The 113,161-nt window shown below is 71.5% G+C and carries 95 protein-coding genes, 1 tRNA gene and 3 pseudogenes (1 of these 99 running past the window's edge); 54 read left to right on the forward strand and 45 right to left on the reverse strand.

Translation table 11 applies throughout. From position 1 onward, the window contains the following. From ACZ48Z_RS17800 to ACZ48Z_RS17815, 4 genes and pseudogenes are all read left to right on the forward strand, one after another. A protein-coding gene (locus tag ACZ48Z_RS17800; protein ID WP_468736775.1) for an LLM class flavin-dependent oxidoreductase crosses the window boundary here: on the forward strand, positions 1-976 show its 3' portion. Its footprint begins 362 nt before the window's first position; the window shows 976 of its 1,338 coding nt (coding positions 363-1,338); its start codon lies beyond the left edge, outside the window; the stop codon is at positions 974-976. 13 nt (positions 977-989) lie between these two features. Next, positions 990-1,886, forward strand: coding sequence for a TauD/TfdA dioxygenase family protein (locus ACZ48Z_RS17805; protein ID WP_468736776.1), 897 nt, complete (start codon positions 990-992; stop codon positions 1,884-1,886). Positions 1,887-1,954: 68 nt separating this feature from the next. Next, positions 1,955-2,200 (forward strand): annotated as a pseudogene (locus tag ACZ48Z_RS17810) (amino acid transporter); the annotation flags it as partial. Positions 2,201-2,329: 129 nt separating this feature from the next. Continuing rightward, complete coding sequence (locus ACZ48Z_RS17815) at positions 2,330-2,971, forward strand: superoxide dismutase (protein WP_468736777.1); 642 nt, start codon at positions 2,330-2,332, stop codon at positions 2,969-2,971. A gap of 124 nt (positions 2,972-3,095) precedes the next feature. Here the strand turns inward: ACZ48Z_RS17815 and ACZ48Z_RS17820 are convergent, their stop codons facing one another. Genes ACZ48Z_RS17820 through ACZ48Z_RS17830 form a run of 3 tightly spaced genes read right to left on the reverse strand, consistent with a single transcriptional unit; the run spans position 3,096 to position 5,986 of the window. Next, complete coding sequence (locus ACZ48Z_RS17820; protein WP_468736778.1) at positions 3,096-3,872, reverse strand: SAM-dependent methyltransferase; 777 nt, start codon at positions 3,870-3,872, stop codon at positions 3,096-3,098. 12 nt (positions 3,873-3,884) lie between these two features. Next, a complete protein-coding gene (locus ACZ48Z_RS17825) occupies positions 3,885-4,508 on the reverse strand; it encodes a histidine phosphatase family protein (RefSeq protein ID WP_468736779.1) in 624 nt (207 codons plus the stop codon). Further along, complete coding sequence (locus tag ACZ48Z_RS17830) at positions 4,505-5,986, reverse strand: FGGY-family carbohydrate kinase (protein ID WP_468736881.1); 1,482 nt, start codon at positions 5,984-5,986, stop codon at positions 4,505-4,507. The genes ACZ48Z_RS17825 and ACZ48Z_RS17830 overlap by 4 nt, the downstream gene beginning before the upstream one ends. Positions 5,987-6,083: 97 nt before the next feature. On the opposite strand from ACZ48Z_RS17830, the gene ACZ48Z_RS17835 reads away from it, so the two are divergent. Further along, positions 6,084-7,124, forward strand: a complete 1,041-nt coding sequence (locus ACZ48Z_RS17835) for a 2-hydroxyacid dehydrogenase (protein ID WP_468736780.1) — start codon at positions 6,084-6,086, stop codon at positions 7,122-7,124. An 18-nt stretch (positions 7,125-7,142) separates the two neighbouring features. Further along, on the forward strand, positions 7,143-8,567 hold the full coding sequence (locus ACZ48Z_RS17840) for an FGGY family carbohydrate kinase (protein ID WP_468736781.1): 1,425 nt from the start codon (positions 7,143-7,145) through the stop codon (positions 8,565-8,567). A 266-nt stretch (positions 8,568-8,833) separates the two neighbouring features. Here ACZ48Z_RS17840 and ACZ48Z_RS17845 read toward each other — a convergent pair whose 3' ends face one another. Continuing rightward, positions 8,834-9,496 carry a mycothiol-dependent nitroreductase Rv2466c family protein gene (locus ACZ48Z_RS17845; RefSeq protein WP_468736782.1) on the reverse strand — a complete coding sequence of 221 codons (663 nt, stop codon included), beginning with the start codon at positions 9,494-9,496 and terminating at the stop codon, positions 8,834-8,836. 137 nt (positions 9,497-9,633) lie between these two features. On the opposite strand from ACZ48Z_RS17845, the gene pepN (ACZ48Z_RS17850) reads away from it, so the two are divergent. The 3 genes from pepN (ACZ48Z_RS17850) to ACZ48Z_RS17860 all read left to right on the forward strand — a co-directional run bounded on the left by pepN (ACZ48Z_RS17850) (position 9,634) and on the right by ACZ48Z_RS17860 (position 14,256). Further along, positions 9,634-12,219, forward strand: a complete 2,586-nt coding sequence (gene pepN, locus ACZ48Z_RS17850; RefSeq protein ID WP_468736783.1) for an aminopeptidase N — start codon at positions 9,634-9,636, stop codon at positions 12,217-12,219. A 206-nt stretch (positions 12,220-12,425) separates the two neighbouring features. Further along, positions 12,426-13,484, forward strand: a complete 1,059-nt coding sequence (locus tag ACZ48Z_RS17855) for a hypothetical protein (protein WP_468736784.1) — start codon at positions 12,426-12,428, stop codon at positions 13,482-13,484. A gap of 202 nt (positions 13,485-13,686) precedes the next feature. Continuing rightward, the gene (locus ACZ48Z_RS17860; RefSeq protein ID WP_468736785.1) at positions 13,687-14,256 is read left to right on the forward strand and encodes a L,D-transpeptidase; all 570 of its coding nucleotides are present in this window, start codon (positions 13,687-13,689) and stop codon (positions 14,254-14,256) included. A 1-nt stretch (position 14,257) separates the two neighbouring features. Here the strand turns inward: ACZ48Z_RS17860 and ACZ48Z_RS17865 are convergent, their stop codons facing one another. The 4 genes from ACZ48Z_RS17865 to ACZ48Z_RS17880 all read right to left on the reverse strand — a co-directional run bounded on the left by ACZ48Z_RS17865 (position 14,258) and on the right by ACZ48Z_RS17880 (position 19,276). Further along, positions 14,258-15,442 (reverse strand): glycosyltransferase, encoded by a 1,185-nt coding sequence (locus tag ACZ48Z_RS17865; RefSeq protein ID WP_468736882.1) that lies wholly within the window; start codon positions 15,440-15,442, stop codon positions 14,258-14,260. A 143-nt stretch (positions 15,443-15,585) separates the two neighbouring features. Continuing rightward, positions 15,586-16,731 carry a serine hydrolase domain-containing protein gene (locus tag ACZ48Z_RS17870; RefSeq protein WP_468736786.1) on the reverse strand — a complete coding sequence of 382 codons (1,146 nt, stop codon included), beginning with the start codon at positions 16,729-16,731 and terminating at the stop codon, positions 15,586-15,588. 99 nt (positions 16,732-16,830) lie between these two features. Next, complete coding sequence (locus tag ACZ48Z_RS17875) at positions 16,831-18,594, reverse strand: TIGR03767 family metallophosphoesterase (RefSeq protein WP_468736787.1); 1,764 nt, start codon at positions 18,592-18,594, stop codon at positions 16,831-16,833. A gap of 232 nt (positions 18,595-18,826) precedes the next feature. Further along, positions 18,827-19,276 (reverse strand): NUDIX hydrolase, encoded by a 450-nt coding sequence (locus ACZ48Z_RS17880; protein ID WP_468736788.1) that lies wholly within the window; start codon positions 19,274-19,276, stop codon positions 18,827-18,829. A gap of 345 nt (positions 19,277-19,621) precedes the next feature. On the opposite strand from ACZ48Z_RS17880, the gene ACZ48Z_RS17885 reads away from it, so the two are divergent. Then, positions 19,622-22,915: a S8 family serine peptidase gene (locus tag ACZ48Z_RS17885; RefSeq protein ID WP_468736789.1), complete on the forward strand. Its 3,294-nt coding sequence runs from the start codon at positions 19,622-19,624 to the stop codon at positions 22,913-22,915. A gap of 65 nt (positions 22,916-22,980) precedes the next feature. Here ACZ48Z_RS17885 and ACZ48Z_RS17890 read toward each other — a convergent pair whose 3' ends face one another. Beyond that, entirely contained in the window at positions 22,981-23,688 is a 708-nt protein-coding gene (locus ACZ48Z_RS17890) for a hypothetical protein (RefSeq protein WP_468736790.1), read from the reverse strand. Between the two features lies 1 nt (position 23,689). Next, positions 23,690-24,211, reverse strand: coding sequence for a sigma-70 family RNA polymerase sigma factor (locus tag ACZ48Z_RS17895; protein WP_468736883.1), 522 nt, complete (start codon positions 24,209-24,211; stop codon positions 23,690-23,692). A gap of 206 nt (positions 24,212-24,417) precedes the next feature. Here ACZ48Z_RS17895 and ACZ48Z_RS17900 point away from each other — a divergent pair, with 206 nt between their 5' ends. Then, positions 24,418-25,434, forward strand: a complete 1,017-nt coding sequence (locus ACZ48Z_RS17900; protein WP_468736791.1) for an aspartate-semialdehyde dehydrogenase — start codon at positions 24,418-24,420, stop codon at positions 25,432-25,434. A gap of 31 nt (positions 25,435-25,465) precedes the next feature. On the opposite strand, the gene ACZ48Z_RS17905 is transcribed toward ACZ48Z_RS17900, so the two are convergent. Beyond that, positions 25,466-25,939 carry a DUF1203 domain-containing protein gene (locus ACZ48Z_RS17905; protein ID WP_468736792.1) on the reverse strand — a complete coding sequence of 158 codons (474 nt, stop codon included), beginning with the start codon at positions 25,937-25,939 and terminating at the stop codon, positions 25,466-25,468. A gap of 215 nt (positions 25,940-26,154) precedes the next feature. Between ACZ48Z_RS17905 and pepN (ACZ48Z_RS17910) the strand changes: the two genes are divergently transcribed. After that, positions 26,155-28,728, forward strand: a complete 2,574-nt coding sequence (gene pepN / locus ACZ48Z_RS17910; protein ID WP_468736793.1) for an aminopeptidase N — start codon at positions 26,155-26,157, stop codon at positions 28,726-28,728. A 76-nt stretch (positions 28,729-28,804) separates the two neighbouring features. Here pepN (ACZ48Z_RS17910) and ACZ48Z_RS17915 read toward each other — a convergent pair whose 3' ends face one another. Then, entirely contained in the window at positions 28,805-30,055 is a 1,251-nt protein-coding gene (locus tag ACZ48Z_RS17915) for a M14 family zinc carboxypeptidase (RefSeq protein WP_468736794.1), read from the reverse strand. Positions 30,056-30,371: 316 nt separating this feature from the next. Here ACZ48Z_RS17915 and ACZ48Z_RS17920 point away from each other — a divergent pair, with 316 nt between their 5' ends. Continuing rightward, positions 30,372-31,535 carry a HesA/MoeB/ThiF family protein gene (locus ACZ48Z_RS17920; RefSeq protein ID WP_468736795.1) on the forward strand — a complete coding sequence of 388 codons (1,164 nt, stop codon included), beginning with the start codon at positions 30,372-30,374 and terminating at the stop codon, positions 31,533-31,535. After that, on the forward strand, positions 31,532-32,731 hold the full coding sequence (locus tag ACZ48Z_RS17925; RefSeq protein WP_468736796.1) for a hypothetical protein: 1,200 nt from the start codon (positions 31,532-31,534) through the stop codon (positions 32,729-32,731). Before ACZ48Z_RS17920 ends, ACZ48Z_RS17925 begins: the two co-directional genes overlap by 4 nt. On the opposite strand, the gene ACZ48Z_RS17930 is transcribed toward ACZ48Z_RS17925, so the two are convergent. From ACZ48Z_RS17930 to ACZ48Z_RS17940, 3 genes and pseudogenes are all read right to left on the reverse strand, one after another. Beyond that, positions 32,700-33,458, reverse strand: a complete 759-nt coding sequence (locus ACZ48Z_RS17930) for an SDR family NAD(P)-dependent oxidoreductase (protein WP_468736797.1) — start codon at positions 33,456-33,458, stop codon at positions 32,700-32,702. The genes ACZ48Z_RS17925 and ACZ48Z_RS17930 overlap by 32 nt on opposite strands. 77 nt (positions 33,459-33,535) lie before the next feature. Then, positions 33,536-34,900 carry a sigma-70 family RNA polymerase sigma factor gene (locus tag ACZ48Z_RS17935; protein ID WP_468736798.1) on the reverse strand — a complete coding sequence of 455 codons (1,365 nt, stop codon included), beginning with the start codon at positions 34,898-34,900 and terminating at the stop codon, positions 33,536-33,538. A gap of 158 nt (positions 34,901-35,058) precedes the next feature. After that, a pseudogene (locus ACZ48Z_RS17940) lies at positions 35,059-35,235 on the reverse strand (EamA family transporter); the annotation flags it as partial. A gap of 231 nt (positions 35,236-35,466) precedes the next feature. On the opposite strand from ACZ48Z_RS17940, the pseudogene ACZ48Z_RS17945 reads away from it, so the two are divergent. Further along, positions 35,467-35,880, forward strand: a pseudogene (locus tag ACZ48Z_RS17945) (TetR/AcrR family transcriptional regulator); the annotation flags it as partial. 147 nt (positions 35,881-36,027) lie between these two features. Here ACZ48Z_RS17945 and ACZ48Z_RS17950 read toward each other — a convergent pair. The 3 genes from ACZ48Z_RS17950 to ACZ48Z_RS17960 form a co-directional block, all read right to left on the reverse strand. Beyond that, positions 36,028-36,303 (reverse strand): hypothetical protein, encoded by a 276-nt coding sequence (locus ACZ48Z_RS17950; RefSeq protein WP_468736799.1) that lies wholly within the window; start codon positions 36,301-36,303, stop codon positions 36,028-36,030. A gap of 131 nt (positions 36,304-36,434) precedes the next feature. After that, the gene (gene malQ / locus ACZ48Z_RS17955; RefSeq protein ID WP_468736800.1) at positions 36,435-38,489 is read right to left on the reverse strand and encodes a 4-alpha-glucanotransferase; all 2,055 of its coding nucleotides are present in this window, start codon (positions 38,487-38,489) and stop codon (positions 36,435-36,437) included. Further along, entirely contained in the window at positions 38,490-38,702 is a 213-nt protein-coding gene (locus ACZ48Z_RS17960) for a hypothetical protein (RefSeq protein ID WP_328747553.1), read from the reverse strand. Positions 38,703-38,939: 237 nt separating this feature from the next. Here ACZ48Z_RS17960 and ACZ48Z_RS17965 point away from each other — a divergent pair, with 237 nt between their 5' ends. Genes ACZ48Z_RS17965 through ACZ48Z_RS17975 form a run of 3 tightly spaced genes read left to right on the forward strand, consistent with a single transcriptional unit; the run spans position 38,940 to position 41,541 of the window. After that, entirely contained in the window at positions 38,940-39,473 is a 534-nt protein-coding gene (locus ACZ48Z_RS17965; protein WP_468736801.1) for a PadR family transcriptional regulator, read from the forward strand. Further along, positions 39,470-40,168, forward strand: a complete 699-nt coding sequence (locus tag ACZ48Z_RS17970; RefSeq protein WP_468736802.1) for an ABC transporter ATP-binding protein — start codon at positions 39,470-39,472, stop codon at positions 40,166-40,168. Before ACZ48Z_RS17965 ends, ACZ48Z_RS17970 begins: the two co-directional genes overlap by 4 nt. A gap of 8 nt (positions 40,169-40,176) precedes the next feature. Continuing rightward, a complete protein-coding gene (locus tag ACZ48Z_RS17975) occupies positions 40,177-41,541 on the forward strand; it encodes an FtsX-like permease family protein (RefSeq protein WP_468736884.1) in 1,365 nt (454 codons plus the stop codon). Positions 41,542-41,637: 96 nt separating this feature from the next. Here the strand turns inward: ACZ48Z_RS17975 and ACZ48Z_RS17980 are convergent, their stop codons facing one another. After that, a complete protein-coding gene (locus ACZ48Z_RS17980; RefSeq protein ID WP_468736803.1) occupies positions 41,638-42,174 on the reverse strand; it encodes an HNH endonuclease in 537 nt (178 codons plus the stop codon). A 281-nt stretch (positions 42,175-42,455) separates the two neighbouring features. Here ACZ48Z_RS17980 and ACZ48Z_RS17985 point away from each other — a divergent pair, with 281 nt between their 5' ends. From ACZ48Z_RS17985 to ACZ48Z_RS18020, 8 genes are all read left to right on the forward strand, one after another. Then, complete coding sequence (locus tag ACZ48Z_RS17985; protein ID WP_468736804.1) at positions 42,456-43,553, forward strand: mechanosensitive ion channel family protein; 1,098 nt, start codon at positions 42,456-42,458, stop codon at positions 43,551-43,553. Positions 43,554-43,709: 156 nt separating this feature from the next. Beyond that, positions 43,710-44,546, forward strand: coding sequence for a hypothetical protein (locus ACZ48Z_RS17990; RefSeq protein ID WP_468736805.1), 837 nt, complete (start codon positions 43,710-43,712; stop codon positions 44,544-44,546). A 185-nt stretch (positions 44,547-44,731) separates the two neighbouring features. Continuing rightward, positions 44,732-45,925 (forward strand): ROK family transcriptional regulator, encoded by a 1,194-nt coding sequence (locus ACZ48Z_RS17995; RefSeq protein ID WP_468736806.1) that lies wholly within the window; start codon positions 44,732-44,734, stop codon positions 45,923-45,925. 48 nt (positions 45,926-45,973) lie between these two features. Then, a complete protein-coding gene (locus ACZ48Z_RS18000; RefSeq protein WP_468736807.1) occupies positions 45,974-47,317 on the forward strand; it encodes an ABC transporter substrate-binding protein in 1,344 nt (447 codons plus the stop codon). A gap of 2 nt (positions 47,318-47,319) precedes the next feature. Continuing rightward, a complete protein-coding gene (locus tag ACZ48Z_RS18005) occupies positions 47,320-48,261 on the forward strand; it encodes a carbohydrate ABC transporter permease (protein WP_468736808.1) in 942 nt (313 codons plus the stop codon). 2 nt (positions 48,262-48,263) lie between these two features. Then, positions 48,264-49,157 carry a carbohydrate ABC transporter permease gene (locus tag ACZ48Z_RS18010; protein ID WP_468736809.1) on the forward strand — a complete coding sequence of 298 codons (894 nt, stop codon included), beginning with the start codon at positions 48,264-48,266 and terminating at the stop codon, positions 49,155-49,157. Between the two features lie 89 nt (positions 49,158-49,246). Next, positions 49,247-50,512 (forward strand): 6-phospho-beta-glucosidase, encoded by a 1,266-nt coding sequence (locus ACZ48Z_RS18015; protein WP_468736810.1) that lies wholly within the window; start codon positions 49,247-49,249, stop codon positions 50,510-50,512. After that, a complete protein-coding gene (locus tag ACZ48Z_RS18020) occupies positions 50,503-51,474 on the forward strand; it encodes an N-acetylglucosamine kinase (RefSeq protein ID WP_468736811.1) in 972 nt (323 codons plus the stop codon). Before ACZ48Z_RS18015 ends, ACZ48Z_RS18020 begins: the two co-directional genes overlap by 10 nt. On the opposite strand, the gene ACZ48Z_RS18025 is transcribed toward ACZ48Z_RS18020, so the two are convergent. Continuing rightward, positions 51,462-52,052 (reverse strand): hypothetical protein, encoded by a 591-nt coding sequence (locus ACZ48Z_RS18025; RefSeq protein ID WP_468736812.1) that lies wholly within the window; start codon positions 52,050-52,052, stop codon positions 51,462-51,464. The genes ACZ48Z_RS18020 and ACZ48Z_RS18025 overlap by 13 nt on opposite strands. 277 nt (positions 52,053-52,329) lie before the next feature. On the opposite strand from ACZ48Z_RS18025, the gene ACZ48Z_RS18030 reads away from it, so the two are divergent. From ACZ48Z_RS18030 to ACZ48Z_RS18060, 7 genes are all read left to right on the forward strand, one after another. Continuing rightward, on the forward strand, positions 52,330-53,745 hold the full coding sequence (locus ACZ48Z_RS18030; protein WP_468736813.1) for a hypothetical protein: 1,416 nt from the start codon (positions 52,330-52,332) through the stop codon (positions 53,743-53,745). Positions 53,746-53,759: 14 nt separating this feature from the next. Beyond that, on the forward strand, positions 53,760-54,815 hold the full coding sequence (locus tag ACZ48Z_RS18035) for a glutamate ABC transporter substrate-binding protein (protein ID WP_468736814.1): 1,056 nt from the start codon (positions 53,760-53,762) through the stop codon (positions 54,813-54,815). A 74-nt stretch (positions 54,816-54,889) separates the two neighbouring features. After that, positions 54,890-56,224 (forward strand): coiled-coil domain-containing protein, encoded by a 1,335-nt coding sequence (locus ACZ48Z_RS18040; protein WP_468736815.1) that lies wholly within the window; start codon positions 54,890-54,892, stop codon positions 56,222-56,224. A gap of 20 nt (positions 56,225-56,244) precedes the next feature. Then, entirely contained in the window at positions 56,245-58,758 is a 2,514-nt protein-coding gene (locus ACZ48Z_RS18045) for a serine/threonine-protein kinase (RefSeq protein ID WP_468736816.1), read from the forward strand. Further along, complete coding sequence (locus tag ACZ48Z_RS18050) at positions 58,759-60,078, forward strand: PP2C family serine/threonine-protein phosphatase (protein WP_468736817.1); 1,320 nt, start codon at positions 58,759-58,761, stop codon at positions 60,076-60,078. A gap of 99 nt (positions 60,079-60,177) precedes the next feature. Beyond that, a complete protein-coding gene (locus tag ACZ48Z_RS18055) occupies positions 60,178-61,524 on the forward strand; it encodes a vWA domain-containing protein (protein WP_468736818.1) in 1,347 nt (448 codons plus the stop codon). Between the two features lie 60 nt (positions 61,525-61,584). After that, entirely contained in the window at positions 61,585-63,537 is a 1,953-nt protein-coding gene (locus ACZ48Z_RS18060) for an FHA domain-containing protein (protein ID WP_468736819.1), read from the forward strand. Positions 63,538-63,567: 30 nt separating this feature from the next. On the opposite strand, the gene ACZ48Z_RS18065 is transcribed toward ACZ48Z_RS18060, so the two are convergent. Then, the gene (locus tag ACZ48Z_RS18065; protein ID WP_468736820.1) at positions 63,568-64,578 is read right to left on the reverse strand and encodes a methyltransferase domain-containing protein; all 1,011 of its coding nucleotides are present in this window, start codon (positions 64,576-64,578) and stop codon (positions 63,568-63,570) included. Positions 64,579-64,646: 68 nt separating this feature from the next. Between ACZ48Z_RS18065 and ACZ48Z_RS18070 the strand changes: the two genes are divergently transcribed. The 4 genes from ACZ48Z_RS18070 (at position 64,647) to ACZ48Z_RS18085 (ending at position 72,384) form a co-directional block, all read left to right on the forward strand. After that, the gene (locus ACZ48Z_RS18070) at positions 64,647-65,060 is read left to right on the forward strand and encodes a globin (RefSeq protein WP_468736821.1); all 414 of its coding nucleotides are present in this window, start codon (positions 64,647-64,649) and stop codon (positions 65,058-65,060) included. Between the two features lie 197 nt (positions 65,061-65,257). Next, positions 65,258-68,452, forward strand: a complete 3,195-nt coding sequence (locus ACZ48Z_RS18075; RefSeq protein ID WP_468736822.1) for an FtsX-like permease family protein — start codon at positions 65,258-65,260, stop codon at positions 68,450-68,452. Positions 68,453-68,525: 73 nt separating this feature from the next. Beyond that, a complete protein-coding gene (locus ACZ48Z_RS18080; protein ID WP_468736885.1) occupies positions 68,526-71,273 on the forward strand; it encodes an ABC transporter permease in 2,748 nt (915 codons plus the stop codon). Between the two features lie 151 nt (positions 71,274-71,424). Next, positions 71,425-72,384 (forward strand): ABC transporter ATP-binding protein, encoded by a 960-nt coding sequence (locus ACZ48Z_RS18085; protein WP_468736823.1) that lies wholly within the window; start codon positions 71,425-71,427, stop codon positions 72,382-72,384. 18 nt (positions 72,385-72,402) lie between these two features. Here ACZ48Z_RS18085 and ACZ48Z_RS18090 read toward each other — a convergent pair whose 3' ends face one another. The 8 genes from ACZ48Z_RS18090 to ACZ48Z_RS18125 all read right to left on the reverse strand — a co-directional run bounded on the left by ACZ48Z_RS18090 (position 72,403) and on the right by ACZ48Z_RS18125 (position 81,915). Beyond that, the gene (locus ACZ48Z_RS18090; RefSeq protein WP_468736824.1) at positions 72,403-73,071 is read right to left on the reverse strand and encodes a DUF8185 domain-containing protein; all 669 of its coding nucleotides are present in this window, start codon (positions 73,069-73,071) and stop codon (positions 72,403-72,405) included. After that, positions 73,068-73,481 (reverse strand): acyl-CoA thioesterase, encoded by a 414-nt coding sequence (locus ACZ48Z_RS18095; protein WP_468736825.1) that lies wholly within the window; start codon positions 73,479-73,481, stop codon positions 73,068-73,070. The genes ACZ48Z_RS18090 and ACZ48Z_RS18095 overlap by 4 nt, the downstream gene beginning before the upstream one ends. A 6-nt stretch (positions 73,482-73,487) precedes the next feature. After that, complete coding sequence (gene ettA / locus ACZ48Z_RS18100) at positions 73,488-75,152, reverse strand: energy-dependent translational throttle protein EttA (RefSeq protein ID WP_468736826.1); 1,665 nt, start codon at positions 75,150-75,152, stop codon at positions 73,488-73,490. Between the two features lie 335 nt (positions 75,153-75,487). Then, on the reverse strand, positions 75,488-75,850 hold the full coding sequence (locus tag ACZ48Z_RS18105) for a hypothetical protein (protein ID WP_468736827.1): 363 nt from the start codon (positions 75,848-75,850) through the stop codon (positions 75,488-75,490). A 42-nt stretch (positions 75,851-75,892) separates the two neighbouring features. Then, positions 75,893-77,305: a TQXA domain-containing protein gene (locus ACZ48Z_RS18110; protein WP_468736828.1), complete on the reverse strand. Its 1,413-nt coding sequence runs from the start codon at positions 77,303-77,305 to the stop codon at positions 75,893-75,895. A 338-nt stretch (positions 77,306-77,643) separates the two neighbouring features. Beyond that, a complete protein-coding gene (locus ACZ48Z_RS18115; RefSeq protein ID WP_468736829.1) occupies positions 77,644-78,105 on the reverse strand; it encodes a single-stranded DNA-binding protein in 462 nt (153 codons plus the stop codon). A 267-nt stretch (positions 78,106-78,372) separates the two neighbouring features. Beyond that, positions 78,373-80,304, reverse strand: a complete 1,932-nt coding sequence (locus ACZ48Z_RS18120) for a YfjP family GTPase (RefSeq protein WP_468736830.1) — start codon at positions 80,302-80,304, stop codon at positions 78,373-78,375. Positions 80,305-80,307: 3 nt separating this feature from the next. Beyond that, positions 80,308-81,915 (reverse strand): dynamin family protein, encoded by a 1,608-nt coding sequence (locus ACZ48Z_RS18125; protein WP_468736831.1) that lies wholly within the window; start codon positions 81,913-81,915, stop codon positions 80,308-80,310. 322 nt (positions 81,916-82,237) lie between these two features. Here ACZ48Z_RS18125 and ACZ48Z_RS18130 point away from each other — a divergent pair. Then, positions 82,238-82,310 (forward strand) — tRNA-Arg (locus ACZ48Z_RS18130). Between the two features lie 178 nt (positions 82,311-82,488). Here the strand turns inward: ACZ48Z_RS18130 and ACZ48Z_RS18135 are convergent. Together ACZ48Z_RS18135 and ACZ48Z_RS18140 are read right to left on the reverse strand one after the other, a co-directional pair. Next, the gene (locus ACZ48Z_RS18135; RefSeq protein WP_468736832.1) at positions 82,489-82,878 is read right to left on the reverse strand and encodes a hypothetical protein; all 390 of its coding nucleotides are present in this window, start codon (positions 82,876-82,878) and stop codon (positions 82,489-82,491) included. 553 nt (positions 82,879-83,431) lie between these two features. Beyond that, positions 83,432-84,094: a maleylpyruvate isomerase N-terminal domain-containing protein gene (locus ACZ48Z_RS18140; protein ID WP_468736833.1), complete on the reverse strand. Its 663-nt coding sequence runs from the start codon at positions 84,092-84,094 to the stop codon at positions 83,432-83,434. A gap of 811 nt (positions 84,095-84,905) precedes the next feature. Here ACZ48Z_RS18140 and ACZ48Z_RS18145 point away from each other — a divergent pair. From ACZ48Z_RS18145 to ACZ48Z_RS18155, 3 genes are all read left to right on the forward strand, one after another. Then, a complete protein-coding gene (locus ACZ48Z_RS18145; RefSeq protein WP_468736834.1) occupies positions 84,906-86,108 on the forward strand; it encodes an IS110 family RNA-guided transposase in 1,203 nt (400 codons plus the stop codon). A gap of 75 nt (positions 86,109-86,183) precedes the next feature. Beyond that, complete coding sequence (locus ACZ48Z_RS18150; RefSeq protein ID WP_468736835.1) at positions 86,184-86,639, forward strand: hypothetical protein; 456 nt, start codon at positions 86,184-86,186, stop codon at positions 86,637-86,639. Between the two features lie 1,398 nt (positions 86,640-88,037). Beyond that, complete coding sequence (locus tag ACZ48Z_RS18155; protein ID WP_468736836.1) at positions 88,038-88,646, forward strand: hypothetical protein; 609 nt, start codon at positions 88,038-88,040, stop codon at positions 88,644-88,646. 136 nt (positions 88,647-88,782) lie between these two features. Here the strand turns inward: ACZ48Z_RS18155 and ACZ48Z_RS18160 are convergent, their stop codons facing one another. After that, positions 88,783-89,424 (reverse strand): hypothetical protein, encoded by a 642-nt coding sequence (locus ACZ48Z_RS18160; RefSeq protein ID WP_466278982.1) that lies wholly within the window; start codon positions 89,422-89,424, stop codon positions 88,783-88,785. A gap of 208 nt (positions 89,425-89,632) precedes the next feature. Then, on the reverse strand, positions 89,633-90,232 hold the full coding sequence (locus ACZ48Z_RS18165) for a hypothetical protein (RefSeq protein WP_468736837.1): 600 nt from the start codon (positions 90,230-90,232) through the stop codon (positions 89,633-89,635). Positions 90,233-90,633: 401 nt separating this feature from the next. Between ACZ48Z_RS18165 and ACZ48Z_RS18170 the strand changes: the two genes are divergently transcribed. Then, positions 90,634-91,593, forward strand: a complete 960-nt coding sequence (locus ACZ48Z_RS18170; protein WP_468736838.1) for a D-2-hydroxyacid dehydrogenase family protein — start codon at positions 90,634-90,636, stop codon at positions 91,591-91,593. On the opposite strand, the gene ACZ48Z_RS18175 is transcribed toward ACZ48Z_RS18170, so the two are convergent. Continuing rightward, positions 91,570-92,133, reverse strand: coding sequence for a DUF2087 domain-containing protein (locus ACZ48Z_RS18175; protein WP_468736839.1), 564 nt, complete (start codon positions 92,131-92,133; stop codon positions 91,570-91,572). The two genes, ACZ48Z_RS18170 and ACZ48Z_RS18175, sit on opposite strands and share 24 nt — an antisense overlap. Positions 92,134-92,326: 193 nt before the next feature. Between ACZ48Z_RS18175 and ACZ48Z_RS18180 the strand changes: the two genes are divergently transcribed. Then, positions 92,327-92,623 carry a chaplin gene (locus ACZ48Z_RS18180; RefSeq protein WP_468736840.1) on the forward strand — a complete coding sequence of 99 codons (297 nt, stop codon included), beginning with the start codon at positions 92,327-92,329 and terminating at the stop codon, positions 92,621-92,623. 114 nt (positions 92,624-92,737) lie between these two features. Here the strand turns inward: ACZ48Z_RS18180 and ACZ48Z_RS18185 are convergent, their stop codons facing one another. From ACZ48Z_RS18185 to chpG, 8 genes are all read right to left on the reverse strand, one after another. Continuing rightward, positions 92,738-93,604: a tyrosinase family protein gene (locus ACZ48Z_RS18185; protein ID WP_468736841.1), complete on the reverse strand. Its 867-nt coding sequence runs from the start codon at positions 93,602-93,604 to the stop codon at positions 92,738-92,740. Beyond that, the gene (locus ACZ48Z_RS18190; RefSeq protein WP_468736842.1) at positions 93,588-94,070 is read right to left on the reverse strand and encodes a tyrosinase family oxidase copper chaperone; all 483 of its coding nucleotides are present in this window, start codon (positions 94,068-94,070) and stop codon (positions 93,588-93,590) included. The genes ACZ48Z_RS18185 and ACZ48Z_RS18190 overlap by 17 nt, the downstream gene beginning before the upstream one ends. Positions 94,071-94,195: 125 nt before the next feature. Further along, positions 94,196-94,708, reverse strand: a complete 513-nt coding sequence (locus tag ACZ48Z_RS18195) for a hypothetical protein (protein WP_468736843.1) — start codon at positions 94,706-94,708, stop codon at positions 94,196-94,198. Between the two features lie 131 nt (positions 94,709-94,839). After that, entirely contained in the window at positions 94,840-95,244 is a 405-nt protein-coding gene (locus ACZ48Z_RS18200) for a vitamin K epoxide reductase family protein (protein ID WP_468736844.1), read from the reverse strand. Next, positions 95,244-95,741 (reverse strand): DUF5949 family protein, encoded by a 498-nt coding sequence (locus tag ACZ48Z_RS18205; RefSeq protein WP_468736845.1) that lies wholly within the window; start codon positions 95,739-95,741, stop codon positions 95,244-95,246. The genes ACZ48Z_RS18200 and ACZ48Z_RS18205 overlap by 1 nt, the downstream gene beginning before the upstream one ends. A 161-nt stretch (positions 95,742-95,902) precedes the next feature. Then, the gene (locus ACZ48Z_RS18210) at positions 95,903-96,190 is read right to left on the reverse strand and encodes a hypothetical protein (protein ID WP_328747594.1); all 288 of its coding nucleotides are present in this window, start codon (positions 96,188-96,190) and stop codon (positions 95,903-95,905) included. Between the two features lie 172 nt (positions 96,191-96,362). Continuing rightward, positions 96,363-97,190, reverse strand: a complete 828-nt coding sequence (locus tag ACZ48Z_RS18215; protein WP_468736846.1) for a hypothetical protein — start codon at positions 97,188-97,190, stop codon at positions 96,363-96,365. 265 nt (positions 97,191-97,455) lie between these two features. Further along, on the reverse strand, positions 97,456-97,695 hold the full coding sequence (chpG, locus tag ACZ48Z_RS18220; RefSeq protein ID WP_468736847.1) for a chaplin ChpG: 240 nt from the start codon (positions 97,693-97,695) through the stop codon (positions 97,456-97,458). A 256-nt stretch (positions 97,696-97,951) separates the two neighbouring features. Here chpG and ACZ48Z_RS18225 point away from each other — a divergent pair, with 256 nt between their 5' ends. The 9 genes from ACZ48Z_RS18225 (at position 97,952) to ACZ48Z_RS18265 (ending at position 108,438) form a co-directional block, all read left to right on the forward strand. Then, complete coding sequence (locus ACZ48Z_RS18225) at positions 97,952-99,004, forward strand: DUF3344 domain-containing protein (RefSeq protein WP_468736848.1); 1,053 nt, start codon at positions 97,952-97,954, stop codon at positions 99,002-99,004. Positions 99,005-99,054: 50 nt separating this feature from the next. After that, positions 99,055-100,230, forward strand: a complete 1,176-nt coding sequence (locus ACZ48Z_RS18230) for a glycosyltransferase family 4 protein (protein WP_468736849.1) — start codon at positions 99,055-99,057, stop codon at positions 100,228-100,230. Next, a complete protein-coding gene (locus tag ACZ48Z_RS18235) occupies positions 100,227-101,651 on the forward strand; it encodes an exopolysaccharide biosynthesis polyprenyl glycosylphosphotransferase (RefSeq protein ID WP_468736850.1) in 1,425 nt (474 codons plus the stop codon). Before ACZ48Z_RS18230 ends, ACZ48Z_RS18235 begins: the two co-directional genes overlap by 4 nt. Before the next feature lie 41 nt (positions 101,652-101,692). Next, positions 101,693-103,042 carry an O-antigen ligase family protein gene (locus ACZ48Z_RS18240; protein ID WP_468736851.1) on the forward strand — a complete coding sequence of 450 codons (1,350 nt, stop codon included), beginning with the start codon at positions 101,693-101,695 and terminating at the stop codon, positions 103,040-103,042. A gap of 140 nt (positions 103,043-103,182) precedes the next feature. Next, on the forward strand, positions 103,183-104,799 hold the full coding sequence (gene murJ, locus ACZ48Z_RS18245; RefSeq protein WP_468736852.1) for a murein biosynthesis integral membrane protein MurJ: 1,617 nt from the start codon (positions 103,183-103,185) through the stop codon (positions 104,797-104,799). Further along, on the forward strand, positions 104,783-105,499 hold the full coding sequence (locus ACZ48Z_RS18250) for a polysaccharide deacetylase family protein (RefSeq protein WP_468736853.1): 717 nt from the start codon (positions 104,783-104,785) through the stop codon (positions 105,497-105,499). The genes murJ and ACZ48Z_RS18250 overlap by 17 nt, the downstream gene beginning before the upstream one ends. A 1-nt stretch (position 105,500) precedes the next feature. Continuing rightward, on the forward strand, positions 105,501-106,655 hold the full coding sequence (locus ACZ48Z_RS18255; RefSeq protein WP_468736854.1) for a glycosyltransferase: 1,155 nt from the start codon (positions 105,501-105,503) through the stop codon (positions 106,653-106,655). Further along, complete coding sequence (locus ACZ48Z_RS18260; protein WP_468736855.1) at positions 106,652-107,329, forward strand: YveK family protein; 678 nt, start codon at positions 106,652-106,654, stop codon at positions 107,327-107,329. The genes ACZ48Z_RS18255 and ACZ48Z_RS18260 overlap by 4 nt, the downstream gene beginning before the upstream one ends. Beyond that, positions 107,326-108,438, forward strand: a complete 1,113-nt coding sequence (locus ACZ48Z_RS18265; RefSeq protein ID WP_468736856.1) for a GNAT family N-acetyltransferase — start codon at positions 107,326-107,328, stop codon at positions 108,436-108,438. The genes ACZ48Z_RS18260 and ACZ48Z_RS18265 overlap by 4 nt, the downstream gene beginning before the upstream one ends. A gap of 28 nt (positions 108,439-108,466) precedes the next feature. Here ACZ48Z_RS18265 and ACZ48Z_RS18270 read toward each other — a convergent pair whose 3' ends face one another. After that, positions 108,467-109,825: a glycoside hydrolase family 26 protein gene (locus ACZ48Z_RS18270; RefSeq protein ID WP_468736857.1), complete on the reverse strand. Its 1,359-nt coding sequence runs from the start codon at positions 109,823-109,825 to the stop codon at positions 108,467-108,469. A gap of 136 nt (positions 109,826-109,961) precedes the next feature. On the opposite strand from ACZ48Z_RS18270, the gene ACZ48Z_RS18275 reads away from it, so the two are divergent. Together ACZ48Z_RS18275 and ACZ48Z_RS18280 are read left to right on the forward strand one after the other, a co-directional pair. Next, entirely contained in the window at positions 109,962-111,281 is a 1,320-nt protein-coding gene (locus ACZ48Z_RS18275) for a carboxylate--amine ligase (protein WP_468736858.1), read from the forward strand. Continuing rightward, positions 111,281-112,549 (forward strand): NAD(P)-binding domain-containing protein, encoded by a 1,269-nt coding sequence (locus ACZ48Z_RS18280; RefSeq protein ID WP_468736859.1) that lies wholly within the window; start codon positions 111,281-111,283, stop codon positions 112,547-112,549. The genes ACZ48Z_RS18275 and ACZ48Z_RS18280 overlap by 1 nt, the downstream gene beginning before the upstream one ends. 119 nt (positions 112,550-112,668) lie before the next feature. On the opposite strand, the gene ACZ48Z_RS18285 is transcribed toward ACZ48Z_RS18280, so the two are convergent. Together ACZ48Z_RS18285 and ACZ48Z_RS18290 are read right to left on the reverse strand one after the other, a co-directional pair. Next, positions 112,669-112,785, reverse strand: coding sequence for an LPXTG cell wall anchor domain-containing protein (locus tag ACZ48Z_RS18285; protein WP_468736886.1), 117 nt, complete (start codon positions 112,783-112,785; stop codon positions 112,669-112,671). Then, positions 112,760-113,161 (reverse strand): hypothetical protein (locus tag ACZ48Z_RS18290; protein WP_468736889.1); only part of this gene is annotated, 402 nt, incomplete at its 5' end. The genes ACZ48Z_RS18290 and ACZ48Z_RS18285, both read right to left, overlap by 26 nt.

Raw genomic sequence — 113,161 nt, forward strand, 5'->3', positions numbered from 1 at the left:
CTGGAACATCGTCACCACCGCCGGCGCCGAGGCCGCCCGCAACTTCGGTCTGGACGCGGAACCCGCCCACGCCGAGCGGTACGCCCGGGCATCCGAGTTCCTCGACGTGGCACTCAAGCTCTGGGACAGCTGGGAGGACGACGCGATCGTCGGCGACAAGACGGCCGGCGTCTGGGGCGACGACACGAAGATCCACCCGCCCCGCCACCGGGGGACGTACTTCAGCGTCGAGGGCGCGCTCAACGTGCCCCGCACACCCCAGGGTTACCCACTGCTCGTGCAGGCGGGATCCAGCGAGGACGGCAAGGAGTTCGCGGCCCGGTACGCGGAGGCGGTGTTCACCGCACAGCAGACCATCGAGGACGCGCGCGCCTTCTACACCGACCTCAAGTCCCGTACCGCCGCGGCCGGCCGCGACCCCGACCACATCAAGGTGCTGCCCGGCATCGTCCCCGTCATCGGCGCCACGGAGGCCGAGGCGCTGGCGAAGGAACAGGAGCTGGAGGAGCACATCGTGCACCGGCACGGCGTGGCCAACCTGGAACGGCTGCTGCAACTGCCCGAAGGAACACTGGAGTTGGACAAGGAGCTGCCCGCGGACCTGCCGCCCGAGTCCGCCATCGAGGGCGCGAAGAGCCGCTACACGCTGATCGTGGAGCTGGCCCGGCGGGACCGTCTCACCGTGCGGCAGCTGATCGGGCGGCTCGGCGGCGGACGCGGCCACCTCACCTTCGCCGGCACGCCCGAGCAGGTCGCCGACGCCATCGAAACGTGGTTCACGCAGGGGGCCGCCGACGGCTTCAACATCATGCCCGCGGTGCTGCCGTCCGGCCTCGACGCCTTCGTCGACCACGTCGTCCCGATCCTGCGCGCCCGCGGTCTGCTCCGCACGGAGTACGGCCCGCGCCGCACCCTGCGGGACCGCTACGGCCTGCCCCGCCCCGTGAACCAGTACGTCCAGCCCGTCCACGCCTAGGAAGGACCCGCACATGTCCGGTATCGAGATCCGCAAGGTCACCGCCCGCATCGGCGCCCACGTCTTGGGCGTCGACCTCACCGAGCCCCTCGACGGGGAGACGGCCACCGCACTGCGCGATGCGCTCAACGTCCACAAGGCGCTGGTCTTCAGCGACGTGAACCTCGACGACGCGGGCCAGCAGGCCTTCGCCCGGCACTTCGGCGACCTCACCACCGCTCACCCGACCGTGCCCTCGATCGACGGCGCCCCGAACGTCCTGCCCGTCGACAGCGAGGGCGGCCGGGCCGCCAACCACTGGCACACCGACGTCACCTTCGTCCTCAACCCGCCGCAGGCCAGCACCCTGCGCAGCCTGACGATCCCGCCGTACGGCGGTGAGACGCTGATCGCCAACTCGGCGGCCGCGTACCGCGATCTGCCGGAGCCGCTGCGCCGGCTGGCCGACGGCCTGTGGGCCGAGCACACCAACGACTACGACTACGCCGTGCCGGAGGAGACGCTGGACGAGGAACAGGCGTCCCGGCGCGCCCAGTTCACCTCGATCACGTACCGCACGGCCCACCCGGTGGTCCGCGTCCACCCGCTGACCGGTGAACGCGGGCTGTTCATCGGCGGGTTCGCGCAGCGGATCGTGGGTCTGTCGGCGGGCGAGTCGCGCAAGATCCTCGATCTGCTCCAGTCGTACGTCACCCGGCCGGAGAACCTGCTGCGGCACCGCTGGTCCGAGAACCAGCTCGTCCTGTTCGACAACCGCATCACCCAGCACTACGCCGTCGACAACTACGACGGTCTGCCGCGCCGGCTGCACCGGGTGACTGTCGCCGGGGACGTGCCGGTGGGCATCGAGGGCAAGGAGAGCTACTCGATCCAGGGCGACGCCTCGCACTACACGGCCGTAGCGGCGTAGTCACAGCGGGTTCCGGCGCGGTCCGCATGATGGGCGGCCTTCCCTTCGACCTGGGAAGGCCGCCCAGACTGTGGGCGTTTTTGCCCGTCTCACGGACTGGACGAACCGCGCCCATGCCCCGACTGGCGGTCCGTATGTGGGCGTTCCCCTTCCTGGCCTGGGTGGCCCTGGCGGGCATGGCGGGCATGGCGGCGATCCTCGTCCTGATGGCCCGGGAGCCGGGCACCCGGGTGCCGCTGTACTCGACGGGCGCGCTGACGCTGGTGCTGGCCGGCGTGGGCTGCGCGCGGCAGAAGGCGCGGGCCAAGGCCTGACGGCACACGCCGGGGACCGAGCCCAGGCACGCCCCGCAAAGACCCCCCGGTTCACCCGCGGGGGTCTTTTTGTTGCTAGCGTGCAGTTGCAAGCCCTTTGCAATAAGACGTTCGGAGGGGAACCCACCCATGCCCGTGTACACGCTGCCCGAGCTGCCGTACGACTACTCCGCGCTCGCTCCCGTGATCAGCCCAGAGATCATCGAGCTGCATCACGACAAGCACCACGCCGCCTATGTGAAGGGCGCGAACGACACCCTGGAACAGCTGGCGGAGGCGCGTGACAAGGAGTCGTGGGGCTCGGTCAACGGGCTGGAGAAGAACCTGGCCTTTCATCTCTCCGGACACATCCTGCACTCGATCTACTGGCACAACATGACCGGTGACGGCGGCGGCGAGCCCCTGGAGGCCGACGGGCTCGGCGAGTTGGCGGACGCGATCGCCGAGTCCTTCGGCTCCTACGCCGGCTTCAAGGCGCAGCTCACCAAGGCCGCGGCCACCACACAGGGTTCGGGCTGGGGCGTCCTCGCGTACGAGCCCCTCAGCGGCCGGCTGATCGTCGAGCAGGTCTACGACCACCAGGGCAACGTCGGACAGGGCTCCACCCCGATCCTGGTCTTCGACGCCTGGGAGCACGCCTTCTACCTGCAGTACCGGAACCAGAAGGTCGACTTCATCGACGCCATGTGGGCCGTCGTCAACTGGCAGGACGTGGCCCGGCGTTACGAGGCCGCCAAGTCCCGTGCGGATGTGCTGCTGCCGGCGCCCTGAGCGGCCCGCACCGAAGCGTCCTGCCTCGTGATCGTCTTCTCACCCTTCATGACGGCAGGCGGAAGGAAGCGAAGCCCCCGCGAGGACATGACTCGCGGGGGCTTCGCCTGTGCTGCCGTGCGCCCTACGGCTTGCGGCCCACTCCGCCGTGCTGGCCGATCGGCGCGGGTGTCCCGCCGCCCTCGGGACGCCACAGCGGGACGGAGACCACACCCGGGTCCACCAGCTCCAGGCCCTCGAAGAACGCCTCGATCCTGTCGACCGGCCGCAGGAAGTAGGGGACCGCGCCGGTCTCGTTGTAGGCGTCCTGGGCCTGTTCGTAATCCGGGTCGGTGCCGCGGGAGCCGTCGTTGACGCACAGGTAGCTGCCCGAGGGCAGGCCCGCCAGCAGGCGGCGGACCAGGTCCCGGGCCAGGTCGTAGTCCGCGACATGTCCCAGCAGGCCGCTGAGGATCAGGGCCGTGGGACGGGTGAGGTCCAGGGTGCGGGAGGCCGCGTCGAGGATCTTCTCGGGTTCGTAGAGGGTCAGGTCCTCGTAGGCCGTCACGCCCTCCGGGGTGGAGGTGAGCAGGGCGCGGGCGTGGGCGAGGACCAGCGGGTCGTTGTCGACGTAGACGATCTTCGCTTCGGGGGCGCTGCGCTGGGCGACCTCGTGGGTGTTGTCGACCGTGGGCAGCCCGGTGCCCACGTCCAGGAACTGGCGGATCCCCGCCTCCTCGACCAGGTACCGGATGCTGCGGCCGAGAAAGGCCCGGCTGCTGCGGGCGATCGTGACGATGCCGGGGAAGACGGCGGTGTACGCGTCACCGGCCGCCTCGTCCACGGGGTAGTTGTCCTTGCCGCCGAGCCAGTAGTTCCAGATCCGGGCCGAATGCGGCACCGAGGTGTCGATCTCCGTCATGGTCCTATCGTGCTACGACCGGTCCTGTTCGCACGGCACATTGAGGGAGAGAAGTGCGGCGGATCCCTTCTCGTCGAGGCGGAGTTCGGTGATCGCCGCGTTGCGCAACCGTGGGAACACTCTGCGGTACTCCCCGGCCGGGATCGACAGCAGTCTGCACAGCACCAGCCGCAGCAGGGTGTTGTGGGCGACGACCAGGACCCGCTCGCCGGGGTGGGCGGCTGCGATACGGCGGAGGGCTTCGGTGCCGCGGTCCGCGGCCGCCTTCGGGTCCTCCGCGCCCGGGAAGGGATACGTCACCGGGTCCGCGCGGTAGGCCTCGGCCGCGTCGGGGACCTCCGCCGCGAACTCCGCGAGGGTACGGCCCTCCACCACCCCGAAGTCGCACTCCCTGAGGCCGGGTTCACGGCGCGGGGTGAGGCCGAGGGCCCGGCAGGCCGGTTCGGCGGTGGCGATCGCCCGCGAGAGGTTCGACGTCCAGATCGCGTCGGGGCGGTGCACGGCGGCCCACCTCCCGAGCGCCTCTGCCTGGGCTCGGCCCTCGTCGGTGAGCCCGATGTCGCTCACGCCCGCGTAGCGGTTCTCGGCGTGCCAGATGGTCTGGCCGTGGCGGGCCAGGAGGAGGGTCGTGCTCATGGCTTGGTCCCGTCGTCGAGTGCGGCGCCGTCGTGGCTGGTCGCGCAGTTCCCCGCGCCCCTGGGTGGGTTCAGTCGGCTGTACGCCTGTGCCGCGACCGGGGCTGGAAGCCAGCCTCGCTCGGTGAGTTCGTCGATGAGACGGGCGTACGGGTCGGCGAAGAGTGCCGTACGGTCCGGGCGCGGCTCCACGACCGTACGGATGCGGACCATTCTCTCGGCGACCTCCGCCAGCGGGACCCCCGTGGTGCCGTGGACGGCCAGTGCGGCCATTCCCAGGGCCGGTTCGGGCTGTTCGGGGACGCGCGCCGGGCGGCCCAGGATGTCGGCGCGGAGCTGGTTCCAGTACGGGCTGCGGGCCGCGCCGCCGGTGAAGGTGAGCGGGCCGTCGAGCGGGGCGCCCAGGTGGTGCAGGTAGTCCAGGCACAGGCGTTCCGCGAACCCCACGCCCTGGAGGATCCCCGCCCAGCGGTCGCCGTCGTCGGCGGGGGTGCCCAGGAAAAGGGCGGTGGCGTCCGGGGCCAGGAACGGGAACCGCTCGCCTCGCGACACCAGCGGGTAGGCGACCGTGCCGGACGGTTCGAAGGCGGCCGCGCGCTCGTCCATCGCCACGGGGTCGGCGTCCGCGGGGAGCGCCCCGGCGCCCACGCTCGACGCCCCGCCGGGCAGCCAGGTCCCGCCCGGCGCCCGGTGGTTGTAGACCACGCCGGTGGGGTCCAGGACCGGGTCGGGGGCGGCCCCCTTGAGGACGAGGGTGGTGCCGAGGACCGAGTTCCAGGAGCCGTGGCGCAGGGCGCCCGCGGCGATCTGGGCCGCGCAGCCGTCGGTCATCCCGGCGATGACGGGGGTCCCGGCGGGGATGCCGGTCGCGTCGGCGGCGGCCTGGCAGACCTCGCCGAGCCGGGTGCCGGGGAGCACGACCTCGGGGAGGTCCAGGTCGATATCCGGCCAGGTGTCGCGCTGTAGGTCGTAGCCCGTCTTGAGGGCGTGACTGGAGTCGGTGGGCACCGGCCGGCCGACCAGCAGGGCGGTGACGACGTCGGGCTGGTGGGTGACGCGGCCCTTCCCGTGAGCGCCGACGAGCCACAGCGCCTTCGGCAGCGCCCAGGTGTCCTGTACGGCGAGCCCCGCCTCCCGCAGCCGCGCCGCCCGGTCCGCCGCGCGTGAGTCGTCGTACATCAGCGCCGGGCTCGTCGGGCGTCCTTCGGGGTCCGTCAGCAGGACCGTCCCGGACGTCCCGCACACCGCGAGTCCGCCGATCCGTACGCCCGTCAGAGTGGTGAGCGCGGACCGGGACGCCGTGCGCACCGCCTGCCACCACTCCCCCGGGTCCTGCTCGTGCCGCCCGCCCTCGCGCCGGCCGCCGAGCGGGGCGGAACCCCGGCCGCGCACGGTTCCGTCGGCCGTGACCGCCAGCACGCGGACGCTCTGGGTGCCGAGATCGATACCCAGCCACGCCGTCTCGTTCTCGTCTGTCATCTCTGTCATCGGGGCCTCCCACCCGCACGGGGTCTATGCGTACCCCGGACACGCGGCTCAACATCGTCTCAGTGAAGCAACGACCCGGAGGTCGACGATGACCCAGAGGACCGATCCCGTACGTGTCGTGGCGGCCGGCGACCACTTCGTACTGCCGGGGCTGATCGCCGGGGCCGTCGCGGCCGAGCTGGGCGGCATCCCCGTCAAGACGAGGGAGTTGACGCTCGGCTGGCCCCTGGAGCCCTTCGGTCCCGTCGCGGAGGTGACGGAGGCGAGCGACGCCGAGGACGAACTGATCGAGGCGCTCGCGGGAGCGGAGGTACTGGTCACCCAGATGGGCCCGGTCACCGAACGGGTGCTGAAGGCGGCCGCAGATCTGCGGCTGGTCGTGGTCTGCCGGGGCGGCCCGGTCAACGTGAACCTGGACGCGGCCAAGGCCCGTGACGTACGGGTGTGCTTCGCGCCCGGCCGCAACGCCGCCGCCACCGCCGAGTTCACCGTCGGCACCCTGCTCGCCGCGCTGCGCCGCATCCCGCAGGCCCACGGCCTCCTCGCCGGGCAGGGCAGCTGGGAGGGCGCCGCCTACTACACGTACGAGCACAGCGGCCTGGAGCTGGAGGACCTGCCCGTCGGACTCGTCGGCTACGGTGCCGTCGGCAGCCGGGTCGCGCGCGTGCTGTGCGCCTTCGGGGCGCAGGTGATGGTGTACGACCCCTATGTGCGCGGCGAGATCCACGGCCTGCGCGTGTCCTCGCTCGACCAGCTCCTCGGCCGCTCCCGGGTGATCACCCTGCACGCCCGTCTCACCGCCGAGACCCGCCACCTGATCGGCGCCCGCGAACTGGCGCTGCTGCCGCAGGGAGCGGTCGTGGTGAACGTGGCCCGCGGACCGCTCGTCGACGAGGCCGCCCTGTGCGACGCGCTGGAGAGCGGCCAGGTGTCGGCCGCCGCCCTCGACACCTACGAGCACGAGCCGCTGCCCCCGGACTCCCGGCTGCACGCCCTGGCCGACCGGGTCGTCCTGACCCCGCACCTCGGCGGGGCGAGCCGCTCGGTGGCCGAGAAAGCGGCGAGGATCGCGGCGGAGGAGGTGGGCCGCTGGGTGCGGGGGGAGCCGTTGGCGCACTGCTTGACGTGACCTGGAAGGGATTTCTTCATGTACGTCGGTATCGATGTGGGCACGTCCGTCGTCAAGGCCGCCGCCTTCGACGCCGAGGGCCGTCAACTGGCCGTCGAGTCACGCCCGGTGGAGCTCTCCCTGCGCGACGGGTTCGTCGAGCAGGACATGGCGGAGGTCTACGACGCCGTCGTCGACGTCCTCGGCAGGCTGACCGCGCGGGTGCCCGAGCCGGTGGAGCTGGCCGGGCTGACCGGGCAGGGCGACGGGGTGTGGCTGGTCGACCGGGAGGGGCGGCCGGTGCGGTCCGCCGTGTCCTGGATGGACGGGCGGGCCCACGAACTGCTCGACCAGTGGCTGGCGGACGGCACGTTCGAGACGGTGTTCCGGCGGACGGGCGGCGCGATGTTCCCCGGATCGCCGGGGCCGTTGCTGGCCTGGCTCGACCGGCACGACCCGAAGTCCCTGGACGCCGCCGCGGCCGCCCTGTACTGCAAGGACATGGTCTTCCAGCGGCTGACGGGTGCGGAGCGGGCCGTGACGGACGTGTCGGACGCCTCCATGCCCTTCCTCGACCCCCGGACCCGGACGTACGACAACCGGGTGGTGGAGCTGCTGGGGCTCACCCGTCGCCGGGGGCTGCTCCCGCCGGCCGCGGATCCGATCGCCACGGGTTCGGCCCGCGAAGGGCTTCCGTCCGGGACGCGGATCTCGAACGGGCCGTACGATCTGCCGGCTTGTGCGCTGGGGGCGGGGGTCACCGAGCCGGGGGACGGGCTGCTCATCGTGGGCACGTGTCTCGCGGCGCTGGTCGCCACGACCGAGCTCGATCTGAGCGGCGAGCCTGCCGGGCTCCACATCTCCACCGACCGGCACGGGCACCGGCTGCGGGCGATGCCGGCGATGGTCGGGACCGCCGCGCTGGACTGGGTGCTGTCGACGACGGGGGTGACGCATGCGGAGGTGGACGAGCTGCTGGCGTCGACCCCGCCGGGTGCGCACGGGGTCAGGGTGCTGCCGTACTTCGCGCCCTCGGGTGAGCGGGCCCCCTTCGTCGAGCCACATCTGCGGGCCGAGCTGAGCGGGGTCTCGCTGGAGACGACCAAGGCCGATCTGGTCCGGGCGACCTGCGAGGGCATCGGGTACGCGGCCCGGCACTGTCTGGAGGCGGCGGGGCTGACGGGCGCTCTCGCGGTGTGCGGCGGAGGGACGCGGAGTTCCGCGTGGATGCAGCTGCTCGCCGATGTGCTCGGGCGGCCGCTCAGGGTGGTCGAGGGGGAGGTGGGTGCCCGGGGGGCGGTGTTGGCCGCGGCGGAACGGTACGGGGTTTCGCTTGATGCCGGGGTCTGGACCGAACCCACGGCGATCGTTGAGCCGGATCCTGGGCGTTCCGCGTATTACTCCAAGGGGTTCCAGGAGCACTTGGCTCGGTTGGATGTGGCTCGGGGACAGGCCGGTCGTTAGCTGCGGCGCCGTCGTGGCTGGTCGCGCCGTTCCCCGCGCCCCTGGGTGGGTGGGGGTGCACGGTGTTCATGCGGTGCTCGAACTGTGGTGGGACTCTTCAGGAGTTCCGGGCGCTCACCGACGAGGAGCAGAGGTTCGTCCGGGAGCACAAGCCCAGGCATACCCGCCTGGGCTCGTACTACCGGTGTGCCCGTGAGGGGTGTCTGCGGTACCAGCGGACCGGGGATCAGAAGGACGGGGGGTCCTTCCCCGAGCCCGGGAAGTGACTACAGGTTGCTGAAGTCCGGGCCCTTCGTGCGGGAGCGCTTGATCTCGTAGAAGCCCGGGACCGAGGCGACCGCCACGGTGCCGTCCCACAGCCTGGCGGCCTCCTCGCCCTTGGGGGCCGGGGTGACGACCGGGCCGAAGAAGGCGATCTGCTCGCCGTCGGGGCCGGGGACCGCGATGACCGGGGTGCCGACGTCCTGGCCGACCTTGTCGATGCCCTCCTTGTGGGAGGCGCGCAGCTCGGCGTCGAACTCGAAGTCCTTCTGGTCGAAGTACTCGATCAGGTCGGCGGGCAGGCCGACTTCCGCCAGGGCGCCCTCGACGGCCTCGCGCGTCGGGCCCTGGCCCTCGTTGTGGATACGGGTCCCGAGTGCGGTGTACAGCGGGCCGAGGATGTCGGAGCCGTGCTTCTGCCAGGCGGCGGTGACCACCCGGATCGGCTGCCAGGCCTTGGTCTCCAGCAGCTCGCGGTACTCCTCGGGCAGCTCGTCGATCTTCGGCTCGTTGAGCACCGCCAGGCTCATGATGTGCCAGTGCACCTCGATGTCCCGGACCTTCTCGACCTCCAGAACCCAGCGGGAGGTCATCCAGGCCCAGGGGCACAGCGGGTCGAACCAGAAGTCGACGGGGGTCTTGCCGGAAGCGGTCGCGGACTCGGACATGGGTCTCCTAGGGAAGGGTTCGTCTCCCCTGGCAACACCGGCCGTCGGCCGCCCCATTCCCGGCTGACCGATGTCAGGGGCACATGGCAGGATCGGGCCTGTCCGCATGCTGAACACGACCCGAGGGAGTACCCCCCGTGCCCGGTGAGAATCTGTCCCGTGACGAGGCCCGGGAGCGGGCCGCCCTGCTGTCCGTCGACGGGTACGACGTGTCCCTCGACCTGCGCTCGGCGGTCGGCGACCCGGCCGGGGACGGTCCGCGTACGTTCCGGTCCGTGACCACGATCCGCTTCCGGTGCAACGAGCCGGGCGCGTCGAGCTTCGCGGACCTGATCGCGCCGAGCGTCACGGCGGTCTCACTGAACGGCCGGGACCTCGACCCGGGCGAGGTCTTCGACGGCTCCCGGATCGCCCTGGAGGACCTGGCGGCCGACAACGAGCTGATCGTCGACGCCCGGTGCGCCTACTCCCGCACCGGTGAGGGCATGCACCGCTTCGTCGACCCGGAGGACGGCGAGGTCTACCTCTACACGCAGTACGAGCCGGCCGACTCCCGCCGGGTCTTCGCCAACTTCGAGCAGCCGGACCTCAAGGCGCCCTACCGCTTCGAGGTGCGGGCCCCCGAGGGCTGGACGGTGTGGAGCAACGGGGCCGGGGACCTGTCCGACGGTGTCTGGCGGTTCGCGGAGACGAAGCCGATCTCGACGTACATCACCTGTGTGGTGGCGGGGCCGTACCACTACGTCACCGACTCGTACTCCCGCACCCTCGCCGACGGCACGACGCTGGAGATCCCCCTCGGCGCCCTGTGCCGCAAGGGCCTCGCTCCCCACTTCGACTCCGACGACGTCTTCCTCGTCACCAAGCAGGGCCTGGACTTCTTCCACGAGCACTTCGACTACCCGTACCCGTTCGGGAAGTACGACCAGGCGTTCGTGCCCGAGTACAACCTCGGCGCGATGGAGAACCCGGGGCTCGTCACCTTCCGCGAGGAGTTCATCTTCCGGGGCAAGGTCACCCAGGCGTCCTACGAGAGCCGGGCCAACGTCGTCCTGCACGAGATGGCGCACATGTGGTTCGGCGACCTGGTCACCATGGTGTGGTGGGACGACCTGTGGCTGAAGGAGTCCTTCGCGGACTTCATGGGGACCTTCGCGAACGTCGGCGCGACCCGCTTCACCGACGCCTGGATCACCTTCGCCAACCGCCGCAAGGCCTGGGCGTACCGCGCCGACCAACTGCCCTCCACGCACCCGATCACGGCCGACATCCGCGACCTCCAGGACGCCAAGCTCAACTTCGACGGCATCACGTACGCCAAGGGCGCGTCCGTGCTGAAGCAGCTCGTCGCGTACGTCGGCCAGGACGCGTTCCTGGAGGGCGCCCGGCGCTACTTCAAGCGGCACGCGTACGGCAACACGGGCCTCGGTGATCTGCTGTCGGTGCTGGCGGAGACCAGTGGGCGCGACATGGGCACGTGGGCGCGGTCCTGGCTCCAGACGGCCGGGGTCAACTCCCTCACCCCGCAGGTGCTGTTGGACGCGGAGGGCCGGGTCGACGAGCTGGCCGTCGTGCAGGAGGCGGCGGAGTCGCATCCTGAGCTGCGGCCGCACCGGATCGCGGTGGGCCTGTACCGGCGTACGCCCGAAGGGGCTCTGGAGCGGTACGCGCGCGCCGAGGCCGACGTCGAGGGCCCGCGCACGCTCGTGCCGGAACTGGCCGGGGAGCGGGCGCCGGAGCTGGTGCTCGTGAACGACGACGACCTGACGTACTGCAAGACCCGCTTCGACACGGGCTCACTGGAGACCCTGAAGTCGGGCCTCGGTGACGTCACCGATCCCCTCGCCCGCGCCCTGTGCTGGTCGGCGCTGTGGAACATGACGCGGGACGCGCTGCTGCCGGCGCGGGACTTCGTGGACCTGGTGCTGCGGTTCGCGGGGCGTGAGTCGGACATCGGTGTGCTCCAGATGCTGCACGCGTGGGCGAACTCGTCGCTGGTCCACTACGTGGCGCCCGAGTGGCGTCCGGAAGGCGGGCGGCTGCTGGCCGAGGGTGCGCTGCGGGAACTGCGGGCCGCCGAGGCGGGCAGTGAGCACCAGCTGGCGTGGGCGCGGTTCTTCGCGTCGGTCGCCTCCGGCCCGCAGGAGCTCGCGTTGCTGCGGGGTCTGTGGGAGGGCACCGAGAAGATCGACGGGCTGGAGGTCGACCAGGAGCTGCGGTGGGCGTTCCTGGAGCCGCTCACCGCGCACGGCGCCGTGGACGAGGCCGTCCTCGCCGCCGAACTCGCCCGTGACGACACGGCGTCCGGCAAGCGCCACCAGGTCCGCTGCCTGGCCGTGCGTCCCTCGGAGGCGGTCAAGGCGCAGGCGTGGGCGCGGATCGTGGAGTCCGACGTGCTGTCCAACGCGCTGGCCGAGGCGACGATCGCGGGCTTCAACCGGCCGTCCCAGCGGGAGCTGCTGGCGCCGTACGCGGAGAAGTACTTCGCGACGATCGAGCGGGTGTGGCAGGAGCGGTCGATCCAGATCGCGATGAACATCGTGTCGGGGCTGTTCCCCTCCCTGCAGGACTCGCAGGGCACGCTGGACGCGGCCGACGCGTGGCTGGCGGCTCACGAGGACGCGGCGCCGGCGCTGCGGCGGCTGGTGCTGGAGGGGCGGGACGATCTGGCGCGGGCGCTGCGGGGGCAGGCGTGCGACGCCGGGGCCGTCAACCACGGGTGACCTTTGGCCTGAGCTCGGACGTCCGGTAGCCGTTACGAAATACGGTCAATAGCAGCCGTAACCCCTGGTCCGACCCGAATGGACCAGGGGTTTTCGCCGCCTGCTCGGCATCCGAACACCCGTCCTTTAGTGCCGTCTTGTCCGCCTTTGTCGACGGGCGTGTAACAGCGGTTAGGAGCCGGACGAACTGCGGGAATCTCCGCTGCATGAACCACAACACCCCGGTCCCCCCGCTCTCCCCCCGCCCCCTGCGTCACCTCGCCGAGGTGCACCGCCGCGTCATGACGGCCGGCCGGCTCCGCTCGCAGGGCGTCTCGGCCGCCGAGGCGAACGAGCAGTGCCGGCCGGGCGGCCCCTGGCAGCAGCTCCTCCCCGGCGTGTTCCTGCTCCACGCGGGCCCGCCGACCAGCGAGGAGCGGCTGCACGCGGTGCTGATGTACGCGGCACGGGAACGCGGCACCGGGGTACCGGTCCAGCCGGGCGCGGAGGAACCGCACCGGCCGGTGTACACGGAGGCGATGATCACCGGGCTTGCGGCGCTGACCCTGCACGGCTTCACCGAGACGCCGCCCCTGCTCTCCCTGGACCGCATCGACGTCCTGGTCCCCCGGCTCCGCCGACTGCGCTCGACGGGAGACGCACGGATCGTCCGCACCTCGACACTCCCCGCCGCCGAGCAGGTCACGGGCGTCCCCGTCGCCCCGGTCCCGCGCGCCCTCGCCGACGCGGTCACCGAACTGACGGACGCGGGCACGGTACGCCGACTGCTCACCGAAGCGGTGCGCGGCGGCCACTGCGAACCGGCGGCGGTCGTCCGGGAGCTGAACAACGCCAAGCTGCTGAACCGCCCGCACGTGGTGGACGCGGTGGACTCCCTGCTCGCCGAGGGCCGCGCGATCGCGGAGGACCGGCTGTACCGGATGGTCGAGGAGTACGGCCTCCCGGACCCGGTGTGGAACGTGGACCTGAGGCTGCCGGGCGGCCCGCACCTGGGCGGCCTGGACGCGTACTGGCCGGAGCAGGCGGTCGCCGTGGAGCTGGACACCCGTGCCCCGCGTCAGGACCACCGGCAGGACGAGGACGCCCAGTGGTCCGAGTACGCCCGCAAGCGCGAGCACCTGGAACGCCTCGGCATCACGGTGGTCCACATCACCCCGCGCAAGCTCCGGGACGCGAGGGAACAGCAGGCGGCGGTCGTCCGCACGGCCCTGATGGCCTCCGGCGACCGGGATCCCGCCGCCTATGTCGTGGTGCTGCCCCGGTAGTGACGGACCGGGGCGGGACCAGGAGGGGAGAGGAGGGGCCGCCGGCACCGGGGAGCCGGCGCCCCCTCCTCCAAGTCACGGCGGAGGCCCGGGAGTTCAACGCACGTTCGCCCTGGTCGCTCCGTCCCGGACGGGCGGCGGGCGGGTCGCTCCGCTCCGATAGCCTGAGGTCACCGCGGGCCATCCGCGTGTTCGCGTCGGGATGATCGTGGAGAATAGTCGAGTGTCGAGCCGCAGAGTTCCTTCGGGTGCCTGGATAACCGCCCTGCTGGTGGGCGCGCTGGTCACCGTGGGTGCGCTGGCGGTACAGGCGCACCAGCACGCGCCGAAGGGCGGCCTGAGTACCAGCGCTTCCACGCCGGCCGCCAAGCCCTCCCCTTCGAACACCCCGAAGCCGCAGAACCCGGCGGTCCCCGGCGACTCCGGCACGGGACGGCGGGTCGTCTACTCGACCGGGCAGAAGCGCGTGTGGCTGGTCGACGACAAGGGCACGGCGCTGCGCTCCTTCACCGTGTGGGCCGGGACCATCACCCCCGCCCCCGGGTCGTACAAGGTCTCCTTCCGGCGGGAACAGGGCACCGGGTCCGACGGGGTGTCGATCGAGCACGCCGTGTACTTCGGAACCAGTTCCGCCTTCTCCAACGCGGTCGACGGATCCTCACCGTCCCCGAACCCCGGTCTGCGTACCGGCGCCATCCGGGAGCGCGCGGCGGACGGCGCCGCCCTGTGGGAGTTCGCCGCCATGGGCACACCGGTCACCGTGGTGCGGTAGGTCATGCGGCCGGGGAGTCGTCGAACTCCCGGAAGACGTCCGCCGCGGTGCGGTCCAGCAGGGCCGCGTACGACGCGATCATCCTCGTACGGCTGAAACGTTCACGGCTCGCCAGCAGGGCCGGGGCGAGGCCGGCGCGGGAGGCCACCGCCTGCGACCAGGCCGCCGCGATCGCCTCCGGGTCCGGGGCCGTGATCAGACCGTGGCCCGCCACGATCGCCGCGCTGTCACCGACGTCGGTCGCCACCGGGACCGCGCCGCACATCATGCCCTCGATCAGGCACAGCGGGGCCGCCTCGCCCCACGCGGAGGTGAGGGCGACGACGTCGGAGGCGGCGTACAGCATCTCCATGTCGCGCCGGACGCCGAGCAGGCGCAGCCGGTCGGTCGGGCCCGGCCGGGTACCGAACGCCTCCGCGATGTCCGCCGTCAGGCCGGTGTTCGCCGTCGTCATGCCCGCCCCGCACATCAGCACCTGACCGTCGGGGACCCGGTCGAGCCAGGCGCGGGCGGCGGCGAGCAGCAGGGGCACGTTCTTCATGGCGTCGTAGCGGGCGGCGAAGACGACCACGGGGGACGCGGGGCCGATGCCGAGTTCCGTGCGGACCGCGAGGCGGCGGGCCGCGTCGGGGCGGAAGCGGAAGAGGTCGACGCCGTTGGGGATCACATGGAGCAGGCCCGCGGGGATGCCGGCGGCCTGGTAGGCGGCCCTGGTGGACTCGGCGCAGCAGACGCAGGCCACGACCGTGCCGTCGGCGATGGCGGCCTTCAGTTCGTCGAGGGCGGCGCCCTGGTTCTGCGGGTCGGAGCGGTGCAGACAGACCACGACCGGGCGGCGCGGCAGGCCCGCCTGGTTCAGCAGCCCCAGCGGCTGCTCCTTCAGGGACAGGATGACGTCCGCGCCGGCCGTCGCCCGGGCCGTTTCGGCCAGCTCCGGGCCGGTGAAGTCGGCCGAAACGCCGGTGCCGCGGAAGGTGCGTCCGAGGGTGGTGACACCCACCCCGGCCGCGGTCAGCGCCCGGTAGCAGGTGTCGTCCGCCATCCGCTGCCGGGTCGCCTCCCGGTGCACCTCGCCGTACAGGCTGAGCACCTGATGGCGCTGGCCGCCCTCGGTGAGGCCCAGCACGATGTCGCTGTGCACGATCCGGGCCCCGCCGGAGAAGAAACCCTCGTACACCGACAGCACTCGCAGTTCGCGTCCCGTACGCACACGACCACCCGCCTCGCACATGAATCGAGCCATCCCCGTGAAGTGCGGGTTAGCCGATATGAGGCGGTACGGACATTACGTCCGGATGAACGGGGTGCTTCGGATCCGGGTCGGCGCGACTACCCGCCGCAGAACTCCGCCTCGATCACCGCGTCACTGTCCCCCGACCAGTCGCCGTTGAAGTTGAAGGCGACGGAGTGCCGGCCGTTTGCCGTGGTCACAGCCTCGGAGGACGAGCCGTGGATGCCGCCGCCGTGGCCCCAGACGTGGACCCCACAGCTGAGCTCGCGGTCCATCAGGCCGAGGCCGTACCCGGCGTTCGGGATGCCCGGGGCGGCCACGGTGGTCTTCATCTCCTTCAGCTGCTTCGGCGGGAGCAGCCTGCCCTTCAGCAGGGCCGAGTAGAAGTGGTCCAGGTCGGCCGAGTCGGAGATCATCTCGCCCGCCGAGGAGGCCAGCGAGGGGTTCAGCCTCGTGACGTCGTACGTCGGCCCCGTCGCCGTCTGCGCCAGCTTGGAGTAGGCCCGGCTGCTGGGCTGCGGGACGGTGACGCGGGTGCCCGGCACCGAGGTGGCCGTCAGGTGCAGGGGGCCGATGATGCGGTGCCGGATCTCCTCGCCGTACGACCGGCCGGTGACCTTCTGGATCACCATGCCCGCCACGACGTAGTTGGTGTTGGAGTAGTTCCAGGACGTGCCCGGCGCGAAGTCCGGCTTGTGGGCCATGGCGATCGCGACGAGTTCCGCGGGACTCTCGGTGTCGTAACGGTGCTTCAGGAAGCCGTCCTTGAGGAAGTACCTCCGCCCGAACGTGTCGTCGGCGGTGTAGTTGAAGACCCCGCTGGTGTGGTTGAGGAGCTGGCGGAGGGTGATCCGGCGGCCGTCGTGGCCGTTGCCGTGGACCAGGCCCGGCAGCCACTTGTCCACCGTGTCGTCGAGCGACAGCCGTCCCTCCGCCTCCAGTTGGAGCAGCACGGTGGAGACGAAGGTCTTGGTGATGCTGCCGACGCGGTAGCGGTCGTCCGCCGAACGCGGCGCGTGCGTCTTCAGATTGCCGACCCCGGCGGTGGCCGACCAGGTGCTCCGGCCGTCCTTCGCCGTCAGCGTCACACCCGGCACGCCGTCCTTCACCGCGGCACGGACGGCCTGGCGGGTCGCGCGGTGGGCGTCACCGGTTCCGGTGGACTGCGCCGCCAGCGCCGGGGCGGCGAGCGCCGCCGTGAGCGCCACGGTCGTCGCCGCCACCACAGTCGTACGTACGGTCATGTCTTCCCCCTGTCCGGTCACGCTCGGCGAGCGTGATCGGCGGGAGAGACTCACACCGGAGGGGGAAGGTTGATGTGGATCAGGAGGGTTGAGCCGGTTTCAGCCCTTCTTGAGGACCAGTTCCGTGTTCCGGTCACCCGAGGCGCCCCCGAGCTTGTCGCTCGAACCGGGGGCGTTGTAGGCCAGTTCCCGGTACAGGGCGGCGAGGCCGGTCTGGGAGAGGTCGGCGAAGTCGGTGCGGTGCGGGGCCGCGGACTCGATCAGGGTGGTGAAGATCGAGATCGTGCCGTCCTTGTTGTCCACCAGCTCGATGACCCGGGCGAGGTGCGGGAAGTCGATGTGGGAGGCGGTGGAGATCTCCCAGAAGGAGCGGCCGTCGGGGGCGGAGTGGGCGGTGATCACATTGCGGTGGATGTGACCGTTGATCCAGGCCAGGACGTTGCTGTGGCTGGCGAGGAGGGCGACGACCTCAGGACCGCTGTGCCGCCGCTCGCCCGGGTGGGCCGGGTCGGGGCGGGTGTTGTCCATCGAGTCGCTGGTGTGGTGGCTGAAGACGACGACGTGGGAGTCCTTGTTCTCCCGCAGCGTCCGCTCCAGCCAGCGCAGCTGCTTGGTGCCGACGGATCCCTGGTAGTGGCCGCCCGGGTCGGTGGTGTCGAGGCTGACGCCCACGACGTCGTCCGCGATGCGGAAGCTGTAGTACTGGGTGCCCGCGTCGAGGTTGGCGGTGGAGTAGCCGTGGCCGACCGGGCCCACGCCCCGGTGCGCGGGGTCGAGGTGGGCCTTGAGGTAGTCGCGGGCGGTGTAGGGGGCGCGCCGTTCGTCGGGGGTGACCGAGCGCATGGTGCGGGCGTGTGCCTTGAGCAGGTCGCGGAAGGCGTGGCCCTGGGGGTCGGAGGCCTTCCTGATCATGTCCTGGAGTTTCCTCGCCTCGGACGCGGGCAGCGACATGAGCTTCTTGCCGCCGACGGCGTACTCGGCGAGCCAGGAGTCGCCGTGGCCGTAGCAGCCCAGCGGCAGACTGTCGTGGTTGCCGACCGTGGAGTACCAGGGGATGGCCAGGCCGGGGCTGTTCACCTCGCGGATGGCGGCGGCGAGATAGCCCTGCAGATGCGGGAAGCCGAGCTGCTTGTCCTGGTCGCGGGTGGTGGAGTCGGGCTGCCAGTACTGCTTGAGGCCGCTGTTCTGGACGCCCTCGTAGTGGCGCGGGTCCCCGGAGTTGGGGGTGATCCGGCCGCCGCTCATGACGGTGAGGAACCAGTCGAGCTCGGTGTGCGAGTTGTTGTCGGTGTTGTCGCCGGTCGTCATGGCGAACTGGAGCGGGGCACCGGTGACGGGGGCGCCGCGCAGCGCGTTGATCCGCTCGACGAGCGAGATCGCGCCCGGCACGGTCAGCGCCTCCTGGGGCCGCCAGGAGTGCACGTCGGCCGAGCGCAGGTATTCGAGACGCGCCGGGTGCTGGCTGTCCATCAGGTGCAGGTCGGTGAGCTGCACGAACGCGGCCAGCGAGGTGCGACGGCCGGCTCTCCCGGCCTTGGGGGCGGCGAGCTCGGAGCGCACCTTGCGGCTCCAGCCGGGGCCGTCGCCGAGGCGCCGGTAGCCGGAGCTCGTGCGCGGGGCGGCGACGGAGGCGACGGTGGTGCCGCGGGTGTACGGGGCGAGGGGGACCTCGACCGGGGCGGCCCGGTGGACGGACTGGGCCACCGGCACCTCGGCGGCGCCGGTGGCCGTCGCGGCCTGGCTGTCGGTGGGCCGCAGGGCGTAGCCGACGCCCGCGGAGACGGCGGCGGCGCCCGCGGCGGCGAGGACGGTACGGCGGTGGACCCCCAGCGTGTTGCTGGCGACAGAGCGTGTGCGCGACATGGCGCGATCTCCCCGAGTGCGAACTGCGTCGGCAGTGGTCACGGGTGATCGCGTTCGCGAACAACCCGCTCTCACTGGATGCTTGGCACCGGGAATGACCTGCGCGTGAACGAGACGGCAACGCGCAACGCCGATCACCGTACGTCGATCTTGGCCCACCCTGCGCGTTCATGAGCGCTCGTCGAACGGCCGGGGAGCGGCTACGCCGCGTTCATCTTCCGGGGTACGACACCTATCCCCCGGGCCGTCCGGTCACCGGCCGCTCCCGCCACAGGCGCAGGCCGAAGTCGACCATCGGCACCTGGATCAGCCCCGGTACCGCGTCGAGGTCGTGCCACTGGGCCATGTCCGTGGAGCCGCCGATCTCGAAGCGCAGCTCGCCTCCGGTGACCCGGGCCTCGTACATGATTCCCACGTGTTGCTGGTCGACCGTGCGGCCGAAGCGGCGCCGGGACGGGAAGCGCACCGACCGCACCCCGAGCAGACCGGTGACCTCGACGCGGTAGCCCGTCTCCTCCTCGACCTCCCGCAGCACGGTGTCGTACGGGTCCTCGCCGTGCTCCATGCCGCCGCCGGGCAGCGTCCACTCGGCCCGCCCGGCGCCGTCGATCCAGCGGGCGAGCAGGATCTGTCCCTCGCGGACGCATACGGCGTAGGCCGCCACCCTCAACTTCTTGCGCATGTCGGCAAGTTAGCCCGCCGGGACCGGATCGGCCGGTGAGTATCCGGGTGCGGACGGCGGGACCGCGGCGGGATCCCGGGAGGTTCGGCGGGCGGCGAGGAAGCAGCGAGGCCGACTGTCCGTTTCCTCACACATCTTCGCCTATATCACCAAAGCCCGTGAACAACCCAAAGGGCATCGCGGGTTTTCCCCATACACCCATATCGATTCGGTCAACTCTCCCTAAACATCCTTCCCATGGGTAAAGCTGGGCGCTCATCCGGGGTCGTATTCCGGATCATCGTGGCCAGGATCGATCGGTCCCGGTCACACGCCTGCTCGTTCCTTTACCTACAAGGGATGCCGATGACCCTCACCCCCCAGCCCACTCCGACAACGGGCGCGAGACGTGTGGCGCGAATAGCGGTGGCCGCCGGCCTGGTCGCCGCCCTCTCCGCGGCGGGGCCGATACCCATGGCCTTCTCCGCCGCCGCGGACGACGCGTCCGCCGCTTCCGACCCGGGCCTGAAGTCGGCCGCCGCGAAGCTCGGTTCGGACGACGCCGACGCGCTCGCCGAGGCCAAGGCCGACGGCGCCAAGAACATCACGCTGATGGTCGCCACCGCCCCCGGGAAGACCGAGCAGGTCGCCGCGGAGCTGGACGCGGTCAAGGGCGGCCTGGTGGGTCTCACGTACGACAAGCTCGGCTACGTCCGGGCCACCGTCCCCACCGCGAAGGCGGACTCGGCCATCGCCGCCGCCGCGAAGCTCTCCTCCGTGCACGGCATCGACGTCAAGCAGGACATCCCGCTGGACGACCCCACCCCGAGCGCCGACACCGTCAAGGGTGCCGCGGGCAAGGCCACGAAGACCTACCCGGCGCCGAGCGCGAAGACCCCCGCGGTGAACCCGTACAACCCGTCCTTCGAGACGGGCGCCGTCAACTTCGTGAAGGAGCACCCGAAGGCGGACGGCCGCGGCGTCACCATCGGCATCCTGGACTCCGGCGTCGACCTCGGCCACCCGGCACTGCAGAAGACCACCACCGGTGAGCGGAAGATCGTCGACTGGGTGACGGCGACCGACCCGGTCTCCGACGGCGACGCCACCTGGCGGCGGATGAACAACCCCGTCAGCGGCCCGACCTTCACCATCGCGGGCGCCACCTGGACGGCCCCGGCGGGCTCCTACCAGTTCAACCTGTTCCGCGAGTCTGCCACCGCCGGCGGTGACGCCAAGGGAGACGCCAACCGCGACGGCGACACCACCGACGTCTGGGGCGTCCTCTACGACGCGGCCGCCGGGACCGTCCGGGTCGACCTGAACAACAACCAGGACTTCGGCGACGACACGCCGATGAAGCCCTACAAGGACGGCTACCAGGTCGGCTACTTCGGCACGGACAACCCGTCGACCGACGTCGTCGAGCGCCAGCCCTTCGTCGTCCAGATCCGCAAGGACGTCGTCTACGACGCCGCCGGCAGCAAGGCCGACTACGTCAACATCGGCGTCATCGAGTCCGAGCACGGCACCCACGTCGCCGGCATCACCGCCGCCCACGGCCTGTTCGGCGGCAAGATGAACGGCGCGGCCCCGGGCGCGAAGATCGTCTCCTCGCGCGCCTGCACCTGGAGCGGCGGCTGCACCAACGTGGCGCTGACCGAGGGCATGATCGACCTCGTCGTCAACCGCGGTGTCGACATCGTCAACATGTCGATCGGCGGCCTGCCCGCGCTCAACGACGGCAACAACGCGCGCGCCGAGCTGTACACGCGCCTCATCGACACCTACGGCGTCCAGCTGGTGATCTCCGCGGGCAACTCCGGCTCCGGCGCGAACACCATCGGCGACCCGGGCCTGGCCGACAAGGTCATCTCGGTGGGCGCGGCCATCTCCAAGGAGACCTGGGCCTCCAACTACGGCTCGCAGGTGGCGAAGAAGTACTGGCTGATGCCCTTCTCCTCGCGCGGCCCGCGTGAGGACGGCGGCTTCGCGCCGACCCTGGTCGCCCCCGGCGCCTCGATCAACACCACGCAGACCTGGCTGCCGGGCTCCCCGGTCGCCGAGTCGGGCTACACCCTGCCGGCCGGCTACTCGATGCTCCAGGGCACCTCGATGGCCTCCCCGCAGGCCGCCGGCGCCTCCGCGCTGCTGCTGAGCGCCGCAAAGCAGAAGGGCATCGCGCTCACCCCGCAGGTCCTGCGCACGGCACTGACCTCGACCGCAGGCCACATCCAGGGTCTGCAGGCGTACGAGGAGGGCGCGGGCCGCATCGACATCGTCGACGCCTGGGACGCCATCACGCACAAGGCGACCGCGCACGACTACACCGTCAAGGCGCCCGTCGACACCGCGCTCGACCAGCTGCTGAAGACCCCGGGCTTCGGCACCGGTCTCTACGACCGCGAGGGCGGCCTGAAGGCCGGCCAGAAGAAGACGTACGACGTCACGATCACCCGTACGTCCGGCGCGGACAAGCCGATCCGGCACAAGGTGAGCCTCGACAACAACGCCGGTGACACCTTCAAGGTCGTCGGCAAGGGCGAGGTGACGCTCCCGCTGAACCAGCCGGTGACCGTCAAGGTCCAGGCCGCTCCGAAGTCCGCGGGCATCAAGAGCGCGATCCTGGAGCTCAACGACCCGAAGACCGAGGGTATCGACAAGCAGATCATGACCACGGTCATCGTCTCGACGCCGGTGCAGTACACCTTCTCCGCGTCGAACACCGTGCAGCGCAACAGCACGCAGCACTACTTCCTGACCGTCCCCGCGGGCGCCACCGCCCTGGAGGCCGCGATCAGCGGGCTCAAGGACAAGAGCCAGACCCGCTTCATCTCGATCCACCCGTACGGCGTCGCGGTCGAGGACACCGGCACCCCGTACTGCTACAGCAACTACCCGAACACCAACGGCTGCAAGCCCGACGCGCGTTCGTACGCGAACCCGCAGGCCGGTGTCTGGGAGATCGAGGTCGAGTCGCGCCGCACCTCGCCGCTGCTCGACAACCCGTACAAGCTGGACGTCGCCGTCTACGGCGCGGTCTTCGACCCGGCGACGGTGACCGTCCCCGAGGCCAAGGTCGGCACCCCGGTCACCGCCTCCTGGACGGTGACCAACAAGTTCGCCGCGATCGACGGCAAGCTGGCCGGCGGCCCGCTCGGCTCCTCGAAGTCGGCCCGCCCGACGATCACCGAGGGCGCCGTCCAGACCAGCACGGTCGAGGTGCCCGCGGGCGCCACGTCCCTCGACGTCGTGATCGGCAACGTCTCCGACCCGTCCGCCGACCTCGACCTGACGGTCAAGAACGCGGCCGGAACCGTCGTCGGCCAGTCCGCCGACGGTGACTCGGAGGAGGCGGTCTCGGTCGCCTCGCCCGCCGCAGGCACCTACACCGTCGAGGTCGCGGGCTACTCGGTCCCGGCCGGCTCCACGGCGTACGACTACCAGGACGTGTTCTTCTCCGGCGCCCTGGGCACCGTCACCGTCGACGACGCGCCGGTCAAGCTCGGCACGGGCGCCTCGGCGACCGTCTCCGGCAGCGTCACCGCCCTGGCGGCCGCACCGGCGGGCCGTGAGTTCTTCGGCCAGGTCAGCCTCGTCAACGCGCGCGGCACGGTCGCGGGCGTCGGCAGCGTGAAGATCGAGAAGGTCACGCCGTAACACTTCTCCGTACGGCGATGAGGGCGGGCGTCCATCCGGGCGCCCGCCCTTTCTCATGCCCTGCTCTAGCAGGCCAGCCCGCGCGACGCGGGCAGCGAGGCAACGATCCAGGCCCGCTCCCGGGCGATCTCCTTGTCGCCGACGGCCCAGTGGTCGGGGCTCGCCGAGCCCCGGGTCACCCCGAACAGCACCCGGGTGCCCTTCGTCAGGGGTTCGGGAAGGTCGTACTCCCCGATCACGTACGTGAGGTCCGCGGGGCCGGTGGCCGGCTTGTAGGAGCGGGTGACATGCACGGTGACCTGGAGTTCTCCGGGGAACTGTCGGATGACGGTGACCTCGCCCTCGGCGACCGTGGTCGCGCAGGCCAGGTAGTCCGGGCTGCCGAAGCGGACGTCCGACTCCGCCTTGGAGGCCGCCGAGTCGGCGCTGCTGCTCGCGCCCAGGGAGTCCGAGCCGTTGTGCCCGATCAGCCATCCCATGCCCGTGACCACACCGGCGACGGCGGCCACCGCGAGGGTGCCGAAGGCGAAGGTGCGGACCCGGTGCCGGGCGCGTGAGGGACGTACGGGAACGGGTTCCGGGGCCGGCGCGGGCTCCGTCAGGGTCTCGCCGATGATCCGCAGCTGCTCGCGCAGCACGGCGACGTCGGCCCGGGCCGACCGGTGCTCGGCGAGGAAGACCGGGTCGTCGGCGGCCGACTCGGGCAGGGGGTCGTCGGTGAGGGCGGCCATCAGCGCGTCGATGCCGTGGGGCCCGTCGTGTCCGGCGCTCATGTCACACCACCTCGTCCTCGTGCAGGCGGGCGCGCAGGGCCCGGACCGCCGTGTGCAGGCGGCTCTTGACCGTGCCCTCCGGTACACCCAGCTCCTGGGCGATCGAGCGCACCGGCAGGTCGGCGAAGAACCGCAGCACGAGGACCTGGCGCTGCTGGTCGGGCAGCTCGTCCAGGCCCTGGGCGACGGCGAGGGAGAGCACGCTGGTGTCCTCCCCCGAGGGGTGCTCGTGCTGGCGCAGCGAGGCCAGCCGCTCCCCCAGCCGGTCCTGGCGCCTCTTGGCCCGGTGCCAGTCCATGGCGAGGTTGGAGGCGACGACGGCAGCCCACGCGGACACGTCCCGCGGCGCCTCGTACCCCTTCGCCGCCCGCTCCAGCAACCGCAGACGGACCTGCTGCACCCCGTCCGGCAGGTCCGTCTGCGGCACCCCGCCCAGGGCGAGCACGGCCCGCACCCGGCGTTCCTGCGCCGCGTCCAGAGGATCATCGTCCTCCTGGACCCGGCGTGCCCTTCTGCGCAGCACAAGCCACCCCCTCACCCCGTCTCCTCTACGACGCCGCGGCGCACGGAAACGTTCGGCGGATCCCCGGAAAATCGCTCAGAGGCATACGTCACACCGTCCAGCAGTCCATTCCTCGGGCATGGGGCGCAAAGAACTGGACAGGCGGACCCGGGTCGGCCGCATGATGGAAACGCCGCAGATGTACAGGAACACATGAGGGAGTCACCGTGAGGGTCGGAATCGTCGGAGCCACCGGTCAGGTCGGCACGGTCATGCGCGGGATCCTCAAGGAGCGGAACTTCCCGGTCACGGAGCTGCGCCTGTTCGCCTCCGCCCGCTCGGCGGGGTCCGTCCTGGACGGCGTGACGGTGGAGGACGCGGCGACGGCCGACTACACCGGCCTGGACATCGTGCTGTTCTCCGCGGGCGGCTCCACCTCCAAGGCCCTGGCCGAAAAGGTCGCCTCGCAGGGCGCCGTGGTGATCGACAACTCCTCGGCCTGGCGCAAGGACCCCGAGGTCCCCCTGGTCGTCTCCGAGGTGAACCCGCACGCCATCGCGGACCGCCCCAAGGGCATCATCGCCAACCCGAACTGCACCACGATGGCCGCTATGCCGGTCCTGAAGGTGCTGGACACGGAGGCGGGCCTTGAGACCCTGATCGCCACCACCTACCAGGCGGTGTCCGGCTCCGGCCTCGCGGGCGTGGCCGAGCTGCACGGGCAGGTGCAGAAGGTCGCCGCCGACGCGGACAAGCTCACCCACGACGGCAGTGCGGTCGACTTCCCCGAGCCGCAGGTCTACAAGCGCCCCATCGCCTTCAACGTCCTGCCCTTCGCCGGCAACCTCGTCGAGGACGGCCTGAACGAGACCGACGAGGAGCAGAAGCTCCGCAACGAGTCCCGCAAGATCCTGGAGCTCCCCGAGCTGAAGGTCTCCGGCACCTGCGTACGCGTCCCGGTCTTCTCCGGCCACTCCCTCCAGGTCAACGCCCGCTTCGCCCGCCCGATCACCCCGGAGCGCGCGACGGAGCTGCTGGCGGGCGCCCCCGGCGTGACCCTCTCGGACATCCCGACCCCCCTGCAGGCCGCCGGCCAGGACGCCTCCTTCGTCGGCCGCATCCGCCGCGACGAGACGGTCGAGCACGGTCTCGCTCTCTTCATCTCCAACGACAACCTCCGCAAGGGCGCCGCGCTGAACGCGGTGCAGATCGCGGAGCTGGTGGCGGCGGAGCTGAAGGACTGACCTTCGGGGACCGGCCCTCAAGGGCTGCCCCTCAGGGCCTGCGCACCTCGTAGAGGAAACAGCCGTACTCGACGGCCCGGACGTGGACGAGTGCCACGGACGGGTCGTCGAACGCGTCCCGGAACGCGTCGTCGTCGGGGGCGCCGACCAGCGCACCGCCCAGGATGTGCCCCTCGGCGGAGTACCGGCGCACCGTGCGGTGGTCGTTGCCGAAGGGGTGGCCGTCCCCGGTCGCCGGCCCCGCGCACTCCTCGGCGTGGACGAAGACCGGACCCTGTTCGTCGTACGCCCCCGGCTGCGCGCCGGTCTGTGCGGCCCAGCGGCGCAGGGGCGCGTACGACACGAGCGCGATCCGCTCCCCGGCCCCGCTGCGGCGCAGACAGCAGCGGAGCGGGGCGCCGCCCTCCTCGTCCGTGAACGGGGACAGGGGGCGGCCGGCGTCGTCGGCGGTGCGCAGCTCCTTGAGGACCGGGGGTTCGATGGGCAGTGCCGTGTAGGTCGTCATGGGTTCCAGACTGGCCCGGCCACAGGCGCGTGACCGGCGGGATTCGGACATGGCGTTTCGACCCCGGCCGACGCCGTCCGGCCCGTCCGGCGTTCGAGGACGAGGCCCCGTCTCCTCGAATCCGCAGGGTATTCCCTCGAACCGTCGGAGACAGTTCGTGGAAGGATGGCCGGACCGCCGAAACTGCTCATAACGAGGAAACGGGAGATGACCGCGTGCCTGGCACAAACCTGACTCGCGAAGAGGCACAGCAGCGGGCTGCTCTGCTCAGCGTCGAGTCCTACGAGATCGATCTCGACCTCTCCGGCGCGCAGGAGGGCGGTACCTACCGGTCCGTGACGACGGTGCGCTTCGACGTCACCGAGAACGGCGCCGAGTCCTTCATCGACCTGGTGGCCCCCACGGTCCACGAGGTGACGCTGAACGGGGACGCCCTGGAGCCCGCCGAGGTCTTCGCGGACTCCCGGATCGCCCTGCCCGGCCTGCTGGAGGGCCGCAACATCCTGCGGGTCGTCGCGGACGCCGCGTACACCAACACCGGTGAGGGCCTGCACCGCTTCGTCGACCCGGTCGACCAGCAGGCCTACCTGTACACCCAGTTCGAGGTGCCGGACGCCCGCCGCGTCTTCGCGTCGTTCGAGCAGCCGGATCTGAAGGCCACCTTCCAGTTCACCGTGAAGGCGCCGACCGGCTGGACCGTCATCTCCAACTCCCCGACGCCGGAGCCCCAGGACGACGTCTGGACGTTCGAGCCGACCCCGCGGATCTCGTCGTACATCACGGCCCTGATCGTCGGCCCGTACCACTCCGTGCACAGCGTGTACGAGAAGGACGGCCAGTCCGTCCCGCTCGGCATCTACTGTCGCCCCTCGCTCGCCGAACACCTCGACTCGGACGCCATCTTCGAGGTCACCCGGCAGGGCTTCGACTGGTTCCAGGAGAAGTTCGACTACGCGTACCCGTTCAAGAAGTACGACCAGCTGTTCGTCCCGGAGTTCAACGCGGGAGCGATGGAGAACGCCGGCGCGGTGACCTTCCGCGACCAGTACGTCTTCCGCTCCAAGGTGACCGACGCCGCGTACGAGATGCGCGCCGAGACCATCCTGCACGAGCTGGCCCACATGTGGTTCGGCGACCTCGTGACCATGGAGTGGTGGAACGACCTGTGGCTGAACGAGTCGTTCGCCACCTACACCTCCATCGCCTGTCAGGCGTACGCCCCGGACAGCCGGTGGCCGCACTCCTGGACCACCTTCGCCAACTCCATGAAGACGTGGGCGTACCGCCAGGACCAGCTGCCGTCCACGCACCCGATCATGGCCGAGATCGGCGACCTCGACGACGTGCTCGTCAACTTCGACGGCATCACGTACGCCAAGGGCGCGTCCGTGCTCAAGCAGCTCGTCGCCTACGTCGGCATGGACGAGTTCTTCGGCGGTGTGCAGGCGTACTTCAAGCGCCACGCGTACGGCAACACCCGCCTGTCGGACCTGCTGGGCGCGCTGGAGGAGACCTCCGGGCGTGACCTGAGCACCTGGTCGCAGAAGTGGCTGCAGACGGCCGGCATCAACATCCTGCGCCCGGAGATCGAGACGGACGCGAACGGCGTCATCACCTCCTTCGCCATCCGCCAGGAGGCTCCGGCGCTCCCGGCGGGCGCGAAGGGCGAGCCGACTCTCCGCCCGCACCGCATCGCCGTCGGCCTGTACGAACTCGACGACGACAGCGGCAAGCTGGTGCGTGACGAGCGCGTCGAGCTGGACGTCGACGGCGAGCTGACGGCCGTACCGCAGCTGGCCGGCAAGCGCCGTCCGGCGGTCGTGCTCCTCAACGACGACGACCTGTCGTACGCCAAGGTCCGCCTCGACGAGCAGTCGCTGGCCTTCGTGACCGAGCACCTCGGCGACTTCGAGTCGTCGCTGCCGCGCGCGCTGTGCTGGGCGTCGGCGTGGGACATGACCCGGGACGCGGAACTCGCGACCCGCGACTACCTGTCCCTCGTCCTCTCCGGTATCGGCAAGGAGTCCGACATCGGTGTCGTGCAGTCACTGCACCGGCAGGTGAAGCTGGCGATCGAGCTGTACGCCGCCCCCACCGCCCGCGAGGCCCTGCTGACCCGCTGGACCGACGCCACACTGGCCCACCTGCGGTCCTCGGCGGCGGGCAGCGACCACCAGCTGGCGTGGGCGCGCGCGTTCGCGGCGACGGCCCGGACGCCGGAGCAGCTGGACCTGCTGGAGGGGCTGCTCGACGGGTCCCAGGTCGTCGAGGGCCTGGCCGTCGACACGGAGCTGCGCTGGGCGTTCGTGCAGCGGCTGGCCTCCGTGGGCCGCTTCGACGAGTCGGAGATCGCCGCCGAGTACGAGCGGGACAGGACGGCGGCCGGTGAGCGCCACGCGGCGACCGCCCGTGCGTCCCGGCCGAGCGAGGAGGCGAAGGCGGAGGCCTGGGCGCAGGTCGTCGAGTCCGACAAGCTGCCCAACGCCGTCCAGGAGGCCGTCATCGGCGGCTTCGTGCAGACCGACCAGCGGGACCTGCTCGCGCCGTACACGGAACGGTACTTCGAGGCGCTCAAGGGCGTCTGGGAGTCCCGCTCGCACGAGATCGCGCAGCAGATCGCGGTCGGTCTCTACCCGTCGCTCCAGGTCTCCCAGGAGACCCTGGACAGGACGGACGCCTGGCTGACGACCGCCGAGCCCAACGCGGCCCTGCGCCGTCTGGTCTCCGAGTCCCGCGCGGGCGTGGAACGGGCGCTGAAGGCGCAGGCGGCGGACGCGCAGGCCGGTTAGGAGCCGTTTGGGTGGGGTGGTGGCTCAGCCATTGAGCCACCACCCCACCCAGCCACCGACCCACCCAGCCCCCGGCTCACCCACCCCCCGCACACACCAGCCGAGCCGTGTTCAGCATCGTCCGCACATGCAGCCCGGTCTGCGCGGCCACCGGTACCCACCTGAGGTCGTACGTCTTCTCCAGCTCCTGGCTCCACTCACGCACCAGGTCGTCGAGGATCTCGGCGGCCCGGGGGTCGGTGCGGGCCAGGGCGCGGCCGGCCATCGCCGCCACCCTGAGCGGGATGCGACGCGCGGAGATGCCCCGGGTCGCGAAGTGCCCCTGGAACCGGCCCGGTTCCTCCGCCGCCCAGCTCTCGACGATCAACGGCGCCACGTCGAGGAGTTCGCGCGCGGCGTCCCGCAGCGGCGCGAGTTCCTCCGGTACGGCCGCGTCGAGCCGTGTCCCGAGGACGGTCGCGAGTTCCCGGCTGCGGCCCAGCAGGACCTCGCCCAGCCGTGCCGCCTGGCGGTCCGGGTCGGTCACGGGCCGGGCGTCGCTCACCGAGGGCACGGCCCAGGCGGGGGTCTCGATCAGGGTGGTCAGCGTGCCGTGCCGGCGCGGGTGGAGCCAGGTGCTCTCGGCGACGTATCCGCTGGGGTCGCGTTCGCCCGCGCGGTGGCTGTCGGGCAGGACCAGGACGCCGGGCGGGTCGAGGCGCCAGTCCGGGCCGTCCACGGGGTGCCGGTCGACCGGGACGCGCAGGCGCGCCGCCGTTTCGCGGAAGGCCTCCGCGGCACCCGGCACCTCCCGGGTCATCATCACGAAGGCACCGCCGAACTCGATGCCGTGCAGGGTGAACTGGGCGACGGGCCGCAGCTCGTCGAGGAGCCGGATCAGGGCGGCCGACTCGGGGAGCGGCTGTCCCGGGGGCATCGGCAGTGACTCCGGCTGGAGGGCGAACGCGGGCCGGTAGAAACCACGGTGACACTCCGTCAGGGACGGCTCGGGCTCCTCGGGCTGCCAGCCGTGTGCGAGGTGTGCGCCGTCGGGGTCGAGGCAGAGCAGGAAGTGCCAGGTGCAGCCGAGGGGTTCGAGCATCTCGGGCCGCCGCGCGAACAGGGCCGCGAGCCGCAACGCCGAGGCCCCGCCCACGGGTTCGTTGGCGTGTGCGCCGGCGACGGAGAGGATGTGCCGCTCACCGCGCCCGGCGGACAGCAGCCACAGGGGGCGGCCCGCCCGGCTCTCCCCGACCTGGTCCAGCCGCAATGGGCCGGGGGCGGCGCGGACCAGCGCGCGGGCCCTTCGCTCCAGTTCGTGCACTGCCGGATAGAGCGAAGTCCGCACGCCGGTCCTCCGAACGCTGGTGGTCCGATCAAGCACCCTGGGAATTACTGTCCCCAGTGGTCTCCTTCTTGTCCAGCGGGCGAATCACGATCTTGGTGGGCATGTGCGCTCCTCTCAGCTGCCGCCGTTGCCGCCGCTCTCGCCGGTGGTCTCCTTCTTGTCCAGCGGGCGGATCACGATCTTTGTCGTCACCTCAACTCCTCGCCTTCGTGCAGGATTTGACCTTTCCGAAGCGATCGCTGACCGCTCTTGTCAAGGCTGTGCCGGGCGGGTCAGAGTGTCAAGGAGGTGTACGTGTGACGGGTAGGGGGCCCTGATGGCGGAGGCGGCTGCGGTGACGGTCGGGACGTTCCGGCGGCCCCGGATCAAGCCCGAGCACCGCGCCTACCGCACGGCCGACGGCAACGTCCGCATCGGCAGCGTCGTCCACGGCATCGGCGCGGAGATCGCGGATCCGCAGGGCTGGGTGTGGACACTGACCGAGGCGATGGACGGGACGCGGGGGCCGTCGGAGGTGGTCGACGAGGTGCTGCGCGCCCACCCCGGCCTGCCCGGCGAGGACGCCCGCCAGGCGATGGCCGACCTGCTGGCCGCCGGTTTCGTGGACGACGCCCGGGCGCCCGTGCCGGTGCCGCCCCGCGAGGAGGACCGCTACAGCCGCGGTGTCCCCCTGCTCCGCTGGATGGACCTCACCCCCCGTACCGGCCCCTGGGAGACCCAGCTCCGCCTCCGTGAGGCCCGCGTCCTGCTGATCGGCGTCGGCGGCACCGGCGGGCACGCGGCCCAGGCCCTGGTCGCGTCCGGAGTGGGCCATGTGCACTGCGTCGACCCGGACGTCGTGGAGCTCTCCAACCTCAACCGCCAGCCCCTCTACCGCGAGCCCGACATCGGTCATCCGAAGGTGGCGGCCGCGGTGGCGACCCTGCGGGCGCTGAACTCGGACGTGACGGTGACCGGGGAGCGGAGGGAGGTGCGGGGGCCGGAGGACCTGACCGACCTGATGTCCGCCCCCACCTCCACCTCCGCCTCACCCACCTCCCCCTACGACCTTCTCGTCCTCGCCGCCGACCGCCCCGAGGCCCTCCGGCGCTGGGCCAACCGGGCATGTCTGGCAGCCGGGTTGCCGTGGGTCGACGCCGGATACCGGGGGCCTCTCGTGACCGCCGGTGTGTACGTACCCGGGCAGGGCGCCTGCTGGGAGTGTCTGCGGGACGGGGAGATCGCCCGGCGGGATCTGCGGCTCGGGCCGGGACAGGATCCGGAGGTGGCCTCGCCGCGGATGCCGTGGAACCCGGCGAGTGCCGTGACGGCCGGGCTCTCCGGCGCGCTGCTCGCCCACGCGGCCCTCGCCCTGCTGACCGGGGTCCCCGCGATGGAGCCGGGCTTCCGGTTCGGCGTGAACCTCATGCTCCCCGGCGACCCCGTCCACCAGCGGACCCCGCGCCGGCCGGACTGCCCGGCGTGCGGGGAACGGGCGTGAACCGGGTACGGCTGCACGCGCTGGACTCCCGCCCCGACGGCGACGAGTGGATCGTGGGCCGCCTGGCGACCGGCCGTTTCGTCGCCGTACCCGAGGTGGGCAAGCAGGCCCTGGACCTGCTCGGCCAGGGCCTGACCCCGGCCGAGGTCGGCGAACGGCTCCGTACCGAAACCGGCGACGACATCGACGTACCGGACTTCGTGGAGGCCCTGCTGGGACTCGGGTTCGTCGCGGAGGTCGACGGCCGCACGATCGACCAGGAGCCACCGCCGACACCGACGTTCGCGCGGATACGGCCGCGTCATGTGCGGTGGCTGCTCAGTCCCGCCGTTCCCGTGGCGGTCGTCCTGCTGATCGCGGTCACCCTGCTAACCCGCCCGCCGGTACCGCTCGACTACCGGACCCTGCTGTGGAGTTCGCACGGCAGCGCGGTCATCGCCCTGGGGGCGGGCGTCGGTTGGACCCTGTTGCTGCTCCACGAGTGCGCCCATCTGCTGACCGCCCGTGCGACCGGGGTGGCGGGGCGGATGCGGCTGGGCACGCGGCTGCAGTTCCTGGTGATGCAGACGGACATCAGCGGCATCGAACTGGCCCCGCGCCGCCACCGGTTGACGGCCTACCTCGCCGGTGTCGCGACCAATCTGACGGCCGCGTCCCTGGCCGCGCTCGCGGCGGGCGCCACGGCCGGCACGCCCCGTCGTGTCCTCGCCGCCGTGGCCCTGCTCGCCCTGCTTCCCCTCCCCTTCCAGCTCATGGTCTTCATGCGCACGGACCTGTACTTCGTGCTGCAGGACCTCACGCGCTGCCGTGACCTGTTCGGGGACGGGGTGGCGCTCACCAGGTACCGGTTCCGGCGCCTGGTGGGCTTCCGGTGCGGTCGTACGGCCGCACCGGACCCGAGCCTGGCACTGCCCCCGCACGAACGGCGGGCCGTGCGCGTGTACAGCGTGGTGCTGGTCGTCGGCACCACGCTGTGCCTCGCGTTCTTCGCGGCCCTCACCCTGCCCGCGGACGTCACGCTCCTCGCCCGCGCGGTGGGCAGGCTGGGCCCCGGCCGCTCGCCCTCCGACCGCCTGGACGCGATCGCCGTCGTCGTCGCGCTCGGCGGCCTGCACGCCCTGTGGCTGCGCACGTGGTGGCGGGGCCGCAGGGCCGGGCGCGGGATCAGCGGACGACCATCCCGCCCGTCGCGTTGACGAAGGTGCCGGTGATGCCGCCCGCGTGGTCGGAGGCGAGGAACACGGCGGTGGCGGCGACCTCGGCGAGGGTGGGGTTGCGCCGGGTCATGCGCATCCCGGCCAGGTTGGCGACGATGCCCTGGACGGCGGCCTCGTCGATGGCCGGGTTGACCGCGGCGAGCTTCTCGACGGTGAACGTCTCGGGCACTCCGGCCGCCCAGATGCCCACCGCCCGCACCCCTCGCGGCCCCAGCTCGATCGCCAGGTTGCGCACGAGCGTGTCGAGCGCCCCGTCCGCCGATCCGGTGCCGCCCATCATCGGACTGCCGTGCGCGGAACCGCTGTTGAGGGTGATGATCACACCCGAACCGCGTACGGCCATACGGCGTCCCGCCGCACGGGCGGTGAGGAAGTTGGCGCGGGTGCCGGCGACGACCGGCCGCATGAAGTCCTCGACGGACATGTCGGTCAGCGGCATGCCCTGCACGTCACCGCGCGTGACCAGGTTGACGGAGATGTCGATGTCCCCGACCGAGTCGGCGTGCGCCTCCACGGCCGCCTCGTCGAGGGCGTCCACGACGGCGACCTCGGCGTCCTTGAGGTCGGCGGCCACGGCCTCCAGGGGCTGCCGGGTCCGGCCGACGAGGTGCACCCGCGCCCCCTGCTCGGCGAAGGCCCGGGCGACGGCCCCGCCGATGGACCCGCCGGCGCCGTAGACGATCGCGGTCTTGTCGGTGAGCAGCATGGTGAACTCCTTGGAAGTGCTTCGTGGATGACATCCATACAGACGCACGACGCCCCGGATGCTCATCGGTCCCGACATCACAGACGCAGTGGCAGCCCGAACGCGGGGAAGAGATGCGGCTCGAAGGAGGTGATCTCCACGATCCGCTCGCCGCCGTCGCGGTCGCCGTGGCCGTCGTGGTCTCGGTCTCGGTCGTCGAAGCGGAGGACGTCCAGGACCTGGGCGCGGTAGATGCCGGTACCGGGCCTGCGGACGTAGTTCGCCGCCGCGAGCTGCCCGTTGGCGCGGGTGGGCAGGCTGCGCCAGTGGCCCAGGAACATCGGGGAGCGGGGATCGAGACTGACCCGCACGAAGTCGATGATCGCGTCCCGGCCGACGAACCAGAACGGGTTCGGCGGCATGGTGAGCGTGACGTCCTCGGTGAGCAGCGCGGCCATCGCGTCGAAGTCGAGGCGTCCCACGGCGGCCATGTACCGGTCGAGCACGGCTCGTTGGCCGTCGGTGGGCACGGTGATCCGCCAGTCGGCGCGCTGTCCGGGCAGGTGCTCGCGCAGAGTGGGCCGGGCCCGTTGCAGCGCGCTGTTGACCGAGGCCACGCTGGTGTCCAGCGCCTCGGCGGTCTCGGCTGCGGTCAGCCCGAGCGCGTCCCGCAGCACCAGCGCGGCCCGCTGGCGCGGCGGCAGATGCTGGATCGCGGCGAGCAGGACCAGTTCCAGGGTCTCGCGGGACACGGCGGCGGACTCCGGCGACTCGTCGTCGACGAGCATCTCGTCCACGGGCATCTCGTCGTCGGGATAGGGCTGCAGCCAGGTGATACGGGTGGGCGGTTCCCCGTTTCCGTGGTTCATCCCGGGCACCGGCTCGTAGCGCTGCGGACGGCGCGCGGTCCGCCGTAGAAGGTCCAGGCAGGCGTTGGTGGCGATCCGGTACAGCCAGGTCCGGGCGCTCGCCCGCCCCTGGAACCCGTCCCGCGCCCGCCAGGCCCGCAGGAACGTCTCCTGCACCAGGTCCTCGGCCTCGTCGTAGGACCCGGTCATGCGGTAGCAGTGCACGTGGATCTCGCGGCGGTACTGCTCGGTGAGGGCGGCGAAGTCAGTTTCGGTGAGTTGCGTAACGGGGGCGGGAGTTACGGAATCCGTCGAGGGTCGGGTGTCCAGGGCCGTGTCCCGTGCCGTACGGGCCACGCGCCGCAACCGCGCGACGGCCGCGGCGAGTTGGCTGACGTGTGCGTACAGGGCCTGGGGAGGCTGCGGGGCCAGGCGCCCCGCCTGCCGTCCGATGTCGTCGATCAACTCCTGCACGCCGAAACCCGCCGTCCCGCCCTGCCGTTCCCGGTAGGCCTTCTGCCGGCAGGCGGCGGAGCAGTAGACGGAGCTGCGGCCCGTGCGTCCGGCCCGGTCGGTGAGCGGTTTCCCGCACACCGGACAGGGGTCTGCGTCCACGAGCGCCTCCTGGGAGTTGCGTAACGCGGGGTCGGAGTGACGTTACAACAGCGCCTCCGGCACCCGGGCGGGGCGCGCCTCTACCGTCGCAGCGCCGGGCCGGTGAGACCCGGGGAATCCTTGCGACGGTTCCCTCCGGCAGCGATCGGCTCCCGGACGGGTGGCCGTACCCCCAACTGACCCGCGACGGTCGCCCCGAACGCCACCGCCATGCCGGCCAGCTGCACCGGGGTCAGCGACTGCCCGAGTGCCGCCCAACCGACGACCGCGGCGGTCAGCGGGGACAGCGGTCCGAGGAAGGTGACCTGGGTGGCGGTGAGGCGGCCGGACCTGCGCCGCGTGCGGAACGGTCCATGACCGGGACCACAATGCCGCGATCAATGTCAAGACGGCCGCCGGACTGGCGGTATCAGCCTGCGGAGCGCCGGTAGGACCAGAACCTGTTCTGGCAGAGCACGAAGAAACAGGAAGCCACGGATTCCCGACCCAACCCCGTGCCGCGTAGCGGCACAGGTTTCGGCGGAGAAGGCCAGAATCCCCGGGCTTCAGCCCGAGGAGCAAGTCAATACGGCAACAAGGAGGGCCTGTTCGTGGCGGCGGTCTCCGTCGACCTGAGGCTGCCGGAGCCCGGCTCACAGGCCCGGGACGACATCGGCCGGGCGCTCGTGTCGCACTTCCTCGACATGTGGGAGGAGAACGAGGTGCTCACCGCGCTCCTGCGGGTCGGCGCGACCAACCAGGCGGGGGCCGAGCGCATGCAGGGCATCTTCCGGGAACAGGTGATGCCGGTCACCCTGCGGGTGTGCCCGGATCCGGAACAGGCCCCGGCGCGGGCCGCGCCGGCCGCCACGCAGTTGCTGGGGCTGGCGCTGACCCGTTACGTGCTGCGTTTCCCTCCGACCGTGGCACTGGCCCGCGAGGAGATCGTGGCGTGGCTGGCACCGACACTCCAGCGCTACCTGACGTCCCCGAGCCCCTGACCGGGCGAGCCGCCGGAGCCCCCGGCCCGCCCGCACCGGGACATGCCGAAGGCGCCGACCCTGCCCCCCGTACGGCTGTTGCGCGTACGTGAGGCAGGGGCGGCGCCCCGGCGAAGTGCGGTCGGGCGGTGAGGCCCGGTCAGGCGGTCAGGCCTTCGAGGTGGCCTTGGACTTGCTGTTGGGGGCGAGCACGCGGTGCTCCGCCTTGGACTTGTCCAGAACCATCACCAGGCCGGCGATGACCCCGAACAGCACGAGCGGGGCCACGACGAAGAGGCCCAGCGTGTCGATGACGCTCAGACCCGAACCGGGGCCGTCGCCGTCGTCGCGGGTCAGCGCCGAGGCGGGGACCGACATGAGCAGCATCATCAGCGTCGTACCGGCAGCCAGGGCGCCGGCGCGCAGGGCGTTCTTCTTGTCCACGGAGCCAAAGTATCCAACGTCGGTTCGGGGCGCGCGGCCGGGGTGCCGTATGAGGTGCGGGTGGGTCGTCGCCCGCCCGCACCGGCGGGAGCCGCCCCAGCGGCCGGCGGCGGAGGCGAACAGGCCCGCCCCTACGGCGACCGCAGGACCTCCACCAGCGCGTGCAGGCGGGCCGAGGCCGCCAGGTCCTCCAGCGTCATCACCCGCCCCTCCCCGTCGGCGATCGGCAGTCGCCAGTTCGGATACTGGTCCCAGGTCCCCGGAAGGTTCTGCGGCCTGCGGTCGCCCACCGTGTCCGGGAGCCAGATGCCCACCATCCGGGCCGGAGTGCGCTGCAGGAACCGGTGGACGGCCTGGATCTGGGCCTCCTCCGAGGAGGCGTCGGCGCCGCCGCCCGTGCCGTGCAGAAGGCCGAGGCGGGCCAGCAGGTCCAGCCACTCCCCCGCGTCCGCCGCCGCCTCCGCGCGTTCCTCGTCCAGCGGCCGGGTCAACAGGCCCAGGCCGTCGCGGAGTTCGACGTGCTCCCCGGTGAGACGGGATGCCGTGGGCGGGAGGTCGTGGGTGGTCGCCGTGGCCAGGCAGTCCGCGCGCCAGCGTTCGGGGGGCAGGGGGCGGCCGTCGCCCTCCCAGTCCCGTTCGAACCACAGCACCGAGGTCCCGAGCACTCCGCGCTCGCGCAGCACCTCACGGACCCCGGGTTCGACGGTGCCGAGGTCCTCGCCGATCACCACCGCCCCGGCCCGCGACGCCTCCAGGACGAGCACGGCGAGCATGGCCTCGGCGTCGTAGCGGACGTAGGTGCCCTCCGTGGGCGGGTGTCCCTGTGGGACCCACCAGAGCCGGAACAGGCCCATGACGTGGTCGATGCGGAGCGCGCCGGCATAGCGGAAGAGGGCCCTCAGCAGCTGCCGGTACGGCTCGTACCCCGACTCCGCCAGCCGGTCGGGGCGCCAGGGCGGCAGCCCCCAGTCCTGGCCGCGCGCGTTGAAGGCGTCCGGCGGTGCGCCCACGGACATGCCCGGCGCGAAGTACGCCTGCTGCGCCCACGCGTCCGCGCCCCCGGGGTGCACGCCGACCGCGAGGTCGTGGACGACGCCCACCGCCATCCCCGCCTCACGGGCGGCGCGCTGGGCCGCGGTGAGCTGGCTCTCGGTGAGCCAGGCGAGGCGGCAGTGGAAGTCGACGCGGTCCAGCAACTCGGCGCGGGCGCGGGCCGTTTCGGCGGAGCGGGGGTCACGCAGGCCGGCGGGCCAGCGGCTCGGGTCCGAGCCGTGCAGCTCCGCCAGCGCGCACCAGGTCGCGTGGTCCTCCAGCGCTTCGCCGCCCTCGGCGAGGTAGTCGGCGTAGGCGGCGCGGCGGCCGGGGCCGAGCGGGACCTCGCGGAGGAGTTCCAGCGCCTCCCGCTTCAGTTCCCAGACCGCGTCCCGGTCGATCAACGCGCCTTTGTGCAGCACCGATTCGCGCAGCCGCTCGGCCCGCTCGCTCAAGGTCCGCAGCCTGTCGGCGTCGGTGACCTGGGTGTACTCGGGGATGTCCTCGATCCGCAGGTGCACCGGGTCGGGGAAGCGGCGTGAGGAGGGCCGGTAGGGGGACGGGTCGGTGGGGGCGCCGGGGACGGCCGCGTGCAGCGGGTTGACCTGGACGAATCCCGCGCCGAGGGCACGGCCGGCCCAGGAGGTCAGTTCGGCGAGGTCGCCGAGGTCGCCCATGCCCCAGGACCGGTGCGAGAGCAGGGAGTAGAGCTGGACGAGGAGTCCGTACGACCTCTCGGGCGGGGCGGGCAGCCGCGGCGGGGCCACGATCAGGTGGGCGTCGTCGATGCGGCCGTCGGGGGCGGTGACGGTCAACCGGTGGACGCCGGGCGGGAGGTGGTCGGCCGTGGCGCGGGTCTCGCCCTGTTCCGTCTCGATGCGCAGCCGGGTGCCCTCCGGCAGGGTGGCGGCGAACGCGGGCGGGCTGCCGCTCCAGCACACCACCGTGGGCGGCAGCAGGCGTTCGCTCAGCTCACGTTCGCGGGCCGCGAGCGCGGCGGCCGGGTCGGCCGCGTCGACGCCCAGTGCGGCAAGGGCCAGCGTGACGGCGGTGGCCGAGGCGGCGACCGTACGGTCCGGGGCGGGCTGGTAGGAGGTCGCGACGCCGTACGACTCGGCGAGCCGGGACAGCTCCGGTCCGGGGGGCACCGCCATCTAGGGCTCCAGGTGGGCGTCGGACTCGCTGATCAGGTGCGCGGCGTCGGCGAGCGGCGGTTCGCTGGTGAGGGGTTCGGCGTCGGGCAGGGGCGGTTCGCTGGTGAGCGGTATCTCGGTGCAGGCGCCCTCGGCACTGAAGACACAGAAGTGTTCAGCGGGCGCCTCGGGTTTGGACAGGGCCGAGAGCAGAAGGTGTGCCGATGCGGCCACGGGGGCCTCCTTGTCGAGTACGACGACGGGGGTTACCGCAGCCCTACCCAGCGGACGCGGCGGCAGACGTACAGGAGGGGAGAACGTGCTCTTCGTCATGTTCCGTGTCTCCGCCCTCTCCGTCCACCGGCCGCCCCCGCTCCCCGCTCCCCGTCCACGGGTCGCCTTCCGATCGTCCGTCGATCGCCCGTTGATCACTATTCACTCAGTACATGTACATGGTGCATACTGAGGGCCATGAGCACCCGCCACATTCTGCTGGGGCTGCTCGCCGGGGGACCCAGCCACGGCTATGACCTCAAGCGACGCCACGACGACCGTTTCCCGCAGGCCCGGCCGCTGGCCTACGGGCAGGTCTACACGACCCTGCAACGCCTGGTGCGGGACGGCCTCGCCGAGGTCGACGGCACCGACTCCGACGGCGGCCCCGAACGCACCAGGTACCGCTCGACCGACGAGGGGGCGCGTGAACTGGCCGAGTGGGCCGGGCAGACCGCGCCGCCCGCGCCGTTCGTGACGAACGAGATCTTCGCCAAGGTCGTCGTCTCGATCCTGGCCGGCGGCGACCCGGACGCCTACCTCCGGGCCCAGCGCGCCGCCCACATGGCACGGATGCGGGAACTCACGGCGGTCAAGGCCGCCAGGGGTGCCGACCTCGCGACCGTGCTCTCGGCGGACTACGCCCTCAACCACCTCGACGCCGACCTCCGCTGGATGACGACCACCGCGGACCGGCTCACGACTCTGACCGCGGAGGTCGACCCGGCATGACCGACAAGGGGGACAACACGGTGCACCTTCTGGAGGGGCGCGGTCTCGTCAAGGCGTACGGCAGGACGGAGGCCCTGCGCGGCGCCGCGGTCACGCTGGACGCCGGCGAGATCGTCGCCGTCACCGGTGCCAGCGGCAGCGGGAAGTCGACGCTGCTGCACTGCCTGGCCGGGATCGTCCGTCCGGACGCCGGGTCGGTGTCCTACGGCGGTGAGCGCCTCGACGGGCTCTCCGAGAAGCGGCGGAGCGAGCTGCGCCGTACGGAGTTCGGTGTGGTCTTCCAGTTCGGGCAGCTCATCCCCGAGCTGACCGCGCTCGACAACGTGGCGCTGCCGCTGCTGCTGGCGGGGGCCTCCCGGACGGACTCCCACTCCCGGGCCGGAGAGTGGCTGGAGCGGTTCGGGGTGCGCGGTCAGTCCGGGCTGCGGCCCGGCGAGATGAGCGGCGGGCAGGCCCAGCGGACCGCGCTGGCCCGGGCCCTGATCACCGGCCCGAAGATCGTCTTCGCGGACGAGCCGACCGGCGCGCTGGACGCCCTGGCGAGCGAGCAGGTCATGACGGCCCTGGTCCACACGGCCCGCGAGTCGGGCACGGCGGTCCTCCTGATCACCCACGACGCCCAGGTGGCGGCGTACGCGGACCGCGAGGTGCGGATGGCCGACGGGGCCGCGGTCGCGGTGGGGGTGACGGCGTGACGACCGACATGCGCCCGGGGGCTGATCTCCGGATGGCCTGGCTGCTGACCAGCGGTTCCGACCGGCGGGAGTGGTGGCGGATCGGGCTCACGGCGGTCGGGGCGGCGCTCGCGACCGGCCTCGGGCTGGCGGCCGTCGCGCTGAACTCGCTCGACGGGTACTACTCGGTGCCCTTCGGGTCCGGGCTGCTGAACTCCTCGAGCGACCGCCGCAACGTCGGCCTGGTGCTGGTGATGCTGCTGGTGCCGGTGCTCGGGTTCCTCGGGCAGTGCGCGCGTGTCGGCGCGGTGCACCGGGACCGGCGGCTGGCCGCGCTGCGGCTCGCGGGGGCCGGTCCGTGGCAGGTGCGGCGGATCGCGGCACTGGAGTCGGGGCCGGCCTGTCTGGCGGGTTCGGTGGCGGCCACGGCCGTCCTGGTGCCGGTGCTGCTGCACCTGTGGGAGCGGCCCGACGCCGTCGCCTGGGCCGATATCGCCCTGGTCACCGCGGCCGTCCCGCTGCTGGGCGCGGCCGTGAGCACGCTGTCGCTGCGGCGGGTGGTGGCCTCGCCGCTGGGCTGGGTACGGCGGGTGCGGCCCGTGTGGGGGCCGGGCCGCGTACCGCGCGTGGCGGTCTGCCTGCTCGGGGCCACGGCGCTGTTCGTCGGTCTGTCCTCGTTCTTCGGCGGGCCCGTCGAGGTCGCCTTCGGCCCGCCGACGGTGTTCGCCGTCGTCCTGGTCGTCGGAGCCGCGACCGTGTCACTGGCCGGTACGGCGGCCCGGCGGCTGGGCGAGGCCCTGGCCGCCCGCGCCCAGAGCCCGGCGCTGCTCATCGCGGCGGAACGCCTGCGGGACGATCCGTGGGCGGCGGCCCGTACGCATGCCTCGGTGCTGCTGGTGACGGTCGTGGGCGCCGGTTTCGTGGGGGTGCGCAAGGCGCTGCTCGACACCCTGCACACCATGCGCAGCGAGGGAACGCTGGGCACGCGCATGAGCTACTACACGACCGGCATCGACCTGACGGCCGCCGCGATCCTCGTCGCCCTCGCACTGGTCCTGTCGGCCCTCGCCGTCGGCGCCGCCGAGTCCCTCGCCACCCGGCGCCGGGGCCTGGCCGCGCAGGTGGCCGCCGGAGTGCCGTTCGGGGTGCTGGCCCGGGCGCTGCTCCTGGAGACCGCGCTGCCACTGGCACCGGCGGTGCTGCTGGCGGGCGTCGGCGGCACGGGGATCAGCGTCTGGTACGCCGCGCTGACCTCACGGGACACGGCGACGGGGTTCCCGTACGCCGCCCTGCTGGTCCCCCTCGCGGTGTACGCCGCCTGTCTGCTGGCCGCCGCGACCTCGCTGCCCCTGCTGCGCCGCTCGGTGCGTCCGGCGGAGCTGCGCTACACGTGAGCAGGCCCGCCTGAGCGTCCGGCCCCGGAGGTACGGGGGGCTTCCGGGGCCGGACACACGCCGCCGTACGCGGCAACGCAATGGCCCGGATCGACGTCAGGCTGAAATGCCGTCGATCCGGGCCACGGCGTCCTCCGCGCCGTACGGCTGCAGGTACGGCATCCAGCGCGGGTCCCTGTGCCCGGTGCCGATGATGCGCCAGGCCAGACCGGTGGGCGGAGCGGGTTTGTGGCGCAGCCGCCAGCCGATCTCGAACAGGTGGCGGTCGGCCTTGACGTGGTTGCAGCGGCGGCACGACGCCACGACGTTGTCCCAGACGTGCTTGCCCCCGCGGCTGCGCGGAATGACATGGTCGACGCTGGTTGCGACGCCACCGCAGTACATGCACCGGCCCCCGTCGCGGGCGAAGAGCGCCCTGCGGGTGAGCGGAACGGGCCCACGATAGGGAACCCGGACGAATCGCTTCAGCCGGACCACGCTGGGTGCGGGGACTGTGACGGTCGCGCTGTGCATGAAGGCGCCGGATTCCTCAAGGGAGACCGCTTTGTTCTCCAGGACGAGGACGAGCGCGCGGCGGAGCGGTACGACGCCGAGGGGCTCGTACGACGCGTTGAGTACCAGGACATGCGGCACGGATGCCTCCTTGGGCGTCGGCGGCGCGTGGCTCGCGCCGGGACGATCTGAGGTCAGTCTCCCCTCTCAGCCGGGAGAAACGCCACCATCTCCCGGTAACGGGCTGGGAGTGTTTTCGACCACACATACCTGCATTCCCAGGTGAGGAGCGTCTCTCCCCTGAACATTGCAACGATCCCCACACGATGCACCGTTAGTGTGGTGTGCCTGTCCTGCCGGTGACCTTTTCGTGACCTTGACCGCCCGACCGGAGGACAGAGCAGCACCTGGAGGTACCTGCCGTGTCCTTGTCCGCCGTCCTACTGGCCGTGAGCCCGTCGCCGTCACCGTCCCCCTCGGACACGTCGACGCCGGTCGTGCCGAGTCTCCAGGACGCCCAGGAGAGCGCGACGAACGCCGCCGGCTGGGTCGAGCAGAACTGGTCGACCTGGCTGGCGATCGGTCTCAGGGTCCTGCTGATCCTGGTGATCGCCGGGGTGCTGAGAATGTTCGTGCGGCGGGCCATCACCAAGCTGATCGACCGGATGAACCGCACCGCCCAGGCGGTCGACGGCACCGCGATCGGCGGTCTGCTCGTCAACACCGAGCGGCGCCGCCAGCGCTCGCAGGCCATCGGTTCGGTGCTGCGTTCGGTGGCGAGCTTCATCATCATGGGCACGGCCGCCCTGATGGTCCTGGGCGCCTTCGAGATCAACCTGGCCCCGCTGCTGGCGTCGGCCGGTGTCGCGGGTGTGGCGATCGGTTTCGGTGCCCGCAACCTCGTCACGGACTTCCTGTCCGGCGTCTTCATGATCCTTGAGGACCAGTACGGCGTCGGTGACACCATCGACGCGGGCGTGGCCTCAGGCGAGGTCATCGAGGTGGGCCTGCGGGTGACCAAGCTGCGCGGCGCCCAGGGCGAGATCTGGTACGTCCGCAACGGCGAGGTCAAGCGCATCGGCAACCTCTCCCAGGGCTGGGCGACGGCCGGCGTGGACGTGACCGTGCGGGCCTCCGAGAGCCTCGACGAGGTGAAGCGGGTGCTGGCCGAGGTCGCCGAGAAGATGAGCAAGGAGGAGCCCTGGAACGAGCTCCTCTGGGGTCCGATCGAGGTCCTCGGCCTGGACAGCGTCCTGCTGGACTCCATGGTCGTGCACGTGTCCGCCAAGACGATGCCCGGCAAGGCCCTCACGGTCGAGCGCGAGCTGCGCTGGCGCATCAAGCACGCCTTCGACGTGGCGGACATCCGGATCGTCGGCGGGGCGACCGTCCCCGCGGACGAGGAGGGCACCGACCCGGCCGAGGCGGTCGCGGCTCCCTCGGTCTTCTCCAACTCCGAGTCCGCGCAGTCCGCGGCGGCCACCCCGATCGCTCCGGCTCCGCGATCTTCGGCGCGGTAGCCGCCCGCGAGGGGCTCCGGTCCCGGCCGCATTCTCACCGCCTTCACACGAAGCACGCATCCCGTCCACGGACGTGATCATCTAGGGTCACCCACACAGCGGGCCCTTGTTCTGGAGCGCAATGCCCAGGGGCCCGTTTCGAATGTGGGGAAACACATGAGGAAGCTCGCCATAGGCGCCGCAGCGTCCGGCGCCCTGGCCCTGACCGGTCTGGTCGCGCCCGCCGCCTCTGCGGCCGACACACCGGACCTGGTCTTCTCCGGCGTCACCGTCAACGGCGGCAAGGCGATCGTCGCCGGCACCACCGCCGCCGTGAAGGTGCCGGTGACCTACACGCTGACCCACCCGGCCGACGTGACGATCGACTACAAGACCGACATCGCGGGCGTCCTGCTCTACCGGGGCACGCTCAAGTCCATGGACAACGAGGTCGAGCCCGAGACCGTGCCGACCTGCACCACGACCGCGACGACGGACACCACCGTCACCGCGTCGTGCAAGGAGACGCTGGTGATCGACCCCGAGGACTCGTTCTACGAGGCCTCGGACGCCACCACCTGGAAGGCGGGCGGCTTCTACAGCCAGATCGACCAGGACGACGACGGCTCCGACGGCCACATCCACTTCGGCTACAGCTTCGACGTCTGGGGCCCGCTCGGCAGCACCCCGGTCAAGCGCGCCGCCAAGGTCACCGCCGACGCGTCGCCCGAACCGGTGAAGAAGGGCAAGACCATCACGGTCACCGGCACGCTGAGCCGGGCCGACTGGGCGAAGAGCAAGTACACCGGGTACGCCTCCCAGAAGGCCACCCTCCAGTTCCGCGCCAAGGGCGCGACCACCTACAGCACGGTCAAGACGGTGACGTCCGGCACCGGTGGCGCGCTCAGGACGACGACCACGGCGTCCAAGGACGGCTACTACCGCTACGTCTTCGCGGGCACCTCCACGACCGGCGCCGCGACGGCCGCCGGGGACTACGTCGACGTTCGCTAGCCCCGCCCGAACCACCCTCACCGCCCCCGCAGGTAACGACTCCGTTTCCTGTAGGGGCGGTTTGTTCTTCCCCTCTTGACTCCCTGGTGGTCCAGACCTATGTTCCGTTCATCTGGTAGGAAACCTTCCTAACAGTTCTGTTTCTCTAGAGTCGTCTTTTCCCTGTAGTCACGGAGAGGGGCACCATGGCAGGCACACCACGCACGCTCCGCGCCATGAACGACCGTGCCGCGCTCGACCTCCTGCTGGAGCACGGTCCCCTCTCCCGTACCCGGATCGGCAAGCTCACAGGCCTCTCCAAGCCGACCGCCTCCCAGCTCCTGGCCCGCCTGGAGGCGTCGGGGCTCGTCCTCGCCACCGGCACCACCGAGGGCAGGCCGGGCCCCAACGCCCAGCTGTACGAGGTCGACCCGGCCGCCGCGTACGCCGCCGGGCTCGACGTCACTCCCGAGCGGATCCTCGCCGCGGTCGCCGACATCACCGGCCGCACCGTGGGCTCGTACGAACTCCCGACCCCGGGACGGCGGCCCACCCAGCCCGTCGTCCAGCAGGTCACCGACGCCCTGGACGGCGCGGTGAAGGCGGCAGGCCTCGCCCGCGGCGACGTCCACCGGCTCGTCATCGGCACCCCCGGCGCCTTCGACCCCAACACCGGCCGACTGCGCTACGCATCGCACCTTCCCGGCTGGCACACCCCGGCCCTCCTCGACGAACTCGCCGCCGCGCTGCCGATGCCGGTGGAGTACGAGAACGACGTCAACCTCGTCGCCGTGGCCGAACAGCGGCTGGGCGCGGCCCGCGGCCACGAGGACTTCGTGCTGCTGTGGAACGAGGGCGGCCTCGGTGCCGCCCTGGTCCTCGGCGGCCGGCTGCACCGCGGCTGGACCGGCGGTGCAGGAGAGGTGGGTTTCCTGCCGGTTCCCGGAGCACCTCTGGTGCGGCAGGTGACGAAAGCCAACAGTGGCGGCTATCAGGAGCTGGCCGGCTCCCAGGCCATCCCTCAACTCGCCCGCGAGCTCGGCATGACGGACATCCCCCCGGGGCCGTACGCCGAATCCGCCGCCGCCCTCGTCGAGCGTGCCGCCACCGAGGACACCGTCCTGGGCCGGCTGCTCCTGGAGACCTACGCCACGCGGCTGGCCACCGGTCTCGCGTCCCTCGTCTCGGTCCTCGACCCCGAACTCGTCGTCCTCAGCGGTGCCTCACTGACCGCCGGCGGCGACACCCTGCGCACCCTCGTCCAGGACGAGCTGGAGGAACTGGCAGCCTCCCGGCCCCGACTGGTCGTCGGCGACGTCCGTGAACACCCCGTGCTGCGCGGCGCGCTGGAGAGCGCGCTGGCGGCCACCCGCGACGAGGTCTTCGACACCTCGCGCTGAGCCACCCCCGACCTCACTGTCCCTTCCCGTCCCCTGGGAGACCCCGTCATGCGCACAGCCATACCCTCAGCCGCCCGAAAAGCGGCCTTTGCCCTGACCGTGTCCGCGGTGCTCGCCACCACCGCCTGTACCGGCCAGTCCTCCTCCGGCTCCGACGACGACGCCTCCAAGGAGACGACCATCAACTTCTGGCACGCCTGGAGCGCGGACTCCGAGGTGGCCGGAGTGAAGGCGCTGGTCGCCGGTTTCGAGAAGGCGCACCCCAACATCCACGTCAACGTCGTCGGCAACATGACCGACGACAAGATCAACCAGGCGCTGCGCACCGGCGGCGACAAGGCCCCGGACGTCATCTCGTCGTTCACCACGAACAACGTGGGCAAGTTCTGCTCCTCGGGCGCGCTGGCCGACCTGAACCCGTTCTTCAAGAAGTCGGGGATCGACCCGGACAAGACGTTCCCGGCCGCGATGAACCAGTACACGCAGTTCGACGGCGACCGCTGTGCCGCGCCGCTGCTGGGCGACGCGTACGGGCTCTACTACAACAAGACGGCGTTCGGGAAGGCGGGCATCACCGCACCGCCCAAGACGTGGTCCGAGTTCGAGGCCGACGCCAAGAAGCTGACGATCGCCCAGGGCGACTCTTACAAGCAGCTCGGATTCATGCCGGACTACCACGGCTGGGAGACCACGACCGAGCACTACATGGGCCAGTTCTCGCCCACCTACTTCGACAAGTCGGGCAAGTCCACGGTCGCCACCGACCCGGCCGTCTCCGCCGCCTTCACCCTCCAGAAGAAGCTCGTCGACGAACTCGGCGGCTTCAAGAAGCTGGAGAAGTACCGTGCGGGGCTCGGCGACGAGTGGGGCCCCAAGCACCCCTTCCAGACCGGTCAGGTCGCCATGCAACTGGACGGTGAGTGGCGGCTCGGCATGGCCGTGGACGCCAAGCCCGGCTTCGACATCGGCGTCGCCCCGCTGCCCGTCCCCGACGACCAGGCGGACCAGTACGGCAAGGGCTACATCACCGGCACCATCGCCGGCATCGCCGCCAACAGCACCAAGCAGAACGCGGCCTGGGAGTTCCTGAAGTACATCACCACGGACACGGACGCGGTGGTCGGCTTCTCCAACGCCATCCACAACGTGCCCTCGACCCTCGCGGCCCTGAAGTCCCCGAAGCTGAAGTACGACCCGCGATTCAAGACCTTCCTCGACATCGCCGCGAACCCGAACTCGACGACCGCCCCGTCCTCGATCAACGGCGGCGTCTACCTCGTCACCATCCAGGACCTCGGCTACGCCTACGAGAGCGGCAAGGTCACCGACCTCAAGAAGGGCCTCGCCGACGCGGCCAAGCAGATCGACACGGACATCGCGCAGGCGAAGTAGCGATGAGCACCGTCACCCTGGCATCGAAGCGCCGCCGGTCGGCGCTTCGGAACCTCGCCTTCATGTCGCCCTGGTTGATCGGCTTCGCGGTGTTCTTCGCGTACCCGCTGATCTCGACGGTCTACTTCTCGTTCATGCACTACGACGGCTTCAAGCCGCCGACCTGGAGCGGGACGAAGAACTGGACCTACGTCTTCGAGCACTACCCCTTCTTCTGGCCCGCCCTGCGCAACACCCTGTGGCTCGTCGTGATCATGGTCAGTCTCCGGGTCGTCTTCGGTCTCGGCATCGGCCTGCTGATCACGAAGATCAAGACCGGTACGGGGGTCTTCCGGACCCTCTTCTACCTGCCCTACCTGGCCCCGCCCGTGGCCGCCACCATGGCCTTCGCGTTTCTGCTCAACCCCGGTACGGGACCCGTCAACTCGATCCTGGAGAAGGTCGGCATCCCGGCGCCGGGCTGGTTCAACGACCCCACCTGGTCGAAGCCGGCCCTCACCCTGCTCGCCCTGTGGGGCATCGGCGACCTGATGGTCATCTTCATGGCCGCGCTGCTCGACGTCCCGCAGGACCAGTACGAGGCGGCGGAGCTGGACGGGGCGTCGGCGTGGCAGCGGTTCCGGTACGTAACCCTTCCCAACATCTCGCCGATCGTGATGTTCGCCGTCGTCACCGGCGTGATCCAGACGATGCAGTACTACACACAGCCGTTGATCGCCGGGAAGGTCGCCTCCGGGGTGATCCAGGGCGCGGGTACGCAGTTCGAGCCCGGCTACCCGGACAAGTCCACGCTGACCCTCCCCCAGCTCGTCTACAACCTCGGCTTCCAGCGCTTCGACTACGGCTCCGCGTGTGTCGTCGCCCTCGTCCTCTTCGCCCTGTCGATGGTGTTCACCGCGTTCCTGATGCGGCGCCGGGGCGGTCTCATCCAGGCAGGTGACTGACCATGACCCACGTACTGGAACGGCCGGTGGAGTTGAAGACCCCGGCCTCGCCCGCCGAACGCACCGCCCGCCGCAAGGCGCTGCTGGAGTGGGTCGCGATCCACTCCCTCGGCCTCGCCGCCGCCCTCTTCTTCACGCTGCCCTTCGTGTTCGTGTTCCTGACCTCGCTGATGAGCGACTCCCAGGCCCTGAGCCGGGACCTGATCCCGCACACCTGGGAGTGGGGCAACTACCGGCGGGTCTTCGACACCCCGGGCTTTTTGACCTGGTGGCGCAACACGCTGGTCTACGCGGGACTGGGAACAGTCCTTACCGTCGTGTCGTCGGTCCCGGTCGCCTACGCGCTCGCCAAGTTCCGCTTCCGGGGCCGCAATCTCTCCCTGATGCTGGTGATCTCGATGATGATGCTGCCGCCGCAGGTCGTCATCATCCCGATGTACCTGTTCTGGTCCAAGCAGCTCGACCTGTCGGGCACGCTGTGGCCACTGATCATCCCGATGGCGTTCGGGGACGCGTTCTCGATCTTCCTGCTCAGGCAGTTCCTGATGACGATCCCGAACGAGTACGTGGACGCTGCGAAGGTCGACGGCTGCGGCGACCTGCGCACCCTGCTGAAGGTCGTCGTCCCCATGGCCAAGCCGGGCATCGCGGCCGTGGCCCTCTTCCAGTTCTTCTACGCCTGGAACGACTACTTCGGCCCGCAGATCTACGCCTCGGAGAACCAGAACGCCTGGACGCTCAGTTACGGCCTGGAGTCCTTCAAGGGCATGCACCACACCGACTGGAACCTCACCATGGCCGCGACCGTGCTGGTCATGGCCCCCGTGATCCTCGTGTTCTTCTTCGCGCAGAAAGCGTTCGTCGAGGGCGTCACGCTGACCGGAGTGAAGGGTTAACCACGTATGCGGTATCTCCCCGGGGGACAACCCCCGGACCCCCGGCCGATGATCACCGCTCCCCACGCCCGGAAGCGAGGCAACCTTCAGTGAAACTCACCGTGGTCGGCGGAGGCTCGACCTACACCCCCGAACTCATCGACGGCTTCGCCCGGCTGCGGGACACCCTGCCCGTCGAGGAACTCGTCCTCGTCGATCCGGCCGCCGAACGCCTGGAGCTGGTCGGCGGCCTGGCCCGGCGGATCTTCGCCAAGCAGGGCCACCCCGGCCGGATCACCACCACCCACGACCTGGACGCGGGTGTGGACGGCGCCGACGCGGTGCTCCTGCAGCTGCGCGTCGGCGGCCAGGCGGCCCGCGAGCAGGACGAGACCTGGCCGCTGGAGTGCGGCTGCGTCGGCCAGGAGACTACCGGCGCGGGCGGCCTCGCCAAGGCGCTGCGCACCGTCCCGGTGGTCCTCGACATCGCCGAACGGGTCCGCCGCACCAACCCGGACGCCTGGATCATCGACTTCACCAACCCGGTCGGGATCGTCACCCGTGCCCTGCTGCAGGCGGGCCACAAGGCGGTCGGACTGTGCAACGTGGCGATCGGCTTCCAGCGCAAGTTCGCCGGGCTGCTCGGCGTCGCCCCCTCCGACGTCCATCTCGACCACGTGGGTCTCAACCACCTCACCTGGGAGACCGGCGCCCGGCTCGGCGGCCCCGAGGGCGAGGACGTGCTGCCCAAGCTGCTCACCGAGCACGGCGGGACGATCGCCGGCGACCTGCACCTGCCGCGTCCCCTCCTCGACCTGCTCGGCGTGGTCCCGTCGTACTACCTGCGCTACTTCTACGCGCACGACGAAGTCGTGCGGGAACTGCGCACCAAGCCGTCCCGGGCCGCCGAAGTGGCGGAGATGGAACGGCAGTTGCTGCAGATGTACGGCGACCCGGCCCTGGACGAGAAGCCGGGACTGCTCGCCAGGAGGGGCGGCGCCTACTACTCGGAGGCGGCGGTCGACCTGGCCGCCGGGCTGCTCGGCGGCGGCGGAAACCCGTACCAGGTCGTCAACACCCTCAACCGGGGCACGCTGCCCTTCCTGCCCGACGACGCGGTGATCGAGGTGCAGGCGGCGGTGGGTCCCAAGGGCCCGACCCCGCTGGCGGTACCGGCCGTGGACCCGCTGTTCGCGGGCCTGATGGCGCAGGTCACGGCATACGAGGACCTGGCGTTGACAGCCGCCCTGCGCGGGGGCCGCGACAGGGTGTTCAAGGCACTCCTCGCCCATCCCCTGATCGGCCAGTACGAGTACGCCGAGGGCCTCACCGACCGACTGATCGCACACAACCGGGAGCATCTCGCGTGGGCCTGACCGCATGCGTCCTCGCCGTCGACGCGGGCAACAGCAAGACGGACGTCGCGGTCGTGGCGGCCGACGGAAGCGTCCTCGCCACGGCCCGCGGCGGCGGGTTCCGGCCGCCGGTGGTGGGCGTCGAGACGGCGGTGGACACCGTCGCCGACGCGGTGGAGCGGGCCTTCGCCGCGGCCAGGGTGAGCTCGGTCGAGCATGTCTCGGCCTGTCTGGCCAACGCCGACTTCCCCTTCGAGGAGGAGCAGTTGGCGGCCGCGCTGGACACACGCGCGTGGGGCGCCGGCGTCGAGGTCCGCAACGACACCTTCGCCATCCTGCGCGCGGGCATCACCGAACCGCGCGGGGTCGCCGTGGTGTGCGGCGCGGGCATCAACTGCGTCGGCATGCGCCCCGACGGCCGTACCGCCCGCTTCCCCGCGCTCGGCCGGATCTCCGGCGACTGGGGCGGCGGCTGGGGGCTGGCCGAGGAGGCCCTGTGGCACGCCGCCCGCGCGGAGGACGGGCGGGGCGTCGGCACCGACCTCGCGCGTGTGCTGCCGCGCCACTTCGGCCTGCCGTCCATGTACGCCCTGATCGAGGCCCTGCATCTGGAGGACATCGCCCCCGCCCGCCGGCACGAGCTGACGCCGGTCCTGTTCGCCACGGCCGCCGCCGGCGATCCGGTGGCCCGCTCCCTCGTCGACCGCCTGGCCGACGAGGTGGTGTCCATGGCGACGGTGGCGCTGACCCGGCTCGACCTCCTCGACGAGGAGACCCCGGTCCTGCTCGGCGGCAGCGTCCTTGCGGCCCGGCACCCGCAACTGGACGACGGCATACGGGAACTCCTGGCCGGCCGCGCCCCCAAGGCCGTACCCCGGGTGGTGACCGCAAGGCCGGTCCTGGGTGCCGCACTGCTCGGGCTCGACCGGGCGGGGGCGTCCCCCCAGGTGCAGGCGCGGGTGCGGGCGTACTACGAGGCCTGAGCGAGCACCGCGTCGACCAGCGCGGAGACGGACGTGTCCGTCCCGACGTCGACGCGGGCCAGGTCCAGCCGGTCGACGGCCGCCACCATGAGTGACTGGTAACGCAGGCTCCGGGCCAGGAACTTGTCCATCAGCAGCCGCTCCTCCCGCGTCGCCTCGTCGTAGCGTCCGCCCGCACGGATCCGGGCGCGCAGGACCGTCTCGTCGGCGGTCAGCCACACCGCGGAGGCGTGCGGGGCGGCCAGGGTCGCGACCCGCTCCGGCCAGAGCGCGGACCCTTCGAGAACCAGGCCCGGTCCGGTGGCGTGCTCGCCGACCAGCTCCTCGATGCGGGGCCACAGCCGCTCGTAGTGGGCGAGGACCGAATCGATCAACTCGTCGACGCCGAGCGTCGCGTAGTGCTCGGCCACATGCGGCGGCACCTCCCGCTCCGGCGTGCGCCAGGGCCGTCCCGGATGTCTCGCGAGCAGATCCGTCGACCGGTGCTCGAAGCCGAGCCGGGCGGCGACCGCCGCGGCCGCCGTCGACTTGCCGGTGTGGGACGTTCCGCCGATCATCACGACACGTACTTCGCGCACGACGGCGACCCTACGCGCCCCCGGGGGAACCGAACCGATTCCCCCGGCGTATTCATGAGCGAGGGGTGGTGCGGGGGCGCGGCGGACCGTCGGGGGGCGATCCACCGCGATCCACTCCGGTCCGGTCCACTGCGATCCGATCAAGATCCAGCCAAGGCCGGTGCGGATGTCGGTCCCGGCAGCGATACTTGCGGCGACGGATGACCATGGGGGAGGTCAAACAGTGACACACCCGCCGAAGAGCAGTGCGGCGCCACCGGTTTCCGGGGTGCCCACGATGCCGGCCGTGCCACCGCAGCCGGGACCGCCGGCCACAGCCGCGCAGGCCCCCCCGCCCGCCCCGGTGCCGGACCCGGCACCCGCCCGTCGTACGGCCTTCGCCGAGGGCTTCGACCAGGTGCGCGCGGCCGCCACCACCGAACCGGGCCGGCTGCGCATCATCGGCGCGGCACTCGCCCTGCTCGTCGTCCTGTTCGGCGCGGTGACCGCCCTGCAGACCGACGACCGCGCCACCGCCGCGGACGACGTGCTCCACAAGAGCCAACCGCTCAGCAGCTCCGCCGCCGACATATACCTGTACCTGGCCGACGCCAACACCACGGCCTCCAGCGGCTTCCTCGCCGGCGGCCAGGAGACGGTCGGCTCCCGCGACCGGTACGAGAAGGACATCGACCGGGCCGCGGCCGGTCTGGTCAAGGCCGCCTCGAACTCCGACCCGGACTCCCCCGCGGCGAAGACCGTGGCCGAGCTCAACATCCTGCTGCCGGAGTACAAGGGCCTGGTGGAGCAGGCCCGTGCGTACAACCGCCAGGGCTTCCCGGTCGGCGGCGCCTATCTGCGGTACGCCAACGAGAAGATGCAGAAGGAGATGCTCCCGAAGGCGGAGGATCTCTACACGAGCGAGAACCAGCGGCTGCGCGACGACTACGCCGACGCCACGCCCTACCCGTGGGCCGCGATCGGCCTCGGTGTCCTGGCGCTCGCCGGTCTCGCCTGGGCCCAGCACCGCAACTACCGGCGCACCAACCGGGTCCTCAACCACGGCCTGGTCGCGGCCACCGCGACGGCCACCGTGGTGCTGCTGTGGCTGGTCGTCGGCCACACCGTCGCGCGCGCCGGCCTCAACGACTCCTACGACCACGGGGTGCGCTCGCTCAACGTGCTGCACGACGCCCGGATCGCCTCCCTGAAGGCGCGCGGCAACGAGAACCTCACCCTGGTGGGCCGCGGCGCCGAGACGGTCACGGTCACGGACAAGCAGGGCGAGAAGATCACGTACGACGCCTACGACTACGCCTTCGACAAGGACATGGACACCCTCGGCAAGGGCCTGGCCCAGGCGTCGAAGCTCGCCGACGACAGCAGCGGCAAGAAGCCGGTGACCGCGGCCGAGGGCAACATGAAGGTGTGGAAGGAGCGCCACACCGCGGCCCGCGAGCAGGACGACATCGGCAACTACGAAGAGGCCCTGCAACGGGTCATCGGCGGCAAGGGTGCGACCGGCGAGTGCTTCGACAGCGTCGACACCAACCTCGCCGACGCGCTGACCCATGAGGAGGCCGAGTTCCAGCGGTCGGCCGACGACGGTCTGGGCGCGATGACGGGACTGTCGGCGGGTGCCGCCGTACTGGCCGTGCTGGGCGCGGCCGGAGCGGTGCTGGGCATCGGGCGCAGGCTGTCGGAGTACCGGTGAGAGGGGGAGTGACGATGTCGGTACGAGCACGGGTGCGGGCCGGTCTCAGGGGCTGGGGCGGTGTGGGTGCGATGGCGGCCGTCTGCGCCCTGGTGCTCGCCGTCGCACTGCTGCTGCCGCTGAACCAGGGCGACGGCAGCACGGGCACCGGCGGTCCGGGCGCAACCCGCGCCGAGCAGGCCGCGGACGAGGGTCCGTGCGCGAACCCGGCGATCAAGGCGGCCCCGGAGAAGCAGACGCTGTCCCCGTCGAGCGCGGACGGCCCGACCATAGAGAAGATCAAGGCCCGCACGGGCGAGAGGCGCAAGCTGGTCGTCGGTGTCGACCAGAACAGCTACCGCTGGGGCTACCGCGACCCCAACGGCGGCCCCGACGCCGACCTGGAGGGCTTCGACATCGACCTGGTGCACCGGATCGCGAAGGACATCCTCGGCGACGCGAACGCCGTGCAGTTCAAGGCGATCCCCACCAGCCAGCGCATCCCGGCGATCCAGAACCGGCGGGTCGACATGGTCGTCCGCACGATGACCATCAACTGCACCCGGCTGGGCCAAGTAGCGTTCTCGGCACCGTACTTCAAGACCGGCCAGCAGGTCCTCGCCTCCAAGTCCTCGGACATCACCGGCTACAACGCAACACTCGCGAAGAAGCGGATCTGCACGGCGGAGGGCTCCACGGCCAACACCCAGCTGGTGGAGGACAGGAAGACGAGGAAGGCGCTCGCCACCGTCAGGATCTATCCTCCCGTCCCCAACCAGCTCGACTGCCTGGTCAGGCTCCAGCTCGGCGAGGTCGACGCCGTGATCACCGACGGCGCGCTCGCCGCCAGCCAGGCCGCGCAGGACCCCACGGTCAAGGTCGAGGGCGAGCCCTTCACGACCGAGTACTACGGCGTGGCGATGAGGAGCGACGCCGACGACCTGGTGCGCCGGGTCAACCAGATCCTGGTGGACTACCGCAAGGACACCACCGACGGCTGGCAGGCGTCGTACGACAGGTGGCTGTCCGCCACGCTGAAAGGCTCGGCGAAGTCGGAGCCGCCCCCACCGGAGTACCTGCGCAAGAGCTGACGCGTCCGCAACGGGCCGCCGGCAGCACCGCACAGTTCAACCACCCAGCAACCTTCAGCAGCGAGAGGTGATCGATGGGCGTCACGGGACCCCCCGGGCCGGTGATGGACCGGGACGAGGTGGACCGTGCGCTGGCGCGGCTCGGCGCGGAGCACGAGGCCATCGAGACCTCGCTCCTCGCCCTCCAGGACCACGCGGGCCGCAGACTCCTCGAAGGGGCCGCCCTCACCGGCGTCACCAAGGAGCGCTGGAGTTCCGCGGACGCCTCGATCACCTTGCTGTGGGCGTACTTCGACGCGTACGCGGACGCGATGCACTCCGCCCGCGCGATCCGTTCGCGTCGGCGCTGGTCCAGCCGTGAGGACCTGGTGGAGCTGACCGAGCTGCTGCGCGGTGAGGCGATCACCGTCGCGGGCTCGGCGACGGCCACCGCCAACGCGCCCACCCTGCACGGCGGTTCGGGCAAGCTCAGCGAACGCTTCTCGCTGGTGACGCTCGTCGAGCGGATGAACGAGCTGTACGCGACGAGCCTGGACATGGTCGTCGCCGCCGACGCGGTGTGGTCGGCGCTGCCCGCCCGTATCGACCTGCTGGCCGCCGAACTCCAGCGCACCCGCCGGCTCGCGCACTCCGTCGGCGTCCGCCCGGGCGAGCATCCGGCCGGCGACGACCTGGAGCGCATCACCCGCACGCTCACCTCGCTGCGCGAGCAGGTGATCTCCGACCCGCTCGCCTTCTGGCAGCGCGCCCAGGGCAGTTCGGCGCCCGGCGGCGGCAGGCCCGACACCACGGCCTACGACCGTGAGGCACGCGCCCTGGAGGACGTACGCCGGGAGATCGACGCCGTGCTCACCGTCCGGCAGGACGCGGAGGCCCGGCTGGTGAGGCTGCGGGACGTGCTCTCCCGCGCCGACCGCACCCTCGCCGAGGCCCGTACCGCGCGCGGAGAGGTCCTCGCGAAGATCGCCGCCACGGAGGTACCCGTCGTCGGCGGACCGCCGACCGCGCTCCAGGAGCAGCTGGCGACGGCCGCCGAGTACCGCAGACACGCCCAGTGGCACCGCCTGTCCCCGCTCCTGGAGTCCCTGGAGCAGAAGGCGGACGACGAACTGCTGCGCGCCCGCGAGTCGTTGACCGCGGTCACCCAGCCGCTGGCGGTCCGCGCGGAGCTGCGCGGCCGCCTCGACGCGTACAAGGCGAAGGTCGCCCGGCACGGCCTCGCCGAGGACCCGTTCCTGATCGAGCGGTACGACGCGGCCCGGCGGATGCTGTGGAGCGCGCCCTGCGACCTGCGGGTCGCCGAACAGACCGTGCTGCGCTACCAGCACGCGGTCGCCGAACTGCTGGCCACCCCGCGGGTGCCGCAGCAGAGCGGGCCCGAGGACCGTGGGGGCCCGGAGCGTGAGTGACAGAGGGGGGCAGTGACGTCATGAGTCAGGCACAGCAGTCCTGTCAGCGGCCCGACTGCGAGGGTACGTACGAGGACATGGGCGGCGGGGAGCTGTACTGCGACACCTGCGGCCTCGCACCGGTCGTCCCGGCCGGCGGCACCGCCTCCGGGGGAGGCCGGGTCGGCTCGGTGTCCAGCGGCAGCACCGGCGGCAAGGGCTCGCAGGGCAGCGCCGGTTCCCGCCCGACGGGCCGCGGTTCCTCGCGTACGTCCTCGCACTCCTCGAAGTCACGGCGCTCGGTGTCGGGGCGGCTGTCGCGCTCGGTCTCCGGGAAGTCCACGGGCCGTTCGGTGTCGGTGCGCAGCTCCGGCTCCTCCGCCGGTTCGACCGGCCGGGGGCGGCTCGGCGCGGGTCTCGTCGAGGTGCCTGGGGTGCCGCGGCCCGACCCGCGGGTGATGGTCCTGGAGAACCCGGAGGTGCCCGAGCGCAAGCGGTTCTGCTCGCGCTCCGACTGCGGGGCGCCGGTCGGGCGCTCGCGCGGGGACCACAAGGGGCGCACGGAGGGCTTCTGCACGAAGTGCGGCCACCCGTACTCCTTCGTGCCGAAGCTGAAGTCGGGCGACGTCGTGCACGGCCAGTACGAGGTCGCGGGCTGTCTGGCGCACGGCGGTCTCGGCTGGGTCTACCTCGCCGTGGACCGCGCGGTGTCCGACCGCTGGGTGGTCCTCAAGGGCCTGCTGGACACCGGCGACCAGGACGCGATGGCGGCGGCGATCTCCGAGCGGCGCTTCCTCGCGGAGATCGAGCACTCCAACATCGTGCGGATCTACAACTTCGTGGAACACCTCGACCAGCGCACCGGCTCGCTCGACGGCTACATCGTCATGGAGTACGTCGGCGGCAAGTCGCTGAAGGAGATCGCCAACGACCGCCGCACGACCGGCGGCAAGCGGGACCCGCTGCCGGTGGAGCAGGCCTGCGCGTTCGGCATCGAGGCCCTGGAGGCGCTCGGTCACCTGCACAGCCGCAACCTCCTGTACTGCGACTTCAAGGTCGACAACGCCATCCAGACCGAGGACCAGCTCAAGCTCATCGACATGGGCGCGGTGCGCAGGATGGACGACGAGGAGTCGGCCATCTACGGCACGGTGGGCTACCAGTCCCCGGAGGTCGCGGAGGTGGGCCCGTCCGTCGCCTCCGACCTCTACACCGTCGCCCGCACCCTGGCCGTGCTGACCTTCGACTTCCAGGGCTACACCAACGTCTTCGCCGACTCGCTCCCCGACCCCGACAACATCGAGGTCTTCCGCCGGTACGAGTCGTTCTACCGCCTGCTGGTCCGGGCGACGGACCCCGACCCGGCCCGCCGCTTCGCTTCCGCCCAGGAGATGTCGGAACAGCTGACGGGAGTCCTGCGCGAGGTCGTCTCCCTGCAGACGGGCCGCGCCAGGCCGTCCCTGTCGACCCTCTTCGGCCCCGAGATCCGGGTCACCGACGCGGAGTTGTTCCCGAAACTGGACGGGGAGGTCTCCCGGCTGGGGGGCCGGGTGACACCGGCGCGCGGCAAGGCCACCGCCGGTAACCAGGTCGTCGGCGCCCCCGGGGCCCTCGTCAAGCAGGCCGACGCGCCTCTGGCCGCGCTGGCGCTGCCCGTCCCGCACGTCGACCCCGCCGACCCCAACGCCGGTTTCCTCGCCGGGCTCATGACCACCGCGCCCGCCGAGCTGCTCGGGGCCCTCGCGGCCGCGCCGGCGGCGTCCGCGGAGACCCGGCTGCGGCAGGTGCGGGCCTGGCTGGAGAACGGCGACACACACACCGCGGACGAGGCGCTGCGGCACCTGGAGGACGAACGGCCCGACGACTGGCGGGTGGTCTGGTACCGGGGCGTCGCCGCCCTGGTGACCGGCGACCACGAGGCCGCCGCGCTCGCCTTCGACGCGATCTACGACGCCTTCCCCGGCGAACCCGCCCCCAAGCTCGCCCTCGGCCTGTGCGCGGAGGTGCTCGGCCAGCTCGACAACGCCGCCGAGTACTACGGCCTGGTCTGGGCGACCGACCCCAGTTATGTGAGCGCCGCGTTCGGCCTGGCCCGCGTCCAACTCGCGGCGGGGGACCGCCGTAGCGCGGTGAAGACGCTGGAGTCGGTGCCGGAGTCCTCCATCCACTACACCGCCGCCCGGGTGGCGGCCGTGCGCGCACGGCTGCGTGGACGCACCACCACCGCGGGGGACGTACCCTTCCTGGACGACCTGACCGCCGCCGCCGGGCAGGTCGAGGCGCTGGACGCGTACGGACTGGATCCGGCGCGGCGCGAGCAGTTGTCCGCGGAGGTGCTGGGCGCGGCCCTGGACTGGATACTCTCCGGTGGCCAGGAATCCGTGTCCCCCGCCGCCGGGGGACGGGCCTTGCTCGGCAGCGGACTGGACGAGCGAGGACTGCGCTTCGGCCTGGAGCGTTCGTACCGCACGCTGGCCCGGCTCGCGCAGGGCGGCGAGGAGAGGATCGACCTGGTGGAACGAGCCAACCGTTACCGCCCCCGGACGTGGGTGTAGTTGATGTCGCAGATGCCCCAGCAGACCGCACTGTCCAGGTGCCCGAGCTGCGAGGAACCCGTCGAGTCGGGCGACCGTTTCTGCGGTGCGTGCGGATACGACCTGTCCGCCGTGCCGGCGCGGCCCGAGGACAGTCCGACCATCGCCATGAACGGCGCGCCGCCCGGCGGCCCCTGGCCGCAGGTCCCGCACCCCCCGGCGGAGGTCCACCTGCCGGCCGGCCTGCAGGGCGCCGAGCCGGGCGGGCACGAACCGCCCCGGTCGGGGCCGGTCGTCGGATCGCCGGTCTCCCCCGTCTCCGGTGTGCGTTTCGACCGGCAGCCCGAGCCCGACGAGTACGTCCTGCAGGCACCCGACCCGCGTGTGGCGTCCGAAGCGGCCGCCCCGGCCGAGGGTGCCGCGGCGCAGACCAGCTGTGTGGCCTGCCGGGCCGGCCGGGTCGACGACGACGGTTACTGCGAGAACTGCGGGCACGCCCAGCCGCGTGAGCGCGACCACATGGAGCAGGAGGCCGGCCCGGTCGCCGCCGTGAGCGACCGCGGTCTGCGCCACCACCGCAACGAGGACGCCTTCGCCCTCGGCACGAGCGTCCTGCCCGACGGCTCCCCGGCGACGTTCGCGGTCGTCTGCGACGGCGTGTCCTCCGCGACCCGCCCCGACGACGCCTCCCTGGCCGCGTCCCGGGCCGCGTCCGACGCCCTGCTCACCGCCCTGCCGCAGGGCACGCACCCCCAGCAGGCCATGCACGAGGCGATCGTCGCCGCCTCCCGCGCGGTCAACTCCCTGGCGAACGAGCCCGCGACGGCCCGCGAGCACCAGCCGCACCAGAACGCCCCCGCGTGCACGTTCGTCGGCTCCGTCGTCACCCCGAGCCTGCTGGTCGTGGGCTGGGTCGGTGACAGCCGTGTCTACTGGGTGCCCACGGACCGCAGTTCGGCCCCCGCCCGGCTCACGGAGGACGACTCGTGGGCCGCGCAGATGGTCGCCGCGGGCCTGATGAACGAGGCGGAGGCGTACGCCGACGAGCGCGCCCACGCGATCACCGGCTGGCTCGGCGCGGACGCCTACGAACTCGACCCGCACACCGCTTCCTTCAAGCCGGACCGGCCCGGTGTGGTGGTGGTGTGCAGCGACGGCCTGTGGAACTACGCGGAGGCGGCCGAGGAGATGGCGCAGGCCGTGCCGCCCGACGCCGCCGCGCGTCCCCTGCACAGCGCCCGGGTCCTGGTCGGCCACGCTCTGGACGGCGGGGGCCACGACAACGTAACAGTGGCCGTCGTGCCGTTCCCGACCCCTCCGCAGGGGGCAGGATCGGCCTGAGGCCGTCAGTACGGGGAGCCTCGGCGGACCGGAGGGGACCGGTCCGCGATCGGTCATCGCCTCACGAAGGTGGGGTTCTTGAGGGGGATTTGAGTAGGTATGGCCAATTTCTCGAAGTCGAACGTGCCGCAGTTCTCCATGGACGTCTACCAGAACGAGTACCTGCCGGAGGGCGGCCGCGAGGTCAACGCGATCGTGACGGTGACCTCCACCGGCGGCGGCACGATCGGAGCCGCGGTCGGCGCAGCCCACCTCTGGTCGGCGGGACAGGGCCCGTCGGCGGCGGTGGCCCTCATGGTGGACTGCTCGGGGTCCATGGACTACCCGCCGACCAAGATGCGCAACGCCCGCGACGCCACGGCCGCCGCGATCGACACCCTGCGCGACGGTGTGCACTTCGCCGTGATCGGCGGCACCCACGTGGCCAAGGAGGTGTATCCGGGCGGCGGCCGGCTGGCGGTCGCCGACGCCACCACCCGTGACCAGGCCAAACAGGCCCTGCGCAAGCTCAGTGCGGGCGGCGGTACGGCCATCGGCACCTGGCTGCGTCTCGCCGACCGCCTGCTGTCCTCGGCGGACGTCGCCATACGCCACGGCATCCTGCTCACCGACGGCCGCAACGAACACGAGTCGCCGGAGGACCTCAAGGCCGCCCTCGACACCTGCGCCGGACGTTTCACCTGCGACGCACGCGGTGTGGGCACCGACTGGGAAGTGAAAGAAGTCACAGGGATCGCCTCCGCCCTGCTCGGCACCGCCGACATCGTCGCCGACCCGGCCGGTCTCGCCGCCGACTTCACGCAGATGATGGAGACGGCCATGGGCAAGGAGGTCGCGGACGTCGCCCTCAGGGTGTGGACCCCGGTCGGCACCACCATCCGGTTCGTCAAACAGGTCGCGCCCACCGTCGAGGAGCTCACCGACCGCCGCACCGAGGCGGGCCCGCGTGCCGGGGACTACCCCACCGGCTCCTGGGGCGACGAGTCCCGTGACTACCACGTCTGCGTCGAGGTCCCCGTCGCCCACATCGGCCAGGAGATGCTCGCGGCCCGGGTCTCCCTGATCGTCCCGCAGCCGGACGGCACCGCCCAGAACCTCGGCGCGCAGGGTCTCGTACGGGCCGTGTGGACCGACGACATGGTCGCCTCGACGTCGATCAACCCCCAGGTCGCCCACTACACCGGTCAGGCCGAACTGGCACAGGCCATCCAGCAAGGCCTTGATCTCCGCAAAGCGGGTGATATGGATGGAGCAACGGCCAAACTGGGCCGGGCCGTCCAGCTCGCGAACGACTCGGGGAACGCCGATACTGCGAAACTGCTTTCGAAGGTGGTCGACGTGGTCGACGCGACGACAGGTACTGTGCGACTGAAGGCGAAGGTCGCGGAGGCCGACGAGATGACTCTCGAGACACGGTCGACAAAGACAGTTCGTGTAAAGAAGTAAACAGTTCTCCGACATTTACCGACGTAGAAGTTCCCTGATCCGAGAGGGGGAAGCGCCGACATGCCGACCTGCCCGAACGGACACCAGTCGGGTTCCGACGACTGGTGCGAGGTCTGCGGTCACCGCATGGCCGGTGCCGTGCCTCCGCCTCCCCCGCCGCCGCCCGGTCAGGGTGGGGGCGGCTACGGCTTCCCGCCGCCCGGCGGTCCCGGTGGCCCCGGCGGCCAGCCCGGTGGACGTCCGCATCTGTCCGCCGTGCCCGACGCCGAGCCGGAGCTCTGCCCGCAGTGCCGTACGCCCCGTGAGGGCGGCGCGCCCTTCTGCGAGGAGTGCCGGTGGAACTTCCTGACGAACACGGCGACCTCGTACACCCCGGCCGCCCCGCGCCCGCCGGCCGGTTCCGGGGGCCCGCCCTCGCACTTCCAGCAGCAGCCCGGGCCCGCTCCGTCCTTCGGCGGCGGCGGTGACTCGTACGAGTACCAGGGCTCGCGCCCGTCCCAGGTGAACCGCCCCGCGGAACCGATCCCGTTCGGCTCGGAGCCGTCGGGCCGCCCGGGTCCCGGTGGTCCTGGCGGCCCTGGTGGTCCCGGTGCCGGCTTCGGCGGTCCTGGCGGTCCGCAGGGCTTCCCCGGCGACCCGTCGCGACCCGGTGGGCCCGGTGGCCCCGGTGCGCCCGACTCCTCCGGTTACCCGGGTAACCCCGCTGCACCCGGCGGCCCCGGTCCTTCCGGTTATCCCGGCGACCCGACCCGGCCCGGTGGCCCCGGTGGCGGCCCCGGTCCTTCCGGCCCCGGTGGTCAGCAGGGCTTCCAGGGGGACCCCGGACGCCGCCCCGGCGCACCCGGCCCCTCCGGTTACCCCGGCGAGCAGTCGCGACCCGGCGGTCCCGGTGCCCCCGGCGGTCCCGGTGCCCCTGGCGGTCCCGGCGGATACGGCTACCCCCAGACCAGCCCGGGTGGACCCGGCGGTCCCGGCGGCCCTGGTGGCCCCGGCGGATACGGCTACCCCCAGCCCGGGTCCGGCCAGGCCCCGCCCGGACCCGCGGGCCCAGGTGGTCCCGGTGGTCCCGGTGCTCCGCAGGGCTTCGGCGGCAATCCCCCTACCCAGCCCGGTCCCGGTGGCCAGCAGGGCTTCGGCGGCAATCCCTCGCAGCCCGGCCCCTCCGGCCCGGGCGGGCAGGGCGGCCCGGGTGGCCCGCAGGGCTTCCCCGGCGACCCGTCCCGCCCCGGCCCCGGCGGTCCCTCTGGCCCCGGCGGTCCGCCGCACTTCGGTGCCGACCCCTCCCGCCCGGTCCCGCCGCCCGCGGGCCCCGGTGCCACGAGCGGCGCCCCGCAGGGCTTCCAGGCCCAGGGCGCGTCCGCCCCTCCGGCCTTCCCGCAGGAGACCGGCCGTCCGCAGCAGGGCGGCTCACCCTTCGGCGGCGGAGGTGCCGACGACTGGGTCATCTCCCCGCCGTCCTCCAACGCCCCCGGCGGTCCTGGCGGTCCCGGCGGCGGTCCTGGCGGTCCCGGCGGCGGTCCTGGCGGTCCCGGCGGCTACGGCTATCCGCAGCCCGGCTCCACCCAGGCCCCGCCCGGGCCCCCCGGCCCGTCCTTCCCGCAGCAGCCCGCGACCTGGACGGCGACGATCGGCCCGGACCGCGACTACTTCATGGCGATGATGCAGCGCTCAGGACCCGAGGCCGCGGGCCTGAACCTGCCCGCGTACTCCCCCGAGCAGCAGCGCGCGCTCACCGGCAACCAGGTCACCATCGGCCGCCGCCGGCACTCCACCGGTGACACCCCCGACGTCGACCTGTCGGTGCCGCCGGAGGACCCGGGCGTCTCGCACCAGCACGCGGTGCTGGTCCAGCAGCCGGACGGCTCCTGGGCGGTCGTCGACCAGAACTCGACGAACGGCACGACGGTGAACGGCGGCGAGGAGCCGATCACCCCCTTCGTGCCGGTGCCGCTCCAGGACGGCGACCGGGTGCACGTGGGCGCGTGGACGACGATCACGGTCCGCAGGGGCTAGCAGAGACCGGGCGGGCGCAGGGCGGTCACGTCACCGGAGGGGCCAGGCATTCGGTCCCTCCGGGTCGTCCAGCCACGCCCACTCCCGGTCTCCGGCGACCGTGATGCCGTACCGCTCCCGGGGCGGCTGCCCCTCCCGCTCCCACAGCTCGTGGGCCTCCCGTGGTGCGAGGCTGCCGTGGCTCAGGGCCAGCAGGAAGCGGAACAGTTCGCTCTCCCGGGCCCGGCGCGGTACTCCGTCCAGTGCGACGGCGCCCTCGTCGTACCGGTCGGCGCCCCGCAACGGCACGAAGTAGGCGGGTGTGTGCAGGAAGCGCCCCTCGGCGTGGCTGTCGTTCCCCATGCCCCCGGGGGTCCCGGGCTGCCGTACGGTCAGGGTGATCAGGCCGGTGGCGAGCGGGGCCAGGATCCGCGTGCCGGGGCGGCACTGGGCGAGCCAGGCGGCCGGGACGGACGGCAGGGCGCAGGTGGCGATGATCCGGTCGAAGGGGGCGCGTTCGGGCACCCCGCGCGCGCCGTCGCCGGTGACGACGACGGGGTGGTACCCGGCGGCGGCCAGATGCCCGCGCGCCGCCTCGGTGATCTCAGGCTCCAGGTCGACGGTGGTGACGAGACCGTCGTCGCCGAGCCGGTGCGCGAGCAGCGCCGCGTTGTAGCCGGTGCCGGCGCCGATCTCCAGGACCCGGTCGCCGTCCCGTACCCGCAGCTCGGCCAGCATCATCGCCATCAGTGAGGGCTGGCTGCTGGAGGAGACGAGTTCGCCGTCGCGCAGCCGGGTGGCCAGCGGGGTGTCGGCGTACGCCCCGCGCAGCCAGCGTTCGCGTGCGCGCGGGTCGGGGTTCTCGCCCCACCGCCGCTCGTGGCCCCCTGCGACGCTGACGTGGTAGTACGGCACGAACAGGTGCCGCGGAACCGACTCGAAGGCCTCCCGCCACACCGGGTCGGCCGCCCAGGCCCCGCTCGCGTCGATCTCCCGCACCAGCGCGGTCCGCGCCGAGACGGCGAGTTCGGCGAGGTCCCCGTCGAGAGCGTGCGTGCCCATGTCTCCACTGTGCACCCTGGAAGGGGCGGGTCCTAAGCCTTGAGTCCTCGTCCACCCCGTCTGAGACCATGGGTCATGTGAAAGAGATCCGGCGCGGCACGCTGCAGACGCAGACCTTCTACGAGCAGGTCGGCGGGGAGGAGACCTTCCGCCGCCTCGTCCGTCGTTTCTACGAGGGCGTCGCCGAGGACCCCATACTGCGGCCCATGTATCCCGAGGAGGACCTCGGGCCGGCCGAGGAGCGGCTGGTGCTGTTCCTGATGCAGTACTGGGGTGGCCCCACGACGTACAGCGACAACCGCGGTCACCCCCGGCTCCGTATGCGTCACGCGCCCTTCACCGTGGACCGGGCGGCGCACGACGCCTGGCTCAGGCACATGCGGGACGCGGTCGACTCCCTCGGTCTGTCCGAGGAGCACGAGACGCAGTTGTGGAACTACCTGACGTACGCGGCCGGTTCGATGGTGAACACCGCCGACTGAACCCCTCGCGCCCTCCGGCCCCCTGAGGCCCGGATTCCGGTCGCTTTCCGGTTAAGGGTCGTCGAATTCCGGTCACGATCCGGTCAAGCCCGCGCTACAAGCGCTTACCCGTGGCCGCTCGCTCTGACATCCTCGCCCGGAGACTGAAGAACACGGCGGGGGGCCGGGTGACGGGGTTCGGGGGAATCGCACGTTTCGTGTTCCGGCGTGCGCGGGCGCACCGGCTGCTGCTCGCCGCAGCGTTGCTCACGGTCCTGCTCACCACCGCGGTCCTTGCGACCCTCACCGCCTACTCCGGTGCGATCGGCGACGCGGCCCTGCGTCACGCCCTCCAGGACCCCCGCAACGCTGCCGACACCGCGCTGGTCGTCAAGGCCGACGTGCCCGAGGACCGCCGCAGGGCCGCCGACATCGCCGTACGCAATGTGGCGCGGCGGACGTTCGACGGGCTGCCGGTGACCGTGCGAACGTTGTCGCGGTCCGGCCCGTACGCGCTGCCGCGGTCGCTGCAGCCCGAGTCCGACCGGTCCGGGGAACCGGACCTGACCCACTTCGCGGCGCTGGACCGCAGCCGGGTGCAGCTGGTCGCGGGGCGGTTGCCGCGCACGGCGGACGGGCTCGTCGAGGTGGCGCTCCCGCAGTCCGCGGCCCGCGTCCTCGGCCTCGGCCCCGGTGACCGTTTCACCCTCGTCGACCGCCTGCGCGGTCCTGCGGTGCGGGTCACCGTGACCGGCGTGTACCGGCCCGCGCACACGGACGACCCGTACTGGCTCCTCGACGACCTGCACGGACGAGGCATCAACAAGCTGGATTTCACGACGTACGGCCCCCTGCTCGCCGATCCCGGCGAGCTGGCCGACGGGAGGGTGAGCGTCGGGGCTTCGGCCTGGCTGGCGTCGGCCGACTACGCGGCGATGACGACCGCGCGCACCGGCCCGCTGCGGAAGGCGGCCCTCGCGGGGAACGCGACGCTGCGCAAGGAGCCGTCCCTCGGCGGCGCCACGATCGCGTCGACCTCCCTGCCGGAGGTACTGGACCGCACCGACCGCTCGCTGCTCGTCTCCCGCTCCACCCTGCTGATCGTCGCCCTCCAGCTGGTGCTCCTCGCGGGCTGCGCGCTGCTGCTGGTGGCGGGGCTGCTGAGCAGTGAGCGCACGGGCGAGAGCCGGCTGCTGCTGGCGCGTGGTGCCTCCCGGGCCCGGATCGCGGGCCTCGCCGCCCTGGAGGGGGCACTGCTCGCGGCGCCCGCGCTGCTCTGCGCGCCGCTGCTTTCGGGCCCGCTGACCCATCTGCTGGCCGGGCGGGGCCCGTTGGCCCGGATCGGGCTGCGTCTGGAGGTTCCGTCGGGCGGCAGGCCCGGGGTGTGGCTGGTGGCCGCCGGTGTGGCGCTCGGGTGTGCGCTGGCGGTGACCCTGCCCGCGCTGACCTCGTCGTTCGCGCGCGGCCGGGCGCGGGCGCTGCCCGGTGCGGTGCGCGCGGGGGCGGACCTCGGACTGCTGGCCGTGGCCGCGGTGGCGTACTGGCAGCTCAGCCACCAGACCTCCGGTGCCGTGACCGACGACAACACCGGTGTGCTGGGCGTGGATCCGCTGCTGGTGGCGGCGCCCGCGCTCGCGCTGCTGGCCGGGACCGTGCTGACGCTGCGTCTGCTGCCGCCGCTGGCCCGGCTCGCCGAACGCCGGGCGGTGGGCGGCCGCGGGCTGACCGCGGCCCTGGCGGGCTGGCAGATCGCCCGCCGCCCGATGCGCGGGGCGGGCCCGGTGCTGCTCCTGGTCCTCGCGGTGGCGCTGGGCATGCTGGCCATCGGACAGGGCGCCTCCTGGAGCCGTTCGCAGTCCGACCAGGCGGACTTCCGCGCCGGAACCCCGGTGCGGGTCATGGCCTCCGGGGACACGGGTCTCGGCCGCACCGAGGAGTTCGCGGCCGTCCCGGGCGTACGGCGGACCGCACCGGCCGTCCGCTCCGAAATGCCGCTGTCCGGCAGCCGGGTGGCGACGGTGCTGGCGCTGGACACCTCCCGTGCCTCGGTGCTGATCCGTTCCGACCTGCACTCCGGACCGCTGCTCCAGGGGCTCGCCCCCAAGGGCGCGACGGCGGGCGTGCGGCTGCCCGCGGACACGGCCCGGCTGCGGCTGACGGTGAGTCTGCGCGGTTCCGTCCGCGGTACGACGACGCAGGTCGCCGTCACCCTGGAGGACGCCTACGGCACCCCCTACCGGCTCCCGGCCGGCCAACTCCCCGCCGACGGCCGTGTCCACGCCCTGGACGTCTACGTCTCCGGGGGTCCGCTGACCCTCACCACCCTGGAGCTGGTCCTCCCCGTCCCCAGCGGCGCAGCCGAACAACACCGGCTCACCGTGCGCGAGTTGACGGCGACGGGCACCGACGGGACGGCACGGCGACTGGAGTTTCCCGCGTCCTGGAAGGCCACCTCGCAGACAGACGGGGTGAGCTCGTCACTGAATCCCAAGACCAATCCGACCGAGCCGCGCCTGAGTTCGGGTTCCGGACGGCTGACCGTGGACTACGGCACCGGGTACATCCCGTCCGAAGACACCTGGAGCGTGGGGTCCTTGACGGTCCGGATGAGGGCCCCGCTGCCGCCACCGGCCGACGTCACGGGCGTCGCGACCGACAGCTTCCTCACCTCGGCGGGCGCCGCCGTCGGGGACAGCGTGGAAGTGCCGTTGGGCGGCGAGACCGTATCGGTGCGGATCGTGCGCTCGGTACGGGACATCCCCACGGCCGTCAACAACGGCGGGGCCCTGCTGGTCGATCTGCGGTCCGTGAACCGGGTGTTGCAGGCGCAGTACGGCCGCAGCGTGGAGCCGACCGAGTGGTGGCTGTCGACCGCCCCGGGCGCCTCGGGCCGGGTCGCCGCGGCGCTGCGGGCCCGGCCCGACATGGACCCGGCGCAGGTCGTGGTGCGGGACGAACTCGCCGGGCAGCTGCGGGACGACCCGTTCGGAGCGGGCCCCGAGGCCGCGTTCACGGCGGCGGCCGGGGTGGCGGCGGCGCTGGCCGCGGTCGGGTTCGCGGTGAGCGCGGCGGGGTCGCTGCGGGAGCGGGGCGCCGAGTTCGCCGTACTGCGTGCCCTGGGGGCCCCGCGCCGGCGGCTGGCCCGGGCGGTCGCCGTGGAGCAGGGCGTCCTGGTGGTGCTCGCGCTGCTGGTGGGCGCGCTGCTGGGCGCGGTTCTGACCCGGGCGGTGGTCCCGCTGATCGTGCTGACGGACGAGGCGGCCCGGCCGGTCCCCGCGGTCCTGGTCCAACTCCCGACCGCCCGGGCGGCCGTACTGCTGGCGGCGGTGGCACTCGCCCCGCTCCTGGTCACGGCGGCCCTCGCGCTACGGCGGGCGGATCCGGCGCGGGCGCTGCGTGAGGGGGGTGAGTGAGGTGAGGTTCTCCAAGGCCCGATGGGCGAGGTCGGCGAGGTTCTTCAAGGCTCGCGACACGGACGTCGCGTCGGTGACCGTGCCCTGGGTCCGCACCCGGCTGCGGACCGCGCCCGGCACCGCGTGTGCGCTCGCGCTGCTGGTCGCGCTGACGGCGTGCCTCGCGGCCGCCTTCCCGCGGGCCGTGGACCGGTACGAGGACGCGGGACTGCGCCGGGCCGCCGCACAGGCCCGCCCCGACCGGACCGGCATCGAGGTGTACGCCCCGCCGCCCTCCCTGATGGATCGAGTGGGCATGCGCGAGGACGCCCTGCGCCCCGACGCGCTGGCCCGGCAGTACGCCAAGGTCCGCGCCCAGGTCCCGAGCCAGCTCGTCCTCGACGAAGGCCAGTCGACGTACGGCGTGCGCACCGCCGCGAACCTCTCGGTGCCGGATCCCTGGCTGCCGAGGCCGACCGGGAAGCCCGCGGAGGTGACCCTGATCGCCCAGGAGGGCCTCGCCGACCACTCCGCCGTGCAGCGGGGGCGTCTGCCGCGCGCCGGCGGCGAGGTGACCTCCACGACCGGCGAGGTGGAGGCCGCGGTCACCGCCGAGACCGCCAAATCCCTGCACATCAGGGTGGGTTCGGTGATCCACGTCCCCACACGCGACCACACCCTCGCGGTCCGCGTCACCGGGATCCTCACCCCTCGCGACCCCCAGGGCCCCTACTGGTCCACCAAGTCGATCCTGCGCACCCCCTCCCTCATCCACGACCCCGCGCCGTCCGTCGACATGTACTGGCTCGGCGCCCTGCTCATCGCCCCCGACGCGGCCCCCGTCCTGCTGACCCCCGGCCCGGGAAACCCGGAGCGCTACTGGCAGTTGGCGCCTTCCGAGCAGGGGCTCCGGGCCCGCGACACCCCGGCCCTGCGGTCCGCGATCGCCTCCCTGGAGGCCGGTCCCGCGCTGCGCAGGGTGCGCCTGGTGATCGACGGCGCGCCCACCGAACTGACCGCGTACCAGAGCCAGACCGAGGTCGCCACCGACCTCGACGACGTCCTCATCGCCTACGACCGGCTCCGCGCGGGGGTCGCCCCGCTCGTCGCGGTCGCCGCGTTCGGCACCGGCACGGTCGCCGCCGTGGTCCTGCTGATGGCGGGCGGTCTCACCGCCGACCGCCGCCGCACCGAACTCTCCCTGCTGCGCGCCCGCGGCGCCTCCCTGCGCGGCCTGACGGCCCGCCTCTTCGCCGAGACGGCGGTCGTGGCCGTCCCCGCGGGCGCCCTGGGTCTCACCGCGGCGGTGCTCGCGCTCCCCGACGCCCGTGCCGCCCTCGCCGTGTGGGCCGCCGCCGCGGTCACCGCCGTCACCTGCGCGGCCCTCCCGCTGCGCGCGGCGGCCGCCCACCGCCTGGTCCGCGTCCACTCCGGCCGCGAGGACGTGTCGTCGGTACGGCCCTCCCGGCGCCGCACGGTCGCCGAGCTGACGCTGCTGGTCCTGGCGGCGGGGGCGGTGGAGTCGCTGCGTCGCCGTGGCACCTCGGGCTCCTCCGACGACCTCGTCTCGCTGGCACCGGCGCTGGTGGCGGTGATCGCGGCGCTGGTCCTGGTCCGCCTGTACCCGCTCCCGCTGCGGGGCCTGGCCCGCCGGGCCGCCCGGATGCGCGGTGCGGTGACCCACCTGTCGCTGGCGCGAGCGGGCCGCACCTCGGCCTCCGCCGTCCTGCCCCTCCTCGCCCTGCTGACCGCCCTGACCACGGCGGCCTTCGGCGGCTCGGTCCTGGCCGGTGTGCGGGAGGCCCGCGACCACGCGGCCCTCCTCGCGGTCGGCGCCGACGCGCGGGTGGAGACGGCCGTGGACGCCGCGGCACCGCTCCCCTCCGGGCTGCCGGACCGGCTGCGCAGGTCCCCGGGGGTGAGCGACCTGTCCGCGGTGAGCGTCACGTACGAGGCGAAGCCGGACAACGGGGCCCAGGCGGTGCCGTTGGTCGGGGTGAACCCCGCCGACTACGCGGACCTGTCGCAGCGGACAGGCCTGGGCGCCTTCACCGAGGCCCGGCTGAAGCGGCCCGCCCCCGGAGCCGCGATCCCCGCGCTCGCCGCCACGGCCACCGCCCGGACGTACGGCACCCGCCCCTTCCCGGTCCTCCTCCCGGACGGCAGCACCCTCACCGTCCGCATCACCGCCGTCCTCGACCGCACACCCGCGCTGACGGGCTCGGACTTCCTGGTCGTGAACCGTTCGGCGCTGAGCGGGACGGTCGCGCGGCCGACGGAAGTACTGCTGACGGGGAAGGGGCTGGACGGCGAAGCGCTGCGCAAGGCGGCGCCGAAGACGGCCTCCGTCTACCTGAGGTCCGAGGAACGGGAACGCTACGTCGACTCCCCCCTCCAGTCCGGCGCGGAACGCGTCTATACGACGGCGCTGGCGGCCGGCACGGGATACGCCGTCCTGGCACTCTTCCTGTCCCTGCTGCGCACGTCCCCGGAACGGACGGCCCTGCTGGCCCGGCTGCGCACAATGGGCCTGACCCGGGCGGCGGGCCGCCGCCTCCTCATCCTGGAGTCCCTCCCCCAGGCCCTGTCCGCCGCACTGGGCGGCGCCCTCACGGGCTGGGCCGCCGTCCTGCTCCTCGCCCCGGGATTCGACCTGACGGCCATCGCCCTGCCCTCGGCCCAACCCTCGCCGGTCGCAGCGCAGTTGCGCACGGACGCGCTGTCCCTTGCGGTGCCGGGGGCGGCGGTCCTGCTGCTGGCGGTGGGGATGGGGATCGGACAGGCGTGGTGGTCGAGCAGACGGGGATCGGTCAGGGAACTCAGAGCGGGGGACGCGAGATGAGGCGCGCTGCCGCGCCCGTCGCGCGCTCCGGCGGGTTCCGGCGTCGATGTGCGGCTCCTGCGCGCAGGCGCGACCGGCCCGCACCGATCAGCAGCGGCCCGACGGCCCCACCCCGCACCCCCGCACCGGACCCCAGTCCAGGAGACGGCCAGTGACCACGAACCCCACCCTCACCGACCTGACCCAGAAGGCGACCGAGGCCCGCTCCCGGCCCACCTACGGCCATGACGCGCTGATCACCTGCGACAGGCTCGTCCGCATCTTCACCACGGACGGTGTGGAGGTCCAGGCGCTCCAGGGCCTCGACCTCCTGGTCCGCCAGGGCGAACTGCTCGCCCTGGTGGGCGCGTCCGGCAGCGGAAAGTCCACCCTGATGAACATCCTCGCCGGCCTCGACACCCCCACCGCCGGCGCGGCCAGAGTCGCGGGCCACGACCTGCTCACCATGACGTCGAAGGACCGCCTGGCCTACCGCCGCGAAACGGTCGGCTTCGTCTGGCAGCAGACCTCCCGCAACCTGCTCCCCTACCTCACCGCGGCCCAGAACATCACCCTCCCCATCCAGCTCTCCGGCACCACGGAGCGCCGCCGCGCCCAGACCGAACGAGCCCTGGAACTACTGGAGTTGCTAGGGGTGGCAGACTGCCGCAACCGTCGCCCCCACCAGATGTCGGGCGGTCAGCAGCAGCGCGTGGCGATAGCGGTCGCCCTGGCCAACAACCCCGCGGTCCTGCTCGCCGACGAGCCGACGGGCGAACTCGACTCCCAGACCGCGGAACAGATCTTCGCCGCGTTCCGCACGGCCAACGAACAGCTCGGCACGACGATCGTCATCGTCACCCACGACCAGGCGGTGGCGAGCGAGGTCCGCCGCGCGGTCGCCATCAGGGACGGCCGCACCTCCACGGAGGTCCTGCGCCGCAGCGAGGTCGACGCGGCCACGGGCCACGAGACCCTGGTCGCCCGCGAGTACGCGATGCTGGACCGCGCGGGCCGCCTCCAGCTCCCGAAGGAGTACACCGAGGCGCTGGGCATGCGCGACCGGGTCGCGCTGGAACTGGAACCGGATCACATCGGCGTGTGGCCGGACGACAGCACCGGCGGGGACTGATGCACCGGCCGGGACCGATCAGCGCACGCTGACACCGAGGGCGCCAAGTCCCCCTTGGCGTACGGCGATCGAGCCGTACGGCGTGCGCAGCCGCAGCCACGCCCCCGACGAGACGAGCGCCCACGGCCCGCCGGGCCGCAGGAACCCCAGCGACTGGGCCGCGTGCACGGCCCGCACCGGAAGCCGGGTGTCCCCCACGGTCCGGGACCAGATCTCCCGCCCGATCCGGTCGAGTTCGGCCCGCGTCCGCTCCTCGGGCCCCAACTCCTCGGTACGGGAACGGAATTCGGCGACCCCGGCACGGACGAGCGCCCGTAGCTCGTCCGCCGTCGGCAACCCGGCCACCTCCCGCCAGTCACCGCGCGGCGGCAGCACCCCGGCCCACGGCGGCCCGGTCACCGCGTCGGGTACGACAGCGGTGCCCGCGCCCTCGTCGACGGACTCCAGGAGCTCACCGGCGGACACGGTCACGTCGAGCGTGATGTCCAGGCCGTTCTCGTACGGCTTCGCCAGCCGCACCGCCCTGATCGCCAGCACCTCGAAGGACGGCGGCCGCCCGAAGACGGCGAGCGCGGTCCCGGCCCCCTGGAGGCGTACCGCGGCCGAGCGGTCGTAGTGGAGCAGCCGGGAGAGGAAGGCCGCGAGGTCGGCCGCCTCCCCCTCGTCGGCGAGGTGGAGCGCCGTCATGCGGCGACGGCCTCGTCCTTGGTGTCGTCCCGGTACCCCTCCAGGAACTCGCGTTCCTCGGCGGTGATCCGGCGCGGCCGCTGGGCCTCGAAGTCGAACGGCACGACCACCGTCGAGGCCCGTACGTAGACCAGGTCGTCGTCCTTCACCTCGTAGGTGATGGTGAAGGACGCCGCCCTGATCTGCGAGACCCACAGCTCGATGTCGACCGGGTGGTGCCGGTGGACGAGCTGCCGCTTGTAGTCGATCTCGTGGCGCGCCACCACGGACCCCTGCTGGAAGTCCTTGTCCGGCCGGAAGAGGAAGTCGATCCGGGCTTCCTCCAGGTAACGGATGAAGACGGCGTTGTTGACATGGCCGTAGGCGTCCATGTCGGACCAGCGCAGTGGGCAGCGGTAGAGGTGACGCAAGGTCGATCAGCCCCGGGTCAGCTTCTTGTAGGTGGCACGGTGCGGACGCGCCGCGTCGGCGCCGAGCCGCTCGACCTTGTTCTTCTCGTACGACTCGAAGTTGCCCTCGAACCAGTACCACTTGGAGTCACCCTCGTAGGCGAGGATGTGGGTCGCGACCCGGTCCAGGAACCAGCGGTCGTGGGAGATGACCACGGCCGCGCCCGGGAACTCCAGCAGCGCGTTCTCAAGCGACGACAGGGTCTCGACGTCGAGGTCGTTGGTGGGCTCGTCGAGGAGCAGCAGGTTGCCGCCCTCCTTGAGCGTGAGCGCCAGGTTCAGGCGGTTGCGCTCACCACCGGACAGGACGCCGGCCGGCTTCTGCTGGTCCGGGCCCTTGAAACCGAAGGCGGAGACGTAGGCCCGCGACGGCATCTCGACCTGGCCCACGTTGATGTAGTCCAGCTCGTCCGACACCACGGCCCAGAGGGTCTTCTTGGGGTCGATGTTGGCGCGGCTCTGGTCGACGTAGCTGATCTTGACCGTGTCGCCGATCTTGACCGAACCCGAGTCCGCGGGCTCAAGGCCCTGGATCATCTTGAACAGCGTGGTCTTGCCCGCGCCGTTCGGGCCGATGATGCCGACGATGCCGTTGCGCGGCAGCGTGAACGAGAGGTCGTCGACCAGGACCTTGTCGCCGAACGCCTTCGAGAGGTTCTTGACCTCGACGACGATGGAGCCCAGACGCGGGCCCGGCGGGATCTGGATCTCCTCGAAGTCCAGCTTCCGCATCTTGTCGGCCTCGGCCGCCATTTCCTCGTAACGGGCAAGGCGGGCCTTGGACTTGGTCTGGCGGCCCTTGGCGTTGGAGCGGACCCACTCCAGCTCTTCCTTGAGGCGCTTGGCGCGCTTCTCGTCCTTGCGGCCCTCGACCTTGAGGCGGGTGGCCTTCTTCTCCAGGTACGTGGAGTAGTTGCCCTCGTAGGGGATCGCGCGACCGCGGTCGAGTTCGAGGATCCACTCGGCGACGTTGTTCAGGAAGTACCGGTCGTGAGTGACGGCGACGACGGCGCCCGCGTACTTCGAGAGGTGCTGCTCCAGCCAGTTCACCGACTCGGCGTCGAGGTGGTTGGTGGGCTCGTCGAGGAGGAGCAGGTCCGGGGCCTCGATCAGCAGCTTGCACAGCGCGACGCGGCGCTTCTCGCCACCGGAGAGGTTGGTGACGGGCCAGTCGCCGGGCGGGCAGCCCAGCGCCTCCATCGCCTGCTCCAGCTGCGCGTCCAGGTCCCAGGCGTTGGCGTGGTCCAGGTCCTCCTGGAGCTTGCCCATCTCGTCGAGGAGCGCGTCCGAGTAGTCCGTCGCCATGAGCTCGGCGACCTCGTTGAAGCGGTGGAGCTTGCCCATGATCTCGGCGGCGCCGTCCTGGACGTTCTCCAGGACCGTCTTGGACTCGTCGAGCTTCGGCTCCTGCATGAGGATGCCGACGCTGAACCCGGGCGACAGGAACGCGTCACCGTTGGACGGCTGCTCCAGACCCGCCATGATCTTGAGAACGGTGGACTTACCGGCACCGTTAGGTCCGACCACACCGATCTTCGCGCCGGGCAGGAAGCTCAGCGTCACGTCGTCAAGGATGACCTTGTCGCCGTGCGCCTTACGCGTCTTGCGCATGGTGTAGATGTACTCAGCCAAGAGAAACCGTCCGGCAACTTGAGATCTGGCAGTGGGCAGATACACCCCATCTTGCCTGAGGTCCACCCTCGGGTGGTAACCCGTTTGGCCGGAGGCGGCTGACCTGGGGTTTCCGTGTCAGGTCCTGACCTGGAAGAACACCGCCGGACCGACTGCCGTCAGGGATGGCCGACGAGAAGCCCGCCACCCCGGCCGCCCCCGGCTCCGTCCCGGGCAGCCCTCGCGCCCACCGCCACCGGCGAGCTGGTCCCGGTCGGCTCCCAACGACCTCGGGCAGGTGTACTCCCACGTGGGCGGCACCGCAGTTACGCGGGCCTCCGCAACGGCACGCGGGATCAGTCGTCCGCCCTGCGCGCGGCCAGCAGCAGCGCGGCAGCCGCGGCCACCGCCCCCACTGCTCCCGCGGACCGCATCAACCCGTGCGACGTGCGCCACGACAGCACCGACCACTTCGACTGCGCCGACAGCAACGACCCCGTGCTCAGCCATGAGCCCGCCGAGACCAGGGACAGGGCCGAACCGATCGACCCCACGGACAGGGCGCTGCCGATCGAGCCGACCGACAGGGCCGAACCCACGGAGCCGATGGACAGCACCGAGCCCACCGAGCCGATCGAGAGCACCGAGTCCTGCGACCACAGGGACAGCAGGGACTGCGAGGAGGCGTGTCGCGCCGATGGTGCGGTTGGCTTGGTCATGCCGCCATTCTGCCCGTCACCCCCGTCGCCGACCCTCCGCGGTCAGTCGTGCGTCCCGTTCTGCTTCCTGCCCGTGAGGACCAGGGCCGCGCCCCCGATCACGACCAGCGCGATGGCGGTACCGGCGATCAGCGGGGTCGTGGCGGACCCGCCGGTCTCGGCGAGGTTGACGTCGGCGGAGGGTGCGGCCACCATCGCCGGGCTGGGCTCGCTGAGGGTCTGGGCCGTGGTGCCCGTGTCAGCGCCCCGGGTGCTGCAGTCGAGGACTCCGGTGAACCGCTTCGCGAGACCGCCGGGGCCCTTGATCGTGAAGTCGTACGCCTGGTCCTCCTGGAGCGGGACCGTCATCGTGCGGGACTCGCCCGCAGCGATGGCGTACTCCGTGCCCATCAGCTCGAACCCGAACTCCTCGTCGCCCTGGTTGGTCGCCGTGATGTCCAGCCCGCCCACGGTGCAGTTCCGGGCCGCGGAGAGAGCCGGTACGGCACCCTGCTTCGCCCAGGTCGCACTCGCCGTCGCCGAGACCGTCGACTCGCTGGAACCGGCGAGGATCTGCGTCTGGCTCCGGCTCTCGGAGGCGAACGCGCGACCGACCGGCACCGTGGTCGAGGCCTGGACGGCGAGGTCGGCCGAACCCGCCGCCGCGTCCTCGGGGACGTCGAAGTAGAGCTCGCTGCCGTTGCTCGCGGACGTCACCGGCTTGCCGTCCTTGCCGACGATCCGCACCCCGCTCGTGGCCGCGTCCGCCGGAGGACTGACCGTCGTACCGGCAGCGTTGGTGTGCACCGTCACCGGGCCGAGCAGCTCGCCTGGATGGCCGGAGACCGCGGGCGGGTCGAGCGTCAGCGACGCCGCCGGTTCCGCGACGTCACGGGCGCTCTTCTCCAGGTAGTCCGCGAGCCTCTCGGCCTGCGGGTCTGCGGCGTCCACGTCCGCGGCGTCCGAGTAGCGCCAGATCGCGACCTGGGTGCCGGCCGCCGCGTCCTGCTCGGTGAGGCCCGCGGAGATGCCGGCCTCGGCGGCCAGCGCCGCGAGGTCGTTCACCTGGGGGTAGGAGTTCTGCAGGATCCAACGGATCTTGCCGGCGTCCTTGTTGGTGCCCAGCGAGGTGCCGCTCCAGTCGGTCTCGTGGTACTTGGCGTCCTTCTGCGTGGGGTTGTAGAGGTCGACGCAGTACGTCTGAAGGGTTCCGCCGCCCTCCACCGACATCTCGAAGAGCCCGGCCGACACCTGCAGATCGCCGTCGGTGCCGTGTATCACCGCGTCGCCGTAGGTCTTCAGCCCTCCTATGGTGGCGGTCGCCCCTCTCTGGTTCTGTGCCGTGTCGTCCGCCGACGCCGTACCGGCGGCAGCCACCGTCACACCGGCGGCGAGCAGGCCGGAGACGAACGTGACGGCCGCGAGGCGAATCGCCTCTCGTCCGCGCACGGACAGCGCAGAGAACGCAGAAAACACGGAATTCCCCTTCGAGCAGGACCCGTTGACGAGCGGGGTGGCGGTCCCACCAGCAGAATCAGTAGCCCCGGGAGCTGTGTTCGGCATCCTAGGGACGCGGCCGCGCCCCTCTTCCCGGGGATGCGGTCGGAAGATCGATCCGACTCGGAATCGTTATCGCCAACACCCTTCACCGGCAGGGCTTATCGACAAATCGACCGGAGTTTTCCGGAACGCATTCGCCGATAAGCCGTACTTCGGTCAGGACCGGAGCGAGAGCCGGATCCGGATCCATAGCCGCAGCCACAGCCGGAGTCGCAGCCGGAGTCGGGATCGGCGCCGAGTCCTCACCCCCGATGTCACGCCACCGCGACGGGCTCCTCCCGGTCCGCCGTCTCGTCCTGCGGTGTCTCCCAGGCCGGCTCGGGCTGCGTGGGCGCACCGGCGACGGCGTTCTCCGGCCGCTGTGTGCGCCGGAAGGCCGAGGTGCCGCGCGCGAGGTCGTGACCGATCGCCACCGCGTCGATGTCGGCCGAGGTCCAGGACGGCTGTCCCTCCCGTACTTCCGAACGCACCTTCAACCGGCCCTGGACGACCACCGGATCACCCACGTTCAGCGATCCCGACACGTTCGTGGCGAGCTGACGGTTGGCCCACACCGTGAAGAAGTTGGTGTGCCCGTCCGTCCACTCGTTCTTCTCTCGGTCCAGATAGCGCGCGGTCGCCGCCAGCCGGAACCGCACCGAGGCGCCCGTCGCCAGCTCCCGGTACACCGGCTGCGTCGCCACGTTGCCCACCGCGCAGATCATCGTCTCGTTCATCTCGGGGAACCCCTCCCGGACATGCGTACGGGCCCGTCCCGTACGGCTGCTGCTGTCTGCGTGCCGACCGCGTCACCGCGATCGCCGCGAAGCCAGACTGCCTCCGTCGGGCCGGGCCCGCTGAGCCCTGTGGACCGTCCACGGGTTGTGGAAAACTCCGCCACCCGAACGAGTGCCCCGGTCCACGAGGAAACGAGGAACCGGGTCCACTAGGCCACCCAGCCCGCAAGGACACCCAGTCCACGGACCACCCGTCACCCCACCCCCTCACCCCACCCCGACAACCCTCCCGTACTGCTCCCGGACCTCCCGGTAGCGGAGCAGCTCCGCCGCCACCGGATCCAGCACCCGGGCCCGGCCGCACCCGGCCGCCGCCTCCCGCAGCCGCCGTTCCGCGTCCGTCCCGTACCGCCGGGCGGGCCCGCGCGCCGCGATCCGGCAGCTCCACTCGACGAGCGGGCCACCGATGATGCCGGCCACCATCAGCAGCACCGGAACTCCCAGGTTCGGCGCCATGACCCCGGCGATCTGGCCCGCCAGCCAGAGCCCGCCGACGATCTGAAGGAGTGTCATGGACGCCTGTGCCAGTACGGCCACGGGCCACCAGCCCGGGCGTGGCGGCTTGCCCGGTGGCAGCCAGGCCCGGGCCGTCAGCTCGTCCAGCGCCTCGGACAGCCCCTGGGAGCCGCGTACGGCCGCCTCGCGCACCGCCAGCGCCCACGGCGCGGGGAGGCCAGACGAGGCCCTGTCGGCGAGTGTCCGTACGGCCTGTTCGACGCGTTGCCGCGCGGTCGCCTCCTCGTCGGCCTGGGCGCGCAGCGACAGCCGGCCCGTGGGAGGTTCCCTCCGGTCCTGGTACCAACGCCACAGCCGCAGCCAGGGCGTTCCGCACGCGCGGTTGGCGTTGCGCAGCCAGGCGCGCTCGGCGGCCTCGCCCGCCGCGGTGGCGCCGACCGCGTCCGCGAGCCGGGCGGCGAAGTCGTCCCGTGCCTCCTCGCTGAGCCCGGTACGCCGCGCCGTCGCGTAGACGGGCCGCAAGCGCCACGCCGCCGCGTCCACGTCGGCGGCGATCCGCCGTGCCGGAGCCCCGCGCTCCGCCACGAACTGGCCGAGCGCCTCCCGCAGTTCCCCGACGCCGTCCCCGGTGAGCGCCGACAGCGCGAGCACGGTGGCGCCGGGTTCGCCGTACTCCCCCAGCGCGATTCCGTCCTCGTCGAGCAGCCGCCGCAGATCATCCAGGACCTGTTCGGCGGCCTCCCCGGGCAGCCGGTCGATCTGGTTGAGGACGACGAACATGACCTCCGCGTGGCCCGCCATGGGCCGCAGATAGCGCTCGTGCAGCATGGCGTCGGCGTACTTCTCGGGGTCGACGACCCAGATGACGGCGTCGACGAGTGCCAGGACCCGGTCCACGTGCTCGCGGTGCTGCACGGCGGCGGAGTCGTGGTCGGGCAGGTCGACCAGGACGAGCCCCCGCAACTGGGCCTCCGACTCGGCGGTCTGCAACGGGCGCCGCCGCAACCGGGGCGGGATGCCGAGCCGTTCGATGAGGCTGGCCGAGCCGTCGCTCCAACTGCACGCGATCGGCGCGGCGGTGGTGGGCCGGCGTACGCCCGTCTCGGAGATGGCCACTCCGGCGAGGGCGTTGAACAGCTGCGACTTGCCGCTGCCCGTAGCGCCCGCGACGGCCACGACGGTGTGCTGCCCGGAGAGCTTGCGCCGGGCGGCCGCCTCGTCGAGAACCTGCCCGGCCTCGGCGAGCGTCCGGCTGTCGAGCCGGGCCCGCGAGAGCCCGATCAGCTCCCGCAGCGCGTCCAGACGCGAGCGCAGGGGGCCGTCGTACGCCAGCGGGGCGGCGGGGGGCGCCTTGTGGCCGCGGACCTCCACGACGGCGGCCTGCTCGGTCTCGGCGGTGACACGCCGCGCGATGAGCCCGTCGTCCCAGGTACCGCTGGAGTCGCCGTCAACAGGCGCTTCGGCACCGGCCGCTTCTCCGGACGCCGACCCGGCCTCCCCGCGCGCGTGCCCGACATCGCTGCGCCCGTCACCGCCGTCCACGCGCGCGGGCTCCTCCTCACCCCCGGACTCCGTCCCGCCTTCCGGCAGGGGTTTCTCGGCCGGCGAATCCCCCTCCCCCGGGTCTGCGGCTACGGCGTCCCCCGCCCGCTCCGTGTGGTCCTGATCCGTGACGGCGGTCATCGGTCACCTCTCCTTCTGAAGTACGGACAGCGCGGCGATGAGTTCGGCCTGGGGTTCGGGGCGTACGTCGAGGGCGTCGAGCGGGGCGAGCCGGCGCTCCCGCTCGGCGTGCACCACCCGGTCGAGGTGGTCGGTGAGCAGCCGTCCGCCCCGGTCGCGCAGGCGCAAGGCCCCGTGGGCGCCGATCCGCTGGGCGAGCCCCTCACCGGCGACCCGCGCCCGGCGTCCGCCGAGCAGCGCGGTGGCGACGAGGGCGGCGATCGTCTCGGGGTCGGGCGCGACGCCACGGTCGAGGTCGCGGACCTCTTCCTCGGCGTACTCCTCCAGCTCGCGCCGCCAGCGCCGTACGGCCATCCCGATCCGGTGCTCGGCGCTCTCCTGGGCGGGTTCACGGTTCGTCAGCTCCGGCGCACCCGCGGCGGGTTCACGTCGCCAGGCCTCGTCGATACGTTCGTCGGCGGCGGTGACGGCGCACAGCAGGAGGGCGCCCAGGCTCTCCACAAGGGCGTCCAGGAGTTCGGCGGCGGTGCAGTCGAGGGGGAAGGCCCGCCAGCGCTTGAGGGCGTCACCGGCGAGCACGGCACCGGCCTGGAGCCGGCCCCGCACGCGTGCGTACTCGCTGTCGTACGCCCCCTCGACGGCGGAGGTGAGCCGCAGCGCGGCCGCGTACTGGGCGGCGGCCGCACCGGCCAGCTCGGGCATCCGGGACTTGAGGGAGGCGAGGACACCGCGGGCCGTACGGGCGACGGTGTGCTGCCGGGCCGCCGGGTCCTGCACCTGGTGGACGAGCCAGGTCCGCAGCGGTGCCACCGCGGTGGCCGGCAGCAGTCCGCCGCCCCAGGCCGACTCGGGCAGTTCCGGCACCGTGAACCGGGGCACCTCGCCGAGGCCCGCCTTGGTGAGCAGGGCGCCGTACTGCCGGGAGACCTCGGAGACGACCTGGTGCGGGACCCGGTCGAGGACGGTCACGAGCATGGCGTCGTACTCCTTGGCGGTGCGCAGGAGATGCCAGGGCACGGCGTCGGCGTAGCGGGCGGCCGTGGTGACCATGATCCAGACGTCGGCCGCGCAGATCAGTTCGGCTGCGAGGACGCGGTTGTCGGCGACCAGGGAGTCGACGTCGGGCGCGTCGAGGAGGGCGAGGCCCGGTGGGAGGGTGTCCGCGGTCTCGACGCGCAGCACGCGGGCGGGGTTCTCGCCGGGCAGCAGGAGTTCGTCCCCCGGTTCGTCGTGGGGCACCCACACGCGTGTGAGGTCGGGCAGTACGCGCATTCCGCTGAACCAGTGATGGTCCTCCGGATGGCAGACAAGCACCGGTGTCCGCGTGGTCGGCCGCAGCACGCCCGCCTCGCTCACCCGCCGCCCCACAAGGGAGTTGACGAGGGTCGACTTGCCGGCGCCGGTGGAACCGCCCACCACGGCCAGCAGCGGAGCTTCGGGGTCTCTCAACCGGGGCACCAGATAGTCGTCGAGCTGGGCGAGCAGTTCGTCGCGGTTGGCACGCGCGCGTGGGGCCCCCGCCAGGGGCAGCGGGAAGCGTGCGGCGGCGACACGGTCGCGCAGGGCGGAGAGTGCGTCGAGCAGCTGAGGCCGTACGTCCAAGGTCACCACATGCGAAGAATGCCCAATTTTAGGGGATTTCTGAAGCATATGAGCATGTCTGCGCGCCGACCGGACACAAGGGATGGAAGGGATGACTGGGACGTAGGCACAGTCCAGGCATAACGAGTGCACAACACCCGGTGCGTGAGGCGCCAAAAGCGATGCACGATTCGTACCTGCCTGCGATTATCAGGACCGCTTCACTGAACCTCCACATCGAGCCACGGAGGCGAAGCAACAGGGACAAGGTCGTGGGAGCCCTATCCTTGTCCCCGGCAACGTCACGGAACGGCCCACACCCGGGCACCCACGACAGAGGCCACCACACCCGGCCCCCGTAGCTCAGTGGATAGAGCAGGCGCCTTCTAAGCGCTTGGCCGCAGGTTCGAGTCCTGCCGGGGGCGCTCTTTCCTCGCTCTCCTTCGGGAGGGCGTTTTTGCTGCTCAGAGCGGGTATCGCTCGACACGACGAAGCCCCGGGCACTCCCCTGACGATCAAGGGAGGACTCCGGGGCTGTCCGGCTGTCACCGGGTTTTTGCGGGTGGCTGTGTCGAATACGTGTCGAAGTTCTTTGGCCGAAGATCAACCAGCGCCAGGCGGCTCGGGGAGGTCGCCGGCGGCTTCAAGTCGCTTCTTCAGGTCCGGTAGTTGTCCGTCGACACACCGGGCGTAGGTGGCCAGCAGCACGGGCACGCTGTTGCCGGCCCACTCGGCAACCTGCGCGGGCGGGATCCCGTCGTTCAGCCATTTGGTGAGGCGGGTGTGCCGGTTGTCGTACACCCGTTTGCCGGTCGGCGAGTCGAAGACGTGCGGAGCCAAGACCGCCTGACGAGCGCTACGCCAGGCCCGTCGGATCACGGAGCCCGCGAGGATGCCGCCGTTCTCACCCTGGAAGAGAAGATCACCCGGCTTGAGCCCTTCGTCTTCGATGTGCTGCCGCAGGATGCGCGTCAGCGCGGGATGGCCCGGCACCGTACGCGTATCTCCTTCAGCGCGGCCCTTGAGGTCGCGCCGTTCGTGAGGGCGGAGAACCCGGCGTGTCCGCCAGAGGAGCTATCTCCTCTGGGCGCCATGAACCTAGTGTTCTCAGTGATCAACGCGAGAGAGGGCAACAGGGGGCCCACGCATGAGTGCCTTGCCGTTGCACGAGGGATCGCGGCGCGATTGGGTGAAGACCGCAACGACTTTGACACGGAGTTCGGGCCGACAAACGTTGAGATCCACGCCGCGGGCACGGCCGTGGAGTTGGGGGATGCGGGGCTCGCTCTCGAAGTGGCCCAGCATGTCGACACGTCAGGGCTTCGCCGGAGCGGCAGGCGCGTTTCCTGCTTGACGTGGCGCGAGCACACGCGCAGCGGCGACACATCGGCGAGGCCACAGCCGCACTCTTGGAGGCCGAGGCTCTAACGCCCGAACAGATCCACGATCACCACTTGGCCCGCGAGGTCATCTGCGACTTGATCCAGCTCTCGGAGCCCCGCGTCCCTGAATCGCTGCGCGGCTTGGGCGACCGGAGTGCTGTCGTCTAGGCGAAGCTGTCAGTGCGGGGTGTGCCGTACCAGCGCCACTTGGTAAGGCGCGGCCGACCGGGAAGTTCCGTGCGGCCAGTGGCCCAAAGGAGGGTTAGCCACCGGTCTGTATCGGTTGGGGCGTCGGGGAAGAGCCGGTCCAGCACGCGGCCGCATAGGTCTGCGGGCGGCGTCCAGTCAACGCCCAGACCCTCGGCGACGTCGTGGGTGTGCACCAGGGTCTCGACGATTCCCATCGCGGCGAAGCCTTCGGGGTCGGCAGGGCCGAAGACGTGATGTGCCCGGACCGTGGGTGGGGTCGTGCGGACGATTGCGGTCAGCAAGGCGCCGCTGGCATCGAGTACTTGAAGCAGACCGGTTGGGCCAGCCTCGCGGTCTGCGAAGACAGCATTCGCGGGGCCGCCCGGCTTCTTGCGATTCCACGCGAACGGCACGTGCGTGTCCAGCGGCGGGTTCGCCGGGCCCAGTTGGACGGCGTAGGAGAACAGGTCGTCGGCCAGGTGCTCGACCGTCTCCCAACAATCCCACTCCAGGGAACCAGCCTTGACACTCCAGTCCGGCGCGTCCGCCCCGCGCAGAGCGGCGAGCGCCAAACGGACGGCACGTTCGACATCGGCCGCCGTAACCGGGTCATTCGGTGATCCCTGCGCTTCAGCCATGACCGGACCGTATCAATGCCTCCCGAGCGAGCGCGGTAGAACTTTCCCTACTTCATCAAGGCTCGCTCCGCTCGCGGCCGTCACGCTCCGGCCGCGAGCACCAACCACCCTCTGACCTGAGGCTTTTGCTCCGATGACGCCGGGCACGCCCACGGGGAACCGCCGCCGCGATCCGGCCTGAGAATGGAAGACCCAGCAGCACCCGTAGGGCCCATAAGGCGCACGAGCACGAGACACCCCATCAAGACCACAAGACCCGAGCCGCCCAACAGAGTCAGGATCGATCCAAGGGGACCAAGGGGCCGCGCACGCGCGGCGGCGCCCAAAAACCCAACACCGGGCCATGAGGTACAGGGGGATTGCCGCACACCAGGCCAACGACGCTTTGTGATACCGAGAAGGCCAGATCGCGGCGCCGGTTCCCCGCGGGCTACCTCGCTACCGGGGCCGTTGCCCCGTGGCTGGGGCGGTCGGCTCCGCGACTTTAGCCAGCCACCTTGGCGAGCCTCGAAGATCATGGCCCCAACGTCGTGCTTTAACGGGCAGGTCCACAGACTGCCCGACTCGCCATGAGCTTACGGGGCCATGATCACTCGCGCCAAAGCAGCTCCGTAAGTTGTTCGGTGGCCCGGGAGGGCCGGATGTGGCTTCAAAGCAGCTTGCCGACCGTGGCTTGGCTGGAGTGGCCGTCCGGCCCTTCGGGGCGCCCTGGTCGCTGATTGAAATGCGTGGAATGCGTCGCTGTTTACGGAGCTGACGACGGGGTGTCCTACGGGCCCGATGGCAGGAAACTCGGCTGCGGGAGGGACACGTGAGCAAACAGCGGGCCCGGATATGGGTCGGAATCGACGCGGGCAAGGGCCATCACTGGGCTGCGGTGGTCGACGAGACCGGCGCAACCCTGCGGTCGAAGAAGATCGAGAATGATGAGTCGGCGATCCTGACCGCGCTCGGCGAGATCCTGGACCTGGCCGATGAGGTGCACTGGGCGGTGGACATCTCCAGCAGGTCCTCCACCCTGTTGCTCGCGTTGCTGGCAGCCCACGGACAGCAGGCCGTCTACGTGCCTGGCCGCACGGTCAACCGCATGGCCGGCGCTTACCGGGGCGAGGCCAAGACGGATGCCCGCGACGTCTACGTCATTGCCGAAACCGCCCGCCACCGCCGGGACTTCGCCACCCTCGACGTGCCCGCGCAGTTGGCCGCCGACCTCGCGCTCCTGACTGCCCACCGAACCGACCTGATCACCGACCGGGTGCGGATGGTCAATCGGCTTCGCGACGTGCTCACCGGCATGTTCCCCGCCCTGGAGCGGGCCTTCGACTACTCGGCCCGCAAGGGCGCGCTGGTGCTGCTGACCGGCTACCCGACGCCAGCCGCCCTCCGGCGACGCGGCTTGTCCCGCCTGACGGCCTGGCTCGTCAATCGAGGCGTCCGCGACGCGGACAGCGTTGCCGCCACGGCCGTGGAAGCGGCCCAGGCCCAGCAGACCGCACTGCCCGGCGAGGACGCCGCCGCGCAGATCGTCGCCGACCTGGCAACACAGATCCTGGCCCTGGACGACCGGCTCAAGCGCCTCGACCGGCAGATCCGCGACACTTTCCGCACCCACCCACAGGCCGAGATCATCGAGTCCCTGCCCGGCATGGGCTCCATCCTCGGAGCTGAGTTCGTCGTCGCTGCGGGCGATTTGACCGCCTATACCGACGCCGGCCATCTGGCCTCAGCAGCCGGACTCGTACCGGTCCCACGCGATTCCGGCCGCCGCACCGGCAACCTGCACCGGCCCAAGCGCTACAGCCGCCGTCTGCGCAGGGTCTTCTACCTGTCCGCGCAGACCAGCATCATCCGCGACGGCCCCAACCGGGAGTACTACCTCAAAAAGCGCGGAGAGGGCTGCAAACACGTCCAGGCCATCATCGCCCTCGCACGACGACGGACCAGCGTCCTCTGGGCTCTGCTACGCGACAACCGGACCTTCACCCCCGTCCCGCCCACCGCGCAGGCGGCTTGACTCCGTCACTGAAACTCCGTCGAACCCGTCGCGGATGATGAGGAGTCGCATCGCGCTGCCGCCAACAGAGGACAAATGATCAAAATCGAATACCGCCAGACCGGCCCCTATGTGGACCAAGGCCAGGAGAACCGCGAAGGAGTGGACCTCGCCGTGGTCAGCCGTTCTGACCTGCGCTGGCACTACTTCCTGTCGGACCTTACGTTCACGATCGGCGAGGCCGAGCTGGCACCGCCGTGGTCGTGGACGCCCGTTTTCGACTTCCTGTGGTCGATGAAGGGTGCAATCGAACACTTGGAGCGGGGCGAGCGGACGACGATCGGCTTCACGGAGAACGCCGAGCTGATCAACTTCCTCCCGGAAGGCGAGAAGGTACGGGTCTCATGCACATACGCAACGACAGAGGCCGTCTGTGAGCGCGTCGATCTGAAGAACGCCTGGCTGGCCCTCCGAGAAGCCGTGCTGACGCAGCTCGGCATTGAGTACCCAAGACTCGCGGCCAACCCAGTACTCGCGGAGCTCCGGCTCTGACTGCCTAACCCGAGGCGCCCCGGCACCTCGCTCTGAACGACACAGACCACGGCAGCGCGGCTGAGGCCGGTTGGGGTGCAGCGAGGCACACGCGCGCCTGATCGGTCGACCCAGCCGCCGTCGTGGCTGACTTTCGTCGGCTGAGGCACAAACGATCCCGAGAGGAGGCGCCGTCCTCACCAGGCGGAGGCGCCCACGGGGCTTGACTCGGTCATTGAAACTCCCGGCCAAAGTCGCTACACCGACCGCGTGCACTCGCACACCATCCGTGCCCGATTCGCTCCTCAATATCCACCCGCCTCTACTGAAGCACCCCTTTCAAACGTTCGATGACTCCTGATGAGTTCATCGATTATTTGTAACGGTCGCCAATAACCCATCCAGCCACAGTGTCATACAGTCGTTCACTTTTGCAGTAGGAAATCTAGTACCGCCTAGTTTGCATATTACGTATTGACGAGAATCTTGTATTGACCATCTTGGTGTGTTGATCAAAAATCAGTAGAGAAACAGTGGGAAGTTCTGCGCGAGAAGAGGTTCGACGTGCCAATCCATCACGATATCGAACTATGGGAGCGCTCCGATCCGAAGTCATTCAATTCGCCGCACTGGATGGCGTATCGTTTGACTGATCGTCGCGTATTGGTTGATCTGAGTGGCATCATCTTGCTCGGATTACATGGGGGCACGGAATGGGTGAGGAAAACTCTAAAGGTTGGCCTTGATGGCGGAAAGGTGGAACCGCTGCTTGGCCTCGGTCCTGCGCAGCAAGGGCATCACTGGAGGGTTCGCCCAAGGATGTGGTCCGTCTCTGCGGCTCCGACGTCAGTACTCAACCTAGGCTCGGCAGTGAACGCGGGATGGGCGGTAGACACATGCAATACGGAATGGGATCTCGGTGAGCCGGAATCGAATGGCGACCTGTTGGGATCTATAATGCTGTATCTCGATTTGGCAGTGAGGGATACGGATGGGATCTTGTACCGGGTCAATTTCGACTTCCGCGCGGTGGGCGATTTGAGTCAACAAAAAGACCCCCCGCCAGTCGAATAAGTACTCATGGCCTGCGCGCAAGCCGGGACGCGAGAACTCTCACGATCCGTTGCAGTACAGCAGTGAAGTACAGCAACCGCATCGGCCAGCAACACTCGACGGCACGCCTTGGCAGCCCTCGTGGCCAGGTGAGCAAGCCTCATCAGCCCTCTTGCCCGTAGTTCGCATCGAGGAGAGCTTGACGCAAGGTCCGCCAGGGGCGCCGTTCTTAGCTTATGGACGGCGCCCCGCCGGCTTGACTAGATCATTGAGACTCCATCGATCTTTACAGTAGGTGACACAACCGTCCGGCGCGGGTACATTCGGACCCTAAAGCGAACCTTCTCTCCGCAGGGAGCAACGTCGTTGTCTCTCACCTATCTAGCACAGACTTTCGGACAAGACCCTGAATCGGTCGAGCTGGCGGTCTTCGCCGCCTCAGCTATCCCGGTAATCGGAGGGGCGCTCTCCATCCCCGACCCTCGCGCCATTGGTCAAATCTCACGCACCAGCCTTCGACAGAGCGTTTGGCTCTCGTTCTACCTCCATCTCGTTTCGGTCATCGCCCTCACGGCTGCCCTGGTGATGGGAGTCTCTGGGCATGCGGACTCTGCCGAGTTCCTCTATACGGCATTGTCTGGAGGGGCGCTTGCTTCAGTTGGTCAACTTATCGTCCGAAATGCCAATCGCGCCGAAGCCTTCGCTATGGATAGTGCGCGCCTGAACCTGGAAGCACACGAGCGGGAGAGGAATCGGGCACTCCTCACAGAAAACCTTGCGGCCATTGAGGACCCAAAGGAACGAGACCAGGCTAGGTTGGAGCTTAATCGAAAGCTGAGCGATTCGATCACCAAGCCCCTTCCGCAAATCGATCCGTACAGAGGCGAAATCGCACCGAGAGCCCAGGAGGCTATCGAATCAAGCCCGGAGGCTGAGCCCTCGGAGCGCGAAGAGGAAGGGCCGCCTGAGCGCTGAGAACCACACAAGACCATAGGCTGCCGCCGGTGGAAGTTGTGGACTATCCGTGGACCAGTCATCTCCTGTTAGAACTCAAACGGGCCATGACCTGGGCTTTCCCGCGGGCCCGAAGAGGCCTCCGGAGCCGCTTGCGCTAGCGTGTAGCTTTAGCGCTGCCGGACTCATCGGTATCTTTCCACCAGGGCTTGGGAAGGTCCGTGACGCGGGTTGCGCCGTGCAGTGCCTTGATTGCTGCTGATCTGCTTGGTAGTGCGTCACCGCGCTCTGATATCAAGCTGGCGAACAGCGCGGCAAACTCCTTGAATTTTGCATACTCTTCATATTTCTCTTTATGCACAGGGTTGGCTCGCCAAGGGAGTTCTCTGTTCTCGCGAATCGCTTCTCGCAGGCTTTGATAACCTTGCCGGAAGCGAGCCAGCGCCTCGATCTCGTCAGGTTCTAGGGTCCGCTCAATCGTCAGCTTCACAAGCAGCGACTCGAAGGCACCCTCTGCCTTCGCCGCCCGCTCTAGAAGCTCCCAGGTGACACTCTTTTCCGGATTTGCGTATCTGGCATCTTTGATGACGCTCCAAATCTTCCATATGGCGAAAAACTCGCCATAACATTCGTAGAATTTAGCGAGAGCGTCTAATTCCAGGTCGCGGCGCCTCCGAATCTCATCCCAGTTGTTTTGGATTCTGCGGCCGACGTAGTAGCCTAAGAATGCCACTGTGATGCCGGTCACTAGTGTCGGAATCGTTTTGATGCAGGCGACGCCTAATTCATGCAGCCACATGTGGAGTCCCTTGGTCTGCGTTCCAGGAATCCGTTTTACCGTAGATCATCGAAGGGGGGACGCTGGGTACCCACATGATGCGCGTTCCTGCGTAGTGACACCAAAGCGATGACACCTGGCTCAGACACCGCTGCGGATGATGTTGTTCGTTTGCCACTCAAAGCCCGGAGAACTGTTCCCGTAGCGCCTCGAAGGCCGCCGAGTCGATCTAGTCATCCAGTGCCGCACCCGCTTGCAGGAGAAACGTCCGAACGCCCTGCTCCAGCAACTTGAGCTGGTCCGGAAGCTGCGAAGTGTTGTAAGCCGTTGCCGATCTTCCTTCGGCATCCGCCACTTGGTGCAGAGTCTGCATGATCCTGAAGAGGGAAACGAGGGCACCAGCCAACTCGATCACCTTGGTCACAGAAGGCTCAAGGTCCGCTGGCCCGTCAAGAATCACGTGGCGTCCATAGCGGCTGACCTCATCCGCCAGTTCGACCGCGCGCACCACGTAGCCGTCCTTAAAGCTCCGCTGGTTCACGTAGACCACACCGTCCCAGGGCTGAGTGCCTGCCGGCGTCTTGCGTTCGAGGAGGCGCCCGAACGTGATCCACGGCTCAAGATGATCGTGGAGAGCTACGGCGGCTGAGGCAAAGGCCTCATACGAAGACCGGCGAGGCTCCCTACGTTCACGCAGGGAATCGACCCGCATCTGCATCGTGGCCACAGAACGCGAGGTCCAACCTGTCGCGACCGTTCCCAGGGTTCCCACGGCCGCGCCAAGCACGGCTGCTATGCCAGCATCCATGTGCAGGATGATGCCGTGCAAGCTCCTCCGTGGGGCTCGGACGCTGAACCTTCCTCTGTCGAATGCGTGTCGAAGAAGGCCGTGTGAGCGTCGTCAGAACCCGATACGGGCTGTTCAGACGAGCCGACCCTCATGACCGCCTGAGCGCCTTCTAAGCGCTTGGCCGCAGGTTCGAGTCCTGCCGGGGGCGCCACACGGCGGCAAAGTTGGCCGAAATGATCGTCGGCCACCGTACGAACCCGGCAGTCACCCTCACGTTTCGTCCACGGTGTCCGCTTCGGCACGCCCCGCTTCCCTCTGCCCCGCACCAGCCTCCCGCCAGGGCGGCCGGGATCACGCGCGAGCGCCACTGACAGTGCCGCGGCGTAGAGTCGATCATCCGGGCCGGACCCAGCCGGGTCCGGGCGAGGGAAGGGACCGACATGCGTCTGCGGTGTGCCGTACTCGACGACTTCCAGCGCGTGGCGACCGAGCTCGCGGACTGGTCGGTGCTCGCGGACCGGGTCGAAGTCGTCTCCTACGACACCCACTTCGCCGCCGAGGACGCTCTGGCCGCCGCGCTCGCCGACGCCGACATCGTGGTCACCCTGCGCGAACGCGTGCCGTTCCCCGCCTCCCTCATCGCCCGGCTGCCCCGGCTGAAGCTGCTCATCGCCTCCGGCATGCGCAACACCGTCATCGACTACGCGGCCGCCGAGGCGCACGGCGTGACCGTCTGCGGTACGGGAAGCTCCTCCACCCCTCCGGTCGAGCTGACCTGGGCGCTGCTGCTGGGCCTGGCGCGCGGGATCGTCGAGGAGAGCAACGCCCTGCGTGCGGAAGGCCCCTGGCAGTCCACCGTCGGCGCCGACCTGCACGGCCGCCGGCTCGGACTGCTCGGCCTCGGAAAGGTCGGCGGCCCGGTGGCGCGGGTCGGGCTCGCCTTCGGCATGGAGGTGAGCGCGTGGAGCCGGAACCTCACCGAGGAGCGCGCCGAGGAGGTGGGCGTACACCGGGCCGGGTCCTTGCAAGAACTGCTCGTGGACAGCGACTTCGTCTCCGTCCACCTCGCTCTGGGCGACCGCACCCGAGGCCTGCTGGGGCCCGCCGAACTCGCCCTTCTCAAGCCCACCGCCTACCTGGTCAACACCTCGCGCGCGGCGATCGTCGACCAGGACGCGCTCCTCGCCGCCCTGCACGAGGGCCGTATCGCGGGCGCGGGCGTCGACGTCTTCGACACCGAGCCCCTGCCCGCCGGCCACCCGATGCGCACGGCCCCGCGGCTGCTTGCCACTCCGCACCTCGGCTATGTGTCGCGGGCCAACTACACGACGTACTACGGCCAGGCCGTCGAGAACATCCAGGCGTACCTGGCGGGTTCACCCGTCCGACGGCTCCCCTGAAAGGGGTCGGCGGTAGATGCCCTCGCTCCGCCGCAGATGGCCCAGATCCACCAGGTACCGCCGCAGCGTCACATGGTCGATCTCGTCGGTGTCCTCGCACCACGCCCGCAGCTTCTCGTTGACGATCCGCTCCGGGTACTCGACGCCAGGCTCGAAGGTCTGCTCGGCGATGTGCTCCAGGACGAGCTTCTTGCGGTTCCACTGGGCGGGCAGCCGTACAAGCCGCCCGTGCCGTACGAAGGTCCGCAGTACCGGTTCTCCCGAAGCCGGGCCCGTGTCGGCCTGCCGCGCCGTGTCCCGCGCGTACTCCCTGAACAGGCCGTACGCCACGCCCAGGGCCCCGTCCGCCCCCTCCGCCACCACGCCCTGCTCGCCCAGCCGGTGCAGCGCCACGGCGGTCTCCCGCGCGGACAGTCCGGCCGCCCGGGCGACCGCCGCGGGGCTGTCGGCGCCCAGGGCGACCGCGGCGAAGGCCCGCACCCGCTTCTCCTCGGCGAACAGACGGATCACTTGGTCGGCCGGTTCGGTGTCGGTAGCCATGTCCGGAGGCTAGTGGAGCACCCCCCACCGGTCCGAGCGAATTTCCCTCGCACGCGAGAGCGGGAGCCGGGCCTCCTGTTCAAAAAGGGTGATCCCCACATGAACGCCGTTACCAGGAGTGAGTGAGCGCGTTGAAGGGGGAGTGCGACGGCGTGTCCTGCCGCCGCACCCCCCGAGTCAAAAGGAGAACGTGATGTCTCGCATCGCGAAGGCAGCGGTTGTCGCCCTCGGCACCGGTGCCGTGGTCATCGGCGGCGCCGGCCTGGCGCTGGCGGACGCGGGCGCCCAGGGCGAGGCCGTCGGTTCGCCCGGCGTCCTGTCCGGCAACCTCGTCCAGGTCCCGGTTCACATCCCGGTCAACGTGTGCGGGAACACCGTCGACGTGATCGGCCTGCTGAACCCGGCCTTCGGCAACACCTGCCTCAACCAGAGCGGTCACCAGGGCAACCCCGGCCCGGGTGGACACGGCGGCTACGGCTACGGCAACTGACCGTCCGTACGCGACACGGAAGCCCCGGCACCTCGAGCGCCGGGGCTTCTGCCATGTCCGCAGCCATATCCGCGGCCATGTCCGCTGCCGTGTCCGCAGTGTCGGCGGGAGGGATCAGGCGTACCGGTAGATCCCGCTGACGTCCTCCAGCTGATCCGGCGTCACGTCCCACGGGGGCAGCTTCTCGTTGCGTGCCACGATCCGCTCGTGCTGGTCGCTCGCCGGGCCGGGCGGCCTGGCCGGCAGATAGCGGGCGCCGCGGTGCCGGCGCTGCCAGCGGTACCAGCACAGGTCGATGAAGGCATGGTGCATCCAGAAGACGGGGTCGTTGACGGACGCGCCGCCGACCATGGCCCCGCCGACCCAGCGGTGCACCCGGTTGTGGTTGCGCCAGGCGGCACTGCCCCGCCCGTTCCCCCACCCCTCCAGCTTGTTGCGGAACCCCTTGGTCACCGTCGAGTCCCAGGGCGAGACGTCGTAGACGGGGTCGGCGAGCGCCCCCTCCAGCTCGCTCTTCGTCGGCAGGGCCAGGGGAGCGCTCGCCCGTCCGAGGTCCCGGGTGAGGAACTCCCCGTCGGTGACGCCCTCCTTGAGGGTCCAGTTGCCGCTCGCGAAGGCGAACGGCCCGGTCATCACCTGCCGGTCCGAGCGCCGTCCGTTGCCGCCGAGGAGGTCCTTGGTCCAGGGCGCCGACGTCGTCGTACGGTCGCGGGTCCAGTCCCAGTACGGCATGGTCACCGACGAGTCGACCCGGCGCAGCGCCCGCTCCAGGTCCAGCAGGAAGCGCCGGTGCCAGGGCAGGAAGGAGGGCGCCATGTGGGCCGTACGCAGGCCTTCCTCGCCGTCGGAGTTGTAGTACTCGATGTGGGTGCGCACGAACTGGTCGTACTCACCGCGTCGTTTCACCTCCAGCATCGCCTTCACGAACCGCCGCTTCTCGCCGGCGGTCAGTGTGCTGACGTCCTTACGCGTGTACGCCATGGTCTCCCCCCATGTGTTCCTGTTCTCCGTCACGCAGTTCCCGCCCGGGACCGAGCTCGTCGACGGCGGCGCGGGCGGCGTCGAGCGGTGTGGCGTACGACCGGTAGTGGTCGACCATGCTCAGCCAGGTCCCGTCGGCGCGGCGCATCAGATGCAGGGCCCGTCCGTCGACGGTGACGTGCCACCGGGCGTCGCCGAGGACGCGGCCCGCGGAGGTGGCGGAGGTCCTGATGCCGCGGATGCGGCGGCCTCGGTAGGTCTCGTCGAAGACGATGTCCGCGGGCGGTTCGGCGGCGCGGATCGCGCGGGTGGCCGCGACGACCGGGACGAACGCCGCGGCGACGGCCACCGGCCCGAACAGCCCGAGCAGCAGGCCCCGCCGGCTCACCCGGGCGGGCCCGCCTCTCTGCCGTGCCGCTCCCCGGGGCTCCGGCCCCACCGCTGCTCCGCCGACACTCACGACCATCGCTGCTCCTCCGGTTCGGTTTTCCGTACCGGTAACCGCCGCACCCCCCTCTCGGTCACCGTCGAAGGGCCGCGAAAACCGGCGGGCCCGGGCAGAGACGCCCGGGCCCGCCGATCAGGTCGGTGCTACAGGCCGGGCCCCGTCACGAGGTCCGCGCCCGGGACCGTCTGGAGGACCGGGGCCAGGATGCCCACCTGGGGGAGCTTGGCGTCCGGGAGTCCGTAGTTGTCGGGGTTGGGCGCGGTGAGCGGGGCGTCCACGTCCAGGCCGGGGGCCAGGGTCCGCAGGTCGGAGGCGGGAGCCGCGACGCCGACGTGGTCGAAGTCGTCGCCGAGGAGGTGCGGCAGCGGGGCGTGCAGGCCCGCGCCGGGCAGCGCGCCGCCGACCGGCACCTGGGGCAGGACCCGCTCGGGGATGAGCCGGCCCTCGACGTACTGCGGGCCCTCGGGCGCGCCGGGCGTCAGCAGCGGAAGCTCGGCACCGAGCTTCGGCAGCTGCATGTTGAGGGAGTTCTCGACGCCCTCCAGCGGCACGGGGACCGGAACCGTGCCCACCGCGACGGCGGGGGCCGCGGCGCCCACCGCGGCCGCTACGCCCGTGATGACGGCGGCAATGGTTCCTCGGGTGGTCGACTTCATCTCAGGTACGGTGCCTTTCGGGAATCGGGAAGCGGGAAGGGGCAAGCTCAACGTCCTTCTCCCGTAACGATTCCGGGCCTGCGACCAGTACAAGATTCCCCCGTCTGCCGCAGTAATCAGACGTACGGCAATCAGCTCGTCCAGAAGTCCCACCAGCCCGTCAGGATCGGCATCCTGACGATCCCGACGTGCAACAGCGGTGGCACCCAGGCGAATTCGGCGAGGAACGTCGTCGACCCGTCCGGCGCGGGCAGGAACCCACCGCTCACGGTGAACGACGTCACGCACCAGAACATGACGATCGTGGCGGCCAGGCCCAGCATCGGGGTGGGGAACCCGAAGGCCGAGGCCTGGTCGCTCCGCATGACGCTGCCGCAGGACACCACCGGGTTCAGACTGCAGCCCGGGGTGAAGTCCGGGTCCTGGAACAGCTTGAACTTGTCGAGGGTGATCACCCAGGCGGCCCACAGTCCGGCGGTCCCCGTGATCACCAGCAGTGCGGCGAATCCGCGACCGCCGCCTGCGGTGCGCTCCATCAGCCGCGCAGGCTGCGGGGCGTCAGCACGATGTGCGCCGCCTCGTTCAGCGTCTCCTCGGCACCCGCGAAGGCGGCCAGCGCCTCGGGGTCGACGGGCTTGCCCGGCTCGGCCTCGGGCCAGGGGCGGGTGGTGAACACGAAGTAGCAGAACCCGCGTTCGTCGACCGCCGCGAGCCACTCCGGCGGCGGGACGCACTGGGCGTTGAAGCCCGGCATGCTGACGACGGCGGTACCGGACTCGACGAGCAGGCTGACCGGGAGGCTGGGCCGCGCCTTGCCGTCGACGAGGTCGCCGCCGACGGGCAGGTCGTTGTTCTCCAGCAGTGCCTCGACGGCGGCCGTCGAGCCCTCCGGGCCGGCCGCGCCGTCGCCGAGGGAGTAGGCGAGGAGGTAGGGCATGTCGCCGTCGGGAGCTTCGCCGCTCCAGGCCATCACGACCAGCGTGCCCAGGTCGGGGGCGTGGAAGGGTCGGGTTTCGCTTGAGGTTGAGGTCACCGCGCGACCTTATCGACGCACCGGAAGGCCTACGACCGCCTTCTCACCCGACCGGGCGATAGCCCGCGCCCGCTCCACACGAACGAGGGAAGCGCGTCGAACAGGCTGACAGGACCGGTCCCTTGCGGTGTGACACCGGCCCTGACAGCGCGAGTGGAATGTCAGCTCTGCAGCGGAAGACCACCGAGAAGACCGCCTGAGTTCAGGGTGGTGGTCGCGCCCTTCACGGTGTTGAGCACGGAGTCCTTGTTCTCGGTGTCGAGCGCGTCCGACTGGTGCTGCAGCGGCATCGCGTCGCCGGGCTCGAGCCGACCGCTGGTGAGCGTGTTCACGGCGCCGTTGAGGCTGGTGGGCGTGAGGTCGGCGGTGTCGTAGGCGAACGCGGGCGCGGCGGCACCGGCGAGGGCCAGGGAACCGGCAACTACGGCGGCGGCCTTCAGGGACTTCATCGGGTTCCTTTCTGTCGGCAACTCACGTCACCAGAGCGAATTCGGACGCCGTGCCCAACGATCTCTGCCCGATACGGAAACCCCGCGCGCAGTAATTGGGCTTTCATGAAAAAGCCGTTGCACCGGCCCCCGGAAAGGGCCGGCGCAACGGGACGGTTCGAACACGCACGCCTTACGACGCGGGCAGCAGCCCCGATGCCGGGAGCGAACCTGTCGGGAGCGAACCGGTCGGCAGCGAAGTCGTCGGGAGCGAGCTCGTCGGCAGGGTGGGCAGAGTCGGCAGCGCCGGCAGCCCGGGCAGGTTGGGGAGCGGCAGCTTCCCGCCCAGGAGCGTGGCGGCGAGGACGTTGACCAGCCCGGTCAGCACGCCCGTGACCGCCGGGACGACCTGTGTGACGTCCCCGGAGGTGACAGCCGCGAGCAGCGTGTCGACCGCCTTCTGGAGGGCGGCCAGCGCGTCGGCGACGAGGTCGGCCGGAAGCTTCGCGGACGAAGCCACCGAAGCCGATGAAGCCACCGAAGCCGCCGAAGCCTTGGAGTCGTCGACGCTCTTCGTGAGCGAGGGAAGCACCGGGAGCGAACTCGTCGGCAGGGAACTCGTCGGCAGCGTGCCGGTGGGCGCGGCAGGCGGGGTCACCGGCACCGCCGGGGCCGCCGGTACCGCCGGTACCGCCGGGGCCGCGGCCGAGACCTTGGCGATGGCGTCCTTCACGGCGCCACCGAGCTTGGTCGCCTCCTCGGGCGAGAGCTGGCCGCTGTCGGCCTTCAGCACGGCGTTGAGCAGATCGGTGACCGGTGTGAGCACCGCGCCGAGGTTGCCGAGACCCTGGACCTGGGCGAGGAGCCCGTCCGCGCCGGGAACGGGCACCCGGGAGGCGGCCTGGACGCGCGCCCGAGCCGTTTCGGTCTCGGCCGCCGCCGCGGCCGGTCCGGCGAGCCCCAGCAGAAGGGCGCCGCAGAGGGCGGAGGAGGCGATACGCCGGACGGGCAGACCACGCATGGGTGTTCCTTTCGAGCACGAGGAATCTTGTTCCCACCGTGAAAGCGCCCACCGCGCTCTGCAACCGAGCGCATACACAACGCGATCGCGCTCGCCGCGTCAACCTGGCGTTCCCCCTGGTGAGGGCCATGTCAAGCGCAGCCGACCGCACCAGGGACCCGGCCCCCATTCGGGGCAACGGGCCAGGAGAAGGGGAAACGAGAACCGGCCGGGCTCCCGTGATGGAGTCACGGGAGCCCGGCCGGCAAAGGGGACGGCGCCGACGTCAGTCGTTGACGCAGGTGTTGCCGAACGCGGGGTTCAGCAGGCCGATCACGTTGACGGTGTTGCCGCAGACGTTGACCGGGACGTGAACCGGAACCTGGACGACGTTGCCCGACAGCACACCCGGGGAGTGGGCGGCGGCGGCCTGCGCGCCGGCGTCGGCGGCGGCGAGCCCGGCGCTGCCCGCAACGGCGGCGGCAGCAACAGTCGTCAGGGCCAGGCCCTTCGCAATACGCGACATGGGGAGGTGCTCCTTGGGGTTGACACACACAACCGGGCGGGGATGCCCGGCGCTGTGTCAACGCGCGACGCGCCCGTGGGTTGTGCCCCCAATGGGGTGATCTCACGAGAGCCGCGACTCCGCCGTTCCGACACACTTGTCGCCTTTCAGCCGATTAATACGGATAGCGGCTAGTGTTGCGGACCTCCTGAAACACCCTTATGGGCAGCGCATCGCACCCATGGGGGCCGTACTTTCCGGAAGGGCAACGCCGGTCATGCGTAAATCCCCGGGTCCGCTGCTGCGTCGCACCCTGGCGGTCTCCCTGGCCCTCCTCGCCGTAGCCGCCGCGCCGCCCGCCCCGGAGGGGCCGCGCATCCCGTTCGCCGAGCGCCACCACGCGCTCCAGCACGGCGGCATGGTCCGCGCGGCCAACACCTCGATCAGCTGCCGTACGACGGTGGCCGGCTGCTCCGCCGCCCGTGCGGGCCGGGCCGTCAACGGGGACTTCGACATGTTCTACGTGGACGTCGACAGTGACCCGAACACCTACAACTCCTCCCGTGCCGAGGTCCGGCTGCCCGCGGGCTCCCGGGTGACGTACGCGCGCCTTTACTGGGGCGGCAACCTCAAGGTGGGCGAGCAGAAGCCGCCGAAGGACAACGGGCGGGTGCTCGTCGCCGAGCCGGGCGGCCAGTACAAGGAGGTCCTCGCCGACACGCTCGTGGGTCACCGGGTGGCGCGGGGCGCGGACGCCTTCCAGGCCTCGGCGGACGTCACGAAGCTGGTGCGGGAGAGCGGTTCGGGCCTGTACACGGTGGCCCAGGTCAACGTGGCGATGGGCAGGTCGGCCGCCGGCGCCTGGGGCGGATGGACGCTCGTGGCGGCGTACGAGAACCCGCGCGAGCCCCTCAGACACCTCACGCTCTGGGACGGGTTCGACACACCGGCCGCCACCGGCGTCGGGGCCACGGTCCGGGTGCCCTTCCCGAAGGGGGCCACGGGCCGCGTCGGTCTCGTCGCGTACGACGGCGACCGCGGCCACACGGGTGACTCGTTCACTCTTTCGACGGGCGGCCGACCGGGGGGACCCCTCACCGACACCGCCAACCCCCGTACGGACGTACTGAATTCGACCATCAGTGAGCCCGGACCTGCCCCTGCGCGGCGTGAGCCCTCGTACTCGAACACCCTCGGCTACGACTCGGATGTGTTCGATCTCGGCAAGGCGCTCGGGCCCGGTGGTGACCAGCTGGCCTTCCGGCTCGTTTCCCAGCGCGACGCGGCGTGGACCGGTGTGCTCTTCGCCGCCGTCGATGCCCGCAAGTGAGGCGCGTTCCTGCCCCTCTTGAGCACCACCCGTGAGCGAGGAAACCGCGCATGCACCAGTCAGGCACCGACCCCCGGCCACGGGTCCTGCACCTCACCCAGCCGGTGGACGGCGGGGTCGCCCGGGTGGTGACGGACCTGGCGCGGGCCCAGCTCGCGGCGGGCCTGCACGTCACGGTCGCCTGCCCCGACGGCCCGCTCACGCCGACGCTCCGCGCGCTCGGTGCCGACGTACGCCACTGGGAGGCGGCCCGCTCACCGGGTCCCGCGCTCCTTCGGGAGGTACGGCAGCTCTCCCACGTGGTCGGCCGGGTGCGGCCCGATCTGGTGCACGCGCACAGCGCGAAGGCCGGGCTCGCGGGCCGGCTCGCGGTGCGGGGACGGATCCCGACGGTGTTCCAGCCGCACGCCTGGTCCTTCGAGGCGGTCGGCGGACTCACCTCGGCGCTCGCGCTGCGGTGGGAGCGGGAGGGGGCGCGCTGGGCGCACCGGGTGGTGTGTGTGAGCGACGCGGAGCGCGCGACCGGCGTGCGCGCCGGGATCGCCGGCCGCTGGAGCGTGATCCCCAACGGCATCGAGCCCGAGCGCTTCCATCCCGCCGCCGTCGACACCGTTCGCGCGTCGCTGCTGCCCGATGTCGATCCGGCGGCCCCGCTCGTGATGTGCGTGGGGCGGCTGTGCCGGCAGAAGGGCCAGGACGTGCTGCTGCGTGCCTGGGAAGCCATCCTGGCGCGGGTGCCCGGGGCGCGGCTCGTGCTCGTCGGTGACGGGCCGGACGCCGCCGCCCTCAGGGACAGGTCGCCGCGGTCCGTGGTGTTCGCGGGTGCCGTCGCCGACAGCGTGCCCTGGTACCAGGCCGCCGATCTGGTCGTCCTGCCCTCGCGCTGGGAGGGCATGGCGCTGGCGCCGCTGGAGGCGATGGCGTGCGGGCGGCCGGTGGTGGTGACGGACGTCGACGGCGCCCGGGAGAGCCTGCCGCCGGGTCTCGCCCCGCGCTGCCTCGTACCGCCAGGCGATCCGGCCGCCCTCGCGCGCGCCGTCAGCGATCTGCTGCTCGACCCGCTCATGCGCGAGTCGATCGGCCACCAGGGGCGTCGGCACGTCCTGGCCACACACGACGTACGGCACACGGCCGGGGCGGTGGCGGACGTGTACCGCGAGCTCCTCGGCGGCGAGTTCGCAGGGCGCCTCGCGCCCACCGAGTACAGGGAGTCCATCCACTCGTGACCGCGGAAAGTACCGTCCCCTCGCCCGGCGGGCAGCCACGGAATCTGCGATTCTCGCCCGTCTCGCTCATGCCGCCACGCGGCACCACCACCGGCTTCCGGTTCCCGTTGCGCAGGCCTCCGGCCCGGCCCGCCTCGCCGGTGCCGCTGCTCGCGGCCGACACCTTCGCCGCCCTGATCGGCGCCTCCGCGATGGCCGAGGCACTGCGCCATCCGATGCTCGCGGCCCTGCTGGTCGCCGCGTCGATACTGCTGCGCCCTCAGCTGTCCGGGCCCGTGCCGGGAATCCTCGACGAACTGCCCACCGTCTGCGGCCGGATCGCGGTGGCGTGGCTCGCGGTCGCGGCGCTCGTCGCCGCCTACGACCCGGACCTGGCCCTCGGCGCCGGCACGCTCGCCGGCGGCTTCCTGATCCAGTCGGTGGTGGCCTGCGCGGGCCGCGGCACCGTGCACTGGCGCCGCCGCACGGCCCGGCTGGCCCGCCCGCGTGCCGCCCTTGTGGTCGGCCCGGCGGGCACCGCGCAGCGCGTGGCCGCCGCCGTGCTGCGGCATCCGCGCTGCGGGGTCCGGCCGGTGGGCGTGGTGGCCGACCAGCAGGACGGCACCGAGGGGCTGCCCGTACTGACGACGGGCGAGGAGGTCCAGCGCGCCCTCATCCAGAACGGCGTACGGGACGTCCTCGCCGTCCATCCCTCCGTACGGTCCGAACAGGGGCCGCTGCTGCGGGCGCTCGCGGAGTCGGGCTGCGCGGTGTGGGAGGTGGACGCGGACTCGCCGTCGTACGCGACGCGGCACCAGCTCGCCGGTTTCTCCTGCCGCCGGCTGGACATGGGCGGACGTCGGCGTGGCAGCGCCGGCAAGCGGGCGCTGGACGTGGCCGTGTCCGGGACCCTGCTCCTGCTGGTCAGTCCGCTGCTGGCGGTGTGCGCGGTGGTGCTGCGGCTGACCGACGGCCGGGGTGTGGTGTTCCGGCAGGAGCGCATCGGCAAGGACGGCAAGCCGTTCACGCTGCTGAAGTTCCGCACCCACCGCCCGGTCGACGAGCACGAGGCCGCGACCCGGTGGAGCGTGGCGAACGAGATCCGGATGTCGTGGTTCTGCCGCTTCCTGCGCACGACCTCTCTGGACGAGCTGCTCCAGCTGTGGAACGTCTTCTGGGGCGACATGAGCCTGGTCGGTCCGCGCCCCGAACGCCCTTACTTCGTCGGCAAGTTCAGCCAGACCTACCCCGGTTACGCGGCCCGGCACCGGATGCGGACCGGCATCACCGGTCTCGCCCAGATCAACGGGCTGCGCGGCGACACCTCCATCGAGGACCGGGCCCGCTTCGACAACGCCTACATCGACAACTGGTCGCTGTGGCAGGACATCTGCATCCTGCTGCGCACCGCGGCCTCGCTCGTGCGTCCGACGGGGAGCTGAGCCGCCATGACCCACGCGTTCGACGGGGAGCCGAGCCGCCCATGACCCACGCCCTGACCCTGCCCCGAGTCCGCGAACTGCCTCCGGTTCTGCCGGTGTTGGTGGTGATCGGCCTCCTCGCGCTGCCCATCGGCCCCGGCGGCGAGGGCGGCGCGGGCCCGGCCGACGCGGTCTCCGCGCTGGTGGTGCTGTACTGCGTGCTGCGGCTCGTACGGGAGCGGCGGCGCCCGCTGTCGGGTACGGCCGCCGTGCTGCTGGGGCTGCCGGTGATCGGGCTGGCCGTCGCCGCGGTGGGCGCGTCCTCGGCGGGCGCCGGGCTGACCGGCATGGGCCGCTATCTGCAGATCTTCGTGCTGGTCCCGGCGGCCGTGCTGCTGCTGATCCGCGGCCGGGGTGACTTCCGGCTGCTGGCCTGGGCGTTCGTGGGTCTCGCGCTGTGGCAGGGGGCGATCGGGGTCCACCAGTTCCTGACCGGGACCGGTGCCTCCTACCAGGGCGAGGAGATCCGGGCGGTCGGCACCTTCGGGGCGCAGGACGTGATGGGCATGGCGACCGTCGTGTCGTTCGGTCTGGTGTGCGCGGTGGGGCTGACGCTGGGGCGGACTCCGGTACGGCAGCGGGCAGTTGCCGCCGCCTGCGCTCTGGCGCTGCTGGTTCCGCTGGCGTTGTCCTTCAGCCGGGGCGCGTGGATCGCCACCGTGGTGACGATCGTCGTGCAGCTGGTGCTGGCCGGTCTCGGGCGGGCCCTGAAGGTGGGGGCGGTGGTGGCCGCCCTGGGCGTGGTGCTCGTCGGCGGCTTCGGGGTCGGTTCGGCGATGCTCCAGGAGCGGGTCGACAGCATCACGCAGGTCACCGACGCGCCCGACCAGTCCGTCACCGACCGGTACACGATGTGGGCGGCGGCCGTCGGGATGTGGCGCGAACACCCTTTGACCGGCGTGGGGTTGAAGGGCTTCCCGGAGCACCGGGACGCGCACGCCGCGCTGTCGCTGTCCGCGGGCAGCGACACGGAGGGCGCGGGCTCCGGGTTCCGCAAGCAGCCACTGCTGTCCCCGCACAACATGTACCTGCTGGTCCTCGCCGAACAGGGCCTGATCGGGCTGCTGGCGCTGGCGGGCGGCTGGCTGGCCCTGCTGGTGTGCGGTCTGCGCGGACTGGTCCGGGTCCGCCGGGCGGGCCCGGGTCTCGACTGCGCGCTGGTCGCCTGCGGGCTGCTGGTCTGGCAGTTGACGGACTTCGCGTACGCCGACATCGGCGGGCCCTCGACGGTGCTGACGGCGGTGTGCTTCGGGCTGGCGGCGTGGTGGGCGCTGGGCTCGGACGACACCGAGGAGCAGGCCGGGCCCGAGGCCCCGGTACGCGAGCCGGCCGAGAAGGCCGCGGCCCGATGAGGGTGACGCGGCCACGGGAGCCGCGGGCTTCGGGGCCGTCCGCGAGGGGCCGCACCACCTCGACCTACGGAACCGTCCAGGGCCCGGCCCTCGGAACCCCGCCCGGACGAGCCCACGCGACCGCCCGGGGAGGCGGTGCCATGGCTGCCCCCACCGTTCCCCCCGCCCGCTCCGCCGACACCGAACTCGCCCCCGTCTCGCGGGGGTTCCTCGCCAAGGCCACCCTGGTCACCGCGGTGCTCTCCATCGCCGGCGCCCTCCTCGGACTGCTCCGCGACCAGGCCCTGGCGCGGCTCTTCGGAGCCGGCAGCGAGACCGACGCGTTCCTCGTCGCGTGGACCGTGCCGGAGTTCGCGTCCACGCTGCTGATCGAGGACGGGCTGGCCTTCGCGCTGATCCCGGCGTTCAGTCTGGCGCTGGCGCGCCGGGCCCAGGGCGCTCCCGGCGACCCGGTCCGCTCGCTGGTCGCGACGACCCTGCCCCGCCTCTCGCTCGCCTTCGTCGCCGTGTCCGCGCTGATCGTCGGCACCGCCCCACAGCTCGTCGAGGCTCTCGCGCCCGGCCTGCCCGACCCCGCGCTCGCCGTCGACTGCACCCGTCTGACCGCGCTGTGCGTGCTGGGCTTCGGGCTCACCGGATACTTCAGCGCGGCCCTGCGCGCTCACCGCCGTTTCGTGGCACCGGCGGCGATCTACGTGGCGTACAACGCCGGCATCATCGCGGCGATGTACGTCCTCGGCGGGCACTGGGGCGTGCGGTCCGCGGCACTCGGGGTCGCGGTGGGCAGCGGACTGATGGCATTGATCCAACTGCCTTCCTTCGTACGGCAGTTGTGGCGCCGACGGACCGCCGTCCGGGTCGAGCCGGTCGAGAGCGCCGAGCGCGCGGTGACCGTGGCCCTCGTCGCCACCGTGCTGCTCTTCGCGCTGTGCCGTCAGTCCCAGGTCCTCATCGAGCGCTTCCTCGCCTCCACCCTCCCCGCCGGCGCCATCTCGCACCTGAACTACGCGCAGAAGGTCGCCCAGATCCCGATGACCCTCTCGCTGATGCTGTGCACGGTCACCTTCCCGGTGGTCGCCCGCGCCCTGGCCGACGGTGACGTCGAGCGGGCCCGCACCCGGGTCGAGCGGGACCTGGCGCTCGCGGTCTGCGTGGTGCTGCTCGGCGCGGCCACGGTGATCGCCTGCGCTCCGCAGATCGTCGAACTCCTCTTCCAGCGGGGCGCGTTCACCGCCCGGGACACCGCCGCCACCGCGGACGTCATGCGGGTGTACGCACTCGGGCTGCTCGGCCAGACCGTGACCGGCTGTCTGGTCCGCTCCTACTTCTCGGCGGGCCGCCCCACCTGGTACCCGGTCTCCGCGATGGCCGCCGGGATCGTCGTGACCTCATGGGTCGGCGCCTGGACGGTCGGCCCCTGGGGCGTCCTCGGGATCGCCGCCGCCAACGCCTCCGGCATCACCGTCACGGCCGCCCTGCTGCTCGCCGGGATGCGCCGACGCAGCGTCCCGATCCGTACCCGGCAGGTGCTCGCCGAGCTGAGCCGGCCGGTACGGGCGGCCGTGGTCGCGACCCTGGCGGGCGCCTTCGTCGCGAGCCGGGCCGACTCCGCCCTGACCGGCCTGCTCACCGGCGCGGCGACCGTCCTCGTCGTCTTCTCCCTCCTCGCCCGGGCTCTGGGCTCCCAGGGCTTCGAACCCGTAGTCCGGTCCGTCCGCTCCGTCACACGAAGGCTCACTCATGGCCGCACCCCCTGAATCCACCCCGTGGATCGCGATGTACCACTCGGTGGGCGACTGCTCCGACGATCCCTACCGCATCACCGTCACACCGGAGCGCCTCGACCGCCAGCTGTCCTGGCTGCGCCGCCGCGGCCTGCGGGGCGTCTCCGTGTCCGAGCTCCTCGCCGCACCCAGCCGCACCGGCCTGGTGGGGCTCACCTTCGACGACGGGTACGCCGACTTCGTCGACCACGCCCTGCCCGTCCTGACGCGCCACGACTGCGGCGCCACCCTCTTCGCGCTGCCCGGCAGGCTCGGCGGCGACAACGCCTGGGACCCGCTGGGCCCTCGCAAGCCGCTCCTCACCGCCGACGGCATCCGGAAGGCGGCCGCGGCCGGCATCGAGATCGGCTCGCACGGGCTGACCCACGTGGACCTGACGACGGCGGAGGACATCGCGCTGCACGGCGAAGTGGCCGACAGCAGAAAGCTGTTGGAGGAGCTGACCGACTCCCCCGTCACCGGCTTCTGCTACCCGTACGGCACCCTCGACCAGCGCGTCGTCGACGCCGTCCGGGCAGCCGGGTACGGCTACGCCTGCGCCATCGACCCCGGCGAGATCAACAGCCTCCTCGCCCTGCCCCGCGTCCACATCGGGCAGAACGACACCGCCGTACGCCTCTTCCTCAAGTACCGGCTGCACCGGCTGCGCCGCCGCCCCGTCGAGGGGATCTGAGGTGAAGGCCCTCCATGTCATCACCGGGCTGGGCGTGGGCGGTGCCGAGCAGCAACTGCGGCTGCTGGTCGGACACTTGCCGGTCGACTGCGAGGTCGTCACGCTGACCAACCCGGGCCCGGTCGCGGACGGCCTGATCGCCGACGGCGTGCGGGTGACACACCTCGGCATGGCCGGGAACCGGGACCTGGGCGCCCTGCCCCGCCTGGTCCGGCACATCCGGTCCGGCGGCTACGACCTGGTGCACACCCACCTCTACCGGGCCTGCGTCTACGGCCGTCTCGCCGCGCGGCTCGCGGGGGTCCGCGCGATCGTCGCCACCGAACACTCCCTGGGCGACTCGCAGATGGAGGGCCGCAGACTCACCAGAGGGGTGCGCGGTCTCTACCTCGCCAGTGAGCGCCTGGGCCGGTCCACGGTCGCCGTCTCCCCCACGGTCGCCGACCGGCTGCGTCGCTGGGGCGTGCCCGCACCCCGGATCGAGGTCGTCCCCAACGGCATCGACCTGGACCGCTTCCGCTTCGACCCGGCGCGCCGGCTGCACACCCGGCGGCTCCTGGGCCTGCCCGAGACGGCGTACGTCATCGGCGGCATCGGACGCCTCGCCCCCGGCAAGCGCTTCGACATCCTGATCCGCGCCCTCGCCGAACTCCCGGACATCTTCCGCCTGTTGCTGGTCGGCGGCGGCCCCGAGGAACACCTCCTGAGACGCACCGCGCACCAGGCGGGCGTGGCCGACCGGGTCCTGTTCACCGGCGAACGCCCCTACGTCCCCGACGGCTCCCCCGGTCCCGACCTGCCCTCGCTGACCTCGGCGATGGACCTGCTCGCCTCCCCGTCCCCCGAGGAGGCCTTCGGTCTCGCCGCCGTGGAGGCGCTGGCGGCCGGGCTGCCCGTGCTCTACGCCTCCTGCCCGGCGATCGAGGACCTGCCGCCGGAGACGACGGGCGCGGCCCGCCAAGTCGCCTGCGACGCCCGCACGTTCGCCCGTGCCGTCGCGGCCACCCGCGCACAGGACTCCGGCCCGCGCACCGCGCCCGACGCCGCCCACCACTACAGCATCACCCGCAGTGCGGCCCGGCTGATGAACGTCTACGCGGCCGCCATGGCCGCCCCTTCCGTGTCCCCGTCACCCCAGGGAGCAAGTTCCCCATGACCTCCACGACCTCCACCACCGAGCGCACCACCGGGCCTCGCCGCCCCACCGCCCTGGCCCGCGCCAAGGCCCTCCCGTCCTGGTCGCTGATCGCGGCCGGCGTCCTCGCCGGCGGACTGCTCGGAGGCGCCTACGGCCTCGCCGAACCGCCCGCGTACACGGCCACGGCATACGTGGTCGCCGTACCGACCGAGAAGTCCGACTCGGCGTCAGCCCTGGGCTTCGCGCAGGCCTACGGCCGGGTCGCCACGCAGGTCGCGGTGCTCGGCGACGCCCAGGTGTGGGCCGGGGTGTCGGTGAAGACGCTGCAGTCGGGCGTGCAGGCGGCGACCTCGCCGGACGCGCCGATGGTCGCCATCACGGCCACCGCCGCCCGCCCCGACGTCGCCGCCGACATGGCCAACGCGGTCTCGCGCGCGCTGACCCGGCACGCGAACGACACCAAGAACGCCACCAATGTCGAGCTCCAGCAGTTCGCCCGCGCCACCAAGCCCACCGAACCGTCCTCGGCCTCACCGGCGGTGACGGGTCTGGTCGGCGCGAGCGCGGGCGGGCTGCTCGGCGGCCTTGTGCTGCTGGCCCGGCCGCGTCGGTCCGGGTCCGGCCGGGACCAGGGCCGCCCGGCGTCGGTGCCCGCCCCGGCCGTGGCCGCCGAAGCCCACGGACAGCTGTGACGTACACGACCCAGCTCGTCACCGACGAGCAGGCCTTCACCGAACTGGGCCCCGAGTGGGCCGAGTTGTATCGCCGGTGCGAGGCCGCGACCCCGTTCCAGAGCCACGCCTGGCTGCACTCCTGGTGGTTGTCGTACGGCAGGCCCGGGCGGCTGCGCCTGGTGCTGGTCCGGCACGGGGGTGACCTGGTCGCCGTCGCGCCGCTGATGCGGGTGGGCCGCCCGGTGCCGTCCCTCGTGCCGCTGGGCGGGGCGATCTCCGACTACGGGGACGTCCTGCTGGACGACGAGCGGGGCGAGGAGGCGGTGGCCGCGCTCACCGAGGGCCTCGCCCGGGCCGCCCGCACCGCGCTGGTCGACTTCCGCGAGGTGCGCCCGGGCGGCGCGGCCGAGCGGATCTACGACCACTGGAGCGGTCCCCGGCGCCGGGTCGGCGACTCGGTGTGCCTGGAGCTGCCCGCCGTACCGATGGACGAGCTGGTCGCCCGGCTGCCGTCCACGAAGGCCCAGCAGCGGGTGCGCGCCAAACTGCGCAAGCTGACCTCGCTCGGGGTCGAGCGTCATGTCGTACGCCCGGACGAGGTGGACTCGGCGCTGCGGCGGCTCATCGAGCTGCACCGGCTCCAGTGGCAGGGCCGGAAGGTGACGTCGGAGCATCTGCGGCCGCGGTTCTGCGACCACCTGGTGCGGTCGGTCGGGCCGATGGTGCGTGCCGGGGACGCGGTGGTCACCGAGTTCCGGCTCGACGACGACGTGGTGGCCGTGGATCTGACACTGCTGTCGCGGCGACTGGCGGGCGGGTATCTGTACGGCGCGCATCCGCGGCTGCGGGAGCGGAAGGCGGACGTGGCGGTGATGCTGCTCGACGCGTGCACCGAACACACCCGTGAGGGCGGTCGCGGCACGCTGAGCCTGCTGCGCGGCAACGAGCCGTACAAGCAGCACTGGCGGCCCGAACCGGTGGTCAACCAGCGGCTGTTGCTGGCCCGGAACCACACGGCCCCGCTGCTGTCGGCGGTCGTCTGTGACGTGGCCGCGCGGCGGCGGGGCAAGGAACTGCTGCTGCGCTGGAAGGAGCGGAGGGAACATGCCGGTGGCGGCAGGTCCTGAGAGGGCCTGCCGCCACCGGCCGGTGCGGCTAACGGTTGCGCGAGAACCAGTCGAAGCGCAGGCACAGCTTCCCGCCGAGCCAGTACTCCACCCAGTCGCCCAGTTGCAGGGGCGAGCAGTTCGGCGGAGTCGTGGGCGTGGTGGGCGTGGTGGGCGGCTTCGTGGGTTCGACGGGCGGTGTCGTGGGTGTCGTAGGCGTGGTGGGTGTGGTGGGTGTGGTGGGTGTGGTGGGTGTGGTCGGTTCACCGGTGCGGCCGGAGAGCACCGACCGGTAGACCTCGGACGACTTGGGGTTGGCCGAGCACTGCCACACGCCGTGCGGGCAGTAGTCGGTCAGCGTGTTGTACAGCGGCTTGTGCTCGTCCATCCAGGCGAGCATGCGCTTCATGTACTCGGCGTTGTCACCGTTGCGGAAAAGGCCCCATTCGGGATACGAGATGGGCTTTCCGTGGGCCTTCGCGAAATCCACGTGCTCCTGAAGGCCGTAGGGCTCTTTGATCTGCTCGTCGAAAGTGAGTCCCGACGGCTGGTCGTAGGAATCCATGCCGACGATGTCGACGGTGTCGTCACCCGGGTAGCACTGGGTCCACGGAATGGCGTCCCGGCCGCGCGTCGGGGTGAAGTCGAACTTGAATTTCTGGCCCGGTACCGACCGCATGGTGGTGACGATCCTGTTCCAGTACTTCTTCCAGGCCACCGGGTCCGGACCGCAGCGATGGGTGTACGTGGTGCCGTTCATCTCCCAGCCGAGCACGATCACCGTGTCCGGAGCGTTCAGCTCGACCAGGCGCTCGGCGAGGGTGCGGTAGTGCGCGTCGAACTGGCCGGCCGCGCCCCGGCGCAGCAGGTAACGGACCCCGGCGTCGGAGACGTTGTCCTCGTTGCGCTCCAGCATGGGGACGTTGAGGACGAGCATCCGGTCGGCGCGCTCGGTGCGCCAATCCGCCCAGCTGTCGAGGAAACCCGGCCTGCCCTCGATGTTGCTCCAGCGGTCGCCGGGCAGATAGGTGTGGCCGACGCGCAGGTCGGCGTTGCCCAGCCAGCGGCTGAGCTCGGCCATGCGGGAGATGCCGCCGGCGCCGTAGTCGAGGTAGGCGCCGAAGGCGGGGACGTCCTTGGGCGTGACCGGTTCCACCGGCGTCACGTCCACCGGCGGGACGGGCTCCACCGGTGTGACGATGCCCGGTGCGGGCGTCGCCCCGACCGGGACGGTGGGGGCCTGCGGGGGTTCGGGGACGGGCGTGACCGCGGTCGGAGCGGGAGGATCGGCGACCCGCACCACCCCCGCGGCGAAACCCGGACCCGACGCCAGGGCGGCCGACGCGGCCACTGTCACCGCGATGAACGCCAGCCGTCCGGTACGAGTCCGTCGATGCTGTGAGTCCATTCCTGCTCCTTTCCTCACTCTCGCGCCTTTCAGATAACTGACACTCAGTCATATCAATATGACTTCCGCCACCTCGCTTACGGCTTTCGAGTGGCGCCATGGTCCGCACGAGTGAACCGACCCGAAGGAATAGCCCGTGTCGCTGTTCGACACCCGAGTCCCCGCCGTGCTGCTGCGGATCGACCGGAATCCCTTTCACCACGGCACGCTGGGTGCCGTGCGCTCGCTCGGCAGGGCGGGCGTGGACGTGCACGTGATCGCCGACTGCACGGGGAGCCCGGTCGGGGGCTCCCGCTTCGTACGGCAGCTGCATCCCCCGCCGCCCCCGGGCGCCTCGGCCTCTGACATCGCCGCCGTGCTGCGCCGGGTGGCCGCCCGGATCCCGCACCCCGCCGTGCTGATCCCCATGGACGACGCGAGCGCCGTCGCGGTGGGCGGGCTGCGCGAGGAGCTGGCCCCCTCCTATCTGTTGCCGCAACAGCCAGGGGCGCTGGCCGAGCGGGTGGCGGACAAGGCGGAACTGGCCGAGGTGTGCGCGGCGGTGGGGGTTCCGCACCCGGTGACGCTGGTCCCGGAGAGCGCCGAACAGGCGTCCGCGATGGCCTGGCGGCTGGGGCTGCCGGTGGTCGCCAAGTGGAGCCGGCCCTGGCTGCTGCCGACGGAGGGCGGGCTGCGCAGCACGGTGGTGGTGCAGTCCCCGCAGCAGGCCCGCGAGCTGTATCTGCGCTCGGCGGAGGCGGGCAGCCGGCTGCTGCTCCAGGAGTTCCTGCCGCCGGGCCCGGACGGCGACTGGTTCTTCCACGGGTACGCCGACCGCTCCGGCACGATGCGCGCGGGCGGCTCCGGCGTCAAGGAACAGTCCTGGCCGCGCGCTGCCGGCCTGACCGCGGTGGGCCACTGGCGGTCCAACCCGCGGGTGCGAGCGCTCGCCGAACGCCTCGTCGGTGCGCTGGGCTACCGCGGCATCCTCGACCTCGACTTCCGGCGCTGCGGCACCACGGGGGACTACCACCTGCTGGACTTCAACCCGCGGCCCGGCGCACAGTTCCGGCTCTTCGCCGACTCCGCGGGCCTCGACGTCGTACGCGCGCTGCACCTGGACCTGACCCATCGGACGCTGCCGGACGGGGTGCCGCTGCCGGGGCGGGCGTTCGTGGTGGAGAACTACGCGCCGCTGACCGCACTGCGCCCGGCACCCGCCGGACGCGAGTTCGCGTGGCACGCGGCGGACGACCGGTGGCCCGGCTGGGCGATGTGGACGCTGTGGGGCCGCCATGTGTCCCGGCGCCTGCTCGACCGGGCGCGCCGACTGTGCGCGCGGCGTGGGCGCGGGGACGCCGCGCACGTGGTCCGCCAGGCGGCCGCCCCCGTGTCGTCCCTCACCGACCTCACCGAACTGACCGGTCCGGCCAACCTCTCCGACCTGCCCGGCGACGAGAAAGCGAGCAGTTGCTGATGTACGACCTGCTGGTGGTGGGCGCGGGCCCGTACGGGCTGTCGATCGCGTCCCACGCGGCGGCCGCCGGACTGCGTCTGAAGGTGTTCGGCCGGCCCATGGCGTCCTGGCGCGACCACATGCCCCGCGGCATGTTCCTCAAGTCGGAACCATGGGCGTCCAACCTCTCCTCCCCACAAGGCCGTTGGACGCTGGAGCGGTACTGCGCGGGGCAGAGTGTCGCGGCCCGGCACGGAGAGCCGATCCCGGTGGAGATGTTCGCCGCGTACGGACTGTGGTTCGCCCGCAACGCCGTGCCCGAGGTGGACGAGCGCACGGTGACCCGGGTGGCGCCCTGCCCGGGCGGCTTCGAGACGGTCACCGAGGACGGCGAGGTCCTGCACGCCCGCACGGTCGCACTGGCCGTCGGGGTCATGCCGTTCGTCGAAGTCCCCGGTGTCCTCGGTGAGTTGGACCCGGCCCTGGTCTCGCACAGCAGCCACCACAGCGCGCTCGACCGCTTCCGCGGCGGGGACGTCACGGTGATCGGCGGCGGTCAGGCCGCCCTGGAGACGGCCGCACTCCTCGCCGAACAGGCCACGCACACAAGGGTGTTGGCCCGCGCGGACCGACTGTCCTGGAACGACGTACCGCCACCCTGGGAGCGCCCCTGGTGGCGGTCGGTCCGCTCCCCGCACAGCGGTCTCGGCTGCGGCTGGCGCAACTGGTTCTACGCCGAGCGCCCCAACCTCTTCCACCGTCTCCCCGAGACGACCCGGGCCCGGATCGCGGGCACCGCGCTGGGGCCCGCGGGTGCCTGGTGGGTGCGTGACCGGGTGGAGGGGAGCGTCGAGGTGCTGCTCGGCCGGGAGGTCGCGGCGGCCCGCGCGGTGGCGGGGGGCGTACGGCTGGACGTGCGGGACCGGGCCGGTGCGGTGCGCGCCCTGGAGACCGGACACGTCATCGCGGCAACGGGGTTCACCGCGACCCGCGAGCGGCTGGGGCTGCTGTCGGAGGAACTGCGCGTGGGCCTGGCCGCGGTGGCCGACGGGGCGCCGCAGATCGGGCGGGACTTCGAGTCGTCGTACCCCGGGCTCTTCATGGCCGGACTGGTGACGGCGTCGGGCTACGGCCCGGCGATGCGCTTCGTGCACGGGGCGACATACACGGCCGGGGCGCTGGTGCGGGGAGTGCGAAGGAGACTGCGTCAGGAGGCACCGGCCGCCGGGGCGGTCCGGGTGCCGGAGAGCCGGGACGGGCAGAGCGCGGTGGGCGCGGTACGCCGCTGAGGGCGCGCGGAGCGGGCTCGGGGGGGGGGGGGGGGGGGGGGGGGGGGGGCAGGGGGGGGGGGGGGAGGGGGGGGGGGGGGGGGCGGTGGGGCCGCCCCCCCCCCCCCCCCGGCGCGGTCCTACCGACGGGACGCGGCTCTGCCTCGTCGGTACAGGACGGCCCCGGCCACGATCATCGCGGCGCTGACACCCGAGGCGCCCAGCAGGGCCTCACCACTGCTGCCGGTGTGGGGCAGCTGCGGCGGTGTCGTGGGCGGGGTGGTCGGCGGCGTCGTGGGCGGGCCCGTCGGAGGCCAGGTCGGGGGACCCGTGGGCGGCGAGGTCGGGGGACCCGTCGGAGGCGAGGTGGGCGGCCCCGTCGGAGGCCAGCTCGGCGGACCCGTGGGCGGCGAAGTCGGCGGCTTCGTCGGCGGAGTCGTGACGGGCGGCGACGTGGGAGGCCCGGTCGGCGGCGTCGTCGGAGGCGTGGTCGTCGGCGGCGTGGTCGTCGGCGGCCCCGTGGGCGGCGAGGTCGGCGGACCCGTCGGAGGCGAGGTGGGCGGCCCCGTCGGAGGCCAGCTCGGCGGACCCGTGGGCGGCGAAGTCGGCGGCTTCGTCGGCGGAGTCGTGACG

It is taken from the genome of Streptomyces sp. NPDC031225 (genome assembly GCF_055570355.1).

Excerpts from the sequence above, each read along its gene's own strand:
- ACZ48Z_RS17805 (WP_468736776.1), top strand. The coding sequence starts at position 990 with ATGTCCGGTATCGAGATCCGCAAGGTCACCGCCCGCATCGGCGCCCAC.
- ACZ48Z_RS17815 (WP_468736777.1), top strand. The coding sequence starts at position 2,330 with ATGCCCGTGTACACGCTGCCCGAGCTGCCGTACGACTACTCCGCGCTC.
- ACZ48Z_RS17820 (WP_468736778.1), bottom strand. The coding sequence starts at position 3,872 with ATGACGGAGATCGACACCTCGGTGCCGCATTCGGCCCGGATCTGGAAC.
- ACZ48Z_RS17825 (WP_468736779.1), bottom strand. The coding sequence starts at position 4,508 with ATGAGCACGACCCTCCTCCTGGCCCGCCACGGCCAGACCATCTGGCAC.
- ACZ48Z_RS17830 (WP_468736881.1), bottom strand. The coding sequence starts at position 5,986 with ATGACAGACGAGAACGAGACGGCGTGGCTGGGTATCGATCTCGGCACC.
- ACZ48Z_RS17835 (WP_468736780.1), top strand. The coding sequence starts at position 6,084 with ATGACCCAGAGGACCGATCCCGTACGTGTCGTGGCGGCCGGCGACCAC.
- ACZ48Z_RS17840 (WP_468736781.1), top strand. The coding sequence starts at position 7,143 with ATGTACGTCGGTATCGATGTGGGCACGTCCGTCGTCAAGGCCGCCGCC.
- ACZ48Z_RS17845 (WP_468736782.1), bottom strand. The coding sequence starts at position 9,496 with ATGTCCGAGTCCGCGACCGCTTCCGGCAAGACCCCCGTCGACTTCTGG.
- ACZ48Z_RS17855 (WP_468736784.1), top strand. The coding sequence starts at position 12,426 with ATGAACCACAACACCCCGGTCCCCCCGCTCTCCCCCCGCCCCCTGCGT.
- ACZ48Z_RS17860 (WP_468736785.1), top strand. The coding sequence starts at position 13,687 with ATGATCGTGGAGAATAGTCGAGTGTCGAGCCGCAGAGTTCCTTCGGGT.
- ACZ48Z_RS17870 (WP_468736786.1), bottom strand. The coding sequence starts at position 16,731 with ATGACCGTACGTACGACTGTGGTGGCGGCGACGACCGTGGCGCTCACG.
- ACZ48Z_RS17875 (WP_468736787.1), bottom strand. The coding sequence starts at position 18,594 with ATGTCGCGCACACGCTCTGTCGCCAGCAACACGCTGGGGGTCCACCGC.
- ACZ48Z_RS17880 (WP_468736788.1), bottom strand. The coding sequence starts at position 19,276 with ATGCGCAAGAAGTTGAGGGTGGCGGCCTACGCCGTATGCGTCCGCGAG.
- ACZ48Z_RS17885 (WP_468736789.1), top strand. The coding sequence starts at position 19,622 with ATGACCCTCACCCCCCAGCCCACTCCGACAACGGGCGCGAGACGTGTG.
- ACZ48Z_RS17890 (WP_468736790.1), bottom strand. The coding sequence starts at position 23,688 with ATGAGCGCCGGACACGACGGGCCCCACGGCATCGACGCGCTGATGGCC.
- ACZ48Z_RS17905 (WP_468736792.1), bottom strand. The coding sequence starts at position 25,939 with ATGACGACCTACACGGCACTGCCCATCGAACCCCCGGTCCTCAAGGAG.
- ACZ48Z_RS17920 (WP_468736795.1), top strand. The coding sequence starts at position 30,372 with ATGGCGGAGGCGGCTGCGGTGACGGTCGGGACGTTCCGGCGGCCCCGG.
- ACZ48Z_RS17930 (WP_468736797.1), bottom strand. The coding sequence starts at position 33,458 with ATGCTGCTCACCGACAAGACCGCGATCGTCTACGGCGCCGGCGGGTCC.
- malQ (WP_468736800.1), bottom strand. The coding sequence starts at position 38,489 with ATGGCGGTGCCCCCCGGACCGGAGCTGTCCCGGCTCGCCGAGTCGTAC.
- ACZ48Z_RS17965 (WP_468736801.1), top strand. The coding sequence starts at position 38,940 with ATGAGCACCCGCCACATTCTGCTGGGGCTGCTCGCCGGGGGACCCAGC.
- ACZ48Z_RS17970 (WP_468736802.1), top strand. The coding sequence starts at position 39,470 with ATGACCGACAAGGGGGACAACACGGTGCACCTTCTGGAGGGGCGCGGT.
- ACZ48Z_RS17975 (WP_468736884.1), top strand. The coding sequence starts at position 40,177 with ATGCGCCCGGGGGCTGATCTCCGGATGGCCTGGCTGCTGACCAGCGGT.
- ACZ48Z_RS17990 (WP_468736805.1), top strand. The coding sequence starts at position 43,710 with ATGAGGAAGCTCGCCATAGGCGCCGCAGCGTCCGGCGCCCTGGCCCTG.
- ACZ48Z_RS17995 (WP_468736806.1), top strand. The coding sequence starts at position 44,732 with ATGGCAGGCACACCACGCACGCTCCGCGCCATGAACGACCGTGCCGCG.
- ACZ48Z_RS18000 (WP_468736807.1), top strand. The coding sequence starts at position 45,974 with ATGCGCACAGCCATACCCTCAGCCGCCCGAAAAGCGGCCTTTGCCCTG.
- ACZ48Z_RS18005 (WP_468736808.1), top strand. The coding sequence starts at position 47,320 with ATGAGCACCGTCACCCTGGCATCGAAGCGCCGCCGGTCGGCGCTTCGG.
- ACZ48Z_RS18010 (WP_468736809.1), top strand. The coding sequence starts at position 48,264 with ATGACCCACGTACTGGAACGGCCGGTGGAGTTGAAGACCCCGGCCTCG.
- ACZ48Z_RS18030 (WP_468736813.1), top strand. The coding sequence starts at position 52,330 with ATGCCGGCCGTGCCACCGCAGCCGGGACCGCCGGCCACAGCCGCGCAG.
- ACZ48Z_RS18035 (WP_468736814.1), top strand. The coding sequence starts at position 53,760 with ATGTCGGTACGAGCACGGGTGCGGGCCGGTCTCAGGGGCTGGGGCGGT.
- ACZ48Z_RS18040 (WP_468736815.1), top strand. The coding sequence starts at position 54,890 with ATGGGCGTCACGGGACCCCCCGGGCCGGTGATGGACCGGGACGAGGTG.
- ACZ48Z_RS18045 (WP_468736816.1), top strand. The coding sequence starts at position 56,245 with ATGAGTCAGGCACAGCAGTCCTGTCAGCGGCCCGACTGCGAGGGTACG.
- ACZ48Z_RS18055 (WP_468736818.1), top strand. The coding sequence starts at position 60,178 with ATGGCCAATTTCTCGAAGTCGAACGTGCCGCAGTTCTCCATGGACGTC.
- ACZ48Z_RS18060 (WP_468736819.1), top strand. The coding sequence starts at position 61,585 with ATGCCGACCTGCCCGAACGGACACCAGTCGGGTTCCGACGACTGGTGC.
- ACZ48Z_RS18065 (WP_468736820.1), bottom strand. The coding sequence starts at position 64,578 with ATGGGCACGCACGCTCTCGACGGGGACCTCGCCGAACTCGCCGTCTCG.
- ACZ48Z_RS18070 (WP_468736821.1), top strand. The coding sequence starts at position 64,647 with ATGGGTCATGTGAAAGAGATCCGGCGCGGCACGCTGCAGACGCAGACC.
- ACZ48Z_RS18090 (WP_468736824.1), bottom strand. The coding sequence starts at position 73,071 with ATGACGGCGCTCCACCTCGCCGACGAGGGGGAGGCGGCCGACCTCGCG.
- ACZ48Z_RS18105 (WP_468736827.1), bottom strand. The coding sequence starts at position 75,850 with ATGACCAAGCCAACCGCACCATCGGCGCGACACGCCTCCTCGCAGTCC.
- ACZ48Z_RS18115 (WP_468736829.1), bottom strand. The coding sequence starts at position 78,105 with ATGAACGAGACGATGATCTGCGCGGTGGGCAACGTGGCGACGCAGCCG.
- ACZ48Z_RS18120 (WP_468736830.1), bottom strand. The coding sequence starts at position 80,304 with ATGACCGCCGTCACGGATCAGGACCACACGGAGCGGGCGGGGGACGCC.
- ACZ48Z_RS18140 (WP_468736833.1), bottom strand. The coding sequence starts at position 84,094 with ATGGCTGAAGCGCAGGGATCACCGAATGACCCGGTTACGGCGGCCGAT.
- ACZ48Z_RS18150 (WP_468736835.1), top strand. The coding sequence starts at position 86,184 with ATGATCAAAATCGAATACCGCCAGACCGGCCCCTATGTGGACCAAGGC.
- ACZ48Z_RS18160 (WP_466278982.1), bottom strand. The coding sequence starts at position 89,424 with ATGTGGCTGCATGAATTAGGCGTCGCCTGCATCAAAACGATTCCGACA.
- ACZ48Z_RS18170 (WP_468736838.1), top strand. The coding sequence starts at position 90,634 with ATGCGTCTGCGGTGTGCCGTACTCGACGACTTCCAGCGCGTGGCGACC.
- ACZ48Z_RS18175 (WP_468736839.1), bottom strand. The coding sequence starts at position 92,133 with ATGGCTACCGACACCGAACCGGCCGACCAAGTGATCCGTCTGTTCGCC.
- ACZ48Z_RS18180 (WP_468736840.1), top strand. The coding sequence starts at position 92,327 with ATGTCTCGCATCGCGAAGGCAGCGGTTGTCGCCCTCGGCACCGGTGCC.
- ACZ48Z_RS18185 (WP_468736841.1), bottom strand. The coding sequence starts at position 93,604 with ATGGCGTACACGCGTAAGGACGTCAGCACACTGACCGCCGGCGAGAAG.
- ACZ48Z_RS18190 (WP_468736842.1), bottom strand. The coding sequence starts at position 94,070 with ATGGTCGTGAGTGTCGGCGGAGCAGCGGTGGGGCCGGAGCCCCGGGGA.
- ACZ48Z_RS18195 (WP_468736843.1), bottom strand. The coding sequence starts at position 94,708 with ATGAAGTCGACCACCCGAGGAACCATTGCCGCCGTCATCACGGGCGTA.
- ACZ48Z_RS18200 (WP_468736844.1), bottom strand. The coding sequence starts at position 95,244 with ATGGAGCGCACCGCAGGCGGCGGTCGCGGATTCGCCGCACTGCTGGTG.
- ACZ48Z_RS18210 (WP_328747594.1), bottom strand. The coding sequence starts at position 96,190 with ATGAAGTCCCTGAAGGCCGCCGCCGTAGTTGCCGGTTCCCTGGCCCTC.
- ACZ48Z_RS18215 (WP_468736846.1), bottom strand. The coding sequence starts at position 97,190 with ATGCGTGGTCTGCCCGTCCGGCGTATCGCCTCCTCCGCCCTCTGCGGC.
- chpG (WP_468736847.1), bottom strand. The coding sequence starts at position 97,695 with ATGTCGCGTATTGCGAAGGGCCTGGCCCTGACGACTGTTGCTGCCGCC.
- ACZ48Z_RS18225 (WP_468736848.1), top strand. The coding sequence starts at position 97,952 with ATGCGTAAATCCCCGGGTCCGCTGCTGCGTCGCACCCTGGCGGTCTCC.
- ACZ48Z_RS18230 (WP_468736849.1), top strand. The coding sequence starts at position 99,055 with ATGCACCAGTCAGGCACCGACCCCCGGCCACGGGTCCTGCACCTCACC.
- ACZ48Z_RS18240 (WP_468736851.1), top strand. The coding sequence starts at position 101,693 with ATGACCCACGCCCTGACCCTGCCCCGAGTCCGCGAACTGCCTCCGGTT.
- murJ (WP_468736852.1), top strand. The coding sequence starts at position 103,183 with ATGGCTGCCCCCACCGTTCCCCCCGCCCGCTCCGCCGACACCGAACTC.
- ACZ48Z_RS18250 (WP_468736853.1), top strand. The coding sequence starts at position 104,783 with ATGGCCGCACCCCCTGAATCCACCCCGTGGATCGCGATGTACCACTCG.
- ACZ48Z_RS18260 (WP_468736855.1), top strand. The coding sequence starts at position 106,652 with ATGACCTCCACGACCTCCACCACCGAGCGCACCACCGGGCCTCGCCGC.
- ACZ48Z_RS18270 (WP_468736857.1), bottom strand. The coding sequence starts at position 109,825 with ATGGACTCACAGCATCGACGGACTCGTACCGGACGGCTGGCGTTCATC.
- ACZ48Z_RS18280 (WP_468736859.1), top strand. The coding sequence starts at position 111,281 with ATGTACGACCTGCTGGTGGTGGGCGCGGGCCCGTACGGGCTGTCGATC.